We start from the raw sequence: 112723 nt of genomic DNA on the forward strand, positions 1-112723 counted from the left end.
GCGATAGCAGGCCACACTTCGTTCCCGAACCAACAGACAAGCCTCCCGAAGGAGGCTTGGTGTCCTGTTCAACCGTCTTTTCAAGCCGAAGGCCTCTTGCGAGCCCCGCGTTTGTCAGAACAGGTTGTCTTGGTCCGAGAACAGACTCATCACCGACTCACCCTTGGCAATGCGCTGGATCGTCTCTGCGATCAGCGGGGCCACGGAAAGTTGGCGAATCTTGGCGCATCCCCGGGCGTTGTCGCTCAGCGGGATGGTGTTGGTCACCACCACTTCATCGAGGGCCGAGCCCTTGGCGATGCGTTCGATGGCAGGACCCGAAAAAATAGGGTGCGTGCAGTAGGCGTACACCTTCTTGGCGCCACGCTCCTTGAGCACTTCAGCGGCCTTTACCAGCGTGCCGGCGGTGTCGATCATGTCGTCCATGATCACGCAGTTGCGGCCTTCGATTTCGCCGATCACGTGCATGACTTCGGACACGTTGGCTTTGGGGCGGCGCTTGTCGATGATGGCCAGGTCGCAGTTGAGCTGCTTGGCCAGTGCACGGGCGCGCACCACGCCACCCACGTCGGGCGAGACCACAATCAGGTCTTCATAGTTCTTCTGGCGCAGGTCGCCCAGCAGCACGGGCGAAGCGTAGATGTTGTCCACCGGGATGTCGAAAAAGCCCTGGATCTGGTCGGCATGCAAGTCCATGGTCAGCACGCGTGCCACGCCCACGGCTTGCAGCATGTTGGCCACCACCTTGGCGGTGATAGGCACGCGCGTCGAACGCGGGCGGCGGTCCTGGCGGGCATAGCCGAAGTAGGGGATCACGGCGCTGATGCGCTCAGCCGATGCACGCTTGAGCGCATCAACCATGATCAGCAGTTCCATGAGGTTTTCGTTGGTGGGGGCGCAGGTGGACTGCACCACGAAAACATCGCGTGCACGCACGTTTTGCTTGATTTCAACGGTGACTTCACCGTCGGAGAATCGACCCACGTCAGCCGCACCGAGGGTGGTGCCGAGGTGTTGGGCAATTTCAGCTGCCATGCCTGGATTGGCATTGCCGGTGAAAACCATGAAGTCGGGGTGGTTGGCTTGCATGAGCGTCCCAGCAGTCTGAAATAAAAGCCCGTACGCGGAAAGCGTTTGGCAGGGGAAGAAGGATTCGAACCTTCGCATGCCGGAATCAAAATCCGGTGCCTTAACCAGCTTGGCGACTCCCCTACACAGGTCAACTACCGAAGGCAGCTAACCTTAATTCTTGCCTGATGCCCAACCTGCCAGAGGATGGACCATCAGATTTTCACACTCCTTAACTTGCCAGCCCCGTGGGGCTCCACTCAAGTCAACTGCATGTGACATATGCGCAAACACTGCACTTCCTGAGCCTGTCATCCTGCCTTGCAATCCTCGGGCATCGAGCCATTCAATGGCTTCGGTAACCTCGGGGCAAAGTGCCTGGGCAACTGGCTGCAAGTCGTTTCGACCGAAGTCAAAGTGTGCTGCAGCAAAGCCTAAGATTGTAGCACTATCTGAATCGCGTTTCAAACTTGGTGACGAAAAAATTGCTTTTGTCTCCAAGCCTGCAGCAGGCTTCACGATGGCAAAGCGCGCTTGCGGTAGTTGCTGTGCTTTCTCAAGCGGCGTGATTGTCTCACCAATTCCTGCGACCCAGGCGTTGTGGCCGCGTAAAAAAAATGGAATGTCTGCACCGAGCTTCAGACCAATAGCTTCCAGTGCCGATTGCGACAGGTTCAGACCCCACAACCTGTTAAGGGCAAGCAAGGTGCTGGCTGCATCGGAAGAGCCACCACCCATGCCCGCCTGGGAGGGGATGTCTTTCAAGATGCCAATGTGTGCACCCTGGGTGCAGCCGGTGGCTTGCTGCAGTGCGAGCGCGGCCTTGATCGTCAGGTCTAGCTCTGGCAGTACCGTGCCCAGGTCTTCGCGTGTGATAGCGCCACCGGCGCGGCGCTCGAAATGGAGGGTGTCGCACCAGTCGATCAACATGAAGACCGACTGCAGCAGGTGGTACCCGTCCGCGCGTTGGCCTGTGATGTGAAGGAACAGGTTGAGCTTTGCCGGAGCCGGCACGTCATACAGGGATTGCATGGCAACGAATTGGGCGCGTGAGGAGGGCGGCTAGCGGGTCAGTGCGATGCGCAAAGTGGCCTGGGGGGCGGGGTCGTCGCGGTGTGCCACCAGTCGCCCCTGTTCCAGGGCCGAAAGATCGGCCCTCCAACCTGGCACAGTGGTTTGTACACCCTTGAGCCAGGCGAACAGGGCGGCCACGGGGATGCGCGTGCCCGTCACATCCTGCAGCAGTGCGTCGAGCGAATCAGAGGTCCGCGATTCTTGCGCGCTGGTCAGCTGTGCATGGCCATCTTTCCATTCCAGCTGTGCGATGCGGCTGCCGAGCGGGCTGATCAGTGCAAGCCCCCCGATCTGTGCATTGCCCCGCAGTTCAAATATTGCAGAGAACGACTGCGATGCCTGTCCTTCCACCTGCAGGGCGATACGCCCATTCCAGGCATCTTCTTCGCCTGCAGGTACCTGTGGCGGCTGCGCGCAGCCGACCAGCCACAGTGCGCAGGCCACCCACAACAGCAGCCCGGCGACACGTGGGCCGACCATGAGGCGCGCAACGCGTTGAAAAGGAGTTCCTGAACCACCGTACATCAAAGGCTCACCCCAAGGCGCTTCAGCGTTTCTTTCAGCGTTTCATTCTCAGGGCTTGTCCGCGCGCCTTCTTTCCAGACCTTGAGAGCAGCCTCCTTGTCACCCAGGCTCCAAAGCACCTCACCGAGATGCGCTGCGATTTCTACATCCGGGCGAGCTTTGTAGGCAGTTTCCAGGTGCCGCTTGGCCTCTGCCTTGTTGCCCATGCGAAATTCCACCCAGCCTAAGCTGTCGGTAATGAAGGGATCGGAGGGGGCGAACTCCATAGCTTTCAGAATCAGCTGTTTGGCTTCGTCCAAGCGCACGCCCCGGTCTGCCAATGAATAACCGAGGGCGTTGTAAGCATGGTGGTATTGAGGCTTCTGGGAAATCACCTGCCTCAGCAGTTTCTCCATAGTCTCCGGGTGACCCGCTTTTTCGGCCAGCATGGCTTGGTCATACACCAGTTCGGCGTCATCAGGTGCGAGCGCCACAAGCTCGCTCTGGACTTGGTAGGCTTCCTGGTAAAGCCGCAGGTCACGCAGTAGCTGCACCTCGGCCAGCAGCTTCATGCGTTTGTCGTCAGCAGAGGTTCCTGGCAGGTTTCGCAGCAGTTCCCGCGCCTGGGCCACTTTGCCCTGTCGTGCCAGCAGGGACGCGCGGCGGCTTTGCGCACTGAAGGCTTCGTCCACGTTGTCGATGCGGTTGAGCCACGCCTCTGCAGCGGCAAAATCGCCCTTCTTCTCTGCGAGCTGTGCGGACAGTAAATAGGCTTGCGTAAGCCCTTTCTGACGCACTTCAGGATCGGTCGCGGCGGAGGTGAGCTCCATGAAGCGCTGCAGCGCACTCTCTGCAGCGGAGAGCCTGTTGTCTTGCAACTGCAGGGTGGCCAGCACCAGCCAGGCCTCTACCAAGTCCGGTTTCTCTTTGGTGACGTATTCCAGTTGGCGGGCAGCATCGGGATAGCGCTGCAAGCCCAAAAGAACCCGCGCATAGCCCATTCGCAACTCTGGCACGGGTTGTTTGGTAAGTGCTTGTGTCACCAGTGGTTCGGCCTCGGGGGTGTTCTCTTCCATCAGCTCCAGCGCCAGCCTAGCGGCCCCCTCGTTAGCGTCGTCAAGAGCCTGCGCGCGCCGAGCGGCATCCAGTGCCCCCGATTTATCGCCCGCCGCGAGGCGAAGGCGACCCAGGGATACCCAGGCCACAGGGCCGGTGGCAGGGTGGGAAAGCTCGTCCACGAGGGCGGCTTCCACCACCTTCGCTGCCAGCGCCTTGTCGCTGGCACGCCCATACATCTGGGGCAGTGCAGACAGGGTCGAAGCCTTTGCGCGGGGGGATGATTGGGCGAGTTCCTGGCGCAGCAGATCGGGTGTTTCGCCAATACGGTTCAGTGCAACAAGAATTTGCAGCACATAGCGATTCGCCTCGCGCGACTGTGGCAGGGCCTCTTTCCATGCCTTGGCCGCTGCCAGTGCATATTCACCCGATCGTGACTGCAAGGCGATATCTGCGGCCCTTTGGTAGAGCTGGCCATCTGCGCTGCGGCGTGCTGCCTCCAGCATGAAGGCATAACCAGCACCGGGGTCGCCTGTCCGGGCGCTGATTTCGCCCAGGAAAATCTCGTAGAACAATTCAGCATCCAGTGCCGGGTTGGATACCACTGGAGATTCATCTGTGGCGGGGCGGCTGTCACTGCCGGTCTGTTGTGCCCATGCTGAGTGGGCGGATACCGCGATCACGGTCGTCAATGCGGCAATCCGAAAGCTGTGAAATAGCACCATCGGGTCATAATAATCCATGCCTGTTAACCCATTGCCGGGGTCTTTGTATGCCTGAGTTGCCCGAAGTGGAAGTGACCCGCCGCAGTTTGGTTCAGGCCATCACTGGCGCCCGCATTGAGGCGGTCACGCTCGGCAAACCCTTGCGCTGGCCTCTGGGGTGCGCGCCACAGACTTTGGTGGGGCAGCAGGTGATGGGCCTGCGCCGGCGCGGAAAATATTTGCTGGCCGATACCAGTCGAGGAGTTCTGCTTGTGCATCTTGGGATGTCGGGCAGCCTGCGCTTCAGCCAGGGGTTACCGGCGGCCGGAGTCCACGATCACTTTGACATGCTGACCAGCCAGGGGACGCTGCGGCTGCACGATCCGCGCCGATTCGGTGCCGTGGTGTACGTTCATGGGGAACAAGACCCTGTTGCGACCAAGCTTCTGGGCGGGCTGGGAATGGAGCCGCTGTCTGACGGATTCTCTCTTGCTGTTTTCCAGGCTGGTCTGAAAAAGAGCCAGATGCCCATCAAACAGTTGCTCCTGGCTGGCCGGCTGGTGGTGGGGGTTGGCAATATCTATGCGTCAGAAGTGCTTTTTCTGGCTGGAATCCGTCCCACGACGAGTGCGTCGCGTATCGGGCCTGCGCGGGTGCTCAAATTGCACGCTGCCATTCGGTCTGTATTGGCGCGGGCCGTGGATATGGGGGGCAGCACGCTGCGCGATTTTTCCAATGCAGATGGAATGGCAGGCCACTTTCAGACCCAGACCAACGTTTATGGACGCGATGGAGCGCCATGCCATGTTTGTGGCACTTCGATAAAGGTGCTGCGCCAGGGGCAGCGGAGCAGCTATTTTTGCCCGATGTGCCAGCGGCCTTGAATCAGGTCAAGTACCAATTCGCCGTGGCATGACGGCCCGCGAGCGGTCGATGCTATATTTTGTGTATGCCTGCCCTGCAGGCCATTCTTAGATCTCTGGGAGCAAAGTGGGACCTTCATTCAACGAACAGTTCGACCAGCATGGTGCCTGGCGGCGTGAGTTCGCCCAGCAACTCAAGCGGCTGGCCGAGTGGATGTCCTCGCACGAACTCATGGACGCAGCCGTCCAGGAGCGGCTGCAACGCCTGGAGGAGCAGGTTCGCAGCGACAAGGTCATGGTGGCGTTTGTTGCCGAATTTTCGCGCGGCAAATCTGAGTTGATCAACGCGATCTTCTTTGCAGACTATGGCCGCCGCATCATGCCTGCGAGTGCAGGGCGCACCACCATGTGTCCCACCGAACTTGGGTACGACGCCAGCGTGGCGCCCAGCCTTCGTCTGCTGCCCATTGAAACCCGACTGCAGATGCAGAGCCTGGCGGAGTGGAGGGTTAAAACGGACCGGTGGCAGGAGATCCCCCTGGATGTCGGAAACGCGGACCAGATTGCCAAGGCGCTCGAAAAGGTGGCCGAAGTACGAAAGGTCAGCCTGGACAACGCGCGGGCATTGGGCTTTTGGCACGATGATCTGACCGATGAAAACCCTGTGCCTGATGCCCAGGGCTTGGTGGAGGTGCCCATGTGGCGCCACGCCCTCATCAATATTCCTCATCCTTTGCTGAAACAGGGGCTGGTGATTTTGGACACACCAGGGCTGAATGCCGTGGGCGCTGAGCCTGAACTTACCGTCAACCTGATTCCGCAGGCGCATGCGGTAGTCTTCATTCTGAGCGCTGATACCGGAGTTACCCGCTCTGATTTGTCCATCTGGCGCGAGCACCTAGCCATTTCGGCGGACAGCATGGATGCCCGGCTGGTGGTGCTCAACAAGATAGACACCTTGTGGGACACGCTCAATTCTGCAGAGCAGGTGCAGGCGCAGATGGAGCGCCAGTGCAGTACGTCTGCAGAAATGCTGGGTGTTCCGCTGGACAGGGTTGTGCCCGTGTCTGCGCAAAAAGGGCTGGTCGCCAAGATCACTGCTGATGATCTGCTGCTGGAGACCAGCGGCCTGCCTGTTCTGGAAGAGGCGCTGGCCAAAGGAATCATGGGGCGGCGGCAGTCTATTTTGCGGGCGGCTGTGGCCAACGGCGTGGCCAGTTTGCGCACTGAGACTTCTCGGGTCATCAATATCCGACGCCGAGATCTTGACGACCAGATGGCCGAATTGCGAAGCCTGCGCGGCAAGAATGCTTCTGTGATCGAATCGATGCGGCACCGCATCGAACAGGAACAGCGGGAGTTTGACCTGAGCACTTCCAAAATCCAGGCGGTGCGTGCGGTCCACCTGAAGCTGCTTCGAGATGTATTTCAGCAGTTGGGCGCCAAGGCGCTCAAAGTCGAGCTTTCTGAATTGGCGCAGACCCTGCAGCAAAAAGGGCTCAAGCTGGGTGTGAAGAAAATCTATCTTCAGACTTTTGACAAGTTGCGCGGTACGCTGGACAAAGCACAAGCGTCAGGCACTGAGATTCAGGCCATGTTGGGTGGCACCTTCAGGCAACTCAATGCCGAGTTTGGCTTTTCTCTGCAGGTCCCTTCGCCTCCGCAACTGGAGCACTTTACGCACGATCTGAATCAGATCGAACAGAGCCATCTCCAATACCTCGGCATGGGTAACGCGCTCAAGCTGGCCCAGCCCGAGTTTGCGGAACGTCTGGTCCGGGCCCTGGCCATGCGTTTGCGTACCGTGTATGAATCGGCCGCGAACGATCTTGAACTGTGGAGCAAATCTGCTACGGCCCAACTGGATGCGCAGCTGCGTGAGCGTCGCCGTAGTTTTGCGCGTCGCATCGAGGCTGTGGATCGCATTCAGCAGGCTGCCAGCGGTTTGGTGGAGCGCATTGCGGAAATTGAAGCGAGTGAGGATGAGTTGGTCCAACTGGAGCAAAGGCTGCAGGAGCTGACCTCCCAGCTTGTTGCTCTGCCCGGTCTTGACTCCGTGACCTCGGGTAGCCATCTGGTATCTGCATGAGCGACGGTGGGCGGGAGGATGTGGCTGGGCTCGTGGTCGCATGGCAGGCGTCTCATGGCCGCAATCACCTGCCTTGGCAACAGACGCGCGATCCGTACCGGGTCTGGCTGTCCGAGATCATGCTGCAGCAAACGCAGGTTACGACGGTGCTTGACTACTACGGGCGCTTTCTGGAGCGTTTTCCCGACGTAGTGGCCTTGTCGCAGGCAGAGCAGGACGAAGTGATGGGTCTCTGGAGCGGGCTGGGCTACTACACCCGGGCCCGCAACCTGCATCGCTGCGCCCAGCAGGTTGTGGCAGAGCATGGAGGCGCCTTTCCTCGCACCGCCGAGATGCTGGCTACCTTGCCGGGGATTGGTCGCTCCACCGCTGGAGCGATTGCCGCATTCTGTTTCTCTGAACGCGTGCCTATTCTTGATGCCAACGTGCGCAGGGTTTTGACGCGTTTGCTCGGCTTTGAAAAGGACCTCGCGTCGTCGGGAAACGAGCGTCTGCTCTGGAAGGAGGCGGAGTCACTGCTGCCGCAGAAAAATCTGCTTACGGCCATGCCCCGCTATACCCAGGGACTCATGGATCTGGGAGCGTCGATTTGTACGCCACGATTGCCACGCTGCGACCGGTGTCCTTTGGCGGGCCGCTGTGTGGCATTCAAAGACGGAGATCCACAACGCTACCCTGTCAAGACGCGCAAGCTGGCACGCCGGTCTGAATCCTGGCAGCTTCTGGTTCTTCGAAATTCTGCTGGGCAGGTGTGGTTGCAACGTCGCCCCTCTCCTGGGATATGGGCTGGCATGCATTGTGTGCCGGTCTTCGCCGACGGCGCCTCTTTGAACGGATATGTCAAATTCCTGGGTGATGCTTCTCGCATTGCCTGCAACGAGCTCCAGCCTTTTCTCCATGTGCTGACACACAGGGATTTGCATCTTCACCCCGTGTTGGTCACGGGGGAGGTTCCGGATCAGCCCACTGAAGAAGGGGCGTGGTTTGGAGTCAATGAGTGGTCCTCTATCGGCCTGCCTGCCCCCATCCGCAAGCTGCTTGATTCGACCCAAGCTCAGTTGTGGTGAGCGTACCCGGGCTTTGTTGCGTAGATATCAGCGTCCGTCCAGCTCTCGGTGTCTCTTCAGGGTTGCCCAGCGGCTGCTCAAAACATCGGCTAGTCGTTCCACCAAGTAGACCGAGCGGTGCTGGCCGCCAGTGCAGCCCACCGCGACCGTGACATAACTGCGGTGGTTCCGGTCAAGCATTTCCAGCCAGTGCGCGAGAAATTGCTCGATATGCGCCTGCATCAGCGACACATCGGGTTGCTGGCGCAGGAAATGGGCGACAGGTTCGTCCAGCCCCGTCAGATCCCGCAGCGCAGGTTCATAGTGTGGGTTCGGCAACATTCGCACATCAAAGACGTAGTCAGCGTCCATCGGTATGCCACGCTTGAATGCAAAAGACTGGAATACCAGGGTCATCTGTCCCCGGGTGGTGACAAGCAAACTCTTCACGTAGCTTTGGAGCTGTGAAGCCCGTATGGTGCTTGTGTCGATCACATGCGACTGTTCTCGCAGTTCCGCCAGCAGCTCGCGCTCCAACTCGATAATCTGCACGAGCGCTTTTCGACCCTGTTGGAGATCGTCGTGCGACAGCGGGTGGCGTCTGCGTGTTTCTGAGAAACGCCTGACAAGCGTATCGATGGTGGCGTCGAGGAAAACCGATTGCACCGAAACGCCCTCGCTCCTTAGCCGACTCAGCTCCTGTGGAACCTGATGCAATGAGGTGGCACTTCGAACGTCCATCGCGATAGCAACGCGGTTGCCGTGGTGACGGTGTTCCAGCGCCACAAAAGCTGGCAGCAGTTCTGGGGGCAGGTTGTCTACGCAGTAATACCCTGCGTCCTCCAGCGCATGCAGCGCCACGGACTTTCCTGATCCCGACATACCCGTGATCAAAACGATTTCAAGTGCCATCAGCCATGTCCTTCTCGTGCAACGGCCGCGAGATCCAGCATCTCGCTCGCGTGGGCGAGCGTAGTCTGGGTGGATCGTTCGCCGCCCAGCATGCGGGCAATTTCTGCCACACGGTTCTCGCCCTGTACCGTCGATACGGCGCTGGTGGTGCCATTCGGGCTCTTGCGTTTGGCCACCTTGAGGTGGTGGTGTGCGCAAGCCGCCACCTGCGGCAGGTGGGTGACCGCGAGCACCTGACGGTCGCTGCCAAGCTGCTGCATCAGCCGCCCCACTGTTTCAGCCACCGCCCCACCTACGCCAGAGTCCACTTCATCAAAGATGAGCGTGGGAGCCATACCCAATTCACTGGTTGTTACAGCGATGGCCAGCGAAATGCGGGAGAGTTCGCCGCCCGATGCGACTTTGCCGATGGGTTTGGGTGTCATCCCAGGATGGCCCGCGACGAGGAATACCACGTCATCGATACCGTGGTGCGAGGGCTCTGAGGCCTTGGTCATGGCAACCTCGAATTTTCCTCCCTCCATGCCCAGGCCCTGCATGGCTTGGGTAATGGCGTGAGACAGTTTCGGGGCGGCTTTGGCGCGACCCAGAGACAGCGCGCGTGCCGACGCGTGGTAGGCCTTGGCACTGACGGCCTCGGCGGCCTCCAGTCGTTCCAGATCTGTCGCTGCGTCCAGCCGGCGCATCTCCTCCTTCCAGCTCTGGTGTAGAGCCGGCAGCTCTGCTGGCGTGCGCTTGTAACGGCGTGCCAAGGTCATCCAGAGCGAAATGCGGGTGTCGAGTTCGGCCAGGCGCCGTGGATCTATTTCCACGTGCCTCAGATACAGCTGCAGCGAGTGGAGGACGTCGCTGGCTTGTGCGAGGCTGGAAGAAAGGATGTCTGCGAGCGGTGCGAACTCGGGCTCAATATGCTCGTGGCTTTGGAGAAGATCGTGCGCGCGTGTAAGCCCAGTCAGTGCACCAGCATCTTCGTCTTGGAGGGCTTGGATGGCGCCCTCGGCCCCTTCCAGCAGCGCCTGCGCATGTGAGAGGCGTTTGTGTTGTGCGTCGAGTTCTTCCCATTCGCCATCAATGGGTGCGAGCTTGTCCACCTCGTTGATCTGCCATTGCAGGCGCTCACTTTCCTGCTGCAAATTGGCCTGGGCCAGGCGTGCTTGCTCCAGGGCTTTTTGATCCTTTCGCCATTGGGTCCAGAGCGCTGCGGTTTCTGCTGTGTGCACCCCTGCAAATGCGTCCAGCAGGCCGCGTACCGAGTCTGGTCTTGTAAGGCTTTGCCAAGCATGCTGCCCGTGGATGTCTAGCAGGCTGTCTCCCAAAGTCCGCAGTTGGGCAGCAGTGGCTGGGGTGCCATTGATCCAAGCTCTGCTTTTGCCCTGAGAGTCCACGGTCCGACGCAAAAGCAACAGCTCATCAATGTCAAAACCCGCTTCCTCCAGCCATGGCTGGAGATGGGGTGGGCAATCGAACTCCGCGCAAAGATCCGCTTTGTCAGCGCCTTCGCGAACCACACCTGCATCGGAGCGTGCGCCCAGGACGAGTTGCAGTGCATCAATCAGGATGGATTTCCCAGCGCCTGTTTCTCCCGTCAGCACGGTGAAGCCAGAACTTAGTTCAAGTTCAAGCGCTTGAACGATCACAAAATCGCGCAGGGTAATCCGCCGGAGCGCCATGGTCAGGAGCCCCCTTCGTTCCAGCGCAATTTTTTGCGCAGGGTGGCAAAGTAGTTCCAGCCTTGAGGATGGAGAAACCGCACGCAGTGCTCTGACCTTTTCACCAGAATGCGGTCACCATGCAGCAGTGAGGCCAGTGACTGCATGTCAAAGTTGGCACTGACATCCCGACCACTCACAACCTCAACCGCCACCTCGGTGGCATCCGACAGAACAATCGGTCGGTTGGAGAGTGTATGGGGGGCGATAGGCACCAGCACCCATCCGGGAATGGAGGGGTGAAGCATGGGACCACCGGCTGACAGCGAATACGCCGTTGACCCTGTGGGTGAGGCGATGATGAGTCCGTCTGCGCGTTGGTTCGCCACAAATCGGCCGCCGACCTCGACCCGCAATTCCACCATGCCTGAAGTCGCGCCTCGGTTCACAACGACATCGTTCATCGCGAGGGCTTCGAAGACGACGCGCTCGTCGCGCACGACCGTGGCGTGCATCAGCGGTCGCAAGTCTTCCTCGTATTCGCCCTGAAGCATGGGGGGCAGAGTGGCCTGATAGGTATCGAAAGGAATGTCGGTGATAAAGCCAAGCCGTCCCTGGTTGATGCCGATCAGGGGCGTCCCAAACCGGGCGAGCCGCCGACCTATGCCCAGCATGGTGCCGTCACCCCCGACCACCAGGCCCAGATCGCATCGACTGCCTATCTCGTCTACATTCAGGACTGGATAGTGTGTGAGCCCGGTGTTGCTTGCGGTCTCAGCTTCCAGCATCACTTCGCAACCCTGGCGTTCAAGAAAATGGGCGATGTCTTCCAGGGCCTGGCGGGAGCTTTCACCGATGGAGCCCGCCGAAGAAGCTTGGTACTTGCCTATCAGTGCGACATGGCGGAAATTGGACGTCATCGCGAAATTACATCATTAAAATCATTCCATGCTCGATGACCGTGCCAAGTTGTTGCTCAAAGCGCTGGTCGAGCGCTACATCGCCGATGGGCAGCCCGTCGGATCCCGCACGTTGTCGCGCGCGTCTGGGCTGGATTTATCTCCAGCCACTATCCGTAACGTCATGGCGGATCTGGAGGAGTTAGGGCTGATCGCGAGTCCCCACACCTCAGCCGGTCGCATTCCTACTGCACGAGGTTATCGGCTGTTTGTGGACACCATGCTGACAGTGCAGCGGGACCCTCTGACCCCTCCCCAGCTTGCGCCCGAACAGCCGCAAAAGGTGATCGCCAACGCTGCCCAGTTGCTATCCAATCTTTCTCAGTTCGTCGGTGTCGTTATGGCACCACGCAGAACATCGGTGTTCCGCCATATTGAGTTCTTGAGGCTGTCCGAGCGGAGATTTTTGGTCATCATCGTTTCGCCCGAGGGCGACGTTCAAAATCGCGTGATCTTCACGGACGTGGACTACTCCCAGTCGCAACTCATTGAGGCTTCCAACTTTCTGAACGCGCATTACGCGGGGCTTGCGATGGAGCAAGTGCGTGAGCGCCTGAAATCTGAGGTGGATGTGCTGCGCGGCGAGATCGCTTCGCTCATGCAGGCTGCGGTGAATGTGGGGTCTGAGGCTTTGTCCCAAGCGCAAGACGAGGTCGTGATTTCTGGTGAGCGCAACCTGCTGGCGGTCAGTGATTTCTCCAGCGACATGGGCAACTTGCGACGTGCCTTCGATCTGTTCGAACAGAAAACCCAGATTCTGCGGTTGCTGGATATCTCCAGCCAGGCCGAGGGAGTGCGCATCTACATTGGCGGTGAAAGCCATGTCGTGCCTTTTGAGGAGCTGTCCATCGTCAGTGCTCCGTATGAGGTGGATGGCAAAGTGGTCGGGACGCTGGGCGTGATCGGCCCCACGCGCATGCCATACGACCGGATGATTCAGATCGTGGACATCACATCAAAGCTGGTGTCCAACGCACTCAGCCATCGCAAGTAAAGCCCCTACAATACGGCGCTTGCCCCGTTGTATAGCGCTGGAGCATGGCTTGGGGCGTTAGCTCAGTTGGTTAGAGCAGAGGACTCATAATCCTTTGGTCGTTGGTTCAAGTCCAACACGCCCTACCACCCATCCATTCGAATGGGCGATCATCACGATCACGGCCAGTTTTCTTGTCGCAATGTGCGCCTTTCTTCTTTTGGAGTCTCTGGAGTGCATTACAATTGCGGCTTGCGTTGAGTTGAGCTTTTGCTGATCAGGCCCATGCGGCAGGTTACAGTAAAAAAGTTGATTTCAAGGATTGCCAAGAAATCATGCTATAATTCGAAGCTTAGCGGCTGTAGCTCAGCTGGATAGAGTACTTGGCTACGAACCAAGGGGTCGTGGGTTCGATTCCTGCCAGCCGCACCAATTGGTAAGCCTCCCGTCTGAAAAGACGGGAGGCTTTTTCCATTTGGGCGTCCTGATACATCGCGCTGCTACAGCGGGTGCAGACATGGATGGTTTTTATCGACGTGGTGATGTGTGGTGGGCACGTCTGGCGGTCCCGGCGCGTCTGCGTCAGGCGGCAGGGCGGCGCGAGTTCGTGCAGTCATGCCGCACCACCGACAAGCAAGCCGGGCGCGTAGTCGCGGCTGCACTGCTGGCCCAATGGCGGCGGCAGCTTTTCGAGCTGGAAGGCGGACGAGTGGACATTGAGAAGTTGGTCGGCGGTGGCCCGGCCCTGGTGGCGGGCGGGCATCTGTCGCTTCAGCGCGCGGTGGAGCTGTTGGGCTTTAACCTGGGTGATCTGTTGCGGGCCGCGAGCGCCGGGCGCATCGGTCTGCACTGCCGGATTCCGCCAGGGGCCGCAGAAGGCTTCCTCATGCCGTCGCAGTCGCTTGAGTCTGTCGATGCTGAGTTGGGTCACGCTGGCGGCGTGGTGATCCCGAGCCCCAATGGAGCCCCCAACGACAGCATCCGCGCGCAGATGGTGGGGCAGGTGCTGCCCCTGGTGGATTCGGCCATCGTGGCCGGTCAGGTGCTGGCTGGTGAGTTGGGCGCGGTGGAGCTGGTGTGCATGGAGGCGCCAGGACGGCCCGGGTGGCTCTACGTGCCCGATGTGGCGCCCGTTGTACCGGTGGGTAGCCTGGAGGTGCTGGCTGTTGAGCTGGAGGCGCTGCGGGCCGCTGCAGTAGCAGTGATCCCAGCTGAGCGCCTGACGGTAAAGGCCGTGACGGCCTCAGAGTCCCTGACATTGCCCAGTGGTGGGAAGTGGGCGGACAAACGCTTTTCTGAGGCGTTGGATGCGTATTGCGCGAGCCCCGATGGCCTGCCCAAGACGCTAGTCTCGGCCACAGAGCAGCGCCAGCGCAAGGCCGGAATGATGCTGTTCCCCGAGTTCATGGGTGATCTTCACCTGGGCGAGATTGACGGCGACATGCTGCGCGCGTACCGCGATGGGCCATTGAAGACTTTGCCCGGCAAGGCAAACCATCTGCCGAAGGCCGTGAAGCGCGCCACCATGAAGGCGACTGTCGAGGCTTTGCGCGTGGCACATCCTGAATGGCCGCTGATGAGTGCAGACATGCAGCATGAGCGTATGCAGTGGTTACGCCGCTTCTTTGCGTGGCTGGTTGCCCGTGGGTACATGGACGCGGACCCGTCTGCGGGCCTGGTCGGCGAGACCGGGGTATCGAAGGCCGATGCGAAGGCCGCGCGCCGGGATGCAGCCGCTGCGCGCAAAGAAGCAGGTGATGAAGACGGGCGTGGGCCGTTCTCTGGTGAAGAGCTACGGACAATCTTTTCGCAGCCTCTGTTTGTGACCGGTAACGGTGCCCACCTGGTGGGCGCTGAGCGTTGCGGGCCGCATGAGTTTTGGTTGCCGCTACTGGGCCTGTTCGGGGGGCTGCGCCTGAAGGAGGCCAGCCAGCTCTACCTTTCGGACGTGCGGCAGGTTGATGGCGCGTGGTGCTTGGACGTGAACGAGGCCACGGCGGACAAGAGCTTGAAGAATGAGCAGTCCGCGCGGCTGGTGCCGCTGCATCCGGCGCTGGTCGCGGCTGGTTTCCTGGACTACTGCGACCGGCTGCGGCGTGAAGGATTCCGGCGCGTGTTCCCCGAGCTTTCATGCGTGGCCTCTGATGCCCGCTACAGCAAGGACAGCGGGCGGCGAATGTCGATGATGTTGGAGAAGCTGGGCATGCCGCGTGATGGTGGCCGGGTGTTTCATTCATTCAGGCACAACATGAACAACGCGCTGGCACGGGTGCCTGCTGAGGTTCTGGGCTTTGCAGATGCCACGTTGGCGCGCGTGGCCCGGTACGCGATCATGGGTCACGACCTGCCGCCGGGTGAGCGAGATGTGAACACCGCGAGCTACCTACGCGGGAGAACGAGCGAGATGGCTGCCCTGGTGGCCGCTGTGCAGTATGAGGGGCTACCGACTGTTGCGCGCTTCGATGCTGGTTGGGGCGTCGAGGCGATCCAGGACGCGCTGGGGCGCAAACATGGCGACCGCAAGGGCAAGGAAGACATGGGCGAGGTCTTGCACTTGCGATAAGAGGGGGCCATCGAAGCCACTGGATAGACCCCGTACTTTGCCCTGGTTTTGCTATTTCAAGCTGTTTTGGCGCGAGCGCGTTTTTGAAGCCCCAGGATACCCATGATGGTTCATTGAACCTTATAGGTAGAGGCCCAAGCGGGGGAAAAACTACATGACACCCTTCAAATAAGAATGTTTCTCATCTATGGGTATAAAGGTCTACGGTGCCCCCTGGTGTGTTGCTCCGGTGTCGAGGTGGTTACTCTCTGTGGGCAATGGTCCATGCGGCGTAGCCGCGATGCGCTGATGGCCCGGGCCGTTGGTGTCTTCTTGTCTTTCTTCTTCTGTCGGGTTGGTGAAGCCAGTTGTCCCCCTACCCCACAGCGTGCTGTAGGGTGGGGGCTGGCTTGACCACCCGGCCTGTTCACCGCCAGGGCGGTTGTCGGTATAGGTGTCCACTCTGCGCACGGTCACAGCTTGTTTTGAGACAGGTACCAGCGCAGTCAGCCATGCGCCTGTCTCTCACCCCACGCACCCTGTAACGACTACGACTCATCGCCGCGCCCTGTCGGTGCTGCCGCTGTGTGGGGTTCCCTCTAGCGGCTTTATCTTCCCCGTGCCGAGCGTATGGATGCCGACAAGCACGGGTGCGTACCTGGGGGTTAGAACACCCGGTTCAAGACCTCCCGGGCGTAGTGGTGCGCGCTTTCGTGGGCATCTGCCAGCTCCACGATGACGACGTTACCGTCTGCGCCATCTTGGATAGCGAGGAAGTCCACCCCGTTGGAGTCCGTCAAGACGAATGTCCGACTGCCTCCGTTGTCGTAGGTGAACAGGCATTCGCAGGTCTCGTAGATGGCGGCGAACTCGCTGGTGTCGATGGCGCGGGCGCTCAGGCCGCAGGCGTGCTTGTTGGTGTGTGTCATGGGTTCCTCTCGCTGATGATGATGGTCAGGCCGCACGCTTGAGCAGTGCTGCGGGTTCGGTCGGGTGAATGGCTGGGCGCGCCTTGCGCCATTGCCAGGGCTGCAGTTCGCCGTGGTCCTCCACGACGTAGAACGCTGGTTTGCTGGCGGCCTTGATACCGGGGTCGGCCGCGCGCACGGCGTCGATAAAGTCCTTCAAGTCGCAGGGCCGATAGAGGGCAACCTGTCCATACTGGGCATATGGGCGCAGTCGGAGGCCGTGGAGGCTTGGCACCGGGATGCCCTCTCGGGGAGTGCGGCGAATGTCTGCCAAGAATGCCCCCCAGGCAACGGGGGTGCCCAGGTGCAGCGTGAGCAGCGTTACGGTTTCCTGCGTGTTGAGCAGCTTGATGGTCTTGCGTGTCATGTGGGTTTTCCCTTCTTGTTGTTGATTTGGTCGCGTTCTGGCGCGGTCTATTCCTCGTGTACCTGGGAGGCATACCGGTCGGCAAGTGCAACAAGCTGCGCGCCGAGCGTGTGAGCATCCTTGAGTCCCACCCGGACGCGGCCTGAGGCAGCAGGAGTTACCCACTCCAAAACGATGCCCTGAGTGGTTGCCACTGCCTTGACGCTAGCGAGCTGGGGCGCTTTGCCTGCCACCGCAGCACGGGCCATCAAACGGCCCTTGATGAAGCGGTCAACGTCCAACGACATGTAGCAAGGGCGTTTTCCTGCCTCTTGATGGTGTTGCAGTGGCGCATCCCGGTCGTCGCGGCGCCAGTTGGTTAGGCGCTGCTGCCACGCGGCGGGGGTTTCGCCGAGCGCATCGGCGATCTTTTCCACAGTCTCCCGCACTGAGAGTGGCCAATTTTCTTGGTCTTCTTGCCTCATTGGTTCCTTTGGGCCTTGCGGCCCCGAGTTGTTTTGATTGCCGAATTTTATATTGTCTAAATTGTCATGTCAAAACTTGTCGAACTGAATAAAATACGAGCTGACTACAAATTAAACGTCCGTCTTATCATTTCGTCAGGAACGCCCATGCCACCCGAAACCCATCATGCCGCCGTCGCCTACTACCGTGTGTCCACAACCGGGCAGGAGCAATCGGGGCTTGGTCTTGGGGCACAGCGTGAAGCGGTCGCCCGCTACCTGAACGGCGCTGGTTGGGAGTTGGTGGGTGAGTTCACTGAGACGGAAACCGGCAAGGGGTCGAACGCCCTTGCCAAGCGCCCACAGCTTCGGGCGGCCCTTGAGCTGTGCAAACGGCGAGGCGCAACGCTCGTCATCGCCAAGTTAGACCGTTTGGCGCGCAACGTGAATTTCATTTCCGGCCTGCTTGAAGCTGGGTGCGATTTCGTGGCTGCCGATATGCCCCAGGCGAACAAGGTGATGATCCAGATGCACGCTGTGATGGCCGAGTGGGAACGGGACCAGATCAGCCAGCGGACAAAGGATGCCCTGGCGGCATCGAAGGCGAATGGCAAAAAGCTGGGGACGGCTGGACCTGCGAACCTGCGCCGGAATATTGAAGAACGCCAGGGTGCGGCGAACGCTTTTGCCGCAAAGCTGGCGGGCGTGGTGGAAGGGTTACAGGTGCGTGGACTGAGTCAGCGCCGGATGGTGGATGAGTTGAACACCGTGGGCATCAAGGCCCCGCGTGGCGGGGAATGGTCGTTGAGGCAGGTGCAGCACCTACTTGCGCGATTGAATGCGGGCGCGCAAGTAGGTGATGCTGGGCGCGGTAGCTGGTGAAATGTGTCCCTACTTGATATTGCGCTTGCCGCTGGTGATGTCCTGCAAGAGCTTTACGAATTCCGGGGCTTCAGTTCGTGCGACCAGCTGACACTCCTTCGCGGCGGTTTCTTTGGATTCGGCCAAAACCCTCCCTGAGAGACCTTCGGCATTGACCGTGGCCTGAATGGCTACCTTGCTGGCTTGGAGTTCCGGGTAGTCTGCGTTCACCAAGTTACTGCGGCGCACGAATTTGAGTAGTTCTTTTTCTACGTCCGCCGAAGCAAGGTGGTAGTTGCGCGAAGTGTCGAAGGCGGCGCAGGCACGCAGTTTGCCTATCAGGTCCCAGCCGATTGCAAACGAGTATTCGAGGTCGGCCTTTCTGATGGCAGCCCAGGACGCAGCGGCGCAGCTTAGAACGACGGTGGCTAGAGTTGTCTTGATGGCGATGTGCATTTCTGTGCTTGTCGTGTTTGAGGTGTGGGCGGTACTGCTCTGGAATTGGGTATAGCGGGGTACATGGTGAACGTTCTAGTTCATCATCGCAGCCGAGTCAGAAGCGAGCGCCTGTTCCAGTGACCCGGTAGCCCTTCCGGGTGAGACAGGCGGCCATCGCCCGCTCGTTGGCGGGGCCCAATCCGAGGCGGTCCCCTTCTTTGCCAAGCATGTCGTTGCCCAGCATTCCCCCTGCGATGCCGCCGGTGACACTACCGCCCACCGCACCACTTGCGACGCCACCCACTGCGCCGAAGACTAGGCCCGTGGTCATGGAGTCTTTCCAGTCCTTGTCCAGCGCGGCCGTGGCCTCGGGCTGACAGGCGACCACATCCCTATCAAAGACAGGGCGGTCAAAGCCTTTGGCGTTGGTGTCCACTTTGGGCACCCAGTTGCCGTGCGGGTGCCAACCGGCGCAGGCGGTCAGGGTGATTGTCAGGGCAACGAACGCGCGGAATATGGCGCGTGGCAGAGTCGATTCCACGGTTTTCCTTTGTCATGAATTGTTACAGGCGGGGAGCGTATCAGTCCTTCGCCTCAGTTTTTGGTATCTGATGCATCGTTGTTCGCGGCCCACCGCACGCCGATGTGCTACAAAAGCACATTTGGCTTACAGTGGTGTAGAAGGGTGCTGGACTTTGGCTTGCGGTCCTGCCAGCCGCACCAATGTTTAAAGCCTGCAATCGCAAGATTGCAGGCTTTTTCATTTGTCAAAGCGTTTCTCGCTGACGGGGGAGATCTTCCATGAGCAAGGCCTTTACCAAAGAAACCGATGCTTCCGATGAGGATGAATTGGTGTTGCCTGCGTTGCCTGCGGGCGGCAAGAACTACATCACTCCGGCAGGATACGCGCGCCTGCGTGATGAGTTGCTGGACCTGATTGACAACGAGCGGCCCAAAGTGGTCGAAGCCGTGCACTGGGCTGCCAGCAACGGAGATCGGTCTGAAAATGGCGACCATCTCTACGGCAAGAAACGTTTGCGAGAGATTGATCGGCGCATCCGCTTTCTCACCAAGCGGCTCGAGATTGCCGAAGTGGTGGATCCCAGCCTGCATGCGGGCAGCAATCAGGTGTTTTTCGGCTCCACAGTCACGTACATCGATGACGAAGGTATAGAGCGCACGATCACCATCATGGGCATCGATGAGGCAGACAGCCGGGAATCGCAGGTGAGCTGGATCTCGCCAGTGGCACGTGCGCTCTTGAAGGCCCATGTGGGTGACGAGGTGCTGCTGCCTACGCCAGGAGGCGTGCGAAGCCTTGAAGTGGTGGCAGTGCAGTATCCGCAGCGCGCCGCACATGCGGACTGAGCAGGGGCTACAACACCGCTTTACGCTAAGCCATGCTTGGGTTGATGGCGCTGCTCAGCGCTGTGAAGTGCTTACGTGGCCTGCGGGGTGATGCGTGCAGCGCGAATGACGGCCTGGGTGCGCCGCAAGTTGCGCAGTGCGGTTTCGAGGTGGGTCTGATCTCGCACCGCCACAATGAAGCGCAAGTCCGTGGTGTCGAGGGCCGCCTCGTCATCCATGTCCACATGGGTGATGTCAGCTTCTGAATTGGCCAGTTCAGCGGCCACGCGGGCGAGCACACCTTTGCCGTTGGTGACAGTCACCACGACCCCGGTTTCGAACATGCGCGTGGGCTCGTCCGACCAGTCCACCGCAATGAAGCGCTCGCTGTCCTTGTGCTGCAGCCGCTTGGCCACCGTGCAGTGGGCGTTGTGAACCACCAAGCCCTCGCCACGGCCCAGATAGCCCACGATGCTGTCGCCAGGTACTGGGCGGCAACAGGATGCGTACTGCACCGAGGCATTTTCGCTGCCATCCAGAGTTACCGCTCCTTGCGAAAGCGTCTCGTGGGATGTGTAGCGCTCCCGTGTCATGAGCAGCGCATCAGGACGATGGCCGTGTTCGGACATCAGCACCATGAGTCGCTTGGCCACGATGCTGGCGATGCGCTTGCCCAGGCCCAGGTCCGTCATCAGTTCGCTGCGGGTGCGGTTTCCTGTAAAGCGCAGCAGTTTGTCCCACATCGGTTGGGTCTCTGCGTCCTGGGGAGGGAGCTGCTCCAGGCCTTCCGCCCGGATGGCCTGGGTCAGCAGCTTCTCGCCCAGTCCTTCCGATTCGGTCTGTGCCAAAGTTTTCAGGTAGTGCCGGATCTTGGAGCGTGCGCGGCCCGTGCGCACAAAACCCAGCCAGGCCGGGTTGGGCGTGGAAACCGGGGCTGTGATGATCTCCACTACATCGCCATTCTTGAGTTCGGTCCGCAGGGGCACTTGCTCGTTGTTGATTTTGGCCGCCGTGGTGCGGTCGCCAACGTTGCTGTGGATGGCGTAGGCAAAGTCCACCACGGTAGCTCCGCGAGGCAGGGCCATGATCTGGCTCTTGGGGGTGAAAACGTAGACAGCGTCCGGGAACAGGTCCACCTTGACATGGTCCCAGAACTCGGCGGCATCGCGGGTCTCGTTCTGGATGTCCAGCAGGGATTGCAGCCACTTGGTCCCTAGTCGCTCGGCCGATGTGCCATCGCCGTCCTGCGCCTTGTACAACCAGTGCGCGGCCACACCAGCCTCGGCGATGACATGCATCTCGTCCGTACGCATCTGGAATTCGATGTTCACGCCGGAAGGGCCCACCAAGGTGGTGTGCAGGGATTGGTAGCCATTGAGCTTGGCGATGGCGATGTGGTCCTTGAACTTGCCAGGAACCGGCTTGTACATCTGGTGGAGCACGCCCAGGGCGGTGTAGCAGTCTGTCACCGTGGGTACGATCACCCTGAATCCGTAAATATCGGTGACCTGGGCAAAACTCAGGTGCTTGAGGTCCATCTTCTGGTAGATGGCGTACAGCGTTTTCTCGCGGCCGGCCAGGCGGACCTTCATACCGATCTTGGAGAAGGCGGTGTCCACCTCGGCCTGAACCTTTTGCACCAGATCGCGCCTGCGGTTGCGTGATTTGTTGACTGCCTTGGATAGCGTGGCGTAGCGCCATGGGTGCAGGTGCCGAAAGGCCAGATCCTGCAATTCCCGGTAGGTCTGGTTGAGGCCCAGGCGGTGGGCAATGGGTGCATAGATCTCCAGCGTCTCCGAGGAGATGCGGCCCCATTTGCTGCGCGGCATGTCCGACAGCGTGCGCATGTTGTGCGTACGGTCCGCCAGCTTGATGAGGATGACGCGCACGTCGCGCGCCATGGCCAGCAGCATCTTGCGGAAAGACTCGGCCTGGTTCTCTTCGCGGGTGTTGAACTGCAGCTTGTCGAGCTTGGTCAGCCCATCTACCAGTTCAGCCACGGGGGCGCCAAAGCGGTCTATCAGGTCTGCTTTGGTGACGCCACAGTCTTCCATGGCATCGTGCAGCAGGGCGGCCATCAGCGCCTGGGCGTCCAATTTCCAGGTGGCGCACTGTGCAGCCACGGCAATGGGGTGCGTGATGTAGGGCTCACCGCTGTTGCGCAACTGACCCAGGTGGGCCTCGTCAGCGAAACGATAGGCTTGGCGCACCTGTTCGATGCTGGTCGCGTCCAGGTAGTCGAGGCTGTCTGTCAGCGCAGCAAAGCTGGCCGCAGCCGCATTGGCGGCCGCTGCGGCTGCCGACAAAGTTCCCGCCGTTGGTACTTCGCCGGGGCGGGCTTGCGTTGCAGAAGGTGAATTGAGCACCGCGTTCATGCCTTAAATGTAGCGCGGGAGCGCATCAGGAGACTTTGGGGCAAAAAAAAGCACCGCTGTCGCGGTGCTCTTTGCGGGCTGCGCCCAGAAAAAAGCTCAACCAGGAACCTTCTTGAGCATTTCCAGGCCAACCTTGCCTTCGGCGATTTCGCGCAAGGCGGTCACGGCAGGCTTGTTGCGGCTTTCGATGCGGGGGGCGTGGCCCTGGCTCAGCATGCGGGCACGGTACGTGGCGGCCAACACGAGCTGGAAGCGGTTGGGGATCTTTTCCAGACAGTCTTCTACGGTGATGCGTGCCATCGTTTTACTCCGGGGATTCAGGTGATATTGAGCGACTGGAAGGTGTCAGCACGGGCGCGGCGCTGGGCGGCGTACTTGAGTCGCTGGGCGTGAACTACGGCTTTCAGGTCGAAAAGCGCGCGCTCAAACAACTCATTGATTATAACGAAGTCAAATTTGCTCACCTGGGCCATCTCGGTAGCCGCGTTCTTGAGACGGACTTCGATGACATCGGGGGAGTCTTCGCCCCGTCGTTCCAGGCGCGAACGCAGTTCTTCCCAGCTGGGGGGCAGGATGAACACGAGGATGGCATTCGCGAAGGCTTCCTTGATCTGCAGCGCGCCCTGAAAGTCGATTTCCAGGATCACGTCCGAGCCTTGTGCAATGCGCTCCTCGATCGCCTTTTTGGAGGTGCCGTAGCGGTTGCCATGTACATGCGCCCATTCCACGAAGGCGTTGCCTTCCACCATGGCATCAAACTCGGATTGCGACGCAAAGTAGTAGTCGCGGCCATGTTTTTCTTGCCCGCGCGGAGCGCGGGTGGTGTGGGAGATCGACAGGTGGACGTGGGAGTCCAGTTCCAGCAAGGCCTTGACCAGGCTGGATTTGCCTGCGCCGCTGGGGGCTGCAACTACGATGAGATTTCCGGGATAGTCCATAGTTGATGTGCGCGAAGCGCTATCAAAAAATGAGTGTTATTCGATGTTCTGTACTTGCTCGCGCATCTGCTCGATCAGCACTTTCATGTCCACGCTGATGCGGGTCAGGTCAAGAGCGGCAGATTTGGAGCCCAGCGTATTGGCCTCGCGGTGGAGCTCCTGGATCAGGAAGTCCAAGCGCTTGCCCACCTCGCCGCCCTTCTTGAGCAGGCGTTCGATCTCGTCCAGGTGGGAGTCCAGCCGGGTGATTTCCTCCGCCACATCAATGCGGATGGCAAACGCCGTGGCTTCGGTCAGCGCGCGGTCGCGGGCGGCCTCGGGCAGGGTGGCACCGTCGGTCAGCGCCATGGCTTCCTTCCAGCGCTCCATGAAGCGCAGCCGTTGCTGCTCGACCAGCAGCGGCACCATGGGGACGGCCTGTTCGGCCAGGGCGCGCAATTGCTTGACCCGGTCCAGCAGCATGGTGGCCAGGCGCTTGCCCTCCCGTTCGCGGGCGGCCATCAGGGCGGTCAGGGCTTCTTCGGCCAAAGCAGGAACGGCATCGCTCCAGTCCTCAGAGCCCGATGGGGCGTTGGCGCACAGGCGCAGGGCGTCGGCTACCGTGAGGGGCGCCGCGGTCGGCAGCCATGCCTTGACGGAATCTTGCAAAGAATTGAGCCGCTGCAGCAGCCGCGCGGGCGGATCCTGCAGGGTGTTGCTGTCCTCGTTCTCCAGGGCGGCGCGGACTTCAACCTTGCCGCGCTTGAGGCGGGCGGTCAGCAGGCTGCGCAGCGCGGGCTCCATGGCACGCAGTTCATCGGGGAGGCGGAACGAAAGGTCCAGGAAGCGGCTGTTGACCGAGCGGATTTCCAGCCCCAGTCTGCGTGATTGGGGCGCGCGGGTGTCGTTTTCAGCGCCAGTGGCAGATGCGCCATGCTGTGCGCTGGCGTATCCGGTCATGCTGTAAACTGGCATTGGACTTTTTGATGGTTGCTTGCGATCCGGCGATTATCCGGGTTCCGCTCCACCCCCGAGTCATCTTCGCAAAATATGTCAAAAATCAAGCCGGCTCCTTTGCCGCCCGATACCGCAATTGGCGGCTACCGCGTGGTGCGCCGGTTGTCTTCTGGCGGCTTTGGTGTGGTCTATCTGGCCCTGGATGCCGAAGGGCAGCAGGTCGCCATCAAGGAATACCTTCCTTCGTCGCTGGCCACGCGTGCACCGGGCGAGCTGCTGCCCAAGGTGCAGTCCGAAAAACTCTCGCTCTACCGCCTGGGGCTCAAGAGCTTCTTTGAAGAAGGCCGGGCGCTGGCACAGATCTCGCACGCTTCTGTGGTGAGCGTGCTCAACTTCTTCCGCGAAAACGAAACCGTCTACATGGTGATGAACTACCTGGAGGGTGCGACCCTGCAGGACTTCATCATCACCGCGCGCGACCTGAAAACACAGAAGGTCTTCCGCGAATCCACCATCCGCTCGCTGTTCGACGAGGTGCTGCGCGGGCTGCGCATCGTGCACCAGCACAAGATGCTGCATCTTGATATCAAGCCGGCCAACATCTTCATCACCGACGACAACAAGGCCGTGATGATCGACTTTGGCGCTGCGCGTGAAGTGCTGTCCAAAGAGGGCAATTTCATCCGCCCGATGTACACGCCCGGCTTTGCCGCTCCCGAGATGTACCGGCGCGATTCGTCCATGGGCCCCTGGACCGATATTTACGCGATTGGTGCCTGCATCTACGCCTGCATGCAAGGCTTTCCGCCCAACGAGGCGCCCCAGCGCATCGAAAAGGACCGCCTCTCGCTGGCCTTGACCAAGCTGCGTGGCGTGTACTCTGACAACCTCATCGAGGTGGTGGAGTGGTGCATGGCGCTCGATCCGCTGTCGCGCCCGCAGTCGGTGTTTGCTCTGCAAAAGGAACTCAGCCGCGAGGGCGAGCGCCGCTACACCAAACTGACGGTGGCCGAGAAGATGCGCCTGCAGCTCGACACCCTTGTGTCCGACACCAAGAAGAATGTGCAAAAGGTGGGTGAAGCCACCGGTATCGGAGCCAAACCCAAATGAACCCGAAGCCCTCTTTGCGTGAGTCGCTATGAAATTCTCGGTTTTCCAGATCAGCCGCCGTGGTGGCCGCGAGAAGAACGAAGACCGCATGGGCTATTGCTACACGCGCGAATCGGGCCTGTTTGTGTTGGCCGACGGCATGGGTGGCCACCCGGAAGGCGAAGTGGCTGCACAGATTGCACTGCAGACCATCTCGGCGTTGTTCCAGCGCCAGGCCAAGCCGCAGCTCAAGGATGTGCAGGAGTTTCTTTCGGGAGCGCTGCTGGCGGCGCACCACCAGATCCTGCGCTACGCCACCGACAAGGGCATGCTCGACACGCCGCGCACCACGCTGGTGGCTGCGGTTTTGCAGGGCGGCACGGCCACCTGGGTGCATTGTGGCGATTCGCGGCTGTACATGGTGCGCGACGGTGATTTGCTCACACGCACCCGCGACCACTCCTACATGGAGCTGCGCAACTCCCCACCGCCGGGCCTGGAGCGCATCAACCGCAACGTGCTGTTCACCTGCCTGGGCTCGCCCACCAAGCCTATTTATGACATCACCGGCCCGGTTTACCTGGAGCAGGGCGACCGCATTTTGCTGTGTTCGGATGGGCTTTGGGGCACCCTCAGCGACGAGGAGATTGCCACCCAACTCGGCCGCAACACCGTGTCGCACGCTGTGCCCGAGCTGGTGGAAGACGCACTGCGCAAGGCGGGGGACAGCAGCGACAATGTGACCGTGATCGCTCTGGAGTGGGAGACGCCCGACGCCTTCGAATCCACCCAGGGCGTCTCGACCGACAGCATCAGCGACGACGTGTTTGCGTCCACTATCCAGGCAGGGCCACTCGATGGCCTGGTGGATGACCTGGACGATGCCGCCATCGAGCGGTCCATCGCCGAAATCAACGAAGCCATTCGCCGCTCGGCCGCACGGAAAGCATGACACCCCCCTGAGTCGCTGCGCGCCTTCCACCTTCTCTCGAATCGCTGTGCGATTCGGGAAAAGGGACACTGCCAGTGCACGCAAGGGAGACGCAGCTACGCAGCCTGGGCGGCCCTTGCGCGGCGGTCGGTGGCCTTGGCCGCGCGTTTCGGGCGAGCCTTTGGTCATGCATGAGGCACGCCCGTTTTTCTACTGAAAATTCTATGACCACCTTCACCCGCACCGGCGACCGAGCCGCCCACCAGCTGCGCCCTGTGCGCATCACCCGCCACTACACCATGCATGCCGAGGGCTCGGTGCTGATCGAGTTCGGCAACACCAAAGTGCTCTGCACCGCTTCGGTGGAAGAGCGCGTGCCGCCCCACAAGCGCGGCAGCGGCGGGGGTTGGGTCACGGCCGAATACGGCATGTTGCCCCGCGCCACCCACACCCGCAGTGACCGCGAGGCCGCGCGGGGCAAACAAACCGGCCGCACGCAGGAGATCCAGCGCCTCATCGGCCGCAGCCTGCGGGCCGTGTTTGACCTCAAGCTGCTGGGCGAGCGCACCATCCAGCTCGATTGCGACGTGATCCAGGCCGATGGCGGTACCCGTACCGCGGCCATCACCGGCGCCTGGGTGGCCGCGCAGGATGCGGTCAACCAGCTGCTGGCCAGCGGCAAGATCACGCAGTCGCCGCTGCTCCAGCCGGTGGCGGCCATCTCGGTCGGCATCGTGCAGAGCACGCCGCTGCTGGATCTTGAATATGTGGAGGACGTGGACTGCGACACGGACATGAACGTGGTGATGACGGGCGCAGGCCACTTTGTGGAAGTGCAGGGCACGGCCGAAGGCGTGGCGTTTACCCGGGCGGAGATGGACCAGCTGCTCGCGCTGGCCGAAAAAGGCATCGCAGAGCTGGTGCAGTTGCAGCAGCGGGCGCTGCTGCAAACCCCCTAACCCGCTGATACTCACTAATTGATAGCTGCTTGCGCTTGCTGGATAAGCGCTAGATGCCAATTTGAATCATGAAAATCGTTCTTGCATCCAACAACCGTGGCAAGCTGGCCGAGCTGCAGTCCATGTTCGCGCCACTCGGGGTCGAGCTGGTTCGCCAGGCCGACTTGGGCGTGGGTGAGGCCGAAGAGCCATTTCGCACCTTTGTGGAGAATGCCTTGGCCAAAGCCCGCTTTGCCTCGGCCCACACCGGCCTGCCCGCCTTGGCGGATGACGCCGGTATGTGTGTGGATGCCTTTGGCGGCCTGCCGGGCGTCGATACCGCCTACTACTGCACCCAGTTTGGCTACGAGAAGAGCGACGACAACAATGTGCGCGCCCTGCTGGAGCAGTTGCACGGCGTCGCCAACCGCCGCGCCGCCATGGTCAGCACTCTGGTTGCCGTGCGCAGCCCGCAAGACCCTGAGCCGCTGATTGCCGTGGGCCGGGTGGTGGGCGAGATCACCACCGAACCCCGGGGCAGCAACGGATTTGGTTTTGACCCTGTGATGTTTATCCCCGAATTCGGCAAGACCTTTGCCGAGCTGCCTGTGGAAGTGAAGAACGCCCACAGCCACCGGGGCCGCTCGGCCGCGCAGATGCTGGCGCTGATGCGCGAACGCTGGCTGTAGAAGGGACGACAAGAACGTGGCCCACATCCCGATCACGCCGCAGGCTGAGGCCGAACCCGCCGTGGTGCGCGACATCCAGCACTACATGCGCCCCGGCCTGCTGCAGCTGCCCAGCCTGCCACCGTTGTCGCTGTATGTGCACCTGCCGTGGTGCCTCAAGAAATGCCCGTACTGCGACTTCAACTCGCATGAGTACCGCGAAGGTGGCAGCGATGCGGCGGGCAATGCAGGGGTGCCCGAGCAGCGCTACATCGACGCGCTGATGGCCGACCTGGAGGCCGCGCTGCCGCTCATCTGGGGCCGCACGGTGCACAGCATCTTTATCGGTGGGGGCACGCCCAGCCTGTTTTCACCAGCCGCCATTGACCGGCTGATTGGCGACATCCGCGCCCGCCTGCTCCTTGCGCCCGACTGCGAGATCACCTTGGAGGCCAACCCCGGCACGTTCGAGAAAGACCGCTTCCGCGCCTTCCGGGCGGCGGGCGTCACACGGCTGTCGGTGGGGGTGCAAAGCTTCAACGACCAGCACCTCAAGGCCCTGGGCCGCGTGCATGACCGCAGCCAGGCCTTGGCGGCGGTGGAGGAGGCCGCCGCGTCGTTTGACACCTACAACCTCGACATCATGTACGCGCTGCCAGGCCAGACGCCGCAAGAGCTGGAGCAGGACATGTTGACGGCATTGGCCTTCAAACCGCCGCACATCTCCATCTACCACCTCACCATCGAGCCCAACACCTACTTCGCCAAGTTTCCGCCGGCCATCCCCGAGGACGACCAGGCCTACGCCATGCTCGACCGCATCACCGAGATGACGGGCCAGGTGGGCATGGCGCGCTACGAAATATCGGCCTACGCGCAGCCCGGCCACCAGTGTTTCCACAACACCAACTACTGGCAGTTTGGCGATTACCTGGGCATTGGCGCGGGCGCACACAGCAAACTCAGTTTTGCGCACCGCGTGGTGCGCCAGGTGCGCTTTCGCGACCCAGGCCGCTACATGGACAACGCCCTGGCCGGCAGGGCTGTGGCGCAGGATGAAGACGTGCGCCGGGCCGAACTTCCGTTTGAATACATGCTCAACGCCCTGCGCCTGCGCGGTGGTTTTGCGCTGCAGGATTTCATGGATCGCACGGGTTTGCCGCTGACCACCATCGCCAAGGGGTTGAGGGCGGCGGAGAGCAAAGGTTTGATCGAGCGCGACCTGACCAATGTGCGCCCGACAGAGCGGGGCTTTGATTTTCTGAGCGACCTGCAGGAGCTGTTCCTGGCGGACTGACCGGCGCTACCGCCGATGCCGTGGCGCCGCAGTGCCTGTCTGCGTTTGGCGCTGCGTGCAGCGCAGCGTCCTCCGTGAGGTTAGCCGCAGCGCACCGCCACAATGCGGCCGTTGGCATCCACCTCCAGATTGAGCCGCTGGGCATTGAATTCCTTGGTGATGACCTGGCCGGGTCGCAAGACGCGGGCCATTTGTGCGCCCGACCGCACCCGGGCCAACTCCACCACCGATGCCGTGCTGTTCTGCCCCACCGCCGACTGGGCCGGCTGGGCGTTGCACAGGCCGCCTGGCGCGGGCTCTGCCGGCGCAGGGCTGCCAGAGGGGGCAGGGGGCTGGCCTTGGCTGGCGCAACCCGTCATCAGCGCCGCAACCACCAGGCTGCCAGAGATGCCAAAAGGGATTTTCGTCATGGGTGAGGCTCCAGAAAACAAGACCCTCACCATACCGGAAGCCCTGTGAGCGCGGGTGTCCACGCGTAACACGGGGGGAGGGCGGTTGTCCCTCCAGCTGGTTGGATGACTTGATGAGGGTCAAGAAAATGTTGACTGAATGCGACAGGCAGTGCGCCTCCCTTGCACGAAGGGTGCCCGGCGATGGTTTGCCGTAAGGCCCTGTCCGCACAATGGACTGTTGGTGGTCTGCGCCCCGCACTGGGTAGGCAGAACACCGGGGCCAGTGTGGAGCGCACGGGCTTCTGGCAACCGAGTTTGTGCATCCCCGAACCACCATGTCCGACGATCCCATCTTCAGCCTCATCCACTCTCTCGGCGACACCCTGGATGGTCTGGACGTCGCCTTGTGCGCGTTTGACGAAAACGATTGCACGCTCGCATGGAACCGTACGTTCTTCAAGTTCTTCCCGGAGCATGAGGGGCATGTCTACGTGGGTGAGCCCTACCACGCGAATCTGCGGCGCTTTTACACCGAGCGGCTGGATGCGCAGGAGTTGCCCAATATCGACCGCTACATTGCGGCAGGCGTGGAGCGGCACCGTGCACAGACGCGCCCCTACAGCTTTGAACACCGGGGCCTGCGGGTCCACGTATCGTCGTTGCCGATCGCCGGGGTGGGGCGCGTGCGGGTCTGGCGTGCAGAGGCGGTGCAAAGTCCACAAGAACAGGAAAAGCTGGAGAAGGTGGGCGATGTCAACATCCACGAGCCCGGATATCCGCGCAGCCCCATGGTGGAAAGCACAGAGCTTTTTGACCGCATTCCCGATGGCTTGATGATCTGTGGGGAGGACCAGCGCATTCAATGGGTAAACGAGCCGTTCATGCAGATGTACAGCCTTGTTGATCGCGCCGCTGCAACGGGCCTGAGCTTTGAGGACATTTACCGGGGGGCCTGGGCTGGCGGATGGGCCGGGTGACATGGCGCCCTTTTATGAGGGGCTCACCATCCTGCACGAACACATGCGGTTTGCAGGCGCACCGTTTGAGGTGCCCTTGCCCCGCAACCGCTGGAGCCGCGTGATCGCCAAGCAGGGTTTGGACGGGACCGTGTTCTATGCACATGTGGATATCACCGAGTTCAAGCGCCAGCAACGTCGGCTTGCCCAGGCCGAGCGCAGTGCCCGCGACAGCGAGGCGCAACTGCGTGAGAAGTCCATCCTGCTGGAGGCCACGTTGGAAAACATGGACCAGGGCGTGGCCAAGATCAGCGCCACGGGCATTGTGGAGCTGTGCAATCGCCGCGCGCTAGAGCTGCTGGATTTGCCCGTCGAACTGATGGCCTCCAAGCCCTCGCTGGTGAATGTACTGGCCTACCTGCGCGCACGGGGCGAGTTTGACGGGGCCTCGCAAGAGATCCAAGACATGCTGCTGAACAGTGACGGCGGGGTCGATCAGCAGCAGGTCTATGACCGCCCCCGGCCCGACGGGCGCATCCTGGAGGTCCAGACCGTGCCCATCAAAGATGGAGGTGCGCTGCGCACCTTCACCGACGTGACGCAGCGCAAACAGGCCGAGCGTCGCATACGGCATGTTGCCGAACACGATGGACTCACGGGGTTGCTGAACCGCTCGGCCTTCCTGCAAACCCTTCAGGCGGCGGTGCCCGATGCGCGGCGCCAGGACCAGGGCTTTGCCGTGTTGTATGTGGACCTGGACGGCTTCAAGCCCATCAACGACCGCTTCGGACATGCCGTGGGCGACCAATTGCTGGCGTGGGTGGCCCGGCAGCTCGCCCAGGCGGCGCGCGAAAACGACGTGGTGGCGCGGCTGGGGGGCGACGAATTTGCTCTGCTGCAGCGTGGCGTCTCTGACCCCGACAGCGCTCTCCGGCTGGGCGAGCGCCTGGTGCAGGCCATTGCCCAGCCGACGGAAATTGAATCGCATTTCATCCAGATCGGAGCCTCTGTAGGCATCGTGATGTCGTCTGCCGACGCCACGAACGCCGAAGAGCTGCTGCGCAAGGCCGATTCCGCGATGTACCTGGCGAAAGCCTCTGGGCGCGGTTGTGTGCGGATTTATGGTGCGTGACCGCCCAGCGTGTACGCGCCGGGTCAGCGGGCTTGGAAGACGTCCTTCAGAAAGTCGAAGATGTCCTACACACCTCGGTCACGGGGCGGCCTATTATTTGTCCGTCGATACCCCGTCGACATCCCTCCCGCTTGCACAAGCAAGTGTTCAGCCCGCACCCAGCGGGCTTTTTTTTGCCCGTTTCCCGTCCTGCCAGTGCCTGCACCGCTAACCGCAAGACATGGGACTTGTCATGAATGAGCAGGTGAATACTGGGTTCTTTGACCCCATCCTCTGCACGTTGCGCTAGGGGGCTGCATCATTCACAGCCAGGTGGGGTGTCATCGTGGGGCCACCGCTTTTGATTACAAAACCAGAATGATTCTGTACAAGCCCGGGGCGCAATTCATCTACAAGGGCCGACGTGTCAGCGTGGACTACGTCATCATCCGAAGAACGGGCCTGTGGGTCCGATTGGCTGGCAGTGATGAGGTGTGCCGACCAGAAGATCTGACACCCATTTCGCCCCATGCTTCTGGCTTGCCCGAAGGCCGCCACTGACGGCGGGTAGGGTGGTGGGGCACAAAGCACAACGGGCCGTGAAGGCCCGTTGTGTTGGATGTTTTGGCGGGACTGTGAGATTTGAATTCCCTATTGAAACCCGCATGAATAAAGGGTTTCGATATTTTTGATGGTCAGTATCCCGTCAAAAATACCGCCAAAAATTTTTGCTGGCCCCTTCGTCTGCAACCTATCCGAGACGCCGCCTCACAATACAACCCCCCTAGGGAGAGTCCCGCAACAGTCCGGCAACGCGGCTCGAATTACCCGCACTGGGACTATCGAGGAAGGACCCAAGCACCGCCCCCACCCGGGCCATGCTTACTTACCTCTTGCCAGCGGCCGGGACTAGAAATTTTCTGGGGTGCGAATTACCCGCGCTTGGGCCACCCCGGAAGGACCCAAGACCGGAGGGGTGGATGTGTCCACTGTCCACCGTCAACCGTTTGTCAACCTTTTCAAAACCGCATGCACTACCTCGCCTGCGGGGCTCGAATTACCCTCCCCAGCCGCACCGCAGAAGGACCCGCAAACACACCACCCTTCGGGGGGTTACCCGTTTTTTGCCGGGGACACCGGGGACAAACTGAAAATCGACCGTAAGTCATTGTCGCCATTGAGAAAAGTTGTCCCCGGCAGGACCGGGGACAAACGGAATTCTGCCGGGGACACCGGGGACAAATGAATCCACAGACGTGCGCAATCGTCCAGCCATCGACGCATTGCCTTCACTTAACCCCTTATAGAGCACCGCAGAACAGTCCGGCAACGCGGCTCGAATTACCCGCGCTTAGGCCACCCAGGAAGGACCCGACGCACAGGGTAGCGAGAGGCACGGGGACGGGCGAGCCCCGCACCAGATCAACGGCCAGGGCCGCGCCCTTTCCTTTGGCACCAGATGCCGTAAGCCGGGCATGTACAGCGCGAAGGCAGCTCCCGCCCCCGCCCCTCACGGGCGGCACGGCAGGGCTGCAGCCACAGGGCGAGCACGCAAAGCCCCGGCCGGGCTAGCACTCACAGATCCAGCTCAAAGATGGCAGGCGGTATCTGATAGCACCGCACCTTGCCAATGCCTGGCAGTCTGGTGCTGATGGTGTATCGGTCGGACTCCCTGACCGTCAGGCAACCGTGCGCAGCCAGCACGCGGCACACCGCCACATGGTCGAAGCCCTGGCAGATTTCGGCTTTGAACGTTTCAGCCAACACGAAGTATTCAAAGCTGACGCCCTCGCCCAGCGTGGCGGGCATGCGCTCGCCATACTCCCGCTGGTGCTCGGGGTCGCTCTTGATGGGCTCACCATCGGCGTTCAGCATGCGGCGCACGCCGGCACGCTGCAGCGTCTTGGGTGCGTGGTCATCAGCAGCCCGGTGCCACATGGCAAAGCGCCCATCGCCGTGCGTCTCCAGAAACCGGCGCACAGCCCGCAGCATGGCCACCACTTCACCATTCCCAGCCCCGCCACGCGCAGCCAGCCAGGCGTCAAAGCAAGCGCGTGCACCGCGTTCGCTTTCGCCCGCAGGCCAACCGGTAAGCCCGGCCTCGGTGGCCAGCTCACCAGCCACCCCCACCAATGCAAAGCGGGCGCCTACCCGCTCCACCTGGCCCGATGCACCCTGTGGTATCCATTCACGGGCCAGGGCCTGCACGGCGGTGCGCAGGCGCTTGGGCAGGCCGTCTGCATGGGTGCATGCCCATTCGACAAACGCACGGCCCGGTGCGCCATGGCACACCTGCGCCTCTCGGGCCAAATGGCTGGAGAACGCAGCCCCGCCCGCAAAGTCGTGCAGGTTCTCGAAAGCCCCCAGCCCCTTGCCTGCATCTGCCGGTATGTCTGCCATGCGCACCTCTTGCCCGGTGCGTGTGCGCTTCATGCCTTCTGCCATGTGGTCCGCGAGCCCCAGTTCTCCAGCAGACAGGAACAGCAAGCGCCAGGACAGGCGGGCGCGTGGTGCGCCGTTGCGGGTGGCGCGTGCCTTGCTCTGTTCATTGGCCAGCATGTAGGCGCACTCGCCCGCAACCTTACCCTCAACCTGCGCCAGTTCATCCAGGATCAGCAGCGAATCGCAGTGCTGCGCGGCGATGGCCTCAAGGGCGTTGTCGGTGGTGCGCCAACGCTGCATGTAGCTGGGCCCACCGTACACGCTAGCAGCCAGGCGCAGAGCCGTGGTCTTGCCGCTGCTGCTGTCGCCCCGGATGTGAAAGCCCCCGCTCTCCATGCCCGCAGGGCGCAGCAGCGGCCCGGCAAAGGCGCAGGCCACCGCAAACACCAGCCGGGAATTGCCCACGCACAGGGCCCCGATGCGATCACGCCACGCGGCTGCATCATGCTTCACCCGAAAGGTGTTCTCCATCTGGCTTTCGCTCTGGAACACGATGCGCTCGGCATCGTCGCCGATGGTTTCATGGGGTAGCACAAAGGCGCGGCCGTGCCAGCCGATGCGGTCGGTGCAGCTCGCAAACTCGCCCGGCTGGCGGGTCTGTATGTACTGGGTCAGCAGGTTGCGGGCTGCAGGCGATGGGGCAATGCGAAGCCCCATGTTCAGCAGCGCGGCGCGGTATTCGCCCCCGTCGCCAGACAGCATGCGGGCGGGCATGGCCCATTGCTTGGGCTTGCCCAGTGGGTCGGCAAAGGCCAGCAGGTAACCCCAGCCTGCGCCGTCCTGGTCGCGGGTCAGGGCCTGCACATCGAGGCGGCTGCACACCCATTGCGGGGCCTTGGGTTGCCCTTCCTTGTCCACGCCCGCATGCCACACACCCGAATCGTTGACGGTGAAGGGGTCGAACGGGCGGCCGTCGCTGGGGGGCTCATTGCCCCCGCCGTGCTCACCATCGGCCCCGTGGGGCTCGCGTGGTGTGCGGGTGCTAGCCTTGCCTGCTGTGGTGCCTTGCGCGGCTTGCTGGGCGCGTTCGGCCTGCTCTGCCTGGTGCGCTGCAATGGCAGTCTCCACGCACGCACCCACGGCCTGCAGGCCCTGCGCCTGGTGCATGTCGTTGAAGTCGCTGCCACCATCGGGCAGCCCCTCGGGGAACACTGCCAGGCCACGCACCGCACGGGCTGCGGCTTCGGCCTTCACGCGGCCGGTGTTCGTGCCGGTACGGGCTTCGGTGGCGCGGTCATCATCGCCACACAGCACCAGCAGCGCGGCGCGGTGTTGCTGGCGCAGGGCCTTGGCAACGTGGGCAAGGTTGCCCGCATCAAAGGCCACAGCCACCGGGCGGCCGGTGGCCTGGTGCACGCTGGCGGCCGTGGCGTAGCCCTCGGCTATCAGCAGCACCGGAGCCCCCGCAGGATCACCGCACCAGTGCCACAGCCCCGACTTGCGCCCGCCCTTCAAAAACAGCTTGTCGGTGCCATCGGCCGGGCGCTCGGGTGCAATGCGCTGCAGGTTCCACAGGGCCCCCGCAGGATCACGCAAGGGCACCAGCACGCAGCCATCAGGGGCAAAGCGCACACCGTGGGCCTGCACGCCCTTGCGGGCCATGTAGGGGCTGGCGCCGGTGTCGCTGGCTGCATCCCACTGCGCCGTGGCCTCAAGCGCTGCAGCCGCGTGGGCGGCCTGCTGCCGAGCCTGCTCTGCCTGCTGGCGTTCTACCCTCTCGCGTTCACGCTGCGCCAGCACCTCGGGGCTCGGGGCGGCCGGGGCTTCGCTGGCCTTGGGCAGCACAAAGCCGTGTTCTTTGGCCAGGTGCAGCAGGGTGCCGATGCCCACCCCGCCGCCTGCCTTGATGCTGCGCCAGGTGCTGCGCGTGGCGCGTGGGTCGTGCCCGTCTGCGGTCGCGCTCCATGCCTCGAACAGGTCTTGGCCCGTGGCGTCGGGAAACTCGCTTTTGATGGCCATGCCCACCCGCGCCCATTCGTCACGAGCCAGGCTGGCGGGGATGTGCGCCAGGGCTGCGCGGATCAGATCGGGGGTGATGTGCGTCATTGGGCGCGAAACCCCCGACGGTTGAGGGTTTCGATGGCAGGGATGAGCATTCGAGCCATGCGCTCAGCCTCGCCTCGATTGGATAGGTCTACACCGGGATTCAAGGTGATGTTGATGACGGGACCGCTGGAAACCCCACTCGAAACCCCATTCGAGACGCCACGACCGCCGCTGCCTTGGCGTTCGCGCGGAGGATATTGTTCTGCAGGTGGCGTCTTTCCCCCGGCCGCATCCTCGCCTTTTTCAGCAGCCTGGAGCCTTCTGCGAATAGCCTCCATCACCGCTTCATTGATGGCGTCATCGAGCTTTTGCAGATTGATGAAGGGCGTGCCCCGCGAGCCCGTGTCCTTGAGGCTGTTGGTGTCGAAAGCATCGGCAAACGCGAGCGCCTCCTCATCCGTCATGCCCGCCTTCTTTGCACGGTCAAAGACGCCCTTCTTGGTGGGCATGCCGTCTTCTTCACGCACCTTGCCATCGGCATCCAGGCTGCGGTGCTGGTTGTCCATGTTCCATTTCTTGAGGTACAGCTCAATCTCGCGCTCCTTGAGCTGGTTGGCTTTTTCCTGAGCGGCAATCTCCCGTTCTTTCTGGGCGTTCAAGCGTTCCAACTCGGTGGTCTGGTCGCGGGTTGCACGAGCTGCGCGACCGTGTGCATCGGCGGCGCTGTCGGTGGCATCCCGCAGGCGCAGGGTGCTTTTCCCGGCACGGTCCACCTCGATTTCAAAGCCTCGCATTGCCGCAGCGCCTGCTACCCAGGCCGGGGCAACACCGTTGTTTGCGGCAATAGCAGCTTCTGCAGCCTTCTTGAACCCCTCACTCAGTTCGCGGGCACTGGCCAATCCGCTGGAGGTCAAGGTGTCGTAGGCCTCCTTGGCAGTGGCGGCGGTCTTGCGCAGCGATTCGTCCGAGGTGATGCCCAATTGCGCCATGGCCTCGCGCACGCTGTTGATGCCCGGTGTAGCTTTGTCGAGCGCATCAGCCAGCGCCTCGGCTTTCTCCTTGGCTTGGTCCAGCAGGCCGTCTGCAATCTTGTCGCCCAAGACACTGCGTACCTCTTCGACCTTTGCACGAATCGTCTCCAGCGCCTTTTCACTGTCGGCGGTGTTGATGGCGTTGACAAAGCTGGCCGTCAGCACCCGGCCGGCATCCAGGCCCTGCGCCTTGAGCCGTTCCACACCAACAATCAGGGCATCCAGGTCATTGATGGCGCTGCGCGAAGCCGCACCGATCTTCCCCTGCAGTTCGTCAAAATCCAGCCCCGTGCGCTTCACGGCCTCATGCAGGATGGCGTCCATGACTTGGGCCACGCGTTCACCCTCACGCGCAGCCCCGGCAAACGCGGCCCGCGCCATCACCTCGAACTGCGCAAGATCCTTGCCGCTGAGCGCCTGTGCCCATGCCGCCTGAAACTCCGATGCCGACACCTTCCCATCAGCCGCCAGCTTGTCCAGTGTCGCGGCAAAGTCCTTCACCCCCTGCAGTTTCGACAGGTCGAACCCCTCGGTTATTTTCTTGATCGCCTCGGCCGCAGCGGTGCCGTTCTTGGTCAATTGGTCGAACTCAGCGACAGCCGAACGGGATGCTTTGGACAGCTCAAATTGTTTGTCGATGGCGGCCTGCGTCGCCGCAGCAAGGCGGGCGCGATCTGCTGCCGCTTCCTTCGCTATGTCGGATGCCAGCTTTTCAGCGCGTGCCAGTTCCTCGGTCCGGTCCTTGTAGCCCGCCAGCTTGGCCGCAGCCTCGCCAAGCCATGTGCCAATGTCCTTGATGTTGACCAGCAACCCGATCAGAGTGAAGGTCCGCAGGGACGCGAAAATGGTGGCCATTCGCCCCACGCCAGCGGCCGCAACATTGGCGGCCGCGCCCGTCGCAGCCAATTGCGCGTTGTGGGCCGCCATCGCTACCGCCGCCTGCTGGGCTGCAGCGCCGATGCCCAGGAAGTGCTGCGCCAACCGCAGTGCTGCAAAGGCTGCAGCGGCCTGCCCGGCGTCAATCAGCAGGTCGGCAATCGTCTTGAGGTTGCCCGCCAAGGCGTTGATGGCACTGGCAGCAGCCGTGCTGGCACCCGTGGCTTTGTCGGTATCGGCCACATACAACTGCCACTGCGTGCTCAGGTTCTGCAATGCCCGTCCGACAGTGGGCGGCAGCTTGCTGAACTCTGCGGCCACCGCATCGCTCTGCCCTTTGAGGGCCCCAATCACGGTTTCGCTGGTCAGCAATCCAGCCTCGGCCATCTTGCGCAGTTCACCCGTGGTCACACTCAGGCCGTCCGCAAGGGCACGCGCAAGGCGCGGGCTTTGCTCCATGATCGAATTGAATTCATCGCCCCGCAGCACGCCGCCCTGCAGGCCCTGCACCAGTTGGGTAATGGCAGCGCTTGAAGCCTGCGCACTGGCGCCGCTCAGTTGGATTGCCTGGTTGATGGTCTCAGTCAGTGCCAGGGCATTGGTCGTGGCATCGGCGCTGGACTGGCCCGCATCCTTGCCTGCCTGAGCCAGCCGCGAGAACAGCGTGGACGTTTCCTCCAGCGCACTGTTGGTGCGCAATGCCACGTCCTGCACACCCGCCCATGCGTCGCTAAACGCCTTGCCCTCGCCCGTCACCAGCTTCAACCGGGCCTGCAGGTTGTTCACTTGGTCGGCTGTCTGCGCCAAATCGGTCGCCATGGACTTCAAGCCCTGCAGGCCCGCCAACCCAGCCACGAACCCTTGCAGGCGCCCCAGCTGCTGGCTGATGGACTCCACGCCATCCCCGATCTGGCGATGGGTGCGCACCATGCTCGTGCCGGCCGCTTCGGCACCGGTTGCAGCGCGTTGGTACGCGGGGGCGATGCCATCTACCGCAGTACGCACAAGGGCCACTTCTTCCCGAATACGCTGCTGGGCGGCCACCGCATTTTTTCCGGCAATGCCAAACCGCTGCAACGCTGCCTGCGCTGCGGCGAGTTCATCAGTCTGTCGGCTCAACTCAACGCGTGCACCTTCAGCAGCGGTTTCCAGCCGCTGCAGTGCTGCGGCCTCTTGGGCGGTTGCCGGGCCTGCCTGTGCGATCTGCCGGGCGTAGTTTGCGGCCTCGCTGGCCGCAGCGTTCATTGCCTTGGTGCTGGCTGCCACTCCTTGCTGCAGCCGCAGAAACGTCGATATGGCCGCGTCCTGTTCGCCCAGCTGGCGCAACTGTGCAGCGGCAGCACGCGCCGCCTGCTGAAGGTCGCCTTCAGCAACCTTTGCCACGTTCTCCAGGTCTTGGGCAAGGTCTGTTATGGACTTTTCGCCCTCGGTACTGGCTTTGATGACGATGCCGATTTCATGTCTTCCGCTCATGGGAACCTCTCAATTCATAAAATGCGCAGATGGCCCGCTTGATCGCGTTCACCTTCTGCATTGCCTTTTTGGTGGGGGCTGGCGTTTCCGTGCGTGCAGGGATGGCACTGGCCGCGCTGGCCGCTGTTGGGTTGGCTGGATACGTGCTGTGGTGCGGCGTGCGGCTGTTCATCGGGCGGTAGTGGCAAACGCCGCACGGGCAGGCACAAGCAGACTCCAGCTCACTCGGTGTTGAACAGGTCCGGTTGCGCACGCGGCCGGTGCAGCAGCGTGTAGGTGCGCACCTTGCGAACATGGGTGCCCCCTGCACACGGGATCTGCCGCCAGTCACGCGCAATGCCGTAGCCCATGCCGGGCAGATCGAGGCGCTGCATGTCGCTCAGCACCTTGGTAACGCTCCCCACATCGCAAGCGGCATCAATTTCTTTCGCAGTCGCGCCGGGATGCGTTTCCAGGTAGTCAGCCGCACGCACCGCTTGCTCTGGCCGCGTGTCTTCTTTGGGTTTTGCTGGGGCTGCCATGCTGCCCCTCACGTCAACCGCGGCGCCAGGTCGGCGGGCGTCAGTGGCTCAAAGCCCACACGCAGCACGCCGGGCTGGCCAGGTTCAGATTCGGCCCGCAACTCGCCTGTCTTTGCATCGTGCACACGCACCACACACAGGGCATCCACCGTGACACGCTGGCGCCTTGACTGTGGCGGGCACAGAAACATCGACTTTGCGGGGCCGCTCTCTGCCGTGCGCTGCAGGAAAGCCGCCGTCTGGGGTCGCTTCGCCTGCAGCTCGGCAATGTGCGTCTCTGCAATGACGGCTCCGGTGCCGGGCTGCACCTCCAGCACCCAGCAGGGCCACAGCACCAGCACGGTAACGGGCTTGCGGCCGGACCTGCGCCAGAGGCTGGAACACATCACGCCATCGGCGGGCATCTTGAGCGCGAGGGCGTCGGCAGCGGCTTGCAGGCAATGCTGTGCGCTGTCGTGCGCTGCGGCCAGGGCTTTGTCCATGGGCGATGGCCCAATGTCAGGCCCTGTCATTGGCGTCACCAATCTTGGCGCGGTCGGCGCACCACGCAAGCACTTCGGACTCACGCCAGGCCACGGCACGGGCTCCGAGCCTCACTGAGCCTGGAAAGGTGCGCTCTTGCATGGCTCTGTAGATGCTTGCTCGCTTCAAGCCCGTGAGGCTCTCCACGATGGGTAGCCGGACGAGCCTGCTTGGGGCTGGGGAAAGTGCGGGCACCGGTTCAGAAGCTGCCTGTAAAGGTGCAGCGCCTAGGCTGTTGCCGGGGGGCCTGTGTTGGGCGTTTGGATGCATTGAGCGCCTATGGTGGTTACTGGGACGCTCATGTTCTTTCTCGCAGGCTATCCGCGCAAAGGAATCACCTTGGCACTTTGATCGGTGGATTTTTCCACCTCCGTACAGTCTTGGTTTTTTCCAGTGATGTCGATTAATCGCGCTCGTTTCATACCTTCCGGGGATTCGGCAGACTGACGAACCGAATCCCGCCAAGACGCCCTCTCTTCCTCAAACTGAGCACGATTTTCATCAAAGAACCGCACGGCTCCCTCAGCAGTGGCGGGCACGCCCGCAGCAACAAAAACGGCATCGCATAGACGCTCAAACGGTCCGCCCCTTCCAATAGGCAGACCCTCTTCCCCAACGGATTCCCACACCCAATCTATATAGAAGTAGTAACGATGAAGTAGCCGCTTTCTCCCCCCTTTGCGACCATCGTTCGGGTTTTGGCGCTGGACTGCCGCCGCTGCGCTACTCATATGGCTCAGCACCAACCCCACGTAGTCAACAACGCCACTTAACGGCACGCGCTCAGGCCATGCAAGGAAGTCACCCAACTGCTGCTCCGCCATGAGTTGGTGCATCGCCAACTTGTCAAACCGGCCAGCCTGATCAATCGCATCGCGCAATTCGCGTGACTTTTTCTCTATCTTTTTCAAGCTGGCACGCAGCGCTTTATCGGTAGGGATCTGTGGCTTTTGATAGGTTTCGAAGTGCCGCAATAGGCGAGCGGCCTGTTCGACACCAGCGGTCGCAGCCTCCGAGAGTCGCATCTCGCGGCAAACTTTTAGCAATCCATCTCGCTTGTGCGCTTCGAGGTGTTCGAGGATGTCAAAAAGGTTTTCATGTTCCACAGCGCCCCTTCCAGGTTCGGCCCTCAATAGGAGCCAACGCCAGGCCGGTGAAGGTGTCCGGCTTTTCGCCCTCGGTGATCAGCCTCGGGCTAGGCGTGGCGAAAAATCACACGGCTACATGAGCCCTCGCTCTGCCATGCTCAACGCCCGCGTGCCGCCCACAATGACATGATCCAGCACGCACACACCCACAAGCGCCAGCGCCTGTTTCAGGGTCTGGGTAAGGGCTTCATCTGCCCTGCTGGGTTGTACGCTGCCGCTTGGGTGGTTATGTGCAAGTACCACCGCAGCGGCACCGTGCTGCAACGCCGCAAAGGCAATTTCACGCGGGTAGACGGTGGCTTGCGCCAGGGTCCCGGCGAAGTGCCGTTCAAACGCAATGCCCCGGTTTTGACTGTCCAGGTACAGCACCGCGAAGTGTTCGCAGGGCTCACCCGCAAGGTGCAGCATCAGGTAGTGCTTCACTGCATCAGGGCTGTCAAACACGTCCCCTGGCTCGCGCAGGTATGAACCCAGGATGCACAGCGCCCGGTCAATCACGGCCCTTTCACGGGCACGCAGCCCACGGCGCAGACTGTTGGATCCGTGGGCCAAACCGTAAGCCCGGATAGGCTCGCCAGCCTTGGGGCTCTGCAGGGGTGCGGGGCGCCTTGGGGCTCTGGTGATAGCAGTTGTCGACATGGCTCATTCCCCCACCATCAAAAGCTCTTCCAGACGCCAATGCATGCTTGCCAGCACGGCCGCAGCAGTGTCGGGGAATTCAGTCCACTGCCTGCGCATATCAATGACCCCGCTCAGGGCCTTACCTATGTGCGGGATGCCATCGGCGGCCACGTCTACCGCCTGCAGCACGCGCCGTGCCTCCACAGCAAACGCCACCAGCCCAATCACGTCCCGTATAGCCGCCAACTCGCTTTGCACAGCGTAGGGTAGTAATCCGATGTTTTCTGCCATGGCTCAGCCCCTCCCCTGCAGCGCATCGGCACCGGCCAGCAGCTCAGCCGCCACGGCCCGCGCCTGGTCAATGGAGAACTCAAGATGCACACTCATAAAGTCGCGTGACATATACAAATCGACAAGGCGCGTTGACCGTGTGGCGGCGATGCTCAGATGCCCACCGTCAGGCAGTTTTGCAGACGACTCGCGCACCCGGAGCGATCCGGCTTCATGCTGGCGCGTGATGAAGGCGATGCCACTCATGCTGCACCCCCTTGCGTGCGGGGGCTTGTGCACACGTCTGCACTGCCCAGGCTGCGCAGTGCGGCCAGGGCTTGCACTGCCTTGCGGGCAGCGCCTGGCACATTCGCATCAGGCTGGCGCAGGTAATGCAGCGCCATGGCCAGGGCGTTGTGCGCATCGGCATGCAACTGGATGGGGTCGGTGGGGGCTCCAAGGCGGGCGCCTTGCGAGCTGGTGGGCGCAGCGCTGCGGCTGGCCAAGGGGATGACGGGTGTCATGGCTTCTTGCTCCTTTGCGAGACTTGAAACCACCGCATGCGTTCTTACGCGCATGAGGTGGACGGGATGTTAAGAACACGCGCAAAGACGTGCGCCAGGCGTTACCGCTGTGGCCATCCCGCCCGAAACCAAGCGTACGACCAAACGCCGCACGCGCTGAATACAGACGTGACAAAACCTCACTATCGGGGAGGTCGCGCCGCTTTGCGAAAAGGTGTTCTTACGCACCGGCCCCGGTCAGGGGTTGGGGGCATTATGCACGGGGGAGGCAGGCATGGCTACCTACGAAACGCGACAAATCAAAGGCTGGCGCTCTCGCATGGAAGATGAGGCGGCTGAGCTACGCAAACGGATATGGCAAGCACCTGCACAAGTGATCTACCGCGAAGGAAGAGCCACCCCGAGCAACGGGAATTCGACAGGGTACAAGAGCTGGTTTTGTCGCGAGTTTGGGGCTGAGCGATCACTCGCAGGGGCGGAGCTGAAACGCTTGCGAGCAGATCAAGCGAGGATCGCACGAAGAGAAATGACCGATGACCAGCGCGAGGCCAAAAACGCCATCAGGCGCAATCGGCGGGCTGCCCAGCCTGAGGAACTGCGTGCGCTGCAACGCGAAATGCGCCGGGCCCTCTATGCAGCACAGCCCGAGGAATGGCGTGAGCAAAAGCTGGCGCTGCGTCGGGCAAGGTATGCGGCACAACCAGAGGAATGGCATGCGCAACAGCGGGCACCGCGTCGCGCAAGGTATGCGGCGCAACCAGAGGAATGGCGTGCACGGCAGCGGGAGGTGCGGCGTGCACGATATGCCGCACAGCCTGATGGATGGCACGCCCGCAGGGCGGAACAGCGCAGGGCACGCCATGCCTCGCAGGATGAAGAATGGCACTCGAAGCGGCGCGAGCGGCGCCGGGCGAAGGAGGCGGCGCACCCCGAAGAATGGCATGCGCGGCAACGGGCTCTGAAAAAGGCATGGTATGTCGCCCTGTCCGACGAAGGACGTGCGCAGCAGCGGGCGCGGGTCGCTGAGTGGCGTGCGTCACAGTCCCACGAATGGCGCGAGCAGAGACGCGAGCAGAACAGGGCTTGGTATGCCGAACAGTCCGAAGCGTGGCACGAACAACGGCGGAAGGAAAACCGAGAGCGAAACCGGAAGCATCGCGAAGTCCACAAAGATGAGATCAATGCCAGGAAGCGATCGGCCTATGCACGAGCGCCAGAGGCAGCAAGGGCAAAGAAAAACGCACTCATGGCGATCAAGCGAGAGCGCGATAGATCTGCCGGTCTCACAGCCACGACCCTGACCGCGCCCTGAAAAGTGGCCGATCTGGGCAGACGGGCGGCGACGTGTGGCGCCAGGGGAAGGCCCTCCCGCGCTCATTTCCAACGATGTACCTACGCATGCAACACAGCCAGGCGCCGGGCATCAGGCACCGCGGCACTGCGGCGGCAGTGCCGCCCCGTCAGCAGGTGGGCAGAGCGGGCACCCTTTGAAGGGCCGGGGCGGGGTTCAATGGGTATGGATGTATGAATGAATTTCACTATTCAATAAATATCTCCTTTGTCCCCGCTTTGTCCCCGGCCCGTCCCCGGTTTGTCCCCGGTGGGTATTTCCTGCAAACCCCCATGGCTACTGGATTCAGGCCATTTGTCCCCGTGTCCCCGGCACTTTTGGCGTTCATGGTGCCGAAGGAAATGCAAGGTAGCCCCATGCGCCCATGAAAAAAGGGCCTCGCGGCCCTTGTGTGTGGTGCTGGCGTGGGGCTCAGGCGGCCCGCTGGGGCATCGGTATCACGTCCGCTCCCTGGCGCAGCTTGTCCAGGTAGTCCGCCCATTGCTGCAGCACCGTCACGCGCTCATCAACGAAGGTGGTCCGGTCATAGGCGCCGCCGTGGGTCTTGCCGCCCACGTGGGCCAGCTGGGCTTCGATCACGTCGATATCGACTTTGAACACCTCGCGCAAGAGAGTGCGGCCCGTGGCGCGGTAGCCGTGCCAAGTGTGAATGTCCTTGTAGCCCATGGCGTGCAGGGCGGCGTTTACTGCGGCTTCGCTCATGGGCTTGCTGTGGTCGCGCAGGCCGGGGAACACGTACTCACCGTGGCCGGTCAAGGGCTGTAGCTTGAGGATGGCGGCCACCGCTTGCCGGGGCAGTGGCACCTTGTGCGCTGCCCCGTCTCGTTTGGCCGCTACGCTGCGCTTCATGTCTGCGCTGGGGATAGTCCACCAGCCCGCCGCCAGGTCAAGATCAGCCCAGCGCATGGTGCGCAGGTTGCCGGGGCGCTGGAACAGCATGGGGGCGATGGCCAGGGCCCCGCGCACCACGGGGCCGCCGCCGTAGCCGTCGCTGGCCCGCAGCAGTTCGCCCAGTTGGGCCGGGTTGGTGATGGCCGGGAAGTGCCCCTTTTTGCGTGGCTTCAGCGCCTTTTTGATGTCCTGGGCAATGTCCCGCGTGGCGTGCCCCTTGGCTATGGCGAACTGCCAGACGCCGGATGCAGTGGTCAGCAGCCGGTGCGCACTCTCCACGGCATCGCGGTCTTGCACGCGCTCGCACGCCCGGAGCAGCTCGGGCGGTTCCACCTCACCGATAGGGCGGTGCCCCAGGTAGGGGTAAAGGTCTTTCTCCAGGCTTCGGGCTTCACGGTCGTAGTGGGTGGTGGACCATCCATCCCGCCTGTTCTCCAGGTAGGCCCGCGCCATCGCTTCCACGGTGTTGACCATTGCCGCCTTCTTGCTGGCCTCGGATTCGCGCTTGTGGTCGCTGGGGTCGATGCCTTGGGCCAGCAGTCCACGGGCCAGCTCGCGCCGCTCGCGGGCCTGTGCAAGGCTGATGGCCGGGTACACGCCAAAGGCCAGGGTGTTGCGCTTGCCGTTCGGGCGGCGGTAGTCCATGCGCCAGTACTTCCCGGCCTGGGTGATGTGCAGGTACAGCCCCCCGCCATCCGGCAGCGTGTGCCCTTTGGGCTTGCTGGCGTCCGGCTTGGCGTTCCTTACGGCGGTATCTGTCAGGGGTACAGCAAGGCGCGGCATGGCGGTATCTCCGGTTTTGACGGTATCTAAAACCAGCAGCTTACCCGCATCCCGTCAGAAATACCGCCAAAAACGCTGGATGTCAGTGGACGTCCAGAGCCCTTAATGGACGAAAAAAAGCCCGCCTTCATAGGAGAGAGGCGGGCTTGATGGAGGTCCTGGGATGTCCTCGGACATCGATTTGGCGGAGACTGTGAGATTCGAACTCACGGACGGTTGCCCGTCGGCAGTTTTCAAGACTGCTGGTTTAAACCACTCACCCAAGTCTCCGGGAGGGAAGGCGCGAATTCTAGCCGACTGCGGGTGCTGATTTTTTCAGCATGCCCCGGGTCTCGATGAACTTCACCACATCGGCCACGCCTGCCAGGGTTTTGAGATTGGTCATCACAAACGGCTTGAGGCCCTGGGCGTTGGTGCGCATGCGGGTGGTGTCGGCGTGCATCACGTCCAGGTTGGCGCCCACGTGGGGGGCCAGGTCGGTCTTGTTGATGATGAACAGATCGCTCTTGGTGATGCCGGGGCCGCCCTTGCGGGGGATTTTTTCGCCAGCGGCCACGTCAATCACGTAGAGGGTGAGGTCCGAGAGCTCGGGGCTGAAGGTGGCGGCCAGGTTGTCGCCGCCGCTTTCTACAAACACGATGTCGGCGTTGGGGAACTCGCCCAGCATGCGGTCGATGGCTTCGAGGTTGATGGAGCAATCTTCGCGGATGGCGGTGTGGGGGCAGCCGCCGGTTTCCACACCCAGGATGCGTTCGGCGGGCAGGGCACCGCTCACTGTCAGCAGGCGCTGGTCTTCCTTGGTGTAGATGTCGTTGGTGATGGCGATGAGGTCGTAGTCATCGCGCATGGTCTTGCACAGCATTTCCAGCAGCGTGGTCTTGCCGGAGCCCACGGGGCCGCCGATGCCGACGCGCAGCGGGGGCAGGTTTTTGGTGCGGTGCGGGATGTGGTGCAGTGTGTTGGTCATGGTGTTGTTTGCTATCAAATAAATAGCTGCTAGTGCAGTATTCGCAAGCGCTAGGAACGGAAAAGTCTTGAATATTGCACTTCGTGCTGGGCGCTCAGGATGGCCAGCATCGGCGAAAAGGCCTGGCGCTCGCTATCCATCAGGCCTATGGCGTGGTCGGCGGCGGCAGGTATGGCATCGGCCAGTTTTGCGAGGATGCGCTGGCCCGCGCTTTGGCCCAGCTGCATGGATTTGAGGGCGGCCTGCACCATGTTTTCGGCCCAGCCGAAGGCGTAGGCCAGCAGAACATCGCGCACGGGCGCCTGGGTGGTGGAGGCGGCCAGTGCAAATGCCACGGGGTACGTGGGGGGCAGGGCGGCCAGGTGGCGGATGGCGGGCAGAGTCTCTTCGTCACCCTGGTGCTGGTTGCGCAGCCAGTCGGCCATCGAGCGGCCCATCTGCTCGGTCTGTAGCCGCAGTTCGCTGGTTTCGCGGGTGTGTAGCACCCAGTCGTTGAGTTCGCGCACGTGCGCCCAGTCGGCGCGGCGCCAGGCGCCTGCTGCTTTGGCGATGAGGGCCATGTCGCCGCGCGCCTGCGTGATGTGCAACTGGTCCAGCAGCCAGTCGCCCACGGCGGTTTCGCTGGCGAGGCCCGCGTTTTCAATGGCGCTTTCCAGCCCTTCGGAATACGAGAACCCGCCCACGGGCAGCGCGGGGGAGGCGAGCCACATCAGCTGCAGGAAGCTGGCGGCGGGCAGGGGCGCGGGGCGGTCCAGGCGCATGGAGCGGGGAGTCAGTGGTCGTGGTTGCAGTGGGGGCCGTGCACATGCCCCTGGGCCACCACGGGGATGGACACGGTGCGCCCGGGGCCTGGGGCTGCGGTGTTTGCTGCTGCGTGGCTGTGATCATGGCTGTGATCGTGATCGTGATCGGGATCGTGCCCATGGTCATGTCCGTGATCATGCCCACCATGGTGGTGGTGCCCGCCACCGTGTCCCGCCGCATAGGCCCCGCCTTCGGGTTCAAAGGGCAAGTTCTGCTCGGTCACGATCAGGTGCATCGCGCGCAGCATGTCGGCCAGCACGTGGTCGGGTTCGATCTTGAGGTGGTCGGGCTGCAGCTCGATGGGCACGTGCCGGTTGCCCAGGTGGTAGGCGGCGCGGGTCAGGTCGAACGGGGTGCCGTGTTGTGTGCAGTGCGTGATGACCAGCACGGGCTGCGGTGCGGCGATGACGCGGACCATTGAGCCGTCTTCGGCCACCAGCACATCACCGCCACGCACCAGCGTGCCGCGCGGCAGGAAGATGCCCAGCTCGCGCCCGGCGGAGTCGGTGGCGGCAAAGCGGCTTTTCTGGCGCACGTCCCAGTCCAGCTCGATGGTGGTGGCTCGCTTGACCAGTACGGGCGCAAGGCCCTTGCCTTGGGGGATGAGTTTGGAGGCTTGGATCATAGAGATTCTTGGTTGCAGCGGGCAAACGCGCATTGTGTGCCAGGGGCTCAACCCTGGGGAGCGCGTTTGTTTACAGCGTACGGGTCATGAAGAAGCTGTAAGGGTCGAGGCAGTAGTCGGCAAAAGGGCCGCATTCGACGAAGCCGTTCTGCAGGTAGAGCTGCCGCGCGGGTTCGAAGAAGGGTTGCGTACCGGTCTCCAGGCTCACGCGGGCAAAGTCGCGTGCACGGGCCTCTTGCAGCAAATGGTTCAGCAGCTGGCGCGCAATGCCCCGGCCGCGATGGCGGGTGCTGGTGCGCATGGATTTGAGTTCAGCGTGGCCGGCATCGAGCCGCTTGAGCGCGCCCGTGCCCACCAGCATGTCGCCATCCGCTCCGGTCAGCCAGGCAGACCAGAACGCGATGTTCGGCTGGAGCAGCTGGTCCATGTCCAGCGCGTGCACGCTTTCAGGCGGTGAAACGGCGCGCATGTCCACCAGGTGCTCTTGCATGAAGGCTTCAATGCGCGGGTCGCTCAGATCGTCCAGGCGGATCATCAGGTCTTGCAATACGGCGCTCATGGGACGTGGGCCTCAGAACAAAAAGTAGCGCTGCGCCATGGGCAGCACGGTGGCGGGCTCGCAAGTGAGCAGCTGCCCATCTGCGCGTACCGAATAAGTCTGCGCGTCGATTTCCATCTTGGGCGTGTAGCTGTTGTGCACCATGTGCTGCTTGCGCACGCTGCGGATGTTGCACACCGCGCTCAGCGTTTTGCGCAGGCCGAAGCGCTCACCGATGCCCGCCGCCAAACCTGCCTGCGAGACAAAGGTGAGGGAGGTCTTGGCAATCGCTCCGCCAAACGCGCCAAACATCGGCCGGTAGTGCACGGGCTGGGGCGTGGGGATGGAGGCGTTCGGGTCACCCATCGCCGCCATGGCGATCAGGCCACCCTTCAAGATGAGCGCGGGCTTCACGCCGAAGAATGCGGGCTTCCAGATGACGATGTCGGCCCATTTGCCCACTTCGAGCGAACCCACTTCATGGCTGATGCCGTGCGCAATGGCGGGGTTGATGGTGTATTTGGCCACGTAGCGCTTGATGCGCGTGTTGTCGTTGCGGGCGGTGTCACCTTGCAGGCTGCCGCGCTGCACCTTCATCTTGTGCGCGGTTTGCCAAGTGCGCAGGATGACTTCGCCCACGCGGCCCATGGCCTGGCTGTCGCTGGACATCATGCTGATGGCGCCCAGGTCGTGCAGGATGTCTTCCGCGGCAATCGTCTCCTTGCGGATGCGGCTTTCGGCAAAGGCCAGGTCTTCGGCAATGCTGGCATCGAGGTGGTGGCACACCATGAGCATGTCCACATGCTCGTCGAGCGTGTTGTGCGTGTACGGCATGGTGGGGTTGGTGGAGCTGGGCAGGAAGTTGTCCTCGCCCACCACGCGCAGGATGTCGGGGGCATGGCCGCCGCCCGCGCCTTCGGTGTGGAAGGCGCAGATGCCGCGCCCACCTACGGCGGCAATGGTGTTCTCCACAAAGCCCGATTCGTTGAGCGTGTCGCTGTGGATGGCCACCTGCGTGTCGGTTTCTTCGGCCACGTCCAGGCAGTTGCTGATGGCCGACGGCGTGGTGCCCCAGTCTTCGTGCAGCTTGAGGCCGATGGCGCCTGCGTTGATCTGCTCATGCAGGGCATCGGGCAGGCTGGCGTTGCCTTTGCCGAGAAAGCCCAGGTTCATCGGGAAAGCGTCGGCCGCCTGCAGCATGCGCTCCATGTTGAAGGGGCCTGAGGTGCAGGTGGTGGCTAGCGTGCCCGTGGCGGGGCCGGTGCCGCCGCCCAGCATGGTGGTCACGCCGCTGGCCAGGGCCTCTTCGATCTGCTGCGGGCAGATGAAGTGGATGTGGCTGTCGATGCCGCCTGCGGTGACGATGTTGCCCTCGCAGCTGATGACCTCGGTGCCGGGGCCGATGATGATGTCCACGCCGGGCTGGGTGTCGGGGTTGCCGGCCTTGCCGATGGATGCGATGCGGCCTGCGCGCAAGCCGATGTCGGCCTTGAAGATGCCGGTGTGGTCCACCACGAGGGCATTGGTCAGCACCGTGTCCACCGCGCCCTGGGCGTTGCTGCGCTGGCTTTGTGCCATGCCGTCGCGAATGGTCTTGCCGCCGCCAAACTTCACCTCTTCGCCGTAGCTGCCTGCGCGCAGCGTGTGATCGGCTTCGACTTCGAGAATGAGTTCGGTGTCGGCCAGGCGCACGCGGTCGCCCACGGTGGGGCCAAACATTTCGGCGTAGGCGCGTCGTCCAATGGTTGCCATGGTGGGGTGCTCCGCTTTCCGGTGGGCGATAAATACTATTGTTTTAATAGCTGCTAGCTCTTATCCATCAAGCGCTAGAGGCCAGTTTGGCTTAAATTTTTGTGGCTCAGTGCTACAGCGCGCCGTGCGTGAGGCCTTGAAAGCCGTACACCTTGCGCTCGCCCGCGTAGTCCACCAGCTCCACCGTGCGCTCCTGGCCGGGCTCAAAGCGCACGGCGGTGCCCGACGCAATGTTCAGCCGCATGCCGCGCGCAGCCGTGCGGTCAAAACCCAGCGCGTTGTTGGTTTCGGCAAAGTGGTAGTGCGAACCGACCTGGATGGGTCGGTCGCCGGTGTTGCGCACCACCAGCGTGAGGGTGCGGCGGCCGGTGTTGAGCGGGTGTTCACCGGGTTCGGTGAAGAGTTCGCCTGGGATCATTGCGTGCTCCTGGTGGGTCAACGGGTCAGGCCATTTGCGCGAGCAGCGCACCACCGAACACTGCCACGCCCGCACCTGCGGCGCGCGCCAGCCACACATGGCGGTGGCGCAGTGCCCAGCCCGCCGCGAGGCCCGTGCCATGCAGCAGCACGGTGGCGGTCAGCATGCCTGCCAATGTTTGCCAGGCGCTGTCGCTGCCTGTCAGCTCGTAGCCGTGGGCCACGCCGTGGAAGACAGCGAACACGCCCACACCTAGCGCCGCCACCAGTCCGGGCACGCGCTGGCGCGACACGACCAGCAGGCCTGTGACCAGCAGCGACGCAGCAATCATCGGCTCCACAGCAGGCAGCGCCACGCCCTGCAGGCCCAGCACGGCGCCCACCAGCAGCATGGCCGCAAAGCCCACGGGGCCCCATAGCAGTTCGCGCCCGGCGCTGCGCGCGGCCAGGGCGCTCCACAGGCCCACGGCCACCATGGCGGCCAGGTGGTCCAGGCCGAACAGGGGGTGGGCAAGGCCGCTGAAGAAACTGTTGTGGATGTGGGATTCAGCGCCTGTATGGGCGTTGGCGCACGTGCTGATTGCGCTGGCAGCTATGAAAAGGAGAGCGGCTGTGTGGCGGTGTGAGAGTGCGATGCGCATGGGGGCTCCACAGAGAGAACGAGGGACAGAGAGAAAGGGGGTCAGACGATCGGTTGATGGACGGTGACCAGCTTGGTGCCGTCGGGGAAGGTGGCCTCGACCTGGATGTCAGGAATCATCTCGGCGATGCCGTCCATCACGTCCGCGCGGGTGAGCACGGTGCGGCCCTCGCTCATCAATTGCGCCACGGTCTTGCCGTCGCGCGCGCCTTCCATCACGGCGGCGCTGATCAGGGCCATGGCCTCGGGGTAGTTGAGCTTCAGGCCCCGGGCCTTGCGGCGCTCGGCCAGCAGGGCGGCGGTGAAGATCAGCAACTTGTCTTTCTCACGAGGGGTCAGTTCCATGTCGTTCTGCTCAATGTAAGGAGGGGTGGGCTCGTGTGGCGGGTTGTCCAGGCCGGACACACGGGGCAATCGTCATCGATGGCCGTGCGGTCCGAAGGGCAGCGGATTCATCATAGGCAGCAAGCCCCGTGCCCGCCATACGCCAGAGGGCGCAGGGGTGGTGCCCACCCGCGGCGGCCGTGGCATGGAAACTGCACTTGCAGGGCTTGTCGCAACCCCTGTCCATGCCTCCCTCCACCGCCTCTCTTGTCCCGCCCGACGTGGCCTCGGCGCCCGCATTGGGGCCGGATGCCGACGCGCAAGCGCCGCAGCAGGTCGTCAAGGTGCGCCGCGACTACAACAGCTGGGTCGCCACCGAGACCATGGAGGACTACGCACTGCGCTACACCCCCCAGCGCTTTCGCAAATGGTCTGAATGGCGGGTGGCCAACACCGCGTTTGGCGCGGCCTCCTTCCTGATCCTGGAGGCCGTGGGCGCCACGCTGCTGGTGCAGTACGGCTTCATCAACGCGTTCTGGGCCATCGTGGCCACGGGGCTCATCATCTTCCTGGCGGGGCTGCCCATCAGCGTGTATGCGGCGCGCTACGGGGTGGACATGGACCTGCTCACGCGCGGCGCGGGCTTTGGCTACATCGGCTCCACGCTCACCTCGCTGATCTACGCGAGCTTCACCTTCATCTTCTTCGCGCTAGAGGCGGCCGTGATGGCCTATGCGCTGGAGCTGGCACTCGACATCCCGCCCACCTGGGGCTACCTGATCTGCGCCATTGTGGTGATTCCGCTGGTCACCCACGGCGTGTCGGCCATCAGCCGCCTGCAGATGTGGACGCAGCCGCTGTGGCTGGTGATGCTGGTGGTGCCGTTTGTGTATGTGATCGTGCGCGATCCTGGTGCGTTTTCTGGCATCGTGCACTACGGTGGTGAATCAATGCGGGGCGTCACATTCCAGCTGCCCTTGTTTGGTGCGGCGCTCACGGTCGGTATTGCGCTCATTACCCAGATGGGGGAGCAGGCCGACTACCTGCGCTTCATGCCCGCATCCACCCCTGCCACACGTGGGCGCTGGTGGCTGGGCGTGCTGGTGGGCGGGCCGGGCTGGGTGGTGCTGGGCGTGCTCAAGATGCTGGGCGGCGCGCTGCTAGCCTACCTGGCGCTCACGCACATGGTGCCTGCCGAGCGTGCGGTGGACCCCAACCAGATGTACCTGGCCGCGTATGAATACGTGTTCCCCCACTACGGCTGGGCGGTGGCGGCCACGGCGTTGTTTGTGGTGGTCTCGCAGCTCAAGATCAATGTGACCAACGCCTACGCAGGCTCGCTGGCGTGGTCGAACTTCTTTTCGCGCCTTACCCACAGCCACCCGGGGCGCGTGGTGTGGGTGGTGTTCAACACCCTCATCGCCTTCATGCTGATGGAGATGAACGTGTTCCGCGCCATGGGCGAGGTGCTGGGGCTGTACTCCAACATCGCCATCGCCTGGATCATGTCGGTGGTGGCCGACCTCGTCATCAACAAGCCGCTGGGTCTGTCGCCCAAGGGCATCGAGTTCAAGCGCGCGCACCTGTACGACATCAACCCGGTGGGCGTGGGCTCGATGGCGCTCGCGTCCATCCTGTCCATCAGCGCGCACCTGGGCCTGTTCGGACCGCTGCCGCAGGCGTTCTCGGCGGTGATTGCGATGGCGGTGGCCTTTGTCACCGCACCGCTCATTGCCTGGGCCACTGGAGGGCGCTACTACATTGCGCGCCAGCCCGATCCCACTGCGGTGACCGATGTGGTGGCGGTGCCCATGCACGGTCCGGTCAGCGGCAAACAAGGTGCTGACCTGGGCAGCTATGTGCGCTACACCGTGCAGCGCTGCGTGATCTGCGAGCGCGAGTACGAAGCCCCGGACATGGCCCAGTGCCCTGCTTACCGGGGGGCTATCTGCTCGCTGTGCTGCACGCTCGATGCGCGCTGCGGCGACCTGTGCAAACCCCACGCGAGCATGGCGGTGCAGTGGTCGGCCGCGCTGCGCTGGGTGCTGCCGCGCGCCATGTGGCGCTACCTGGACACGGGCCTGGGTCACTTCCTGCTGCTGATGCTGGTGATAGCGCCGCTGCTGGCCTCGGTGATGGGGCTGCTGTACCACCAGGAGCTCAACACCATCGCCCAGGCGGCCACTGACACCGAGGTGATGGCGGCACCCGAAGTGGCGCTGCGCTCGGGCCTGCTCAAGGCCTATCTTGCACTGCTGGTCATTTCGGGCATCGTGGCCTGGTGGCTGGTGCTGGCGCACAAAAGCCGCCAGGTGGCTCAGGAGGAATCCAACCGCCAGACCGGCCTTCTGGTGCGCGAGATCGAGCTACACCGCCAGACCGACGAGGCCCTGCAGACCGCGCGCAGCGTGGCCGAGCAGGCGCGCCAGGTGGCCGAAGAAGCCAAGCGCGCTGCCGACCAGGCCAACCAGGCCAAGAGCCGCTACATCAGCGCCATCAGCCACGAGATCCGCACGCCGCTCAACTCCATCCTGGGCTACGCGCAGCTGATGGGCGAGGACGCGGGCGTGCCCCCGCACCGCAAGCAGGCGGTACATGTGATCCGCCGGGGGGGCGAGCACCTGCTCTCGCTCATCGAGGGCACGCTCGATATTGCGCGCATCGAATCCGGCAAGCTCACGCTGGACGTGACGCCCATGCGTTTTGCCGATGGCCTGCACGAGATGGCCAGCCTGTTTGAACTGCAGGCCGCGGCCAAGGGCCTGGCTTTCCAGTTTGATGTGCTGGGCGTGATTCCGGAAGTGGTGCGTGCCGACGAAAAGCGCCTGCGCCAGATCCTCATCAACCTGCTGGGCAACGCCGTCAAGTTCACCGCGCACGGCACCGTCACGCTGCGCGTGCGCTATGCACGCGAAATGGCGCGCATCGAGGTGCAGGACACCGGACCAGGCCTCACAGCCGAGGAGATCGAGCGCATCTTCGAGCCCTTTGCGCGCGGCGGCTCGGGCGGTGGCAACACCGCGGCCGCGCCGGGCGCAGGCCTGGGCCTGACCATTGCCAAGATGCTCACCGCGCTCATGGGCGGCGAGCTGACGGTGAGCAGCACCCCAGGCGTGGGCTCTGTGTTCCACGTCAAGCTGTTTCTGCCCGAGGTGCATGGGGATACGCTGGGCAAGGCGGCGGCGCCTGTGGCTGTGCAAGCCCAGCGCGCGCGCAGAGGGTATGCCGGCGAGCGCCGCCGCATCCTGGTCGTGGACAACGAAGAGCCCGACCGCGAGCTGCTGGTGCAACTGCTCGAACCCCTGGGCTTTGAGCTGCGCCAGGCGGCCAGCGGCCACGATGCGCTGGATCTGCTGGCCACCGGCTACCGGCCGCACGCCATCTTCATGGACCTGGCCATGCCGGGCATCGACGGGTGGGAGACCTTGCGGCGCGTGCGGCAGATGCGGTTGCCGAACGTGCATTGCGCCATTGTTTCCGCCAATGCGTTTGACAAGGCGCTGGACAACGACGTGGACATCCGCCCCGAAGACTTCATCGTCAAGCCCGTGCGCCACAGCGAGCTGCTCGACTGGCTGGAGCGCCGTTTGGGGTTGCAGTGGCAATACGGCGAAGCCAATACGACCCCCGCCTTGCCTGCGGCAGCGGATGCGCCCCTCACATACCCCGACACCACCGCCCTTGCCGCCTTGGCCCAGGCAGTGTCTTTGGGCTACTACCGTGGCATCCTCAACACGCTGGACGACATTGAACGCAGCCAGCCCGCGCACAGCGCTTTTGTGGGCACCATGCGGCAGCTGGCCAAGCAGTTCCAGTTCGATGCCATGGGCCAGATCCTGGAGCAGGCACCCTCGTGATGACCACCGCCAACCCATCTTCCTTGCACGCGTCTGCAGCGCCCGGTGCAGCGCTGGACCGCACCGACAGCGACGTGGTGCTGATCGTGGACGACGTGCCCGACAACCTGGCCGTGCTGCACGACGCGCTGGATGAATCGGGCTACACCGTGCTGGTCGCCACGCATGGCGAGGCGGCCTTGCAGCGTGCCGCGCAGGCCCTGCCCGACATTGTTCTGCTCGACGCCATGATGCCCGGCATGGACGGTTTTGAAGTCGCCCGGCGCCTGAAGGCATCGCCCGCCACGGCGCACATCCCCATCATCTTCATGACGGGCCTGACCGAGACCGAGCACCTCGTGGCCGCGCTGGAGGCGGGTGGCGTGGACTACGTCACCAAGCCCATCAAGCCCCGCGAGGTGATGGCGCGCATGGGCGTGCACCTGGGCGCAGCCCGCAAGGCCCGGCAGGACGCCCGCCAGGCCCGCGAGGCGCGCAACGCGCTCGATGCGTTTGGCTACGCCAGCATCACCGTGCGTGCGTCGGACGGCCGCATCGTCTGGCAAACCCCGCTGGCGCGCGAGCTGCTGCAAAGTTACTTTGGCGAAGTGAGCCCCGATGGCACGCCCACCGCATTCGGCCAATGGGCACCCGAGCCCGTGCAGGCCTGGCTGCGCCGCCACGTGCTGGCCGACAACGCGGCCGAGCTGCTGGCTGCATCGCTGGCCGAGCCTCCCCGCCTGGCCGTGGAGCAGGGCGCGCGCCGCCTCACCTTCCGGCTGCACCAGCAGGCGGGGGACAGCGCCGGCGGCGGCGACTGGCTCATCGTGATGCGCGAGGTGTCCGACGCAAAAATCATCGAATCCATGAGCCTGTCCTTCAAGCTCACCGCGCGCGAGGCCGAGGTGCTGTACTGGGTGGTCAAGGGCAAGATCAACCGCGACATCGGCGACATCCTGGGCGCGAGCCCCGCCACGGTGAAGAAACACCTGGAGCGCGTGTTCGCCAAGCTGGGGGTGGAGACGCGCACTGCGGCGGCGGCCATGGCGATGAACCGCATCCGGCAGCTGCATCCGCAATTTGAGGGGTAGTTTTGGGTGTTTTTGGCCGCTAGCGCTTTTTGGTAAAGCGCCGGCAGCTATAAATTTTGAAGAGCCAGTGTGACCGCCTAGGCTGCGCGTCAGCGGCCCACAGCCTTCTCCAGCTCTTGCTTGTTCATCTTTGAGCGCCCCTTGATCCCCTGCCGTTTGGCGTCTTCGTAGAGCTGATCCCGGGTGCGCCCCTGCGGGCCACGGCGCGAGTTCCTGCCTCCGCGCACGGGCGCAGGCGTGGCACGCAGGGTCTGAGGGGCGGCGGTTTTACTTTCGCCGTGCTGTGCGCGTTCCTTGTTGACCGTGCGGGCCGCGATTTCCTCGGCCGTGTCTTCGTCCTTGCCGCGTTCCAGCAGGCTGTCCTTGATGTGTTCGTACTGGCGCTCGCGTTTGGCGCTCCAGGTTCCGCGTGGCATGGTGGGCTCCTTCGAGTGGCAGGGTGATGAGCGTTTCAGCTTATGCCCAGACCCGGCGGCCCCGGTCAGTGTTGCGCGGGGGCGGGTGTAGGACGCATGCCCCGCATGTCTTCTGAAGGGAGTGGTACGCCCTAGTCCACTGAAACCGAGAAATCGGCTGTGCGCCGAGGTGGCAGCGGGTGCAGCGCAAGGCGCGGGCTGCGGCCAAGGCTGGCCGCCTTGGCAAAGTCCGCAACGCAACGCAACGCAACGCAACGCAGCGATGCGCCTGCTGCCACCCCGGCTCGAAGGGTGAGGGCCTGGCAGGGCCGCCCTTGTCGTTGCCGTGCTCGCCGGGTGTGCAACCCGCCTGCGCCCGCCGCCTAGAGGGAGGCCCTGCCAGACCCTCACGAACAGCCGATTTCTCGGTTTCAGTGGGCTAGTTGGGTCAAAAAACGGCTGTAGCGCTTATTTGACAAGCGCTTATAGCTATTATTTTTGAATGAACTACATCCCCAGCGACTTCAGCAGTGCGTCCGTGTCGTCCTGCCCCGCAGGCGGTGGCGCGGGCACGGGAGGGGCTTCTTGCGACTGGGCCATCAGCGCGTCGGCATCCGGCACTTCCTGCGCCTCGAAGTCGTAGAGCTTGATGAACTCGGTGCGGTCGATGGCCAGTTCCAGGTAGAAGATGTTGTTGTTGCTGGTATAGAAGGTCACGCGCCGGGCTTCGGGCTTGTCCAGGTTGGCGTCCACGCTCAGCATCACCTGCTTGTTCAGCACCAGCATCTTGGGCTGGTTCTGGGTGATGTGAGTCTGCAGCTCGCGGCGCACCTTGCCGGTGAAGTCGCCCACCACCTGGTTCATCAGCTCGCCCATCACATTGCTCACTTCGTCCGACGTGTAGGAGCTGACCAGATCGTCCTTGGACATGCCCATGTTCAGCAGGTAGTTGGCATACAGCTCCATCGCGGCCTGGGCCGAGAAGTTGATGATGACCAGCCCCGAGAAGCCGCCATCGAACAGCACAAAACAGCCGATGTCGGGCTTGAGGCACGTCTTGCTGATGCGTTGCACCATGCCGGAGTAGTGGATCTGGCTGTGGGTGGCCACGTTCAAGACCCGGGTGACGGAGTTGCACAGGCTGATCAGCAGATCTTCGGTGCCGTAGACGGGGGATTTATCGGGGAGGCTCATGGTGTGGATAGGCATCTGCCAGGAAAAACAACAACAAAACTGCAACGCAGACAGAGCATAGGCGATGGCGCACCGCGAGGCCAGAGTGCTTTCCGCCCTGGTGCGCTCAGCTGCGGGTGTTGGCCGTGCGGTTCTTGGGCGCAGAACTTGCGTGCCCTTGATCCGGGTCATACCACGTTGGCGCCCTGGGCCCGCATGGGATGCAGCGGATTGACAACCAACCGGGCAGGCGTATCGTGCCTCCCATACCAAAAGAGAGGGGCGCCAGATGGGTGTTGTCTATAACTATGGGTTGGCCGATTTCCAATCGATTGCGGCGGGCGCAGCGGTTTTGGCCAGTGGGGGGGGCGGCAGCTACCACGACGCTTGTTCGATCCTTCAGGAGCTGGCTGGTCAGGGCTGGAGCGGCACGGTCACGGTGCAGGACTATGACGGCGCCACCAACGCCTGTGTGCTCGCCATCATGGGCTCGCCCGATGCGGCCGACAGCCTCACGCTGTCTGCGGTGCAAAACTCGGTCAGCAACACCGTGGCCGTGATGGAGGCCAGTACCGGTGCCCTGCTGGGCGCCTTGATCCCTGTGGAGATCGGGCCCATCAATTCGCTCGTGCCGCTCATTGGCGCGGCCATGTCGCAGGGCGCGGTCTGGGTGGTCAACGGCGATGGCGCTGGCCGTGCCGTGCCCGAACTTCCCCAGACCACCTTCACCGGCGGTGCGCAGCTTGCGCCGTGCCCCGCTGTGCTGGCCAGCGATGCCTCTACGCTGGTGGATCTGGAATCCGCTGTGCTGGGCGCTTCTACCGCTGCGCGCGTGGAGACCCTGGCGGGTGGCGTGGTGGCCGGGTTTGGCGGGTATTCGGGCATTGCCATGTGGCCCTCCAACGCGGGCAACGGTTTTGCGTTGTCGGGCAGCTACATTCCGGGCACGCTGGAGCAGGCGCGGGGGCTGGGGCAGTTTCTGCTGCAGGCCGCCACGCCGCCTGCCACTGCTGCCGTGGCGGACGTGATCACCATGATCACCGGCCGCCCAGCCAGCGCGGTGGTGACCAATTTTTTCATCACCTCGGTCACGCAGTCCACCTCCAGCGCGTCGCTGGATTCGGGCATCATCCGCCTGGACAACACACAGGACCCGAGCCTGAGCACCGAGACGCACTATCTGTACAACCTGAACGAGAACCTCATCATGTACTCGTCTGCGAGCGTGGCGCCCGATGTCATCGCCCCCGACTCCATCTGCTACTACTCGGAAAGCACGGGCCGCGGCTTCTCCAACGCCAGCGACGACCTGGCCCTGTACTTCGATCCCACCACGGGCAAAAGCACGGGCCAGATGGTGAGCGTGATCGCCGTACAGACGGCCCCCCAGCTTTACAACACCCCGGGTGTCGTGGCTTCGTTTGCCGGTTTGCTGCGCAACATGGGTTACGCCGGGGCGATGCCGTCGGCCTGAAGAATCAAGGGTTTTTGCCGCCATGGGTGATGAAGCAGACCTGAACAAGGAGCGGCTGGAGCTGGTGCTGGAGGCCGCCGGGCTGGACCTGTGGGAGAACGATCTGGTCAGCGGCCAGGTCACCCACAAGGCCACCAAGACCTTTGAGGAGCTGGGTTTTACCCAGGACGAAATCGTGACGGGCGTGCAGGACATCTTTGGCCTGTTCCACCCTGGCGACCTGGAAAGCGTCAAGCAGGCGGTGGCCGACCACGTGGCAGGCATCACACCGCAGTACCGTGCCGAGTTCCGGCTGCGCTCCAAGGCGGGCGAGTGGATCTGGTTTGCCAACTACGGCCGCATCATGGACCGAAGCAGCGCCACGCCCGGCAAGCGGTTGATTGGCGTCACCTTCAACATCCATGACCGCAAGCAGAAGGAAGACGAGATTGCGCAGATCAACCAGCAGCTGCTGGAGCAGAACAAGCTGCTGCAAGAGCTCAATACCGCGCTGGAGTTGCTGGCCGCCAATGACTCGCTGACGGGCCTGGCCAACCGGCGCACGCTGATGGAACTGGGCGCGAACGAATGCAAACGCACCGAGCGTTTTGACCACCCGCTGTCCCTGCTGGTGGTGGACATTGACCTGTTCAAGACGGTCAACGACGCCTGGGGGCACCTTGCGGGAGACCGCGTGATCTGCGCCGTGGCCCAGGCCTGCGCGGCGCGCAAGCGCAGTGGTGTGGACATCGTGGCGCGGTTCGGGGGCGAGGAGTTTGTGATCGTATTGCCCGAAACCGATGGCGTCAGCGCCTTGCGTGTGGCCGAATCACTGCGCCACGATGTGGCCGCGTTGAGCGTGCCCGTGAATGAGCAGGGTGCGAGCGCTTCGGTCACCGTGAGCATCGGTGTGGCCACGATGCACAAGGGCTCGGGCATCGGCTTTGAAGAGCTGGTCAACCGTGCCGACAAGGCCCTGTACCGCGCCAAGGGCACGGGGCGCAACGCCGTGTACTGCGCCGATGTGCAGCAGGGTGGGGCCCCTGCGGTCCATGTACTCATCGAGCCGGACGAAGACGCAGACGGCGTTATCACCGCCTGAGCACCGTCCGCTCCTCACTCCTCGCTCGTCCACTCCACCTGCACGCCCAGGCTGCGCAGGTTCTCCACGAAGTGCGGGTGGGCGCGGCGGATGGGTGTGGCGTTGCGGATCTCCGAGCGCCCGAGGGTGCTCGCCGCCACCATGAAGAGCGCAATCGCCACGCGGATGATGTAAGGGCTCTCCACCACCGCAGGCGTCAGTGGGTTGCCGCCAAAGGTCACCAGCCGGTGCGGGTCGGACTGGAACACATGCGCGCCAAACTTCGACAGCTCGCCCGCCCAGCCTAAAGCGCCGTCGTACACCTTGTTCCAGAACAGCGCATTGCCCTCGGCCCGCACACCCAGGGCGATGAAGATGGGCAGCAGGTCCACCGGAAAGTACGGCCAGGGCGCCGCCTCCACCTTGGTCAGCACATTGCTGGTGAACGGCGTCTGCACCTTGAGCGGGCCCGCGCAGTGCGCGCGCGACCAGCCGTCCTCGTGCGTGATGGTGACGCCAAACTTGGCAAAGGTGCGGTCGATGAGCGGAAAGTTCTCCGGCGCGCTGTTCTTCACCACCACGTCACCCCCCGTGATCGCACCCAAGGCGAGGAAGGTGGTGATCTCGTGAAAATCTTCGTCGAAACGGAACTCCCCGCCACGCAGCTGCGTGCCGCCATGCACCGTGATGCGCGACGTGCCCATGCCCTCAATGCGCACGCCGATCATGGTCATGAAGCGGCAGAACTCCTGCACATGCGGCTCCGACGCGGCATTGGTCAGCACCGACGTGCCTTCGGCCGTGGCGGCGCACAGCACGAAATTCTCGGTGGTGGTGACCGATGCGTAGTCCAGCCAGTGGTGGTTGGCCTGCAGCCTGCCGTCGCAGCGGATCAGCAGCGAGCCTTCGGCCCGTTCCACGCGCCCGCCAAAGCGGTGGAACACCTCCACATGCGGATCGATCTCGCGCACGCCCAGCGTGCAGCCCTTGACGTTGTCCTCCAGCCGCGCCACGCCAAAGCGCGCCAGCAGCGGGGGCACCAGCATGATGGACGAGCGCATTTCCTCGGGCAGGCGGTGGTGGGCCGCGTCGAACGTGGTGGCGTGGTGGTGCAGGTTCAGCGTGCCAGTGGCGTGGTCCATCTGCACATCGCTGCCCAGCGTGCGGAAGATGTCGAGGATCTTGCGCACATCGGTGATGTCGGGCACGCCGAGCAGCCTGAGTGGCTCGTTGGTGAGCAGCGTGGCGCAGAGCACGGGCAGCACCGCGTTCTTGTTGGCAGAAGGAATGATGCGGCCCCGCAGCGGGGTGCCGCCGTGGACGACGAGGTTGGACATGGGGAGGGAGGAGAAGAGGCCTGGGCGGGCCAGGGGTTGCGCGAGGTCGATACTCTAACTGGGTTGTGTGTATGGGGGCGGTGTGCCTGGTTTGTGGGCGGAGGCCGGGGAGCGCGCCCGGCAGCGCGGTAACTTTCTTTCGCGTCGCCGAAAGAAAGTCACCAAAGAAAGAGCGACCCCCAGTCTGCGACCCCTTCGCGTTGCGAAGGGGCAACCTGCGGCGGGGCGGTTGCGGGGTGCGCCGTGGAACTCGCTTTGCGCTGGCGCGCGCCGCTCGGACAACCACGGCGAGTCAGTTAACGAAGCATGGGCGCTTCGACGCCCATGCTCACCCCGCAACCGCCCCGCCGCAGGCGCAGCCAGCAGGGGGTTGGGCACCCGAACATCCAACAGCCGAACAGCCACACGGGCCATTGCTTCGCTCGGCCTCGCGGTCGCGGCGCGAAGCGCCCGCGCGTTGTGGGCCGAGCGCAGCGCAGCGAAGCAATGGCCCGAGTGGATGTCCGCTCCCCGGGTTCCCTTCAGGATGCGCCGAGGAGCGCAGCGGCCAGCGGATCAGGGCTCGCGATTGTTTGAGCGCAGTGAAACGAAGCGAGTTCGAGCGAGACCCCGCTGGACGCGAGTACCGCAGGTTTCCCCACACGCCCGCAAGGGCGTGTGGGGACGCAGCGTGCAGGGTCGCCTTCTCTTTGGTGACTTTCTCTTGGCGAGGCAAGAGAAAGTTACTGCGCCGCCGGGCGCACACCCCGGCCTCCGCCCTCCAACCAGGCATGCGGCAAATCCAGTGCACAAGCCCAGGCTTCGTCAAGCTCAGCCCGAACGGACAGCTGAACCGATCAGACCCCGACAAGCTCAGCCCGAATAGCCGATAGCATGAGGTATGCTGCAAAAATAATAGCTATAAGCGCTTTATGGACAAGCGCCAGCGGCAGAAACAACCAAAAATCAACCCGGCCCCTCAGCCGCCCGATGAATCGCTGCACGAATCCTCGGATACGTCCCACACCGGCACGCATTGCCACCCATCGCCGCGTCAATGTCCGCATCGTTGGGCTTGGGGTTTTTCTTGAGCAGCGCGCAGGCCGACATGAGCTGCCCGCTCTGGCAGTAGCCACATTGCGCCACGTCCAGCACCGTCCACGCGCTGCGCAGGGCGGTGGCCTCGGGGCCTTGTAGCCCCTCAATGGTCGTGATGTCGGCATCGCCCACGGCCGAGAGGGGCGTGATGCAGGCGCGCACGGGCTCGCCATTCAGATGCACGGTGCAGGCGCCGCACAGCGCCATGCCGCAGCCAAACTTGGTGCCGTTCATGTGAAGCTCGCCGCGCAGCACCCACAGCAGGGGCGTGTCGGGTTCGGCGGTGACGGCGATGGCTTTGCCGTTGATGCGCAAGGTGGTGGACATGGTGGTTCCTTGAATCGATTCAGGCCAGCTTCAGTGGCAGGGCGCGCAGGCGCTGGCCGGTGAGTGCGAAGAGGGCGTTGGCCACCGCAGGCGCAATGGGCGGCACGCCGGGCTCGCCCACGCCCTCGGGCGGTTCGGCGCTGTCGATGATGTGGGTCTCCACCCGCGGGCAGTCGGCCATGCGCAGCAGCGGCACGTCGTGAAAATTACTCTGCTGCACCTGCCCGTCCTTCAGGGTGATCTCGCCATACAGCGCCGCCGTGAGCCCAAACACCACGCCGCTTTCCATCTGCTGCGCAATCAGGTTGGGGTTGATGGCCGCGCCGCAGTCGACAACGCACACCACGCGGTGCACGCGAATGGCCTTGTCCGCCCCCACCGACACCTCGGCCACCTGCGCCACGATGGAGCCGAACGACTGGTGCAATGCCACGCCGCGCGCACGCTTCTCGCCCGCTGCACCCGGAGCCAGTGGTTTTCCCCAGTCCGCGAGCTCGGCCGCCTTTTGCAGCACCTTCAGATGGCGCGGGTGCTTTTGCAGCAGTGCGGCGCGAAACGCCACCGGGTCCTGCTTGGCCGCCGCTGCGGCCTCGTCCACAAAACTTTCCTTGAAAAACGCCTGGTGCGAGTGCCCGACCGAGCGCCAGAAGCCCACCGGCAGCGGCAGGTCGACGATCTCGTGCGCAATGCGCGCATGGGGCCATTCGTAGGGCTGGTCGAACGCGCCTTCGGACGTGGTCTTGTCCGGCCCTGCGCCTGCGAGGCCAAAGGTGCGCACCAGCACCTGCGGCACGATGGCCTGGCCCACCGACACGTTGTGCCACGCCACCAGCTGGCCCTGCGCGTCAAACCCCGCCTTGAAGCGGGCCATGCAGGCCGGGCGGTAGAAGTCGTGCTGCGTGTCCTGCTCGCGGCTCCACAGCGTTTGCACCGGCGCACCCCCGGCGGCCTTGGCTATGGCGGCGGCCTGTGCCACGTAGTCGGCCTCCAGCCTGCGGCCAAAGCCGCCACCCAGCAGCAGCTGGTGCAAGGTCACTTTTTCGTCGTCGATGCCTAGCGCCTTGGCCGCCGCGCGGCGCGCCAGGCCCGGCACCTGGGTGGATGTCCACACGGTGGCAGCGCCATCTTTGAACTGCACCGTGCAGTTGATCGGCTCCAGCGCGGCGTGGGCCAGGTAGGGCGCGCGGTAGTCGGCGGTGATGGTGCTGGCCGCGCTCTGCATGGCAACGTCCACATCGCCCGCGCTGTGGTAGCCAAAGCCTTTGGCCTGGTCCAGCGCCTGGGCCAGTCGCGCCATCACGGTTTCGCTCGACAAGGTGGCGGCGGGGCCGTGGTCCCATTCCACGGTGACTGCGGCGGCGGCCTTTTTGGCGTGCCACGGCGTGTCGGCAATCACGGCCACACCGCCCGTGCCGCCGTGGTAGGGCGCCACTTCGAGCACGTGTTTCACGCCGGGCAGCTTCTGGGCGGCGGCTGCATCAAAGCGGGCCACCTTGCCGCCGCGTGTGGGGCACATCACGAGACAGGCGTGCAGCAGGCCGGGCGGGTTGGCGTCGATGCCGAACACGGCCGTTCCATCGAGTTTGGACGGCGCCTCGATGCGCGTCAGCGGCTTGCCGATCAGCTTGAACTGTGCGGGCTCCTTGAGCGTGACCTTGCCCGGCATAGGCTGCTGAGCGGCCAGGGCGGCCAGTTCGCCAAAGGTGGCGCGCTGGCCTGCAGAGTGTTCTACCCAGCCTGCGTTGGTCGTGCACTCGGTCGCCTGCACGCCCCACTGCGAAGCGGCAGCGCGGATCAGCATCGCACGCGCATGGGCGCCAGCTTCGCGCATGGGCAGCCACAGGTCCTTGATGCTGCTCGATCCGCCCGTCATCATCACGCCCACCTCGCGCATCGTCTTGGCAGTCAGCCAGCCGGCCACGGCCTTCATCGAGCCATCGTTGTCGGGGTGAAAGGGCAGGCCGTCCACCACCGTGGCGAGGTTGTTGTAGATATCGTCGATGGGCGTCATCTCCAGCCGCACCTGCGCCCAGTCGGCGTCCAGCTCTTCGGCCAGGATGGCGGCCAGGCCCGTGTGTGCGCCCTGGCCCATTTCGGACTTGGCCATCATCACCGTCACGGTGTTGTCGGCCCCCACTTTGACCCAGCCGTTCAACGCGGCCTGTCCGCGGGTCTGCGGCAGCGGGTCGGACGGGTGCAGGCGCTGGCGCGGCGGCATCACGCCCCAGCCAATGACCAGCGCGCCCGCTGTTGCGGCGCCGCCGAGGAGCACTGTGCGTCGTTTCACCATGGGTTCATTCCTTATTGGGGCCTTAGCCGCCCATCGTAAATCCGAGGGGCGTTTCTCCACCACCGGGATTGCCGCAGATTTTGAGTGTTTTCGGCCTCTAGCGCTTATCCATAAAGCGCCAAAAGCTATTAAATGCATAGCGTTTCGCCTACCCGACACAACGTGATTGACCCGGCCATTTACCTATGCAGCCGTGCCGCCGTGTACGCCACCCGGCGTATTTCCCAAGCAGGCCCCGCTCTCCAGAATCCATTCCATCGCTAGATCACCCAGGGCCCCGCAAGGGACCGCTGAGCGAAGCGGTTTGATTGATTGAAACCACCACCGGAGAAGCACACATGCAACGTCGTTATTCCCTCAAGGCCCTTGCGGCCGTCGCTACGCTCGCTGGCCTGTCTGCGCTGCCAGCCCACGCCCAGGACACGATCAAGGTCGGCATCCTGCACAGCCTGTCGGGCACCATGGCCATCTCCGAGACCGTGTTGAAAGACACCGTGCTCATGGCCATCGACGAGATCAACGCCAAGGGCGGCGTGCTGGGCAAGAAGCTCGAACCCGTGGTGGTGGACCCGGCCTCCAACTGGCCCCTGTTTGCCGAAAAAACCAAGCAGCTGCTCGGCCAGGACAAGGTCTCGGTCATCTTCGGCTGCTGGACCTCGGTGTCGCGCAAGTCGGTGCTGCCAGTGGTTGAAGAAATGAACGGCCTGCTGTTCTACCCGGTGCAGTACGAAGGTGAAGAGCTGTCCAAGAACGTGTTCTACACCGGTGCCGCGCCCAACCAGCAAGCCATCCCTGCGGTGGACTACCTGATGAGCAAGGACGGCGGCAGTGCCAAGCGCTGGGTGCTGCTGGGCACCGACTATGTGTACCCCCGCACCACCAACAAGATCCTGCGCGCCTACCTCAAGTCCAAGGGCGTGAAGGACAGCGACATCGACGAGAAGTACACCCCGTTCGGCCACTCCGACTACCAGACCATCGTGGCGGACATCAAGAAGTTCAGCCAGGGCGGCAAGACGGCTGTGGTCTCCACCATCAACGGCGACTCGAACGTGCCCTTCTACAAGGAACTGGGCAACGCGGGCCTGAAGGCCAAGGACGTGCCTGTGGTCGCCTTCTCGGTGGGCGAGGAAGAACTGCGCGGCGTGGACACCAAGCCGCTGGTGGGCCACTTGGCCGCATGGAACTACTTCCAGTCCATCAAGAGCCCGGCCAACACCGAGTTCATCAAGAAGTGGAGCGACTACGCCAAGGCCAAGGGCATTGCCGGCCACAAAGACAAGCCGCTCACCAACGACCCGATGGAAGCTACCTACATCGGCATCAACATGTGGGCCCAGGCCGTGACCAAGGCCAAGAGCACCGACACCGACAAGGTGATTGCCGCCATGGCGGGCCAGACCTTCAAGGCACCGAGCGGCATCGTGTCGAAGATGGATGAAAAGAACCACCACCTGCACAAGAGCGTGTTCATCGGAGAGATCAAGGCCGACGGCCAGTTCAACGTGGTGTGGAAGACCCCCGGCCCGGTAAAGGCCAAGCCATGGTCTCCATATATCGAAGGCAACGACAAGAAGAAGGACGAGCCGGACGGCAAGTCGAAACTCTGAGCACCCCCCTGAGGCGCTTGCGCGCCTTCACCCCCTCTCTCACGCTTGCGCGTGGGAGGGGGGACGCCGCCAGCGCGGCGGGGCGGCCCTTGCGCGGCGGCCCTCGCTCTTAGATCGCGCCTGCTCTGCGGCCCACTGCTTTTTCACACAGCCCTCGTCATGCTTGCTTCCATTTTTTCTCGCCTGATCGCCTGCCTGCTGCTGTGTGCAGCCGTGCAGGCGCACGCACTCACGGCCGAGGCGGCGCGGGCCATGGCCAGTGGCGATACCGACGAGCGCATCGCCGCGCTGCAGCAGGCCATTGCCACCCCCGACGACGCCACGCTGGCCTTCATCCGCGCGATGGGCGAAGACGCCGTCAAGATCGCAGGCGACAAGGCCATCGTCATGAAGGACGAAAAGGGCTACGACCCGGTGAGTGGCGCCGAGGTGCCTGTGCCCGACGATGCCGAAGACATCGTCAACAACAACCGCATGCGGGGCGAGTTCGACGCAGCGCTGGCTTCGCTGCAACTGCTGTCGCCCGATGTGGCCCAGCGCCGCACCGCCATCGACGCGCTGCGCGAAGAGACCGACGAGGCGCGTCTGCCCCTCATCGAGAAGGCCCTTGCCGCCGAGAAGGACGTTGCCCTGCAAGCCCGGCTCGAAGCCATCCGCGCGCGCATCCTGCTGGCGAGCAGCGATGCGTCGCAGCGCCTGAAGGCCGCGCAGTATCTGGCCACCAGCGGCAACCCCGGCACGCGCACCGTGCTGCTGGAGCAGCTGCGCAACGAACAAGATCCCCAGGTGAAGGCCGCCATCCAGGCCGCGCTGACTGCGGTGGAAGGCCGCCTGCAGTGGGGCGAAAAACTGGCCGCGCTGTTCACTGGCATCAGCCTGGGCTCCATCCTGCTGCTGGTGGCGCTGGGCCTGGCCATCACCTACGGGCTGATGGGTGTCATCAACATGGCCCACGGCGAGCTGATGATGATCGGCGCCTATGCCACCTATGTGATGCAGGGTGTGTTCCAGCGGTACTTTCCGGGTGCGTTCGACTGGTACCTGGTCGCGGCCGTGCCGGTGGCATTCATGGCGTCGGCCCTGATGGGCGCGGTGCTGGAGCGAAGCGTGATCCGCTTCTTGTATGGCCGCCCGCTGGAGACGTTGCTGGCCACCTGGGGCATCAGCCTGATGCTGCAGCAGCTGGTGCGCACCGTGTTCGGTGCGCAAAACGTGGGCGTGGAAAACCCCGCGTGGATGAGCGGCGGCGTGCAGCTCATGGAAAACCTGCAGCTGCCCTGGAACCGCGTGATCATCGTCGCCTTCGCGCTGGCGGTGCTGGCCGGTGTGGCCTTCCTCATCAGCAAAACGCGCCTTGGCCTGTTTGTGCGCGGCGTGACGCAGAACCGGCCCATTGCCTCGTGCATGGGCGTGAACACGGCGCGGGTGGATACCTATGCCTTTGCGCTGGGCTCGGGCATCGCGGGCCTGGCGGGCTGCGCGCTGAGCCAGGTGGGCAACGTGGGGCCCGACCTGGGGCAGAGCTACATCGTGGACTCGTTCATGGTGGTAGTGCTGGGCGGCGTGGGCCAGCTGGCCGGCACCGTGTATGCCGCGCTGGGCCTTGGTGTGCTCAACAAGTTCCTCGAAGGCTGGACGGGCGCCGTGCTGTCCAAGATCGCCGTGCTGGTCTTCATCATCATCTTCATCCAGAAGCGGCCGCAGGGCATCTTTGCGGTCAAGGGGCGTACGGCCGATTGAGGCCGATAGAGACAGACTGATATGACTACGCCATCTCCTATCCAACTTCCTGCTCCGGCACCGCTGCTTACCCGCAGCGGCTGGTCAGCCTTTATCGTGGCGCTCATCGTGGTGTGCGCCGTGGCGCCCGTACTCAATCTGTGGGTGCCCGCAGGCAGCGCTTTCCACCTCAGCGACTACGCCGTGGCGCTTCTAGGCAAGATCATGTGCTACGCCATCTGCGCACTCGCCATGGACTTGATCTGGGGCTACACCGGCATCCTGAGCCTGGGCCACGGCCTGTTCTTCGCTTTGGGTGGCTATGTGATGGGCATGTACCTCATGCGCCAGATCGGCCGCGACGGCAACTACAAAAGCGATCTGCCCGACTTCATGGTGTTCCTTGACTGGAAGGAGCTGCCCTGGCATTGGGCGTTGTCCGACAGCTTTGTGGCCACCTTAATCCTCATCGTGGCGGTGCCCGGCGTGATCGCGTTTGTGTTCGGCTACTTCGCGTTCCGCTCGCGCATCAAGGGTGTGTACTTTTCCATCATCACCCAGGCCATGACCTATGCGGCCATGCTGCTGTTCTTTCGCAACGAGACGGGCTTTGGCGGGAACAACGGCTTTACCGACTTCAAGCGCATTCTGGGCATGCCCCTGGCCACGCAGAACATGCGCATGACGCTGTTCGTGCTCACGGGCGTGACGTTGCTGGTGTTCTTCTTGCTGGCCCGCTGGCTGGTGCGCAGCAAGTTCGGCCGCGTGCTGCAGGCGGTGCGCGATGCCGAAACGCGCGTCATGTTCTCGGGTTACTCGCCGCTGCCCTACAAGCTCACCATCTGGACCATCAGCGCCATGATGTGCGGCGTGGCGGGCGCGCTGTATGTGCCCCAGGTCGGCATCATCAACCCCGGCGAGATGAGCGCCGCCAACTCCATCGAGATCGCGGTGTGGGCTGCAGTGGGTGGCCGCGCCACGCTGATCGGGCCCATCGTGGGGGCGTTCATCGTCAATGGTGCCAAGAGCTGGCTCACCGTGACGGCGCCAGAGTTCTGGCTGTACTTTCTGGGCGCGCTGTTCATCGCCGTCACGCTGTTCCTGCCCGATGGTGTGGTGGGCCTGGTCAAGAAATTGAAGAAGAACAACAACAAGAAGACCGAAGGAGCCGCGCCATGACGCCTGATCTGATGGACGAAGGCGCGCGGCGCATTCAGGCCAAGCTGGCACCTGCTGCCCTGGGCCAGACCGAATCCGGTGGCCGCACTGCAGGCTTCTCGCGCATCGCCACGCCCGGTGAAGTGGATGTGACCCACGGCCGCATTCTGTACCTGGAAGATGTGAACGTGAGCTTTGACGGCTTCAAGGCCATCAACAACCTGAGCCTCGATATCGCACCCGGCGAGCTGCGCTGCATCATCGGCCCCAACGGTGCGGGCAAGACGACGATGATGGACATCATCACCGGCAAGACGCGGCCGGACAGCGGCACGGTGTATTTCGGCTCGACCATCGACCTGCTGCGCCACAACGAGCCGGAGATTGCGAGCCTGGGGATCGGCCGCAAGTTTCAGAAGCCGACGGTGTTTGAGCAGCTCAGCGTGTTCGAGAACCTGGAACTGGCCTTGAAGACGCACAAGGGCGTGACGTCGAGCATGTTCTTCCGTCTCGATTCAGCGCAGTCGGACCGGCTGGCCGAGATCCTGCACACGATTCATCTGGCGGACAGCGTGGCGCGTATGGCGGGGAATCTGAGCCATGGGCAAAAGCAGTGGCTCGAGATTGGCATGCTGCTGATGCAGGACCCCAAGTTGTTGTTGCTGGATGAGCCGGTGGCGGGGATGACGGATGAAGAGACGGCGCGCACGGCAGAGCTGTTCTTGACGTTGAAGGGCAAGCATTCGCTGATGGTGGTGGAGCACGACATGTCTTTCATTCGCACCATTTCTGAGATCGTGACGGTGTTGTGCGATGGGTCTGTGCTGGCGCAGGGGACGCTGGACCAGGTGCAGGCGGATGAGCGGGTGATTGAGGTTTATTTGGGGCGGTGATGGTGCTTTGCCGCTCTGGTTCCTTTGGTCTTGAGAACGTCCGCTATCCGTTCGGGCTGAGCCTGTCGAAGCCTGGGCGTGCTGGTTTGAAAAGCGCGCTTGTGTTGAGGGCGGAAGCCGGGTTATCGCCCCGGCGGGCGACTCACTTTTCTTTGCTTCGCCAAAGAAAAGTAAGCAAAAGAAAGGCGACCCCCAGTCTGCGACCCCTTCGCTGTGCGAAGGGGCAAACCTGCGTCGGGGCGGTTGCGGGGTGCGCCGCAGAACTCACTGCGCGCCTGCGGCGCTCCGCTCGAACAACTGCGGCGAGTCAGAGCACGAAGCATGGGCGCTCCGACGCCCATGCCACCCCGCAACCGCCCCGCCGCAGGCGCAGCCAGCAGGGGGTTGGGCACCCGAACATCCAACAGCCGAACAGCCACACGGGCCTTTGCTTCGCTCGGCCTCACCTCGCGGGCGCAAGCGCCACGCGCTGCGCAAACTGGGCCGAGCGAAGCAATGGCCCTTATGGCTGTCCGATCCCAAGGGTTCCCTTCTGTGCGTGCCGAGAAGCGCAGGGCAGGGGGGGCGTGCGTGTGCCGAAGGACACACGCACTTCGTGCACTGACTCACCGCAGTTGTTCGAGCGGAGCGCCGCAGGCGCACAGCGAGTTCTGCGGTGGCACCCTCTGCTCGAGCATCGCAGGTTGCCCGTAGCGCAGCGAAGGGACGCGCACAGTAGGGTCGCCTTTTCTTTGGTGACTTTCTTTTGGCGACGCAAAAGAAAGTTACTGCGCAGCCGGGCGCATACCCCGGCTCCCGCCCTCAAACCAGGCACACCGCACAGATCAGCGCTCAAGCCCCGGCTTCGACAAGCTCAGCCCGAACGGTCAGTGGAAACTATCAAAAACATAGCTGCTGGCGCTTACTGAATAAGCGATAGAGGCCAAAAACACTCAAAAATCCATCATGCTCACCGTCCAAAACATCAACCAGTACTACGGCGGCTCCCACATCCTGCGCGACGTGAGCCTCACCGCCCAGGCCGGCAAAGTCACCGTCCTGCTAGGCCGCAACGGCGTCGGCAAAACCACGCTGCTCAAAAGCCTCATGGGCCTCGTGCCCATCAAAAGCGGGGGCATCACATTCGATGGCAAACCCATCGACAAAACCACTCCCTACGACCGGGCGAGAGCAGGCATCGGCTTCGTCCCCCAAGGCCGCGAGATCTTCGGCCGCCTCACGGTCGAAGAAAACCTGCGCATGGGCCTGGCCTACAAAAGCGGCTCCACGCCCGTGCCCCCGCACCTGTACGAGCTGTTTCCCGTGCTCAAGCAGATGCTCAAGCGCCGGGGTGGTGACCTATCCGGCGGGCAACAGCAGCAGCTGGCCATCGCCCGTGCCCTGGCCCCCGGCCCGCGTTTGCTGATCCTCGACGAGCCCACCGAAGGCATCCAGCCCAGCATCATCAAAGACATCGGTCGCGTCATTCGCATGCTGGCCGACAAGGGTGAAATGGCCATCCTGCTGTGCGAGCAGTACTACGACTTCGCGCAGGAGCTGGCCGACGAATACCTGGTGATGGAGCGCGGCGAAGTGATTGCGCGCGGCCCGGGCAGCGAGATGGAAGCCAAGGGAATTCGCAATCTGGTCGCCATCTGAATGAAGGCGACAGACGCTCAGGCCTGCACCAGGCGGTTTTGTGAACCACGCCAGCGCGACACACTCTCCATGATCAGCACCGTGCACAGCACCCAGGTGCCCGCCAGCAGCCAGCCCGCCAGCACATCGCTGGCGTAGTGCACCTGCAGCACCACGCGGCTCCAGCCAGTGGTGAAGGTGAGCGCGCCCGCTGCCAGCACCGCAGGCAGGTGCCAGGGCCTTGGCAGCAGGCGGGTGGCCAGGTAGGCCAGCATGGCGAAGGCCGCCATCGACGCGCTGCTGTGCCCGCTCGGAAAGCTGAAACCGTGGGCCTGTGCAATGCCATGTTCGTGTTCCGGCCGCACGCGTTCGAAAAGTTTTTTCAGGATCTTGGTCAGTGCACCATTGCCGGCCAGGGCCACCAGCCAGCCGGTGGCCAGTAGGCGGTGCTGGCACGCCCACAGCAGCGCCGCCACCACCACGGTGCACGCGGCCAGCACCCACGAATCGCCCAGATGCGTTAGCACCGCAAACCACTGCAGCACGGCCGTGTCGGCGTGCGTGCGCAGTCCTTGCGCAATGGCATCGTCCAGCGTTCCCCAACGGCCGCCCTCGCTCCAGCTTTCGGCCAGTTCGGCCATCGTGGCGCCCGCCAGGACCAGTGCGAATGCGCTGGCTCCCATGGCAGCCAGCACCACCCCATACGCCTGCGCGGGCAAAAACCTGCGCAGCGGCGGGCTGTGGTGCTGCGCGGTGCGCAAGCCGACCAGGGCCAACGCGCCCACCAGGGCCGAGGCCAACATGCCTGCCACCCACCATTCCATCGGGTAGCGCGCCAGCAGCGCCCCCAGCGCGGCAAGGTCCATCGGGGTCGTGAGTGTCGCTATCGTCATCGGGTGCTGGTGGCTTTCTGCGTTTTGTTTTGGAAATCAATATGAGGGAGCCGGGCGTTGGAACCGAGTTCCCTACACCCCGCCACAGCGAAGGTGTATGCCCCCTTGCCATGCGGCGTCTGTCGGCAAACTCTGACAGGGCAAGGGCGCAGCTGCTGGCTGCGGCAGGGGCGCGGCGGGGCGATCATTCAGGTCACCGTATTACACAATTCAGGATGGCTGCAGGGGGCTCCCGGGCACAATCCGTGCCCGACGCTCCAGGCGTTGCCTCCTGACGCAGCCGTCGAACCATGACCCCTTCCGAGCATCCCCATCCTGTCCGTCCCCACGGGCCCATCCACCTGGTGGTGCCCAAGCGCCCCGGGGCCGACCTGGACCTGCTGCGCGCCAAGCTGGAAGGCGTGCCCGCCTTGCAGGAGCACGACGTGGTCTGGCATGTGCCCGACCAGCGCGGCGACATCGTGCAGCTGGCGCGCGATGCTGCGCAGGCTGCGCTGGCCGATGGCGGGCTGGTGGTGGCGGCAGGGGGTGACGGCACCATCAACGCCGTGGCCTCGGCGGCGCTGCTGGCGGGGGTGCCACTGGGGGTGGTGCCCATGGGCACGTTCAACTACTTCAGTCGCGAACACGGCCTGGCGCCGGACCCCGAAGCCGCCGTGCAAGACATGCTGCAGGCGCTGCGCAACGGCGACCTGCGCCCGGTGCAGGTCGGTTTTGTCAACCGGCGCATGTTTGTCGTCAACGCCAGTGTGGGCCTGTACCCCAAGATGCTGGCCGACCGCGAAATGGCCTCGCGCCGCTTTGGTCGAAAGCGCTGGGTGGCCGTGGCGGCTGCGGTGTGGAGCATGTTCCGCCCCTCGGCGGGCCGCCGGTGGCGCGTAGTGATGAAGACCGACCGTGGTGCCCAGGCGCAGCAAGAGGAGCACCTGGTCACCACGCTGTTTGTGGGCAACAACCCTTTGCAGCTCGACCGCATGGGCCTGCCGCAGGCGCAAACAGTGGCCGACGGCGGCAAGCTGGCCGTGGTCATGCTCAAGCCCCAAGGCCGCTGGGCCATAGCGCGCACGGTGTGGAACGCGGCCACCGGGCAGTTGCACAAAGACAATGCCGTGGTCAGCATGGCCTGTACCGAGCTGACCGTCACCCCCGCCAGTTGGCGTCCACCGCAAGTCAAGCTGGCGTTTGATGGCGAGCGCGAATGGATGGTGCCGCCCCTGCATTTCCGCCTGAGCGAGCGCCCGCTGTGGCTGGTGGCGCCCACCACCTTGATGCGCGATGATGAGCAGGAAGGCGAGACCCAGGGTGCGCCAGTTGCAGCGCCAGAGCCCGCGTCGGTGCCCGGTCTCATGCCTGCATGACACTGGTTTGAGAGACTGAAAGTCCTTTATCCATGCCCGCCTTGCACGCAAAAACGCCGCGACTCGAGCCCGACTAAAAAACTCTCAGCCTCTAACGCCAGCACGTCCCAGGGCAAAAGACACCTCTTCAGAAAGCACCGATGACCGTTTTGATGCACCTCTCGGATCTGCACTTCGGCGCACACGATCCTGCGGTGTGTGCGGCGGCCCAACGGCTGGCGCAGCGGCTGGGCGTGGCGATGGTGGTGGTGTCCGGCGACCTTACGCAGCGCGCCACCGCGGTGCAGTTTGAGCAGGCCGCGCGATTTGTCAAAGGCCTGCATGCCCGCTCTACCCTGGTGCTGGCGGGCAACCACGACCTGCCGCTGTTTGCCTGGTGGATGCGCTGGGGCCGAGCCTACGAGCGCTATGCCCACCAGTTCGGCATCGACCAGGAGCCCGTGCGGCAGATGGGCGCCTTTTATGTGGTGGGCGTGAACACCACCCGGGCCTGGCGGCACGAGCGGGGCAGCCTGTCGTCGGCGCAGATCGATCATGTGGCCATGCTGCTGGCGCGCGCCCCGCCGGATGCCTGGCGCATCGTGGCCAGCCACCACCCCCTGGTGTCCCGCGACGCCGCCGACCGCGCGCACCGGCCCCACCGGGCGGACGAAGCGTTGCAACGCTGGCGCGCGGCGGGCGCCCATATGCTGCTGTCAGGCCACGTGCATGAACCCAGCGTGTTGCAGCCCCTGCCGGGCCTGTGGGCCTGCCGCGCGGGCACGGCGGTGTCGCATCGCCTGCGCCACGGCAGCCCCAACAGCCTGGTGGTGCTGACGGTAGAAGCCTCAGGCGCAGCCGTGGGGGGCTGGGCCCGCTATGCAGCGCGCTGGGACTACGACGAAGCGGCGGGGGAGTTTGTGTGTGTGCAGCGGCAGGCGGTGGGGGCGGAGTGAATCGTGGACCCGCGGGGACCGGGAGCGGCGCTTGATAAAAAAGGGGCGCCCAAAGGCGCCCCAACCTTGGGACTCTCCGTAAACCTTTCTGAAAAACGGATCAAAACCGGTGGCGCACCCCCACCGCAAAGCCGGTGCCCTGTGCGCTGACTACAGACGGCGGCGGAGGCAGCGTGCGGGTCAGGGTGCTGTCGCGCATCACCATGGCATACAGGTCGGTGCGCTTGGACAGGAAATAGTCATACCCCAAGGTGAACACCTTGCGCTCCACATTGCCGCCCGCCACCGTGGCAGGCACGGGGCCCACGGTGTCGCTGGTGTGGCGCACCGCGTAGCCCGCCAGCACACGGCCTGTACCCACGGGCACAGCGGCGCTCACATCCCACACCCGATACGACAGGTTGAGCGGCGCAGCGGCCGTGCCCCGGTTGTCGATGCGGCCCAGGTGGGCGAACAGCTTGACCACCTCGAAGTCGTACGACGCCGCCAGCTGCCAGGCGCGTGTGTCGTTGGGCGAGGTGCCGTCGGCGAAGGTGCCGGGGTTCTTCTTCACGCTCTGCCACGCCAGCGATGCGGCCCACGGGCCTTGGGCATAGGCCAGCCGGGCCGCGCTGTTGCCGCCGCCCTGGCCTTCAGAGATGGCATGTGCCACCGAGGCATTGAAGCCCGCAATGTTGGGGCTGTCATACACCACCGAGTTGGCCCATGCCGTGCCACCCGTGAGTGGGCTGCCGATGAAGGTGACCAGGTTCAGCGGCCCCAGCACGGTGGAATCGCCAAACGCGTTGGAGGTAATGGAGTTCAGGAACAGCAGCGATGTGACATTGCCCAGCCGCACGCGGCCCAAGTCGCGGTGCGACACGCCCACCCAGGCGGCGCGCGAGAACACGGGGTCGGCCGCCACATTCACCGGTGCGGGCAGCGCATCGTTGCGGCCGGTGGCGCCGGAGTCGTTGCGCACAAAAGACGACAGCTCAAACTGTGCCGACAGTCCGCCGCCCAGGTCTTCGGTGCCGCGCACGCCCCAGTGGCTGGTGGACATGCCGCCACCGTCCAGTTTGGTCACGGCGCGGTCCTGCGCGTTGATGCCGGCGGCGGGGCCCGCAAAGCGGCCCACGGCGGCATCGACCAGGCCATACAGCTGCAGTCCGGGGCCTGCGGCGGGTTGGGCTTGTGCGGCGAGTGTGGTGGCAGACAGGGCTGCAGCGGTGCCCAGGGCGCGTGTCCAGCGCCGACGGGCCCGAGGGTGGAAGAGGTGGGGCGTGGGGGAGGTGCGGGGTTTCATGGTGTCTTTCGATGGGTGAGGGGCAAGCGGAGGGCGAACCGGTCCACGGCGCAGCCAGGGCTGTTCCGAAAACGCAGTTCAACGGGGGAGGGCGTCAGCGCGTTGTGTGCGCCGGTTCGCGGCGGCTAAAGCGCGCCGGTCTGCCGCGCCGACGCCTGGGGTGGGGCGGCAGCGCAGGGCCCCAGCCACCTGGGATGGCGGTGGGCTGGGGCCAGAAAAATGGGCGTGGGTGTGCCAGGCATGCGGCGCTCGCGCGGCAGTGCGGGTGATCGGGGTGGGCGTGTCAGCGGTTCGGCGTCAGTGCACCGCGCCTTCACAGGCGCCACGCATGCCTTGCGCGATGAAACGCACCAGCAGTGGCCCCGCTGCAGCCTCGTCGCCCGGCTGGTTCTGGCCGTACGACAGGCGCTCGATGCGCTGGTCGTTCACATGGTGCAGCAGCGCGCCCAGCGCGAACTGGTAGCACCATGCGGCCTGGCTGCGCGTGGCTTGGGGCAGGGCGGCGGCAATGGCATCAATGAACGCATGGGCCAGGGGGTCGAACAGCTCGCGGATGATGGGCTCGTCTTCTTCCAGGTGGTCGTTCATGCCACGCGACAGCAGGCGCAGAAAGTGGTGGCCCGCAGGCTGGCGGGCCACCTCCAGCACGGGCAGCACGAAGGCCTTGACGATTTCGTCCAGCAACTGACCGGGTGGGGCCGCCTGCTGGGCTTGGGCCAGTGACTGCAGCCGGACATCGATGTAGCCCGCATGCGCGCGAAAGATGGCGTGGTACAGCGACAGCTTGGGGCCGTAGTAGTAGCCCACCAGCGCCAGCGGCACACCGGCCTCGTCGGCAATGTCGCGGATCGACACGCCATGAAAGCCACGCGTGGCAAACAGCCGTTCGGCCGCCTGCAGGATGTTGGCCTGGCGATTGGGCGCCAGCGCTTCTTCGCTGGTGGCGCTGCGGGCCGCAGCACGCTTGCGCGCCGGGGCTTTCGCGGCAGGGGTGGCGGGCACGGTGGCCGCAGTCTGGGGGGTGGATCGGGATTTGGACATAGGCTGGTTTATACGGTTGTATAAATTTATTGAACACTCGTACAAACCCCGGTCGATTTGAATTTGTACGTTCGTATAATTTTTTCATGCCACCCGCTGCAGGCCCTGTCAGATCTGGCTTGCGGGGTGTCGCTGCAACTTCCATCCATTCCAACAGGAGACAGACACCATGTTCACCCGCCGCCGTTTCACCCAGCTTTCTGCCGCCCTGCTGCCCACCCTGGGCGGTGCTCCTGCCGCCTGGGCGCAGGCCAGCAAAGACGCCATGCCCGACGTGGTGCGCATCATCTCGGGCTTTCCGGCCGGGGGCACGGCCGATGCGCTGGCGCGCCGTGTGGGCGACCGCATGCGCGGCCACTACGCAGCATCCTTGGTGGTGGACAACAAGCCTGGCGCAGGCGGGCAGATCGGCATCCTCAACCTGCGCGACAGCCCGGCCGATGGCACCAGCCTGCTCATCACGCCGTCGTCCATGCTGTCCATCTACCCCTACACCTACCCCAAGCTGCGCTACACGCTGGACGACGTGGCGCCCGTGTCACTGGGCGCCATGTTCGACCACGGCCTGGCCGTGGGCCCCGGTGTGCCCGACAGCGTGCGCACGCTGGCCGACCTGCTGGACTGGATGCGCGCCAACCCCGGCAGCGCCAACTACGGCAGCCCCGGTGCGGGCTCCATGCCGCACATGGTGGGCGTGCTTCTGGGGCAGTTCAGCAAGATTGACATGCGCCACATCGCCTACCGGGGCACGGTGCCCGGCATGCAAGACCTGCTGGGCGGGCAGATCCCTGCGTTCTGGGGGCCGATTGGCGACTACCTGCAGCATGGCAAGGGCGGCAAGCTGCGCGTGCTGGCCATTGCGGGCAGCAAGCGCTCGCCGTTCCTGCCGCAGGTGCCCACGCTGACGGAGTTGGGCTACCCCCTCAAGGTCAGCGAGTGGTACGGCTTCTTTCTGCCTGGCAAGGCGACGCCCGAGACCATCAAGCGCGCATCCGATGCCCTGCAGGCCGCATTGAGCCAGCCCGAGGTGGTGGAGTACGGCAAGCAGTACGGCCTGGAGGTCAAGCCCTCCACCGCCGCCCAGTTGGCGCAGATGCTCAAGGCCGATGCCGACCAGTGGCGCGGCCTCATCAAGCAGACCGGCTTCACGGCCGAATCCTGATCGCCTTGTTTCGACCTTTCCACCCGACCCCGCCATGACCACCACGCTCGCCACACCTGCGCGCCGCATCGTCGATATCTCGATGCACCTTGAAAACGATGTTGTCTCTGACCCGCCGGGCCTGGGCCCGCGCATCAACTACATCGACCACCAGATGAGCTTTGCGGACCTGGCGCAGTTCTTTCCAGGCCTCCAGAAGGAAGACCTGCCCGACGGCGAATCCTGGGCGGTGGAGGACGTGCAGCTCAACACCCACAACGGCACCCACCTGGACGCGCCCTACCACTTTGCGTCCACCATGGACGGCGGGCAGCGCGCGCTGTCCATCGACGAGGTGGACCTGAACTGGTGCTTCCAGCCCGGCGTGAAACTGGACTTTCGGCACCTGCCCGACGGCTACGTGGTGCAGGCCGCCGATGTAGAGGCCGAACTCGCACGCATCGGCCACACGCTGCAGCCACTGGAGATCGTGGTCGTCAACACCCGCGCTGGCAGCGCCTACGGCACGGCGGGCTACACGCGCGCGGGTTGCGGCATGGGCTACGAGGCCACCATGTACCTGCTGGAGCGCGGCGTGCGCCTGACGGGCACCGACGCCTGGAGCTGGGATGCTCCCTTTGCCTACACCGCGCAGCGCTATGCCGAAAGCGGCGACGCATCGCTGATCTGGGAGGGCCACAAGGCTGGGCGCGACATTGGCTACTGCCACCTCGAAAAACTGCACAACCTGGAGGCGCTGCCCGCCAGCGGCTTCTATATCTCGTGCTTTCCGGTCAAGGTGCGCGGCGCCTCTGCGGGCTGGACGCGGGCCGTGGCTATTTTTGACCCGGTGCTGCCGCTGCAGCCTGCGGCCGGAGTGGCGTCATGAAACTTGCGACACTGCGAAACGGCCAGCGCGACGGCCGCCTGGTAGTAGTGTCGGCCGATGCGCGCCGCTGCATCGACGCCAGCCCCGTGGCCCCCACGCTGCTCGATGCCTTGGAGCGCTGGAGCGTGGTGGAGCCCGCGCTGCAAGACCTGGCCCGCACCGTGAACGCGCCCGCCGCCCCGGGCGCCATGCCCTTTGATGCGCGCCAGTGTTTGGCACCGCTGCCACGCACCTGGCAGTGGCTGGACGGCTCGGCCTTTCTGAACCACGGCCACCTCATGGAGCGCGCCTTCAAGGTGCCGCCCGTGGCCGACTTCGAGACCATTCCGCTCATGTACCAGGGCGCATCCGACGACTTTCTGGGCCCGCACGACGATGTGCCCCTGCCGTCCGAAGCCGACCAGATCGACTTTGAGGGCGAGTTTGGCGTGGTGCTCAGCGAAACCCCCCTGGGCGTCACCGCTGAAGAGGCGCTGCAGCATGTGCGCCTCATCGTGCTCATCAACGACTGGAGCCTGCGTGCCTTCGGCCCGCGCGAGGCCAAAAGCGGCTTCGGCTTTGTGCAGGCCAAGCCCTCCACCGCATTCGCGCCCATCGCGGTCACGCCCGACGAACTGGGCGCGGCGTGGAACGGCGGCCGCGTGCACCTGCGGCTGCAGACGCAGCGCAACGGCGAATGGTTTGGCCACCCGCACGGCGGCGCCATGCACTTTGACTTCGGCCAGTTGATCGCCCATGCAGCGTGCACGCGCAGGCTGTCGGCAGGCACCCTGATCGGCTCGGGCACCGTGTCGAATGCGGATGTGGCCGTGGGCTCGTCCTGCATCGCCGAGCGCCGCATGGTCGAGGCGCTGGCCGACGGCGCGCCGCACACGCCGTTTCTGCGCTTTGGCGAGCGGGTGCGCATGGTGGCGCTGGACGGGCAGGGCCATCCCGGGCCGTTTGGCGTGATCGACCAGGTGGTGGTGTCGGGCGGCGCTGCGGGCCCCGGGCGGGTGAATACTTTAAATGCTATTAGTTCGATAGCTATATAGGATTGATGGTCGTGCGATAGAGGCCAAAAAAACCTTGAATTTTTCGCTCCAATCCATCGCGCCGTGGGGCCGTCGCCTCACCCTCCATCACCCGCAGCGCTGGGTCTTTCTCCCTCTCCCCTCGCGGGAGAGGGCTGAGGAGAGGGGGCGCTCTGGGGCTCGGTGCCCCCTCTCCCCTGGCCCCCTCCCAGCAGGGGCGATGGGGCATACCAAGTCAGCTTCCGCCGCGCGGCCCGGGGTGTTTTCACCGGTTGACCAGCCGGTGGGCGGCGCCTATTCTGGCTGGCAGGGGCCGGTGATGCCCCCTATACCAACGAACTCCCCCACCTCCCCCGCGCCATGCACAAAGAATTCCACCACGATGCGGTGCGCCGCCTGCAGACGCTGATCGAGCGCGAGACCGGCGCGCCGCTGCGCGAAGAAGCCCTCGCCGAGATGGCTGCCATCCTGCGCCAGGGCGACGGCCCGGAAGGTGCCGCCACCGATGACCGGTCTGTGGCCCCACGTGAGGTCACCATCCTGCTGGCCGACCTGCGCGGGTTCACCGCACTGTCGGGCTCGCAACCGGCGTCGGTGGTGATTGCGGCGCTCAACCGCTGCCTGGCGCGGTTGTCCGAAGTGGTGTTCAAGTACCAGGGCAGCATCGACAAGTTCATGGGCGACTCGATCATGGTGCTGTTCGGTGCGCCCGTGGCGCGCGAGGACGATGTGGATCGCGCGCTGTTGTGTGCCGTGGAGATGCAGATGGCCATGCGCGAGCTGAACCTCGCCCATCTGCGCGAGCGGCTGCCCGAGGTTTTTCTGGGTATTGGCGTGAACACGGGCACGGTGATGGCCGGGCGCTTTGGCTCGGATGTGTATTCCGAATACACCGTGATCGGCGAGGCCGTCAATCTGGCCTCGCGCATCGAGGCGCTGAGCCTGCGCGGCCAGGTGCTCATCAGCGACACGACGTACCAGCGCTGCTGGGGGCTGGTGTCGGCGTCGGCGCCTATGCAGGTCTACGTCAAGGGCCGCACGCAGCCCGTGAGCCTGCGCGAGCTGATCGCCATCCCTTCGCAAAAGCTCAAGGTGCCGCGCCAGGAGTTTCGCCGCAGCCACCGCGTGGATGCGCGCCTGCCCTGCCTGTGCCAGCGCATGCAGGACAAGATCGTGGTGCCCCACATCGTGCACGGCGCCATCCGCGACATCGGCTACCACGGCCTTCTGGTGGAGCTGATCGAGCCGCTGGAGCCGCACAGCGAGATCAAGCTGGAGTTTGAGCTGCCTTTGGTGGACTACCGCGTGGCCGACGTGTACGCCCGCGTCATCACCCTCAAGCAGGAGGGCGACGAATGGGTGGCTGGGCTGGAGTTCACTTCCATCAGCGCCGAATGCCACGCCAAGGTGCAGATGTTTGTGCAGCTGCTGGTGGCGCACTGATCGACGCGGGTGTGCCCCGGGGGCACATTCAACAGCCCAGCATCTGCGCTAGATCGTTCAGGTCTGTGGCGTGCAGATCGTTGCCATGCTGTGGCGTACTGTCCTTGGGCTGGGCGGCGCCCAGTTCCAGGGGGCGCTCGATGTAGGCGGTGCGCAGGCCACATGCGCGGGCAGCGGCCAAGTCGTCGTGGTGCGTAGCTACCAGCGCTACCTGTTCGGGCTGCAGGTCGAAAACGCGCGCTACGCCCAGGTAGGTCTCCGGGCTGGGTTTGTAGGCCTTGAACACCTCAGCGCTCAGCACGCAGTCCCACGGTAGCCTGGCGCGCTTGGCCATGTTGGTGAGCAGGCCGATGTTGCCGTTGGACAGCGTGGTGATGGTGAAGCGTGTCTTGAGCCGCGTGAGGCCTTCCACGCTGTCGGGCCAGGCATCGAGCCGGTGCCACACATGGTTGAGGTGGCGGCGTTCGGCGTCAGACAGTTGCGCCAGGCCAAAGCGCCGCAGGATTTCGCCGAGGATGCTTCGGTGGAGGTCGTCGACCAGTGTCCAGCCCTGCTCACCCCGCATCACGCGGGCCATGGCCGGCCGGTAGCCCGCGCGCCACGCCAGCGCAAACGCGTCTCCATCTACCGCAGGGTACAGCGACTGCATCTCGCGCACGATGCTGCCGTGCCAGTCCACCACGGTGCCAAAGATGTCGAACGCCAGCACCTTCACGGTGCTGGCGATGTGGTCTGCTGTGCTTGGGGTGGTCGTCATTCGCAGTCCTTGAAAAAGGAGGAAGGGCGTGGTCAGGGCGTCAGCGTAGCAGCCATAGCTGAAATGGCTTTGAACCTGGGTTACATATTTCCCCGCTTCAGCAAGGCGGTGCTTTGCATGCTATGGTTACAAAAATCGGGTTTACCCCCGTAACTGCGTTTCTTTCTCTCCTTCTCCCTGTCTCGTCTACCTCCTGCGCCCTGCCGTCGCTTGCCGGTGCAGCGTCTCCCCTGTTGTTGCCATGACCGCGCCCCTTTCCCCCACGTCCATCTCCGCCACCCCCACCGACGACCGCACCCTGGTGCGTGCCGTGCTGGCCCTCGGGGTCGGCGGCTTTTCCATCGGCACGGGTGAATTCGTCATCATGGGCCTGCTGCCTGAGGTGGCGCGCGACATTGGTGTGAGCATCCCGCAGGCCGGGCATGTCATCAGCGCCTATGCGCTGGGCGTGGTGGTGGGCGCACCGGTGCTGGCAGTGCTATGTGCCCACTGGGGGCGGCGCGCGCTGCTGATGGCGCTGATGGTGGTGTATGCGCTGGGCAATTTCGCGTCGGCGCTGGCTCCGGGCTATGGGTCGCTGAGCGCCATGCGCCTGTTCACCGGTCTGCCACACGGCACCTACTTTGGTGTGGCCGCGCTGGTGGCCGCCGCACTGGCGCCACCGGGGCGCCGCGCACGCGCAGTGGGCTGGGTCATGCTGGGCCTCACCACCGCCACGCTGGTGGGTGTGCCCATTGCCGCCGCGTTGGGCGAGGCGTTTGGCTGGCGCGCTGCGTTTGTGTTTGTGGGGTTGATCGCGGTGGCCGCCGTGGTCATGGTGCGCCTTTGGGTGCCCGCCATGCCCGCATCGCACGGCGCCAGCCCGCTGCGCGAGCTGGGCGCGCTGGCGCGCAAGCAGGTGTGGTTCACGCTGGGCATTGGCGCCATCGGTTTTGGTGGCATGTTTGCAGTGTTCAGCTACATCAAGCCCACCTTGATCGAGGTGGCCGGCATGCCGCCCGCGCTCATGCCCTTTGTGCTGTCGCTGTTTGGCCTGGGTATGGTGGTGGGCAACATCGTGGGCTCGCGCATGGCCGACAAGGCGCTGATGCCTGCTGTGGGCAAGGTGCTGGTGTGGTCCATCCTCGTGCTGGCGCTGTTTGTGCCCGCCGCACACCATCCTGCCAGCGCCGCGCTGGCCACGTTCTTCCTGGGAACCTTGGTGGCCATCGGCCCCGCGCTGCAGATCCGCCTTATGGACGTGGCGGGCGACGCGCAGACCCTGGCCGCGGCGCTCAACCACTCGGCCTTCAACGCCGCCAACGCGCTCGGCGCCTGGCTGGGCGGCGTGGGCATTGCGGCAGGCTTGGGCTGGACGTCTACCGGGTGGGTGGGTGTGTTGCTGGGCCTCGGCGGCGTCGGCATGTTTGCGTGGGCGCTGGTTAGCGATCGAAACACCAAGCGCGTCGCCGCCTGAAGACCACGGGCCACTGACCTGTGTCGTGTAGCGGCGGTGCGACACTGCCGCAATCCACGGGGAAATGACCGCGTTGTGCCTTAAAGTGGCAGCGGGCCGGCCTTTCTGCCAGCCACGTCGCTCGGACGGTTCCGGGCGCTTACGTGAAAGTCACCACAGCATGTCTGCTTCTCAAGGCAAGCGCCGCTTTGCGCGCATTGATCGCCTCCCTCCCTACGTCTTCAACATCACGGCCGAGCTCAAGCTGGCCGCCCGCCGCCGTGGCGAAGACATCATCGACATGAGCATGGGCAACCCCGACGGGGCCACACCACCGCACATCGTCGCCAAACTCACCGAAGTGGCCCAGCGGCCCGACACCCACGGCTACAGCGCCAGCAAAGGCATCCCGCGCCTGCGTCGCGCCATCAGCCATTGGTACAAAGACCGCTATGCGGTGGACATCAACCCCGACACCGAAGCCATCGTCACTATCGGCTCCAAGGAAGGCCTGGCCCACCTCATGCTGGCCACGCTGGACCGGGGCGACACCGTGCTGGTGCCAGACCCGAGCTACCCCATCCACATCTACGGCGCGGTGATTGCCGGTGCCGACATCCGCAGCGTGCCCGTGGCGCCCGACGTGGACTTTTTTGCCGAGCTGGAAAAGGCCATCCGTGGCAGCTACCCCAAGCCCAAGATGATGATCTTCGGCTTTCCCAGCAACCCCACCGCGCAGTGCGTGGAGCTAAGTTTCTTCGAGCGCGTGATCGCCCTGGCCAAGAAGCACGACATCCTGGTGGTGCACGATCTGGCCTATGCCGACATCGTTTACGACGGCTACCGCGCCCCCAGCATCATGGAAGTGCCCGGCGCCAAGGACGTGGCGGTGGAGTTTTTCACCCTGAGCAAAAGCTACAACATGGCCGGCTGGCGCGTGGGCTTCATGGTGGGCAACCCCGACCTGGTGGCCGCGCTCGCCCGCATCAAGAGCTACCACGACTATGGCACCTTTACGCCCCTGCAGGTGGCCGCCATCGCTGCGCTCGAGGGCGACCAGCAGTGCGTGAAAGACATCGCCGCCCAGTACCAGCGCCGCCGTGACGTGCTCTACAAGGGCCTCTCCGAATCCGGCTGGGCCGTAGACTGCCCCAAGGCCAGCATGTACATCTGGGCCCGCATCCCCGAGCCCTACCGCGCGCTGGGTTCGCTGGAGTTCGCGCGGCAGTTGCTGGACAAGGCCAAGGTGTGTGTGTCGCCTGGCATTGGGTTTGGCGACCAGGGGGATGAGTACGTGCGGTTTGCGCTGATCGAGAACGAGGCGCGGATTCGGCAGGCGGTAAGGGGGATTCGCGCGATGTTCAAGGCGGATGGACTGGTGAAAGCTGCAGCCACAATGGTGGTTGAAGACAGCGGTCGGCCCTTGGCCGAGCGATAGATATCAGCGCTACCAATTCAGACAGGGGCGGTACTACGGCTGACGATCGTAGCTGCCAAGGTCGCTATCAAGGGACCATATCTGGACGCGGTTCATGGGGTGCATGGCGCAATTGCGCTCCCACTCTTTAATTATGGCGGTCTCAAATCTGAAGTGCAACACCCTCACCGAGGGTAATGTACGCAAATGGGAACGAGATACGAACACTTGCAGCCAGAAGACAGAGTGACGTTGGCATCGCTGCGCCAGCAGGGCTGGAGCATCAGGGCCATAGCCCGCCTTCAAGGTCGCAGCCCCAGCACCATCAGCCGTGAGTTGCGGCGCAACGCCTGCCATGGCAGTTACGCCAGCGCGCCTGCGCAGCGTCTGTGCCAGCAGCGGCGCATTCAGGCCAGGCCATGCCCCAAGCTGCACAGTTCCGGGGCTTTGTGGACTCTTGTCACCACCATGCTGTGCTGGCTGTGGTCGCCCCAGCAGATTGCACGCACACTTCAGCGCATGTATCCCCAAGAGCCGAGCATGCATGCCTCGCACGAGAGCATCTACACCGCCATCTATGCATACCCACGCGGTGAGTTGCGCCGCCAGCTCATCGCACTGCTGCGCCAGGGCAAGAGTACACGCCGCCCGCGTTCAGCAGGCTCTGATCGGCGTGGTCAGATTCCAGACATGGTCTCTATCCATGTTCGCCCACCCGAGGTCAATGATCGCGTGATGCCGGGGCATTGGGAGGGAGATTTGATCAAGGGCGCTGGCAACAAGTCGGCGGTGGGTGTGCTGGTAGAGCGCTCAACGCGCCTGGTGCTGCTGTGCAAGATGCCTGACGCATCCGCAGAGAGTGCGCTGGCCGCGTTCACCAACAAGCTGCGCCAGATTGCACAGCCGATGCGCCAGACACTCACCTACGACCAGGGCAAGGAGATGGCCCGGCACAAGGAACTCGCACAAGCCCTTGGCATGCGGGTGTACTTTTGTGATCCGCACAGCCCTTGGCAAAAAGGCAGTTGTGAGAATACGAATGGGCTGCTGCGCCAGTTCATGCCCAAGGGTACAGACCTGAGCGTGCATGACCAGGATGCGCTGGACTCCATGGCCGATCTGATGAACAACCGTCCTCGTCAGACGCTCGGCTGGGATTCTCCCTATCAGGCTTTTCAGCGATTCATGACGGCTATCGCCGAGAAGAGCTCCGCTACCATTCATTGAATATCAACCAGCGGTGTTGCACTTCAGATTTGAGACAGCCCATCAAATCTCGCAAGCTCAGTCTAGAACGAGGCGGCATAGACCGCTTCGCACCTCTTCTGGACCGATGTCCACTCTGTCAAGCGTTTCCAGCGCGCGTTGATTGATGTGTGTCGTCTGATTGAGCATACTGCGTTCACTGGCCAGCGAGATGCTCTGGCGAGGTTGTCCATCAACCACCAGCCGGGCCTTGCGGCCAGCGAAACTATCCGAAATCGTAGCGCCCTGACAAGCCAAAACCGTTGTTCCGTTACTGAAGCGAAAGACTTCACGAATCAATAATTCCTGTCTCATAGTCATAGTCCCTTGTCGCGCAGTATTTTAAGGACGCGGACATCCTCATCACTCAGACCGAGCATCTGTCGATGCCGCATCATGAAATCCTTCACATGGGTCTCAGCACTACCTAAACCGCTATTGCCTAAGCGGTCCACGATCCCAAGGTGTGCCTGCGTGCCGTGCAAGAACTCCTCCAGCAAAGCCGCCTTACTAGGATTCTCCCGCAGGAGGATGCTCGAGTTATTCACCCCCCACACGGAAGCTTCAGCTCCGAAATAGTCCAGCATCCGCAGTTCTTCCGAACCTGGTCTTGCGATGATCAAAGAGCGCTTTGCCCCGACCGCAGCCAGAAGCTCTTTGGATGCCGGCTCAACGCCCATCAATTCACTAGGACTTCTCAGCGAACCAAAACCGATTGAGCCGACGGCTTTTTCAACATTGTCAAAGCTGCTAGCCAAACTATTTTCAACCTGCAACGAGTCAACGACCTTGTCAGTCTTCCCAAGCCAGGTCAGCCCAGCTCGGATTCCACCGATCGCCAAGCCCTCGGGCGGCAGGCCTTGAAGCGCCATTCCGATTGGTGAGTTGTTGAAGCGATCCAAGTGGTCCAGAAGTTGACCAGCTATGCCCTCTGTTTGTGATGGGTCGGGAGGTACCGTGTATCGCGCTGGACCTGTAGGTATTTGCTCCGCCAGAGGCTTGGCAGCCCAACGTGCACTGTCCACTCCCGAAGCAAATTGCTGTGCTATGTCTTGCTGAAGCTGGGCATCGTTCCGATCCAGATGCTGGCGTTGCTCAGCCAAGTCCCTCGCAATACGCCCCGCACTCTCCTGCGCAATGGCCCGCCCACCCAGCTGCGCCGCGCCTGTATCTGACAGATCAAACTGCAGCACCTGCCCCGGCTGCACGATGGGCACGCCCTGCGCGTTGAGCTGTATCTGACCGCTAGCCAGCAACTGACCGTAGGCCACTATCTGCTGCTGCTTGTCCAGTCCGGCCGTTGCCAATGCCGCCAGCGGACCTTGGCCCTTGCCCACCACTGCTTCGGTGATGGCTTGCGCGTCGGGGGCCATGCTGCCGTTCAGGGCGATCCCGCCGTCGATTTCGTCGCTCCAGTTCGATAGCGCGTCGCCCGAGATTTGCAGGCCCTGTCCTCCGGGCCCTGGCCGCAGGCCCAGCCCCTGTGCATCCACCTCACTGGCCCCCAGGTTTCTCACCCAGTCGCTGGAGGGCCTGTCTCCTGGTTGTCCCTCGTTCCCTGCCTGGCTTGGGTTCTGGCTTTGGCTTTGCCCCTTTCCTTGTGCGCCCCGGAGCTCTTCGCCCAGCACTTCGCCCAGGAAGTCACTCGCAAACCCCGCCGCCGGGTCATTGCTGCCCGCAACCTTCACTGCGCTGCTGGCCGCCCGGCCGATCAGGCGCAGCATGCTGGCTTCTTGCACGCTCAGGCCTTCGTTCTTGCTGAGCTCGGCGATCTGCACCTCCAGGCTCTTGCCCACTTCTCCCGCCACGCTGGCCAGCAGGCTGTTGGTCAGGCCGTCTTTGAACTTGCCCCCCGTGGCTTCTTGCAGCAGGCCTTGCAGGCCCGCCTTGCCCAGGTGCCCCAGGCTGCGCGTGGCCAGATCGCCGCCTTGCAGCATGCCGTTGATGCCTGTGGCGTTCATCACCCCAAAGCTCACTCCGGCGGTCAGTGCCGAGCGCAGCAGGTCGCCCAGGTCGATCTTGCCCCCGGTGGTCAGCTGCATGGTGGCGCTGCTGATGGCGCCCAGCGCCATGCTTTGGCCCAGGCTGGTGCTGGCGCTGGCGGCGGTGATGCCAAAGGCCCCTGCGGTGGCGAAGGTCATGACGCCCGCAAACACCATGGGCAGCGCCTTGTCCAGGAAGCTGGTGCTTTGCTTGATGTTGTTGGCCAGGTCCGTGCTCCAGCCGTTGACGGGGTCAAACCACAGGTATTCGTTGTCGATCAGATCCCGGTTCTGTTCGGGGGTGAGCTGGGTGGTCTGCCATGTGCTGGCTGCCCAGGGCCCGGGGTTGCCGTTTTCTGTGACGGTGGGGCCGCCGAGTACCAGCTGGCTCTCGCCCAGGCCGTAGTAGGCAGGGGTGATCTGGGGGCCCGCATCGGTTTCTCCGGTGCGCACTTCGTCATGGAACTGCAGGGGCTCTTTGCCGTGCAGTTGGGCGAAGGCTTTTTGTGCGGGGCTGTCGCCGCTGGCGTAGGCCTTGGCGAATTCGGCTGGGTCGCTCAGGCGCCAGAGATTCTGGTGTGGCACGCCAGCGGCGAGCGCCTGGGCTTCAATGGCCTGGAGGTCGCTGGCCTGATTGGCGCTGGGCGGGTGGGTGACGTTGTGCAGTGTCTGCTCGGTGATGTGCTCGGCATCGCCCCCGCTGGAGTGCCGTGCGATCAGTTCGCTGCCTGCCACTTCGGGGCCAGGGTTTTGCTGGGCGTGGTCCAGGGCCTGCAGGAATTGGTCGCGTACGGCGTTGTGCGCCTCTTGCAGCTGGGTCAGCCGCGCGCCCAGGTCGGGGCCAAAGCGTGCGAGGATGCCTTGACCGACGTCGGTGTTGGTGTTCAGGGGGCGCAGGGGCGGGCCGAACTGGGCCACCATCTCCTGGTTGGCGGGCTCGGCCAGCAGCAGTTCCAGGGCGGCGATCTCGGTGGGGCTGGCGTTGGGGGCTGCTGCCTGGGCGCCCGCAGTGCCAATGGCTGGGTTCTCGGGGGGGATCTGCAGAGGTTTGGTGTGAGCAAGGTCGATACCGAGGCCTGCTGCGTTCTCCGGGGTGACGGTCAGGGGCTTGGTGTGTGCAAAGTCGATGCCCAGACCTGCTGCGTTCTCAGGGGTGACCAGCAGAGGTTTGGTCTGTGCCTGCACCATCAGGGCCAGTGTGGTGCTGGGGGTTTGGTCGGTGGGGGCGAAGAGGGAGGTGCTGGCTAGGGTGGGGTCAGCGTGGGGGTTCTGGAGGGACTGAGGATCGGGCTGGGCGTAGCCGCCTGGGCCGCTGTCGGTGAAGGCGCCAGCGTTGTCCTGGGGTTGGTCTGTGTAGCTGTTGAATGCGCTGCCAGGGGCGGGAGCGTAGGTGGAGGCTGAGGGGGCGACTTGCATGGCGCGCGACTGTGCCTACAGGCATCAGCGCGCGAAACTGGGAAGGCTCCTAGCTAGGAGTGTTCCTAGCTAGGAATGACACCTACATGGGGCAGCCCAGTGGGAGCCGTGGGGGATGAAATGAATATGGCTGCAGGCGACGTGGGGATTGCGCAAACAGCTACTGAATCAGGAGCGCCCTGCGCGCGGGGAATGCAGGAGGTGGGCTGCGCGGGTTACAGACTTTTACGGCGGGCAGGTAGGACGCAAGGGCGCGAACTGCGGGTGCCGGGTCAGCGCCGAAGGAATTCCGCCTGACTGCACACTGCTGGCTCAGGCCTTCACTTCGAGCAGCGAACCCATCAATTCGTCTTGTGCCTTGATAGCCTGCAGGTTGGCAGACTGATTGAAATCCAACAGCTTGGGCGAACATGGGGGCACTTCAGCTGTTGTGGGAAACCGCCAACCGGTCTGCTGTACCGTGGCGCTTATTCGCTCCAATCGGAGTGCTTCTCGCACAGCTTGTTGGTTTCCTTGCCCTTGCGGGTTTCGGCGAACTTCACGAGGTTGCCCTTGAAATCTTCGGGCGTTTCGTTCCACATGCAGGTGCACCAGGCCTGGGCCTTGGTTTGGCCCTTGATGGGGCTGGGCTCGTTGCCACCCTCGTAGACGGTGGCAGAGTAGCTCAGGCACTGCCGGTATTGCGCGTCGCCTGCAGGTGGGCGGTTGTAGTCGGTGGCGGCCCAGGCCGAAGTGCCAGCGGCCAACAGGAGGGCGGCGCCAGTGATGGTGCGGATCAGTTGCATGGGGAAAATCTCTGCGAGGGATGGAGCCCCAGCACGCCCGGGATGGACGTGCGGTGGGTGAAGCCCAGTGTAGTTGTTTGAAACAAAAAGTATCAAACAAAAAATGACGGCTCAGCCACCTGTCGTAGGCAAGACACGGGCGCGCCTGCGGCGGCCCTGTCCGGCAAGCTGCGACGCCGGGCCCGCTGCGAATGCGAACTTGGCGCCCAGCCGCCGCAATCCAATGACCACCCCCGTTGCGCTCAGCAACGTACCGCCCAGGCTCAGCACAATGAGAACGATGTCCCACAGCGGGCGCCGCTCCAGCAGCGGCAGCCAGTCCCAGCTGTGCAGCATGGAGAACAGCCAGCGGCTGGTACGGCGATAACTGTCGGTGCGGCCGAGTACGACGCCGGTGTGGGGGTCGATGTGGACCCAGGTGGCATGGGGGTCGTCAAACACCAGGCGCAGCGCGGGCAGGGGCTTGTCGCCCCCACCCGTCATGGTGTGGGTGGCGCGGTCGTAGTAATGCAGGTCGTAGGCGGTCAGCGTTTCGGTGCGCACCACGGCGTGGGGCAGCAGGCGCGCTGCGGCCTCGGCCACCGCGCCTGGGGGCCACTGGTGGGGTGCGGCGGTGGACGCATCGAGCAGCGCGGGGGCGCCGGTCGGGCTGTACGCAAGTACCAGCGGGTGGCCCGCGCTTTGCACCCAGCGCAGCTCGCGCGTGTTCGGCGAAACGCCTGACAGCAAAGCCTGCACGGCGGCGGCTTGCGGGGGCAACACCAGCGGGCCGCCGTTCATGGCCTGCTGGCGCAGTGGCGCGGCGCCGCTGTCAAAAATCTTCCAGGGGTTCATGGACATGAGGCCGCTGAAGATCCAGGTGAATGTGATCAGCGCAAACACCAGCCCGAACACATGGTGCCAGCGCATCATGAAGCCCCGGTAGGGCGTGCGCGAACCGGTCTTGTACCGGCCCTGGAAGCGCCAGCGCAGCACACCCACCACCGTGCCCGTCAGCGTGAGCACGATGCCCGCAATGGAAAGCCAGTTGACGATGTCTGTCCAGTAGCCATTGAAGATATTGCCCCGGAAGGGGTAGAGCCAGTGGATCCAGGCGCCCGCGTAGTTCCAGGCGCGCTCCTGCAGCGGCGCATCGCGCACCACCTCGCCCGTGCTGCCCGACACATAGACCACGGTGCTCGCGCTGTCGCCCAGGTGCAGGCGGTGCAGGGGGCGGTGCACGTCGAGCGCACGCGAGTGGGTGAAGGCGTCTTCGTCGATCGTGCCCAGGTGTGCGATCCCTGCGCCGGGCTCCTGCGCGAAGGCGCGAGCCGAAGCGAGGGCGTGCTCGGCGTCTACGCGCTGCAACCGTTCGCCCGTGAGGGCGTCGATGACCGCAGGCGCTGGCGCCCTGCGCGGGCGTGGTACGGCGTCTCCGGCAGGGGCGGCGGGAATCACCAGGTACACCGCCCGCCCGCCGCTGGCCACGGCGAGCCTCAGGTCCTGCAGCGGCCCTGCCAGGCCTGCGCGCGCCAAGGCGTCAGCGGGCTCCAGCATAGGCTCCGTGCCCAGCGTTGCGCTGCGCAGCGGCGGCAGGTGGGCCAGCCGCTCGGCCTGCGTGAGCTTGGGGTAGCCCACGTACATCATCACCACGCCCGAGAGGAACCACATGGCGAAGAAGGCGCACAGCAGCACGCCCAGCCAGCGGTGGACGAGGTACAGCCAGCGTTTGGCGTGTGGCATGTCTGGTTCCTTGCCTGCGTCAGAACGCGGTGTGCAGCGTCACGTCCAGCGTGCGCGGTGCGCCCAGGTAGACCTGGTCGCGCGTCTCTGCCGCGTAGATGCGGTCGGTGGCGTTGCGCACGCGGGTGGTGAGCGTGGTGGTCTTGTTGACCTTCCAGGCCAAGCCCAGGTCCAGCAGCGTATACGACGGCCAGAACTTGGTGTTGGCTGCGTTGCCGTACACCTTGCCCACATGGCGCACGCCCACGCTGGCCGTGACGGTGGGCGTGATCGCGTACGAGGCCCACAGGTTGGCCACCTGCTGCGGAACCAGTTGGGGCACATTGCCAGCGCGTGAGACACCGCCCTGCACAAAGTTCTCGTACCGCGCGCGGGTCAGCGCCAGGTTGCCCTGCAACTGCCATTGCGGCGTAGGCCGAATGCCAGCGGAAAGTTCGATGCCCTTGGACGACTGCTCGCCCACCAGCACTGTGAAGTTGGGGTTGGATGGGTCTTGCGATGCGATGTTCTTGCGGCGGATGTCAAACGCCGCCACCGTGGCGCTGCCCTTGCCGTCCCAGAAGTCGAACTTGCTGCCCACCTCGACCTGGCGGCCCGTGGTCAGTTCGCTGTTGTTGCGCACATCGGCAAACGAGGCCGAGGCCAGCGAGCCCGATGGCGGGTCGGCCGCGTTGGAGGCCTGTGCATACAAGTTGGCGCCGGGTGCAATGTCCCACACCACGCCCAGGCGGCCAGTGGTGGGGCTGTAGCTGCGGCTGAAGGTGGCGGGCGCGGTGGCTGTGACGGCGCGGCGATTCACCAGGTCGAGCTCGATGCGCTCGTGCCGCAGTGCGGTGATCAGATTCACGCCAGGCACCACGGCCGTGCGGTTTTCCAGGTACAGCGCCGTGTTGGTGATCTTGTTGTCCTTGTCAGGGTTCAGGACGGGTGACATGCCGGGAATGTCGAAGAAGTTCTCGGTGGAAAAGTTGTAGGGATTGACTGTGCTCACGGTGACCGAGGGGCCGAACGGGAAGCGCGTCTGCTTGTTCACGCTCACATCGAGGCCAAAAGCCCAGTCGCTCTTACGGCCTGCGAGCTGGCCCTGGTAGGTGCCCTCCAGCCGGTCGCCCACCAGCGTCTGGTCATGGCGCTGCAGGTAGGGTGCCGTGCGCGTGACGGCCGTGTTGCTCGCGTTGAAGGTGTAGATCTCGACATTGCGGTAGTCGCGCAGGGCGTCGTACACGTAGAACGTGTTCTTGAGCTGCAGCGCATCCGACACACGCCATTGCGCCACCGAGCGCAGCCACTGCACGCGGTGCTCGTACATGCCGTCGGCGCTGTTGTAGTTCTTGAAGCGCGTGGCAGGGTCGATGGTCAGCGCGCCCACGGCGGGGTTGAGCACCGGCGTGCCCCAGTAGGGGCGGTCCACATGGTCCTTCTGGTATTCGTAGGCCAGCATGTGGCTGAAGCCGCCGCCCAGGTCCGACAGCAGCGAGGTCGCGAGCTGGGTGGACTGGGTCTTGGTGCCCTCGGTCCAGCTGCCCGCGTTGCGGTGGTTGAGGTCGATGCGCGCGTAGTGCGCTGGGCCTGCGCCGCCATTGCCGCCCGCGATGCGGCGGTTCAGGCCGACGGACGCTTCCTTCATGTCGTAGGAGCCCAGACGCAACTGGCCTTCGGCGAAGTCGCTGCGCTCGGCCGTCTTGGTGATGTAGTTGATGGAGCCGCCCACGCCGCCCGATCCGTACAGAAAACTCGACGCACCGCCGATGGCCTCGACCCGGTCGTAGATCCAGCTATCGACCGCGCGTGTGGCGCTGCCGTACTGCGGGTTGATGCCGTTGTACAGCTGCGCGACCGAGTTGCTGGTGAAGCCCCGGTAGTGCGCGGACATGGAGCCCGGCGCGTTGTGCGCCACCACGCCCGGCACGGCGCGCAGGATTTCCTGCGTGTCCTGTGCGCCGCGTGCGTCGATGGTGGCGCGATCCACCACGGTGACGGAGGCCGGGTTCTCGCGCGCCGTCAGGCCCAGGCGGCTACCGGTGTCCACGGGTGTGTCCAGGTTCAGCTTGCCGTTGGGGGATGCGGCGGTGTCCACCACGTCCACGGCCTTGAGCGTGGGCGTGGTGGTCTGGGCAGGGACAGAGAGGGAGGCCAGTGCGCAGGTGGCGAGCACGCCCCAGCACGAAGGAGAAAGAGGCAGGCGCCGAGAGCCCGCAGCATGGCGGGAGGAGGAGTACGAACGGGACATGAAAACGCTCTTGTCTTGAGGCGACAGCGCAACCAGGCCCGCGTGGAGTGCACGCAGGGCTGCGCGGTCTGGAAACCAGCGGGAACAAGGCAGCGCCCGACCACCAGGTACGGGGTACTGCCAACAGGCTTCAGATCAAGAGCGCGATGGGGGCCCGCGTGCGGGCAGTGGCGCCGCAGTGGCCGCTGCGATGCGGGCGGCCTCGACTGGCTGCAGCGCATGGGCCAGGGGGTGGGGTGGCAGCACGGCGGCTACCGGGGTGGGGGGCGGCGCGCTGGGAGTGGCGCACAAGGGGCAGTCCATGCCCATGGCGCCCATCTCCACCGTGCCATCGTCGGTCTGCACCAGCAGCTTGATGGCGCCGGTGCCCGAGCAGATCACTTCGAAGGATTGCGGGTTCACCAGCGGCGATGCAATCGCCACCCCCATCGACGCCACGAACCATGCCAGCACCCACAGGCGCAGCGCGGCAAAGGTTGTTCGTGGGAGGGCGGTCATGGGGCGCGATGATACTGCGGCCACACAGCGGTGCGGGGCGTTTTGCTATAAATGTTATAGCGTTACTCGCTTTCTGCATCGGCGCCAGGGCCGGATTTTGTGGCAATTTGACGCAGGGCAAGCACCGTGGCTGCTGGCGCCGCCGCGTCGGCGGCGGCGCCAGGTTCAGGCCTGGGTGTAGGCCGTCTTGACCGTGGTGTAGAACTCGGCCGAGTACCGGCCTTGCTCGCGCGGGCCGTAGCTGCTGCTCTTGCGGCCGCCGAATGGCACGTGGTAGTCCACGCCGGCCGTGGGCAGGTTCACCATCACCATGCCGGCCTGCGCGTGGCGCTTGAAGTGCGTGGCGTGCTTGAGGCTGGTGGTGGCGATGCCGCTGGCCAGGCCGAAGGGCGTGTCATTGGCCAGTGCCAGCGCTTCTTCATAGTTCTTCGCGCGCAACACGCTCACCACGGGGCCGAAGATTTCTTCGCGGTTGATGCGCATGCCGGGCGTGGTTTCGGTGAACAGCGCGGGGCGCAGGTAGTAGCCGGGCGCGCCGTCGGCGTTCTTCTCCAGGGCTTCGCCGCCGTAGGCGAGCTTGGCGCCCTCCTGCTGGCCGATGCCGATGTATTCCAGGTCTTGCACGAGCTGGCGGTCGTCCACCACGGGGCCGATGTCGGTGCCAGCCTTGCGGGCGTCGTCCACCTTCAAGGTCTTCATTTTCTCGACCATGGCGGCCACGAAGCGGTCGTGGATGCCTTCGGTCACGATCAAGCGACTGCTGGCGGTGCAGCGCTGGCCGGTCGAGAAGAACCCGCTGTTGATGGCGGCGCCCACAGCAACTTTCAGGTCGGCGTCGTCCAGCACCACAAACGGGTTCTTGCCGCCCATCTCCAGCTGCACCTTGGCACCGCGCGGCACGCAGGCGGCGGCCACACGCTGGCCCGTGCCGACGGAGCCGGTAAAGCTCACGCCCGCAATGCGCTCGTCTTCCAGCAGCACGGCGCCCACATCCGAGCCCCGGCCCATCACCAGGTTGAACACACCGGCAGGCAGCCCTGCGCGGTGCAGGATGTCGGCCAGCGCCCAGGCGGAGCCGGGCACCACCTCGGCGGGCTTGAACACTACGCAGTTGCCGTAGGCCAATGCGGGCGCGATCTTCCAGGCCGGGATGGCGATGGGGAAGTTCCACGGCGTGATGATGCCGATGGTGCCCAGGGGTTCGCGCGTGATCTCGATGCCCACGCCAGGGCGCACGGACGGGATCATCTCGCCGCCGGGGCGCAGCGCCTCGCCGGCAAAGAACTTGAAGATGGCCGCGGCGCGGCCGACTTCGCCAATGGCTTCGGGCAGGGTCTTGCCTTCTTCGCGGGCCAGCAGGTCGCCCAGCTCGGCCTTGCGGGCGATGATCTCGTTGCCCACCGCGTCCAGGATGTCAAAGCGCTGTTGGGGCGTGGACAGGCTCCATGCCGGGAAGGCCGCGTGCGCTGCGGCGACGGCCTCGAGTGCCTGCTCGCGGCTCGCCACGGCGTAGTCGCCTATCACATCGCGCGTGTCGGACGGGTTGGTGTTCTGGTAGGTGCGAACGCCGTCAGTCCAGGCGCCGCCAATCAGGTTTGCATGCATGGTGGTGGTGTGGTGGTGAAGAAGAGGGTGTTGAGAAAATAAGGGGCGGTTGCATGCCGAGTGCGCAGGTTGCGCAGCGCAAGCTAGCTCTGCACACAGGAAGGATGTCTTTCAATGTGCGCTGAGGGCTTTACGGCGGACAACTCCTGGTGGTTTGAAAGGCGCCGCAGCCCCGAACGCGCGAAGCATTGCAATATTTTGTTGTATGTCATCGTACAACACAAGAAGTCCTCTCGGTTGTCGGGTAACTACTGATGGGACAACCGGGAACCTCACCTTGGCCATGATTCCCCAGGGTTTATGAAAGAGTGACTCGGCTGGGGTGATTCAGCTCGCTTCGGCCTGCGCGCGCCGCCGACGTTCGCGGCTGTTGGCCAGGTGGGTGCGCATGGCGGCCCGTGCACCGTCGGGGTCCTGGCCCACGATGGCGTCGTAGATGCTTTCGTGTTCGCCGTTGACACGGCGCAGGTACTGGCGCCGCTCGTCATTGGCCGAATCCATGGCGGCCAGGCGGGCGCGCGGGATGATCATGCTGCCCAGCGTGCCCATCAGTTCGGCGAAGTGGCTGTTCTGCGTGGCACGTGCGATTTCCAGGTGGAACTGGAAGTCCGCCGCCACCGCGTCGCGGCCCGCATCCACGGCGGCTGCCACGGCGTCCAGCGCCTCGCGCATGGCTTTCAGGTTGGCCTCGGTGCGGCGTTGCGCGGCCAGCGCGGCGGCTTCAGTTTCTACCCCAATGCGCAGCTCCAGTACGGCAATCACGTCACGCAGGGTGCTGAACTGGTCGGGGGTGATCTTGAAGCCGGGCGCCTGCCCCAGCCCCAGCACAAAGGTGCCGATGCCGTGCCGCGTTTCCACCAGGCCAGAGGCTTGCAGCTTGGAAATCGCCTCGCGCACCACGGTGCGGCTCACGCTGAACTCGGCCATGATGGCGGCCTCGGTGGGCAGCTTGTCGCCCAAGGCCAAGCGGCCGTCGCGGATGCGGTCTCCCAGGGATTCGACCAGCTCCAGGGCCAGTGTGCGGGGCTTGCGGCGAAGCGGGGTATCGGTGGTCATTTCTTGGTGTTATCCCTATGGGGCGCCGGGGGCAGAAGCGGTACATTGCTTTTCGTTGTACGACAACTGATGACGTTCAACGGAATCTGTTGCCACTGTACCAAGAACCTCTGCCTTTGTAACCGCCATGCCTTGCCATCCGACGCCTATTCGTTTCCAACGCCTGTTATTGACCGGAGCTGCCGGAGGCCTGGGCCAGGAATTGCGGGCGCGCCTGAAAGCCTACTGCACCACCTTGCGGTTGTCTGATATCGCGAACCTGGGCGACGAAGGCGCAGGGGAGGAGCTGCGCCCCGCACGCCTCGAAGACGCCGGCGCCGTGCTCAGCTTGTTGGCGGGCGTTGATGCCGTGGTGCACCTCGGGGGCGTCTCCACCGAGCAGCCCTGGGAGCCCATCCTGCAGGCCAATATCGTGGGTGTCTACAACCTGTATGAAGCGGCGCGCAAGCAAGGCGTCAAGCGGGTGGTGTTTGCCAGCTCCAACCACGTCACCGGTTTTTATCGCCAAGACGAAGTGGTGGGCCCCAACGACCCGGCCCGGCCTGACGGCCTGTACGGCGTGTCCAAAGCCTTTGGCGAAGATTTGTCGCGCTTCTACTTTGACCGCTATGGCATTGAAACCGTGTGCCTGCGCATTGGCTCATCGTTCCCCGAGCCGCGCAACCGCCGCATGCTGGCCACCTGGATGAGCTACGACGACCTGGAGCGCCTGGTTGTTGCCAGCCTCACGGCGCCAGTGGTAGGCCACACCATCATCTACGGCATGGGCGACAACACCACCACATGGTGGGACAACACCCTGGCGCGCCACATCGGCTACCGCCCGCAGGACAGCTCCGAGCCCTTCCGCGCCAAGGTGGAGGCGGCCGACCCGCACCCCGACTTGAGCGACCCCGCCGTCATCTACCAGGGCGGTCCGTTCGTGCGCACCGGTCCTTTCGAATGACCCTTGGCGCCGGGATTCCCGTCCATTCCGCATCACTCAAAAACCATTCCACCGGAGACAAACCATGACCTTTCGCCGATCCCTGCTGACTGCCTGCGCCGCCGCTGTGGCCGCGATGGCAATGCTTCCCGTTGCCGCCCAGGCCCAGTCCATGGTGCTGAAGGCGGCCGACGTGCATCCCGCTGGCTACCCCAATGTGGTGGCGGTCGAGAACATGGGCAAGAAGCTTGACGCCGCCACCAATGGCCGCCTGAAGATCCAGACCTTCCCCGGTGGCGTGCTGGGCGGCGAGAAGGAAATGATCGAGCAGACGCAGTTCGGCGCCATCAACATCCTGCGCACCTCGCTCGGCCCGGTGGGCACGGTGGTGCCTGAGGTGAATGTGTTCAACATGCCCTTCGTGTTCCGCAGCCAGGACCACATGCGTGCGGTGATCGACGGCGCCATTGGCGATGAACTGCTGGCCAAGATCAGCGCGTCGCCCGCCAAGCTGGTGGCCATTGGCTGGATGGACGGCGGGTCGCGCAGCCTCTACACCAAAAAACCCGTGCGCAGCCCCGCTGACCTCAAGGGCCAGAAGGTGCGCATGATGGGCAACCCGCTGTTCGTGGACACCATGAATGCCATGGGCGGCAACGGCATCTCGATGGGTTATGGCGAAGTGTTCACCGCCCTGCAGACCGGCGTGGTGGATGGCGCTGAAAACAATGCGCCCAGCTTCTTCACCAGCAACCACTACAGCACGGGTGCCAAGTTCTACACGCAGACCAACCACCTGATCATTCCCGAACTGCTGGTGGTCTCCAAGGTCACGTGGGACAAGCTCTCCAAGGACGACCAGGCCCTGCTCAAGAAGTTTGGCCGCGAAGCGCAGCTGGAGCAGCGCGCCCTGTGGGACAAGAGCGTGGAGGACTACACCGCCAAGCTCAAGGCTGCGGGCGTGGAGTTCATCAACGTGGACACCAAGGCCTTCTATGACGCCACTGCCCCCGTGCGTGCCAAGTACGGCGCCAACTATGCAGACCTGATGAAACGCATTGAGGCGGTGAAGTAAGCACTGGGTTTGCGTCTTGCGTGGGCGAACTCCTGGTGGGTTGCCTGCGCCTTTTTTCTTTGTCTTTCAGACCTGCTTGTATGGACCACCCCTTTTTGCGCTGGATGGACCGGCTCTACCTGGCCACCATCTGGGCGGCCGGCACGGCCATCTTCTTCATGTCGCTGATCATCCCGTGGGGCGTGTTCAGCCGCTATGTGATGGGCACTGGCTCGCAGTGGCCCGAGCCCATCGCCATCCTGCTCATGATGGTGTTCACCTTCATCGGCGCTGCGGCGGCCTACCGTGCGGGCGGGCACATCGCCGTCAACATGCTCACCGAAAAATTGCCCGCACTGTTGCAGCGGCTGCTGGCGGTGCTGGTGGATCTGCTCATGCTGGTCATCTGCGGCTTTGTGGCCTGGTATGGCACCAACCTGTGCATTGAAACCTGGGGCCAGGGCATTGCGGAGCTGCCTTGGTTGCCCGTGGGCGCCACCTATGCGTCGCTGCCCATCGGCGCGGCCGTCACGCTGCTGTTTGTGCTGGAGAAGATGGTCTTCGGACCGCAGAACCACCGGCGCATCGTGCGCTTTGAAGAACTGACGGAAGGCGCCTGATCATGGATACCTTGGTACTGCTGGGCACGTTCTTCGTCCTCATGATGATCGGTGTGCCGATCGCCTATTCGTTGGGCCTCTCGGCTCTGGTCGGTGCGTTGTGGATTGACCTTCCGCTCGATGCCGTGATGATCCAGGTGGCCTCGGGCGTCAACAAATTTTCGCTCCTGGCCATTCCGTTCTTCGTGCTCGCTGGCGCCATCATGGCCGAGGGTGGTATGGCGCGGCGCCTGGTGGCGTTTGCGGGCGTGCTGGTGGGCTTTATCCGGGGCGGGCTGTCGCTGGTCAACATCCTGGCGTCCACCTTCTTCGGCGCCATCTCGGGCTCGTCGGTGGCTGATACGGCATCCATCGGCTCGGTGCTGATCCCCGAGATGGAAAAGAAGGGTTACCCGCGCCCCTTTGCCACGGCAGTCACCGTGAGCGGTTCGGTGCAGGCCATCCTGATTCCGCCCAGCCACAACGCGGTGCTGTATTCGCTGGCGGCAGGCGGCACGGTGTCGATTGCCGCGCTGTTCATGGCCGGCGTGCTGCCGGGGCTGCTTATGGGCCTCACGCTCGCGGCGTTGTGCCTGTTCACCGCGCACCGGGAAGGCTACCCCAAGGGCGAGGTCATCCCGCTCAAGCAGGCGCTCAAGATCTGTGTGGAGGCGCTGTGGGGCCTGATGACCATGGTCATCATCCTGGGCGGCATCCTGTCGGGCGTGTTCACGGCCAACGAGTCGGCGTCGATTGCGGTGGTCTGGGCGTTCTTCGTGACCATGTTCATCTACCGCGACTACAAGTGGCGCGACCTGCCCAAGCTGGTGCACCGCACGGTCAAGACAGTCACGGTGGTGATGATCCTCATCGGCTTTGCGGCAGCCTTTGGCTACCTGATGACGATGATGATGATCCCTATGAAGGTCACGGCCTTCCTCACCAGTCTGTCGGACAACAAGTACGTCATCCTGGCCCTGATCAACATCATGCTGTTGCTGCTGGGCTGCCTGATGGACATGTCTCCACTGATCCTGATCCTCACCCCCATCCTTCTGCCGGTGGTCAAGATGATGGGCGTGGACCCGGTGCACTTCGGCATGATCATGATGGTCAACCTTGGCATTGGCCTCATCACGCCGCCCGTGGGCACGGTGCTGTTCACCGGCGCTGCCGTGGCCAAGCTGCCGCTCGGTGTGGTTACCAAGGCCATGATGCCGTTCTTTGTGGCGCTATTTGTGGTGCTGCTGATGGTGACCTACGTGCCAGCCATCTCGCTGTGGCTGCCCCGAGCGATGGGACTGTGAAGAAATGAAGCACCCCCTGAGTCGCCTTCGGCGCCTTCCCCCTCAAGGGGGACGACGCCCTCACTGCGGGGCGGCCCTTGCTCGGCGCCTCTGGCCTGGTCCCTGCTCGTTCCATCGGCCGAGGGTAGTGGGCAGCTCCGTGGTGCACTGAAATGGTTACACACACGATGGCTACCGATACCCTGGTATTTGTCTCCTGCGCTGACAGCGGTGAGTTGCATGTGCTCCGTCTGGCGTCGGATTCGGGGCAGCTGCGCACCGAGCAGGTCCTGGCGCTGGGCGGGCAGCTCATGCCCATGGCGCTCAGCCCGGACGGCACCCGCCTGTATGTGGCGCGCCGCAGCGACCCGCTGGCCGTGGTCACCCTGGCGGTGGATGCGCGCGCTGGCCGCGCCGAGATGCTGGCCGAGGCCCCCTTGCCCGCCAGCATGGCCCACCTGGCCACCGATAACACGGGGCGCTGGCTGCTGAGTGCTTCCTACGGTGCGGACCTGGTCGCGGTGCAGGCCATCGCTGCCGACGGGGTTGTCGCTGCGGGGCGTGGTGCCACCACGTACGCCACCGGTCGCCACGCCCACAGTGCGCTGGCCAGCCCCGGCAACCGCTTCGTGCTGGCCGCCTCACTGGGGGGCGGGCAATTGCACCGTTACCGATTCGACGCCGCCACGGGCGCGCTGCAACCCACCGACCCTGCGGTGTTCGCCCTGCCAGCAGGCACAGGTCCCCGGCACTTGCGCTTCAACGCGCGGGGCGACCGCATCTATCTGCTGGGTGAGCTGGATGCCTGCGTGCATGTGCTGGCCTGGGACGAAGCCAGCGGAGGCCTGGAGCTGCTGCAAAGCCTGCCCACATTGCCACCGGGCTTTGCAGGCCCGGCCTGGGGCGCAGACCTGCACCTGAGCGCTGATGGCCGCTGGCTGTACACCAGCGAGCGCAACAGCCACACCCTGGCCGGGTTTGCCGTCGATGCGGTTACCGGCCTGCTGGCCCCCATCGACCACTGGTCTACGCAACTGCAGCCCCGGGGCTTTGCCATCACTCCGGACGGGCGCCACCTGATTGCCGCAGGCCAGATCAGCCACCGTGTGGGTGTGCACTTGATCGCGCCTGGCAGCGGTGCCCTGACCCAGGTGGCCGAGCACGATGTGGGGCTCAACCCGAACTGGATTACCGTGCTGCCCATGCAGCCTGATGCCTGATACCTAATGAGATTGCATAAATTGACGAGACCGCGCCACCGATGAATCGACCCGCCCTCACCATCCGTATGCACCCGGATGACAACGTCGCCATCGTCGCCAACGACGGAGGCCTTCCTGCCGGCACGGTGCTGCCGCCCGGCGTGCCAGGCGCAGGCATCACATTGCGCGACAAGGTGCCGCAGGGCCACAAGGTGGCGCTGCAGGACATGGCCGAGGGCGATGTGGTGCGCCGCTACAACGTGCCCATCGGCTATGCGCTCAAGGCCATCCCGGCGGGAAGCTGGGTGCACGAGCGCCTGCTGCAGATGCCCTCGGCCCGTGCGCTTGAGGGCTTGCCCATGGCCACGGTGAAGCCGCCGGTGCTGGAGCCTTTGACCGGCTACACCTTCGAGGGCTACCGCAACGCCGACGGCTCGGTGGGCACGCGCAACATCCTGGCCATCACCACCACCGTGCAGTGCGTGGCGGGCGTGGTGGCCCTGGCGGTGCGCCGCATCAAGGACGAACTGCTGCCGTTGTATCCGCATGTTGACGACGTGATCGGCCTGGAGCACACCTACGGCTGCGGCGTGGCCATTGATGCGCCCGACGCCATCATCCCCATCCGCACCCTGCGCAACATCAGCCTCAACCCCAACTTTGGGGGCGAGGTCATGGTGGTGAGTCTCGGTTGCGAAAAGCTGCAGCCCGACCGCCTGCTGCCCCCGGGCAGCTTCCCCATCACCGACGAGCGCGACGCGGCGCTGGGCCCCGAGACCGTGTGCCTGCAGGCCGACGAGCATGTGGGCTTCATGTCCATGCTCGACCACATCGTGCAAAGCGCGCGCCCGCACCTCGAACGCCTCAACGCCCGCCGCCGCGAGACCATCCCGGCCAGCGAGCTGGTGCTGGGCGTGCAGTGCGGCGGCAGCGATGCGTTCTCGGGCGTCACCGCCAACCCGGCCGTGGGCTTTTGCGCCGATCTGCTGGTGCGTGCTGGTGCCACGGTGATGTTCAGCGAGAACACCGAGGTGCGCGATGCCGTGGAGCAGCTCACCAGCCGCGCCGCCACGCCCGAAGTGGCCAACGCTATCGTGCGCGAGCTGGGATGGTACGACCGCTACCTGGACCGCGGCCGCGTGGACCGCGCGGCCAACACCACGCCGGGCAACAAGGCGGGCGGCCTGTCCAACATCGCCGAGAAGGCCATGGGCTCCATCATCAAGAGCGGCACCGCGCCCATCGCGCACGTTCTGGCTCCGGGCGAAAAACTGCGCCGCGACCAGCGCGGCCTGGTGTACGCCGCCACGCCCGCCAGCGACTTCATCTGCGGCACGCTGCAGCTGGCTGCGGGCATGAACCTGCATGTCTTCACCACCGGCCGGGGCACGCCCTATGGCCTGGCCGAATGCCCGGTGGTCAAGGTGGCCACGCGCAGCGACCTGGCGCGCCGCTGGCACGACCTGATGGACATCAACGCCGGCAAGATCGCCGACGGCGAGGCCACCATCGAAGACCTGGGCTGGGAGATGTTCCACCTGCTGCTTGACGTGGCCAGCGGCCGCAAGAAGACCTGGGCCGAGCAGTGGAAGCTGCACAACGCGCTGGTGCTGTTCAACCCCGCACCGGTGACTTGAAGTGACACCCCCTGAGTCGCTTCGCGCCTTCCCCCTCTCTCTACGCGCTGCGCGCTACGGGAGGGGGACGCAGCCAGCGCACACAAGCAAAGCGCCGCATCCGCGGCGGGCGGCCCTTGCGCGGCTGCCCTCGCCTCGGCTGCGCCCTTCGCATGCGTTGGTGGCGGCGCGTAGCGCAACGGATCACTGAAACGGTGGCCTTGCAGGCTGCGTCCTGGGGCTGCAAGCCTCCCCCTCACAGCCCGTCTTTGCACGGGCTGTTTCACTAGAGAGACCAAGAACTCACATGGGACATCCCCGATTTTCCGACCCCAGGGTTGTCATCGCGCTGGCGCTGCTGTGTTGCCTGCTCTGGGGCAGCTCCTACCCCGCTATCAAGACCGGCTACGCCTGGTTCGGCATCGCCCGCAATGACATTCCCACGCAGCTGGTGTTTGCAGGCTGGCGCTTTCTGGGCGCGGGGCTGATCCTGCTGGCCTGGGCCGTGGCCACGCGCAAGGCCATCTGGGGGCTGGGCTTTGCGGCCGGGCGCCAGCTGGTGGTGCTGGGCCTGGCGCAGACCACGCTGCAATACGTGTTCTTCTACGTGGGCCTCGCGCACACCACGGGGGTCAAGGGCTCCATCATGAATGCCACCGGCACGTTCTTCAGCGTGTTGCTTGCGCACTGGGTCTATCACAACGACCGCCTGAGCCACGCCAAGCTGTGGGGCTGCGTGGTGGGGTTTGCGGGGGTGATGGTGGTCAACCTGGGGCGCGGCACGCTGGACATGGACTTCACGCTGCTGGGCGAAGGTTTTGTGGTGATCGCCGCCTTCGTGCTGGCCGCTGCGAGCATCTACGGCAAGCAGGTGTCGCAGCGCATGGACTCGGTGGTGATGACGGGCTGGCAACTGGGGCTTGGCGGCGTGGCGTTGCTGGCCATTGGCTGGGGCCTGGGCGGTTCGCTCACGGGCTTTACCTGGGGTTCCAGCGTGTTGTTGGTGTACCTGGCGTTGCTGTCATCGGCTGCTTTTTCGCTGTGGAGCATCTTGCTCAAGCACAACCGCGTGAGCCAAATTACGGTGTTCAACTTCACGGTGCCGGTGTTTGGCGCAGCGCTGTCGGCGATCTTCCTGGGCGAGGCGCTGCTGGAGTGGAAGAACCTGCTGGCCCTGGTGCTGGTGTGCGGGGGCATCTGGCTGGTCACGCGCGATGCTCCCGCCGCATCCGCCACCAAATAGACTCGCAGCCATGGCCTATTCCCTTTCACGCAAAGCGTTTCAGCAAGAGCTTCACGGCCAGCCGACTGACCTCTTCACCCTGCGCGGTGCTGGTGGCTTGCAGGTGGCCGTGAGCAACTACGGCGCACGGCTGGTGCAGGTGGCGGTGCCCGACGGGCAGTGCGGCCTCGTTGATGTGGCGCTGGGCTACGACAGCCTGCAGGGCTACCTGGACGGGCAACTCTCCATGGGCGCCCTCATAGGCCGCTGGGCTGGGCGGTTGCGCAGTGGTTTGTTGACTCTGCCCGATGGCGCACAGCGGCAACTGCCCACCAACAGCGGCCCCCACCACCACCATGGCGGGCCCAAGGGCAGCCGCTTTCAGGTGTTTGCGGTGGATGACGTGCAGGCCGATGCGCTCACCCTGAGCCACACCTTTCGCACTGAGGACGACGGCGTGCCCGGCACGCTCCGCCTGCAGCTACACCTGCACCTCACCGCCGACAACGCGCTGCACATGGCGTGGACGGGCGAGGCGCTGGACGCCCCCACGCTGCTCAACATCACCGGGCATGCGTTCTTCAACCTGGCGGGCGCTGGCAGCACCCACGGCCACACCCTGCAAGTGCCCGCCAGCCGCTATGTACCGCTGGCGGCTGATGTGTGTCCTAGCGGGTTGGTGCAGCCTGTAGATGCCACGCCTTTCGACCTTCGCGAAGCCCGCAGCGTGGGTGCCGCCGTGGCGGAGCCCAGCGAACAGCTGTCGCTGGCGGGTGGGCTGGACCACTACCTGGTGCTGGATGACCATGTGTGGGACGAAGAGGGCGCGGTGCGGACGCCACCGGTGTCACCCGTCACGCCCTCGCAAGGCCTGCGTCTTGCGGCGCTGCTGAGCGAGCCCCTCACTGGTCGCACCATGGAGGTATGGAGTACCGCGCCCGGGGTGCAGGTTTACGCAGGCCACGGCCTCAAAGCTGATCCGGTGCGCGACCTGGGGCGGGGCGCAGAGCAGGGCGTCTGGCTATGGCAGCCGGGCGACGGCATCTGCCTGGAGCCCATGGAGTATCCCGATGCGCCCAACCAGCCCGGGTTTCCGGTGCGTTGGCTGGCGCCGGGCGACGTGGTGCAGGGGGCCATCGTGTACCGCTTCACCGGGTGAGGCTGGGCGGGACTTGGTGAGGGTTGCGATGACACTGTTCATGTGATTTTTAAGTGATTTTTGCCTCTAGCGCTTATCCAGTAAGCGCTAGTAGCTATTCAATTAATAGCTGTTGATTCGGTCTCAATCCACTGGAAACCGTTGACTGCGCGTAGTCGAAGCGCCGCGCGAAACCTTCATGCGGCGGCAGGTGCGCCATGGGCCTCGCTCTGCAGATGCGCCTGCACCACGGCGGCCAGCCAGTCCATCACCACCCGCACGCGCTGGGGCAGGTGGCGCCGGTGGGGGTAGATCAGCGTCACCGGCATGGGCGGGGCAGGGTGGTGCGGTAGCACCTCCACCAGCAGTCCCCGGTCGATCAGCTCGCGCACGCCCAGCAAAGGCGCCTGGATCAGGCCCAGCCCTGCTGCACAGGCGCCCAGGTAGGCCTCGGCGCTGTTGACGGTGACACGCCCAGCCATGGGGTGAAACTGCGGGCTGCCGTCGTCGCCCATCGTTTCAAATCCGGCGGACTTGGTGCCCAGCGTGCTCACGTAGTGCACCAGGTCATGCTGCGCCAGGTCGGCCAGTGATTGGGGTGTGCCCTTGCGCGCCAGGTAGCCCGGGCTGGCGCAGCTGGCCACGCGCACCAGGCCCAGAGGGCGGGCCACCAGCCCGGGTTCTGCCACCGGGCCCACGCGGATCACGCAGTCAAAACCCTCGCGCACCAGGTCAACGCGGCGGTCGGTGCTGCTCAGCTCCACCTCCAGCAGCGGGTGGCGGGCCAGCAGATCGGGCAGCGCAGGCAGCACCAGCTGGCGGGCAATGCCGGTGGACATGTCAATGCGCACGCGCCCGCGCAGCGCAGTGCCGTCGGGCTGCTGGAACATGGCCTGCAGTTCGTCCACATCGTCCAGCAAGTCCTTGCAGCGCTCGTAAAAGGCCTGCCCGTCTTGCGTCAGCTGCACGCGCCGCGTGGTGCGGTGCAGCAGGCGCGTGCCCAGGTGGGCCTCCAGCTGCTGCACGGCCAGAGAGGCGCTGGCCTTGGGCAGGCCCAGCACCTGCGCAGCCTGGGTAAAGCTGCTCAGCTCGGCCACACGGGCAAAGATCTGCATGCGGTCTAAAGGGTTCATTGTTCTTAATGGATGGACAATGAATCATATTTTGCATGGTTTATCTTTGATTGGCACTCCAATAAAGTTCATCTCCAGCCCAGGTCACGCGGTGTGACCGGGCTTCAGACACTGCAAAGGACCCTGCCATGACAAGCGCTTCATCCCTTTCTCCAGCCCCCACCCCCGTCGTTTTGATCACCGGCGGCAGCCGCGGCCTGGGCCGCAGCGCAGCGCTGGCCGCTGCACACAGCGGCATCGACGTGGTGCTGACCTACCGCCAGCAGGCCGCCGAAGCCCTGGCAGTGGTGGCCGACATCGAAAAGCTGGGCCGCCGTGCTGTGGCTTTGCCACTGGATGTGGGCGATGTGGCCAGCTTCGAAGCCTTCGCTGCGCAGCTGCAGCAAACCCTGCGCAGCCACTGGCAGCGCGAGCGGTTTGACTTTCTGGTCAACAACGCGGGCATGGGCGTGCATGCGCCCATCACAGAAACCACTGAAGCGCAGTTCGATGCGCTGGTCAACGTGCACCTGAAGGGCGTGTTTTTCCTCACGCAGCGCCTGCTGCCGCTGATGAACGATGGCGGCCGCATCCTGAACCTGTCGTCGGGCCTGGCCCGCTTCGCCTTGCCGGGCTACGCCGCCTACGCGGCCATGAAGGGCGCCATCGAGGTGCTGAGCCGCTACCTGGCCAAAGAACTGGGCCCGCGTGGCATCACCGTGAACGTGGTGGCCCCGGGCGCCATCGAGACTGACTTTGGCGGCGGCGCGGTGCGCGACAACGCGCAGCTCAATGCGTTTGTGGCCGCGCAGACGGCTCTGGGCCGAGTGGGCGTGTCGGACGATATCGGCCCGCTGGTCGCTTCGCTGCTGCAACCGGCCACACGCTGGGTGAATGCGCAGCGCATCGAGGCGTCGGGCGGCATGTTCCTGTGAACAAGAGAACACCCCCCTGAGTCGCTTCGCGCCTTCCCCCCGCTCTCGCATCGCTGCGCGATGCGGGCAGGGGGACGCCACCCGTGCGGCGGGGCGGCCCTTGCACGGTGGCACTGGTCTGGGGCAGTGCCGATGTCGACGGCTCTCGGGACGAAACAGGAATGCTGTCCAGATACCCATGGGCACATCACGCCGCCTAAGTTTCGTCTAAGTGTCCGTGCCCACACTGCCTTCCATCGCAACCCTGATTGAAAAGGCAGACACCATGAACAACACGCTTGCATCCACTCCCCGCCGCCTGATCCTGGCCCTGGTGGCCGCGGGCGCTGTGGGCGCCACCGGCGCCGGCCTCATCAGCGGGCACCAGGCCCGCGCGGTCACACCCTCCACGCCCATCGTGGCGCAGACGGCCATGGCCCCGGGCGGTGCGCTGCCCAGCTTTGCGCAGATCACCGCGCAGAACGGCCCGGCCGTGGTCAACATCAGCGTCACGGGCAGCACCAAGACGGCGATGGCCAACGAGGACGACGATGACGAGCAGCCCGCTGCCCGCCAGGGCCGTGGCCCGCAGATCGACCCGAACGATCCGTTTTACGAATTCTTTCGCCAGTTCGGCTTCCCCGGCGCGGGCCCGCAAGGCCAGCCCAACGTACCCACCCATGGCCAGGGCTCGGGCTTTATCGTCAGCCCTGATGGCCTGGTGCTGACCAATGCCCACGTGGTCAAGGGCGCGAGCGAAGTGGTCGTCAAGCTCACTGACCGGCGCGAGTTCCGCGCCAAGGTGCTCGGCGCCGACCCCAAGACCGACGTGGCCGTGCTCAAGATCGATGCCAAGGATCTGCCCACCGTGCGCCTGGGCAGCACGCGCGACCTGCAGGTGGGCGAATGGGTGCTGGCCATCGGCTCGCCCTTTGGCTTTGAAAACAGCGTGACGGCGGGCGTGGTCAGCGCCAAGGGCCGCTCGCTGCCCGACGACAGCCTGGTGCCTTTCATCCAGACCGACGTGGCGGTGAACCCCGGCAACTCTGGCGGGCCGCTGTTCAACGCGCGCGGCGAGGTGGTGGGCATCAACTCGCAGATCTACAGCCGCTCGGGTGGCTACCAGGGCGTGTCGTTCTCCATCCCCATCGAGCTGGCCGCCAAGATCAAGGACCAGATTGTGGCCACCGGCAAGGTGCGCCACGCCCAGCTGGGCGTGGCCGTGCAGGAGGTGAACCAGGCGTTTGCTGAATCCTTCCAGCTGGACAAGCCCGAGGGCGCGTTGGTCGCCAGCGTCAGCAAGGGCAGCCCGGCCGAGAAGGCAGGCCTGCAGGCGGGCGACGTGATTCGCCAGGTGAACGGCCAGCTCATCGTGGCCTCGGGCGACCTGCCCGCCTGGGTGGGCCAGGCGCAGCCAGGGCAGCAGGCCAAGCTGTCGGTGTGGCGCCAGGGCAAGCCCTTGGAGCTGACCGCCACGCTGGGCGACGCCAGCGACAAAGCGACCAAGCAGGCGCGCAACGACGATGCCGTGGGCAAGGGCCAGCTGGGCCTGTCGCTGCGCCCGCTGGACCCCGAGGAGCGCCGCGAGGTAGGCGTGAGCGAGGGCCTGGTGATCGAACAGGCGCGCGGCCCCGCTGCGGCGGCCGGTGTGCAGCCGGGGGATGTGCTGCTGGCCATCAACGGCGCGCCCGCCAAGAACATCGAGCAGGTGCGCGCTGCGATGGCCAAGGCCACCGCAGGCAAGTCGGTGGCGCTGCTGATCGAGCGCGATGGCAACAAGATCTTTGTGCCGGTGCGTTTGGGCTAAGCGGTCCCAAAGGCTCTCCTGGCGTCGTTGTTCCGTCTTGCCGTACTTTCGGTACTGTCTGCGACGAAACGCGTAGGAGGCTGTCGGACTTGGAAATCGTCGGCTGCAAATTGACCTCAGCGGTCCATTTTTCACCGTCTTTTTGCCCCATAGCTCGGCTATGGGGCTGCAAATCCGGAAAAAACTGTCCTCGCTGGGGCCAATTTTCGCTTCGACGCTCCAAGTCCGACAGCCTCCTCATATGGTCGCCATTGTCAATACTGTCAGTGCCTCATTTGGTGTGCTCTCAGGATCAATCGGGTGATGCGACACGAGCGTTAGCAGCGACGATGAATCAGACTCATATCCGCGGATTGGTTACCAGCACTTCATCGATTCGTCGTGGGCCTGCCTCGCTCTAGCGTCGGGGATCTGCCTTGCGGTGCCCTGGTAGGAGTCTCGAGGGTTGCCCTATCGTGGCCCGTATCGCATCGCCAGATCGATCCTGCTGCTTGCTTGTCCTGCCTCTTTTCTTTCAGATGGTTTGGCCTTGCTCGCGCTGCGCCTGCATGCCGATGGCCCAGATGAAGCCTGCCAACTCTCTTGCGACGGCGATGCAGGCTTTGTTGGCCTGCAAGCCACGTGCACTCAACGCCGCGAAGCGCT

99 protein-coding genes, 4 tRNA genes and 2 pseudogenes (1 of these 105 cut by a window edge) are annotated in these 112723 nt (G+C 64.0%); 47 read left to right on the top strand and 58 right to left on the bottom strand.

Features of this window, described 5'->3' with window-relative positions; genetic code table 11:
- Positions 1–114 precede the first annotated feature (114 nt).
- The 5 genes from C8C94_RS23985 to C8C94_RS24005 all read right to left on the bottom strand — a co-directional run bounded on the left by C8C94_RS23985 (position 115) and on the right by C8C94_RS24005 (position 4445).
- A complete protein-coding gene (locus C8C94_RS23985) occupies positions 115–1089 on the bottom strand; it encodes a ribose-phosphate pyrophosphokinase (protein ID WP_055399067.1) in 975 nt (324 codons plus the stop codon).
- 46 nt (positions 1090–1135) lie between these two features.
- Positions 1136–1212, bottom strand: a tRNA-Gln gene (locus C8C94_RS23990).
- Between the two features lie 30 nt (positions 1213–1242).
- Positions 1243–2100 (bottom strand): 4-(cytidine 5'-diphospho)-2-C-methyl-D-erythritol kinase, encoded by an 858-nt coding sequence (gene ispE / locus C8C94_RS23995; RefSeq protein ID WP_121422493.1) that lies wholly within the window; start codon positions 2098–2100, stop codon positions 1243–1245.
- Positions 2101–2130: 30 nt separating this feature from the next.
- Positions 2131–2622 carry a lipoprotein insertase outer membrane protein LolB gene (locus C8C94_RS24000; RefSeq protein ID WP_121422494.1) on the bottom strand — a complete coding sequence of 164 codons (492 nt, stop codon included), beginning with the start codon at positions 2620–2622 and terminating at the stop codon, positions 2131–2133.
- A gap of 44 nt (positions 2623–2666) precedes the next feature.
- The gene (locus C8C94_RS24005) at positions 2667–4445 is read right to left on the bottom strand and encodes a tetratricopeptide repeat protein (RefSeq protein ID WP_121422495.1); all 1779 of its coding nucleotides are present in this window, start codon (positions 4443–4445) and stop codon (positions 2667–2669) included.
- 29 nt (positions 4446–4474) lie between these two features.
- On the opposite strand from C8C94_RS24005, the gene mutM reads away from it, so the two are divergent.
- The 3 genes from mutM (at position 4475) to mutY (ending at position 8425) form a co-directional block, all read left to right on the top strand.
- The gene (mutM, locus tag C8C94_RS24010) at positions 4475–5290 is read left to right on the top strand and encodes a bifunctional DNA-formamidopyrimidine glycosylase/DNA-(apurinic or apyrimidinic site) lyase (RefSeq protein WP_121422496.1); all 816 of its coding nucleotides are present in this window, start codon (positions 4475–4477) and stop codon (positions 5288–5290) included.
- Between the two features lie 106 nt (positions 5291–5396).
- Entirely contained in the window at positions 5397–7358 is a 1962-nt protein-coding gene (locus C8C94_RS24015; protein WP_055399056.1) for a dynamin family protein, read from the top strand.
- Positions 7355–8425 (top strand): A/G-specific adenine glycosylase, encoded by a 1071-nt coding sequence (gene mutY, locus C8C94_RS24020; RefSeq protein ID WP_121422497.1) that lies wholly within the window; start codon positions 7355–7357, stop codon positions 8423–8425. The genes C8C94_RS24015 and mutY overlap by 4 nt, the downstream gene beginning before the upstream one ends.
- A gap of 27 nt (positions 8426–8452) precedes the next feature.
- Here mutY and rapZ read toward each other — a convergent pair whose 3' ends face one another.
- The 3 genes from rapZ to C8C94_RS24035 are packed head-to-tail and all read right to left on the bottom strand — an operon-like array spanning position 8453 to position 11885.
- The gene (rapZ, locus tag C8C94_RS24025) at positions 8453–9316 is read right to left on the bottom strand and encodes an RNase adapter RapZ (protein ID WP_121422498.1); all 864 of its coding nucleotides are present in this window, start codon (positions 9314–9316) and stop codon (positions 8453–8455) included.
- A complete protein-coding gene (gene recN / locus C8C94_RS24030) occupies positions 9316–10986 on the bottom strand; it encodes a DNA repair protein RecN (protein ID WP_121422499.1) in 1671 nt (556 codons plus the stop codon). The genes rapZ and recN overlap by 1 nt, the downstream gene beginning before the upstream one ends.
- A gap of 2 nt (positions 10987–10988) precedes the next feature.
- On the bottom strand, positions 10989–11885 hold the full coding sequence (locus C8C94_RS24035) for an NAD kinase (RefSeq protein WP_055399049.1): 897 nt from the start codon (positions 11883–11885) through the stop codon (positions 10989–10991).
- A 28-nt stretch (positions 11886–11913) separates the two neighbouring features.
- Here C8C94_RS24035 and hrcA point away from each other — a divergent pair, with 28 nt between their 5' ends.
- From hrcA to C8C94_RS24055, 4 genes are all read left to right on the top strand, one after another.
- Entirely contained in the window at positions 11914–12918 is a 1005-nt protein-coding gene (gene hrcA, locus C8C94_RS24040) for a heat-inducible transcriptional repressor HrcA (protein WP_055399047.1), read from the top strand.
- Positions 12919–12969: 51 nt separating this feature from the next.
- Positions 12970–13046 (top strand) — tRNA-Ile (locus C8C94_RS24045).
- 206 nt (positions 13047–13252) lie between these two features.
- Positions 13253–13329, top strand: a tRNA-Arg gene (locus C8C94_RS24050).
- 85 nt (positions 13330–13414) lie between these two features.
- Positions 13415–15460 carry a DUF6538 domain-containing protein gene (locus C8C94_RS24055; RefSeq protein WP_158603844.1) on the top strand — a complete coding sequence of 682 codons (2046 nt, stop codon included), beginning with the start codon at positions 13415–13417 and terminating at the stop codon, positions 15458–15460.
- A 644-nt stretch (positions 15461–16104) separates the two neighbouring features.
- Here C8C94_RS24055 and C8C94_RS24060 read toward each other — a convergent pair.
- The 3 genes from C8C94_RS24060 to C8C94_RS24070 are packed head-to-tail and all read right to left on the bottom strand — an operon-like array spanning position 16105 to position 17190.
- The gene (locus C8C94_RS24060) at positions 16105–16368 is read right to left on the bottom strand and encodes a hypothetical protein (protein ID WP_121422501.1); all 264 of its coding nucleotides are present in this window, start codon (positions 16366–16368) and stop codon (positions 16105–16107) included.
- A gap of 25 nt (positions 16369–16393) precedes the next feature.
- Positions 16394–16774 (bottom strand): hypothetical protein, encoded by a 381-nt coding sequence (locus C8C94_RS24065; protein WP_121422502.1) that lies wholly within the window; start codon positions 16772–16774, stop codon positions 16394–16396.
- 47 nt (positions 16775–16821) lie between these two features.
- Positions 16822–17190 (bottom strand): hypothetical protein, encoded by a 369-nt coding sequence (locus C8C94_RS24070; protein ID WP_147433302.1) that lies wholly within the window; start codon positions 17188–17190, stop codon positions 16822–16824.
- A 195-nt stretch (positions 17191–17385) separates the two neighbouring features.
- On the opposite strand from C8C94_RS24070, the gene C8C94_RS24075 reads away from it, so the two are divergent.
- Positions 17386–18099 (top strand): recombinase family protein, encoded by a 714-nt coding sequence (locus C8C94_RS24075; RefSeq protein ID WP_121422504.1) that lies wholly within the window; start codon positions 17386–17388, stop codon positions 18097–18099.
- Between the two features lie 9 nt (positions 18100–18108).
- On the opposite strand, the gene C8C94_RS24080 is transcribed toward C8C94_RS24075, so the two are convergent.
- Complete coding sequence (locus tag C8C94_RS24080; protein WP_121422505.1) at positions 18109–18534, bottom strand: hypothetical protein; 426 nt, start codon at positions 18532–18534, stop codon at positions 18109–18111.
- Positions 18535–18631: 97 nt separating this feature from the next.
- Complete coding sequence (locus C8C94_RS24085; RefSeq protein WP_121422506.1) at positions 18632–19057, bottom strand: hypothetical protein; 426 nt, start codon at positions 19055–19057, stop codon at positions 18632–18634.
- Positions 19058–19317: 260 nt separating this feature from the next.
- On the opposite strand from C8C94_RS24085, the gene greB reads away from it, so the two are divergent.
- On the top strand, positions 19318–19884 hold the full coding sequence (gene greB / locus C8C94_RS24090; protein ID WP_121422507.1) for a transcription elongation factor GreB: 567 nt from the start codon (positions 19318–19320) through the stop codon (positions 19882–19884).
- A gap of 71 nt (positions 19885–19955) precedes the next feature.
- Here greB and C8C94_RS24095 read toward each other — a convergent pair whose 3' ends face one another.
- The 4 genes from C8C94_RS24095 to C8C94_RS24110 all read right to left on the bottom strand — a co-directional run bounded on the left by C8C94_RS24095 (position 19956) and on the right by C8C94_RS24110 (position 24130).
- A complete protein-coding gene (locus tag C8C94_RS24095) occupies positions 19956–22238 on the bottom strand; it encodes a bifunctional (p)ppGpp synthetase/guanosine-3',5'-bis(diphosphate) 3'-pyrophosphohydrolase (protein WP_055399042.1) in 2283 nt (760 codons plus the stop codon).
- 96 nt (positions 22239–22334) lie between these two features.
- Complete coding sequence (rpoZ, locus tag C8C94_RS24100; protein WP_005794722.1) at positions 22335–22538, bottom strand: DNA-directed RNA polymerase subunit omega; 204 nt, start codon at positions 22536–22538, stop codon at positions 22335–22337.
- 17 nt (positions 22539–22555) lie between these two features.
- Positions 22556–23176: a guanylate kinase gene (gene gmk / locus C8C94_RS24105; protein ID WP_055399040.1), complete on the bottom strand. Its 621-nt coding sequence runs from the start codon at positions 23174–23176 to the stop codon at positions 22556–22558.
- Positions 23177–23212: 36 nt separating this feature from the next.
- Positions 23213–24130 (bottom strand): YicC/YloC family endoribonuclease, encoded by a 918-nt coding sequence (locus tag C8C94_RS24110; RefSeq protein WP_121422508.1) that lies wholly within the window; start codon positions 24128–24130, stop codon positions 23213–23215.
- Between the two features lie 75 nt (positions 24131–24205).
- On the opposite strand from C8C94_RS24110, the gene C8C94_RS24115 reads away from it, so the two are divergent.
- From C8C94_RS24115 to hemW, 5 genes are all read left to right on the top strand, one after another.
- Complete coding sequence (locus C8C94_RS24115) at positions 24206–25222, top strand: serine/threonine-protein kinase (protein WP_008905072.1); 1017 nt, start codon at positions 24206–24208, stop codon at positions 25220–25222.
- 28 nt (positions 25223–25250) lie between these two features.
- A complete protein-coding gene (locus C8C94_RS24120) occupies positions 25251–26153 on the top strand; it encodes a PP2C family serine/threonine-protein phosphatase (RefSeq protein WP_055399036.1) in 903 nt (300 codons plus the stop codon).
- A 203-nt stretch (positions 26154–26356) separates the two neighbouring features.
- On the top strand, positions 26357–27091 hold the full coding sequence (gene rph, locus C8C94_RS24125) for a ribonuclease PH (RefSeq protein ID WP_121422509.1): 735 nt from the start codon (positions 26357–26359) through the stop codon (positions 27089–27091).
- Positions 27092–27159: 68 nt separating this feature from the next.
- The gene (gene rdgB / locus C8C94_RS24130; RefSeq protein WP_055399032.1) at positions 27160–27759 is read left to right on the top strand and encodes an RdgB/HAM1 family non-canonical purine NTP pyrophosphatase; all 600 of its coding nucleotides are present in this window, start codon (positions 27160–27162) and stop codon (positions 27757–27759) included.
- Between the two features lie 16 nt (positions 27760–27775).
- On the top strand, positions 27776–29035 hold the full coding sequence (gene hemW / locus C8C94_RS24135; protein WP_121422510.1) for a radical SAM family heme chaperone HemW: 1260 nt from the start codon (positions 27776–27778) through the stop codon (positions 29033–29035).
- 80 nt (positions 29036–29115) lie between these two features.
- Here the strand turns inward: hemW and C8C94_RS24140 are convergent, their stop codons facing one another.
- Positions 29116–29445, bottom strand: coding sequence for an I78 family peptidase inhibitor (locus tag C8C94_RS24140; RefSeq protein WP_121422511.1), 330 nt, complete (start codon positions 29443–29445; stop codon positions 29116–29118).
- Between the two features lie 317 nt (positions 29446–29762).
- Between C8C94_RS24140 and C8C94_RS25945 the strand changes: the two genes are divergently transcribed.
- The 3 genes from C8C94_RS25945 to C8C94_RS24150 all read left to right on the top strand — a co-directional run bounded on the left by C8C94_RS25945 (position 29763) and on the right by C8C94_RS24150 (position 32055).
- Entirely contained in the window at positions 29763–30404 is a 642-nt protein-coding gene (locus C8C94_RS25945) for a PAS domain-containing protein (RefSeq protein ID WP_233573554.1), read from the top strand.
- 1 nt (position 30405) lies between these two features.
- The gene (locus C8C94_RS25950) at positions 30406–31515 is read left to right on the top strand and encodes a diguanylate cyclase domain-containing protein (RefSeq protein WP_233573555.1); all 1110 of its coding nucleotides are present in this window, start codon (positions 30406–30408) and stop codon (positions 31513–31515) included.
- Between the two features lie 357 nt (positions 31516–31872).
- On the top strand, positions 31873–32055 hold the full coding sequence (locus C8C94_RS24150) for a hypothetical protein (RefSeq protein ID WP_082437488.1): 183 nt from the start codon (positions 31873–31875) through the stop codon (positions 32053–32055).
- Between the two features lie 1014 nt (positions 32056–33069).
- Here the strand turns inward: C8C94_RS24150 and C8C94_RS24155 are convergent.
- Together C8C94_RS24155 and C8C94_RS24160 are read right to left on the bottom strand one after the other, a co-directional pair.
- On the bottom strand, positions 33070–35982 hold the full coding sequence (locus C8C94_RS24155) for a DUF927 domain-containing protein (protein ID WP_121422512.1): 2913 nt from the start codon (positions 35980–35982) through the stop codon (positions 33070–33072).
- Positions 35979–39302 (bottom strand): tape measure protein, encoded by a 3324-nt coding sequence (locus C8C94_RS24160; protein WP_121422513.1) that lies wholly within the window; start codon positions 39300–39302, stop codon positions 35979–35981. Before C8C94_RS24160 ends, C8C94_RS24155 begins: the two co-directional genes overlap by 4 nt.
- Before the next feature lie 29 nt (positions 39303–39331).
- Here C8C94_RS24160 and C8C94_RS25670 point away from each other — a divergent pair, with 29 nt between their 5' ends.
- Positions 39332–39484 carry a hypothetical protein gene (locus C8C94_RS25670; RefSeq protein WP_158603845.1) on the top strand — a complete coding sequence of 51 codons (153 nt, stop codon included), beginning with the start codon at positions 39332–39334 and terminating at the stop codon, positions 39482–39484.
- 39 nt (positions 39485–39523) lie between these two features.
- On the opposite strand, the gene C8C94_RS24165 is transcribed toward C8C94_RS25670, so the two are convergent.
- The 8 genes and pseudogenes from C8C94_RS24165 to C8C94_RS24200 form a co-directional block, all read right to left on the bottom strand.
- On the bottom strand, positions 39524–39823 hold the full coding sequence (locus C8C94_RS24165; RefSeq protein WP_121422514.1) for a hypothetical protein: 300 nt from the start codon (positions 39821–39823) through the stop codon (positions 39524–39526).
- A gap of 8 nt (positions 39824–39831) precedes the next feature.
- Entirely contained in the window at positions 39832–40305 is a 474-nt protein-coding gene (locus C8C94_RS24170; RefSeq protein WP_121422515.1) for a hypothetical protein, read from the bottom strand.
- A gap of 16 nt (positions 40306–40321) precedes the next feature.
- Positions 40322–40615: an AlpA family transcriptional regulator gene (locus C8C94_RS24175; RefSeq protein ID WP_121422516.1), complete on the bottom strand. Its 294-nt coding sequence runs from the start codon at positions 40613–40615 to the stop codon at positions 40322–40324.
- Positions 40616–40662: 47 nt separating this feature from the next.
- Entirely contained in the window at positions 40663–41451 is a 789-nt protein-coding gene (locus C8C94_RS24180) for a hypothetical protein (protein WP_121422517.1), read from the bottom strand.
- Between the two features lie 114 nt (positions 41452–41565).
- Positions 41566–42048: pseudogene (locus C8C94_RS24185) on the bottom strand (JAB domain-containing protein); the annotation flags it as partial.
- A gap of 87 nt (positions 42049–42135) precedes the next feature.
- Positions 42136–42405: a hypothetical protein gene (locus C8C94_RS24190; protein WP_121422519.1), complete on the bottom strand. Its 270-nt coding sequence runs from the start codon at positions 42403–42405 to the stop codon at positions 42136–42138.
- A 3-nt stretch (positions 42406–42408) separates the two neighbouring features.
- On the bottom strand, positions 42409–42651 hold the full coding sequence (locus C8C94_RS24195; protein ID WP_121422520.1) for a hypothetical protein: 243 nt from the start codon (positions 42649–42651) through the stop codon (positions 42409–42411).
- The gene (locus C8C94_RS24200; protein WP_121422521.1) at positions 42648–42908 is read right to left on the bottom strand and encodes a hypothetical protein; all 261 of its coding nucleotides are present in this window, start codon (positions 42906–42908) and stop codon (positions 42648–42650) included. Before C8C94_RS24200 ends, C8C94_RS24195 begins: the two co-directional genes overlap by 4 nt.
- A 526-nt stretch (positions 42909–43434) precedes the next feature.
- Between C8C94_RS24200 and C8C94_RS25535 the strand changes: the two genes are divergently transcribed.
- Entirely contained in the window at positions 43435–44220 is a 786-nt protein-coding gene (locus C8C94_RS25535) for a hypothetical protein (protein WP_147433303.1), read from the top strand.
- Between the two features lie 450 nt (positions 44221–44670).
- Here the strand turns inward: C8C94_RS25535 and C8C94_RS24210 are convergent, their stop codons facing one another.
- The 10 genes from C8C94_RS24210 to C8C94_RS24255 form a co-directional block, all read right to left on the bottom strand.
- The gene (locus C8C94_RS24210) at positions 44671–45933 is read right to left on the bottom strand and encodes an integrase arm-type DNA-binding domain-containing protein (protein WP_121422523.1); all 1263 of its coding nucleotides are present in this window, start codon (positions 45931–45933) and stop codon (positions 44671–44673) included.
- A 182-nt stretch (positions 45934–46115) separates the two neighbouring features.
- Positions 46116–46203, bottom strand: a tRNA-Ser gene (locus C8C94_RS24215).
- A gap of 19 nt (positions 46204–46222) precedes the next feature.
- Complete coding sequence (ureG, locus tag C8C94_RS24220) at positions 46223–46900, bottom strand: urease accessory protein UreG (RefSeq protein ID WP_121422524.1); 678 nt, start codon at positions 46898–46900, stop codon at positions 46223–46225.
- Positions 46901–46950: 50 nt separating this feature from the next.
- Entirely contained in the window at positions 46951–47661 is a 711-nt protein-coding gene (locus C8C94_RS24225) for an urease accessory protein UreF (RefSeq protein ID WP_121422525.1), read from the bottom strand.
- A gap of 11 nt (positions 47662–47672) precedes the next feature.
- Positions 47673–48329 carry an urease accessory protein UreE gene (gene ureE / locus C8C94_RS24230; RefSeq protein WP_121422526.1) on the bottom strand — a complete coding sequence of 219 codons (657 nt, stop codon included), beginning with the start codon at positions 48327–48329 and terminating at the stop codon, positions 47673–47675.
- Positions 48330–48399: 70 nt separating this feature from the next.
- Positions 48400–48888, bottom strand: coding sequence for a GNAT family N-acetyltransferase (locus C8C94_RS24235; protein ID WP_121422527.1), 489 nt, complete (start codon positions 48886–48888; stop codon positions 48400–48402).
- 12 nt (positions 48889–48900) lie between these two features.
- The gene (gene ureC / locus C8C94_RS24240) at positions 48901–50619 is read right to left on the bottom strand and encodes an urease subunit alpha (RefSeq protein WP_121422528.1); all 1719 of its coding nucleotides are present in this window, start codon (positions 50617–50619) and stop codon (positions 48901–48903) included.
- 112 nt (positions 50620–50731) lie between these two features.
- Positions 50732–51037: an urease subunit beta gene (locus tag C8C94_RS24245; protein WP_121422529.1), complete on the bottom strand. Its 306-nt coding sequence runs from the start codon at positions 51035–51037 to the stop codon at positions 50732–50734.
- Between the two features lie 25 nt (positions 51038–51062).
- Positions 51063–51677: a HupE/UreJ family protein gene (locus C8C94_RS24250; protein ID WP_121422530.1), complete on the bottom strand. Its 615-nt coding sequence runs from the start codon at positions 51675–51677 to the stop codon at positions 51063–51065.
- A 41-nt stretch (positions 51678–51718) separates the two neighbouring features.
- Positions 51719–52021 (bottom strand): urease subunit gamma, encoded by a 303-nt coding sequence (locus tag C8C94_RS24255; RefSeq protein ID WP_055399013.1) that lies wholly within the window; start codon positions 52019–52021, stop codon positions 51719–51721.
- 224 nt (positions 52022–52245) lie between these two features.
- Between C8C94_RS24255 and C8C94_RS24260 the strand changes: the two genes are divergently transcribed.
- Both C8C94_RS24260 and C8C94_RS24265 read left to right on the top strand, forming a co-directional pair.
- Positions 52246–55857, top strand: a complete 3612-nt coding sequence (locus C8C94_RS24260; RefSeq protein ID WP_121422531.1) for an ATP-binding protein — start codon at positions 52246–52248, stop codon at positions 55855–55857.
- Positions 55857–56927: a response regulator gene (locus tag C8C94_RS24265; protein ID WP_055399009.1), complete on the top strand. Its 1071-nt coding sequence runs from the start codon at positions 55857–55859 to the stop codon at positions 56925–56927. The genes C8C94_RS24260 and C8C94_RS24265 overlap by 1 nt, the downstream gene beginning before the upstream one ends.
- An 89-nt stretch (positions 56928–57016) precedes the next feature.
- Here the strand turns inward: C8C94_RS24265 and C8C94_RS24270 are convergent, their stop codons facing one another.
- Together C8C94_RS24270 and C8C94_RS24275 are read right to left on the bottom strand one after the other, a co-directional pair.
- On the bottom strand, positions 57017–57343 hold the full coding sequence (locus tag C8C94_RS24270) for a plasmid stabilization protein (protein WP_121422532.1): 327 nt from the start codon (positions 57341–57343) through the stop codon (positions 57017–57019).
- Between the two features lie 486 nt (positions 57344–57829).
- On the bottom strand, positions 57830–58516 hold the full coding sequence (locus C8C94_RS24275; RefSeq protein WP_121422533.1) for a DUF3334 family protein: 687 nt from the start codon (positions 58514–58516) through the stop codon (positions 57830–57832).
- 268 nt (positions 58517–58784) lie between these two features.
- On the opposite strand from C8C94_RS24275, the gene C8C94_RS24280 reads away from it, so the two are divergent.
- Positions 58785–59969 (top strand): DUF917 family protein, encoded by a 1185-nt coding sequence (locus C8C94_RS24280; protein ID WP_121422534.1) that lies wholly within the window; start codon positions 58785–58787, stop codon positions 59967–59969.
- 22 nt (positions 59970–59991) lie between these two features.
- Positions 59992–61050, top strand: a complete 1059-nt coding sequence (locus tag C8C94_RS24285) for a sensor domain-containing diguanylate cyclase (protein ID WP_121422535.1) — start codon at positions 59992–59994, stop codon at positions 61048–61050.
- A 14-nt stretch (positions 61051–61064) separates the two neighbouring features.
- Here C8C94_RS24285 and C8C94_RS24290 read toward each other — a convergent pair whose 3' ends face one another.
- From C8C94_RS24290 to C8C94_RS24300, 3 genes are all read right to left on the bottom strand, one after another.
- The gene (locus tag C8C94_RS24290) at positions 61065–62366 is read right to left on the bottom strand and encodes a UDP-N-acetylglucosamine 1-carboxyvinyltransferase (protein ID WP_121422536.1); all 1302 of its coding nucleotides are present in this window, start codon (positions 62364–62366) and stop codon (positions 61065–61067) included.
- 945 nt (positions 62367–63311) lie between these two features.
- A complete protein-coding gene (locus C8C94_RS24295; protein WP_121422537.1) occupies positions 63312–63770 on the bottom strand; it encodes a (2Fe-2S)-binding protein in 459 nt (152 codons plus the stop codon).
- Positions 63771–63789: 19 nt separating this feature from the next.
- The gene (locus C8C94_RS24300) at positions 63790–66060 is read right to left on the bottom strand and encodes a xanthine dehydrogenase family protein molybdopterin-binding subunit (RefSeq protein ID WP_121422538.1); all 2271 of its coding nucleotides are present in this window, start codon (positions 66058–66060) and stop codon (positions 63790–63792) included.
- 338 nt (positions 66061–66398) lie between these two features.
- Here C8C94_RS24300 and urtA point away from each other — a divergent pair, with 338 nt between their 5' ends.
- The 5 genes from urtA to urtE all read left to right on the top strand — a co-directional run bounded on the left by urtA (position 66399) and on the right by urtE (position 73078).
- Positions 66399–67670: an urea ABC transporter substrate-binding protein gene (urtA, locus tag C8C94_RS24305; protein ID WP_121423059.1), complete on the top strand. Its 1272-nt coding sequence runs from the start codon at positions 66399–66401 to the stop codon at positions 67668–67670.
- Positions 67671–67829: 159 nt separating this feature from the next.
- Positions 67830–69410, top strand: coding sequence for an urea ABC transporter permease subunit UrtB (gene urtB / locus C8C94_RS24310; RefSeq protein ID WP_121422539.1), 1581 nt, complete (start codon positions 67830–67832; stop codon positions 69408–69410).
- A 21-nt stretch (positions 69411–69431) separates the two neighbouring features.
- Positions 69432–70568: an urea ABC transporter permease subunit UrtC gene (gene urtC, locus C8C94_RS24315; protein WP_121422540.1), complete on the top strand. Its 1137-nt coding sequence runs from the start codon at positions 69432–69434 to the stop codon at positions 70566–70568.
- Positions 70565–71440 carry an urea ABC transporter ATP-binding protein UrtD gene (gene urtD, locus C8C94_RS24320; RefSeq protein ID WP_121422541.1) on the top strand — a complete coding sequence of 292 codons (876 nt, stop codon included), beginning with the start codon at positions 70565–70567 and terminating at the stop codon, positions 71438–71440. Before urtC ends, urtD begins: the two co-directional genes overlap by 4 nt.
- Before the next feature lie 945 nt (positions 71441–72385).
- On the top strand, positions 72386–73078 hold the full coding sequence (gene urtE / locus C8C94_RS24330; RefSeq protein ID WP_121422543.1) for an urea ABC transporter ATP-binding subunit UrtE: 693 nt from the start codon (positions 72386–72388) through the stop codon (positions 73076–73078).
- 17 nt (positions 73079–73095) lie between these two features.
- On the opposite strand, the gene C8C94_RS24335 is transcribed toward urtE, so the two are convergent.
- Positions 73096–73950 (bottom strand): phosphatase PAP2 family protein, encoded by an 855-nt coding sequence (locus tag C8C94_RS24335; protein ID WP_370449760.1) that lies wholly within the window; start codon positions 73948–73950, stop codon positions 73096–73098.
- A gap of 290 nt (positions 73951–74240) precedes the next feature.
- On the opposite strand from C8C94_RS24335, the pseudogene C8C94_RS26085 reads away from it, so the two are divergent.
- Positions 74241–74651, top strand: a pseudogene (locus C8C94_RS26085) (diacylglycerol kinase family protein); the annotation flags it as partial.
- On the opposite strand, the gene C8C94_RS26090 reads toward C8C94_RS26085, so the two are convergent.
- Positions 74561–75298: a DUF2694 family protein gene (locus tag C8C94_RS26090; RefSeq protein ID WP_370449773.1), complete on the bottom strand. Its 738-nt coding sequence runs from the start codon at positions 75296–75298 to the stop codon at positions 74561–74563. The pseudogene C8C94_RS26085 and the gene C8C94_RS26090 overlap by 91 nt on opposite strands.
- A gap of 150 nt (positions 75299–75448) precedes the next feature.
- On the opposite strand from C8C94_RS26090, the gene C8C94_RS24345 reads away from it, so the two are divergent.
- Positions 75449–76243: a metallophosphoesterase gene (locus tag C8C94_RS24345; protein WP_121422545.1), complete on the top strand. Its 795-nt coding sequence runs from the start codon at positions 75449–75451 to the stop codon at positions 76241–76243.
- 100 nt (positions 76244–76343) lie between these two features.
- Here the strand turns inward: C8C94_RS24345 and C8C94_RS24350 are convergent, their stop codons facing one another.
- Both C8C94_RS24350 and C8C94_RS24355 read right to left on the bottom strand, forming a co-directional pair.
- Positions 76344–77528, bottom strand: coding sequence for a porin (locus C8C94_RS24350; protein ID WP_121422546.1), 1185 nt, complete (start codon positions 77526–77528; stop codon positions 76344–76346).
- A 297-nt stretch (positions 77529–77825) separates the two neighbouring features.
- Positions 77826–78569 (bottom strand): TetR/AcrR family transcriptional regulator, encoded by a 744-nt coding sequence (locus tag C8C94_RS24355; RefSeq protein ID WP_121422547.1) that lies wholly within the window; start codon positions 78567–78569, stop codon positions 77826–77828.
- A 169-nt stretch (positions 78570–78738) separates the two neighbouring features.
- On the opposite strand from C8C94_RS24355, the gene C8C94_RS24360 reads away from it, so the two are divergent.
- The 4 genes from C8C94_RS24360 (at position 78739) to C8C94_RS24375 (ending at position 83055) form a co-directional block, all read left to right on the top strand.
- Complete coding sequence (locus C8C94_RS24360) at positions 78739–79731, top strand: tripartite tricarboxylate transporter substrate-binding protein (RefSeq protein WP_121422548.1); 993 nt, start codon at positions 78739–78741, stop codon at positions 79729–79731.
- Positions 79732–79765: 34 nt separating this feature from the next.
- Positions 79766–80599, top strand: a complete 834-nt coding sequence (locus C8C94_RS24365; RefSeq protein WP_233573557.1) for a cyclase family protein — start codon at positions 79766–79768, stop codon at positions 80597–80599.
- Positions 80596–81633 (top strand): fumarylacetoacetate hydrolase family protein, encoded by a 1038-nt coding sequence (locus tag C8C94_RS24370; RefSeq protein ID WP_121422549.1) that lies wholly within the window; start codon positions 80596–80598, stop codon positions 81631–81633. Before C8C94_RS24365 ends, C8C94_RS24370 begins: the two co-directional genes overlap by 4 nt.
- Positions 81634–81972: 339 nt before the next feature.
- Complete coding sequence (locus C8C94_RS24375) at positions 81973–83055, top strand: adenylate/guanylate cyclase domain-containing protein (RefSeq protein WP_121422550.1); 1083 nt, start codon at positions 81973–81975, stop codon at positions 83053–83055.
- A 28-nt stretch (positions 83056–83083) separates the two neighbouring features.
- Here C8C94_RS24375 and C8C94_RS24380 read toward each other — a convergent pair whose 3' ends face one another.
- Positions 83084–83812 (bottom strand): haloacid dehalogenase type II, encoded by a 729-nt coding sequence (locus C8C94_RS24380; RefSeq protein ID WP_121422551.1) that lies wholly within the window; start codon positions 83810–83812, stop codon positions 83084–83086.
- Between the two features lie 241 nt (positions 83813–84053).
- Here C8C94_RS24380 and C8C94_RS24385 point away from each other — a divergent pair, with 241 nt between their 5' ends.
- From C8C94_RS24385 to C8C94_RS24395, 3 genes are all read left to right on the top strand, one after another.
- Positions 84054–85268 carry an MFS transporter gene (locus C8C94_RS24385; RefSeq protein ID WP_121422552.1) on the top strand — a complete coding sequence of 405 codons (1215 nt, stop codon included), beginning with the start codon at positions 84054–84056 and terminating at the stop codon, positions 85266–85268.
- Between the two features lie 160 nt (positions 85269–85428).
- Positions 85429–86685 (top strand): alanine transaminase, encoded by a 1257-nt coding sequence (gene alaC / locus C8C94_RS24390; protein WP_121422553.1) that lies wholly within the window; start codon positions 85429–85431, stop codon positions 86683–86685.
- 186 nt (positions 86686–86871) lie between these two features.
- Positions 86872–87891 carry an IS30 family transposase gene (locus C8C94_RS24395; RefSeq protein ID WP_121422554.1) on the top strand — a complete coding sequence of 340 codons (1020 nt, stop codon included), beginning with the start codon at positions 86872–86874 and terminating at the stop codon, positions 87889–87891.
- Between the two features lie 57 nt (positions 87892–87948).
- On the opposite strand, the gene C8C94_RS25540 is transcribed toward C8C94_RS24395, so the two are convergent.
- The 8 genes from C8C94_RS25540 to C8C94_RS24430 form a co-directional block, all read right to left on the bottom strand.
- On the bottom strand, positions 87949–88224 hold the full coding sequence (locus C8C94_RS25540) for a hypothetical protein (RefSeq protein WP_147433305.1): 276 nt from the start codon (positions 88222–88224) through the stop codon (positions 87949–87951).
- Between the two features lie 2 nt (positions 88225–88226).
- Entirely contained in the window at positions 88227–91307 is a 3081-nt protein-coding gene (locus tag C8C94_RS25775; protein WP_199731342.1) for a hypothetical protein, read from the bottom strand.
- Between the two features lie 467 nt (positions 91308–91774).
- Positions 91775–92092 carry a hypothetical protein gene (locus C8C94_RS24405; RefSeq protein ID WP_055402051.1) on the bottom strand — a complete coding sequence of 106 codons (318 nt, stop codon included), beginning with the start codon at positions 92090–92092 and terminating at the stop codon, positions 91775–91777.
- A gap of 111 nt (positions 92093–92203) precedes the next feature.
- A complete protein-coding gene (locus C8C94_RS24410) occupies positions 92204–93814 on the bottom strand; it encodes a PepSY-associated TM helix domain-containing protein (protein ID WP_121422555.1) in 1611 nt (536 codons plus the stop codon).
- A gap of 19 nt (positions 93815–93833) precedes the next feature.
- Positions 93834–96044 carry a TonB-dependent siderophore receptor gene (locus C8C94_RS24415; protein ID WP_233573558.1) on the bottom strand — a complete coding sequence of 737 codons (2211 nt, stop codon included), beginning with the start codon at positions 96042–96044 and terminating at the stop codon, positions 93834–93836.
- 135 nt (positions 96045–96179) lie between these two features.
- Complete coding sequence (locus C8C94_RS24420; RefSeq protein WP_121422557.1) at positions 96180–96542, bottom strand: DUF2946 family protein; 363 nt, start codon at positions 96540–96542, stop codon at positions 96180–96182.
- A gap of 165 nt (positions 96543–96707) precedes the next feature.
- Positions 96708–98147 (bottom strand): aldehyde dehydrogenase family protein, encoded by a 1440-nt coding sequence (locus tag C8C94_RS24425; protein WP_121422558.1) that lies wholly within the window; start codon positions 98145–98147, stop codon positions 96708–96710.
- Between the two features lie 327 nt (positions 98148–98474).
- Positions 98475–99203 carry a FadR/GntR family transcriptional regulator gene (locus tag C8C94_RS24430; protein WP_121422559.1) on the bottom strand — a complete coding sequence of 243 codons (729 nt, stop codon included), beginning with the start codon at positions 99201–99203 and terminating at the stop codon, positions 98475–98477.
- A gap of 127 nt (positions 99204–99330) precedes the next feature.
- On the opposite strand from C8C94_RS24430, the gene C8C94_RS24435 reads away from it, so the two are divergent.
- The 8 genes from C8C94_RS24435 (at position 99331) to C8C94_RS24470 (ending at position 108266) form a co-directional block, all read left to right on the top strand.
- Positions 99331–100149 (top strand): NAD(P)-dependent oxidoreductase, encoded by an 819-nt coding sequence (locus C8C94_RS24435; RefSeq protein ID WP_121422560.1) that lies wholly within the window; start codon positions 99331–99333, stop codon positions 100147–100149.
- A 64-nt stretch (positions 100150–100213) separates the two neighbouring features.
- Positions 100214–101203 (top strand): TRAP transporter substrate-binding protein, encoded by a 990-nt coding sequence (locus tag C8C94_RS24440; RefSeq protein ID WP_121422561.1) that lies wholly within the window; start codon positions 100214–100216, stop codon positions 101201–101203.
- An 80-nt stretch (positions 101204–101283) separates the two neighbouring features.
- A complete protein-coding gene (locus C8C94_RS24445; protein WP_121422562.1) occupies positions 101284–101802 on the top strand; it encodes a TRAP transporter small permease in 519 nt (172 codons plus the stop codon).
- A 2-nt stretch (positions 101803–101804) separates the two neighbouring features.
- Positions 101805–103088 (top strand): TRAP transporter large permease, encoded by a 1284-nt coding sequence (locus C8C94_RS24450; protein WP_121422563.1) that lies wholly within the window; start codon positions 101805–101807, stop codon positions 103086–103088.
- Between the two features lie 167 nt (positions 103089–103255).
- Entirely contained in the window at positions 103256–104287 is a 1032-nt protein-coding gene (locus tag C8C94_RS24455; RefSeq protein WP_121422564.1) for a lactonase family protein, read from the top strand.
- Positions 104288–104328: 41 nt separating this feature from the next.
- A complete protein-coding gene (gene garD / locus C8C94_RS24460) occupies positions 104329–105906 on the top strand; it encodes a galactarate dehydratase (protein ID WP_121422565.1) in 1578 nt (525 codons plus the stop codon).
- Positions 105907–106192: 286 nt separating this feature from the next.
- Complete coding sequence (locus C8C94_RS24465; protein ID WP_121422566.1) at positions 106193–107128, top strand: DMT family transporter; 936 nt, start codon at positions 106193–106195, stop codon at positions 107126–107128.
- Between the two features lie 10 nt (positions 107129–107138).
- Positions 107139–108266, top strand: coding sequence for an aldose epimerase family protein (locus tag C8C94_RS24470; RefSeq protein WP_121422567.1), 1128 nt, complete (start codon positions 107139–107141; stop codon positions 108264–108266).
- A gap of 176 nt (positions 108267–108442) precedes the next feature.
- On the opposite strand, the gene C8C94_RS24475 is transcribed toward C8C94_RS24470, so the two are convergent.
- The gene (locus tag C8C94_RS24475) at positions 108443–109378 is read right to left on the bottom strand and encodes a LysR family transcriptional regulator (protein WP_121422568.1); all 936 of its coding nucleotides are present in this window, start codon (positions 109376–109378) and stop codon (positions 108443–108445) included.
- 128 nt (positions 109379–109506) lie between these two features.
- Between C8C94_RS24475 and C8C94_RS24480 the strand changes: the two genes are divergently transcribed.
- Together C8C94_RS24480 and C8C94_RS24485 are read left to right on the top strand one after the other, a co-directional pair.
- Positions 109507–110292, top strand: coding sequence for an SDR family NAD(P)-dependent oxidoreductase (locus tag C8C94_RS24480; protein WP_121422569.1), 786 nt, complete (start codon positions 109507–109509; stop codon positions 110290–110292).
- A gap of 265 nt (positions 110293–110557) precedes the next feature.
- Positions 110558–112078: a DegQ family serine endoprotease gene (locus C8C94_RS24485; RefSeq protein WP_121423062.1), complete on the top strand. Its 1521-nt coding sequence runs from the start codon at positions 110558–110560 to the stop codon at positions 112076–112078.
- A 514-nt stretch (positions 112079–112592) separates the two neighbouring features.
- Here C8C94_RS24485 and C8C94_RS24490 read toward each other — a convergent pair.
- Positions 112593–112723, bottom strand: partial view of an IS110 family transposase gene (locus C8C94_RS24490; protein WP_121419543.1) — the 3' portion only. Its footprint extends 988 nt past the window's final position; the window shows 131 of its 1119 coding nt (coding positions 989–1119); the start codon falls outside the window, past its right edge; the stop codon is at positions 112593–112595.

Source organism: Acidovorax sp. 94, from assembly GCF_003634645.1.
Classification (GTDB): domain Bacteria; phylum Pseudomonadota; class Gammaproteobacteria; order Burkholderiales; family Burkholderiaceae_C; genus Acidovorax; species Acidovorax facilis.

What these genes read in the sequence shown, in the direction of transcription:
- C8C94_RS24435 (WP_121422560.1), top strand. Translation starts at nt 99,331, where the DNA reads ATGCCTTGCCATCCGACGCCTATTCGTTTCCAACGCCTGTTATTGACC.
- C8C94_RS24060 (WP_121422501.1), bottom strand. Translation starts at nt 16,368, where the DNA reads ATGACACACACCAACAAGCACGCCTGCGGCCTGAGCGCCCGCGCCATC.
- C8C94_RS24080 (WP_121422505.1), bottom strand. Translation starts at nt 18,534, where the DNA reads ATGCACATCGCCATCAAGACAACTCTAGCCACCGTCGTTCTAAGCTGC.
- C8C94_RS23985 (WP_055399067.1), bottom strand. Translation starts at nt 1,089, where the DNA reads ATGCAAGCCAACCACCCCGACTTCATGGTTTTCACCGGCAATGCCAAT.
- C8C94_RS24480 (WP_121422569.1), top strand. Translation starts at nt 109,507, where the DNA reads ATGACAAGCGCTTCATCCCTTTCTCCAGCCCCCACCCCCGTCGTTTTG.
- C8C94_RS24345 (WP_121422545.1), top strand. Translation starts at nt 75,449, where the DNA reads ATGACCGTTTTGATGCACCTCTCGGATCTGCACTTCGGCGCACACGAT.
- rph (WP_121422509.1), top strand. Translation starts at nt 26,357, where the DNA reads ATGACCACCTTCACCCGCACCGGCGACCGAGCCGCCCACCAGCTGCGC.
- C8C94_RS24335 (WP_370449760.1), bottom strand. Translation starts at nt 73,950, where the DNA reads ATGACGATAGCGACACTCACGACCCCGATGGACCTTGCCGCGCTGGGG.
- C8C94_RS24290 (WP_121422536.1), bottom strand. Translation starts at nt 62,366, where the DNA reads ATGTCCAACCTCGTCGTCCACGGCGGCACCCCGCTGCGGGGCCGCATC.
- C8C94_RS24175 (WP_121422516.1), bottom strand. Translation starts at nt 40,615, where the DNA reads ATGCATCCAAACGCCCAACACAGGCCCCCCGGCAACAGCCTAGGCGCT.
- alaC (WP_121422553.1), top strand. Translation starts at nt 85,429, where the DNA reads ATGTCTGCTTCTCAAGGCAAGCGCCGCTTTGCGCGCATTGATCGCCTC.
- C8C94_RS24360 (WP_121422548.1), top strand. Translation starts at nt 78,739, where the DNA reads ATGTTCACCCGCCGCCGTTTCACCCAGCTTTCTGCCGCCCTGCTGCCC.
- C8C94_RS24170 (WP_121422515.1), bottom strand. Translation starts at nt 40,305, where the DNA reads ATGGACAAAGCCCTGGCCGCAGCGCACGACAGCGCACAGCATTGCCTG.
- C8C94_RS24200 (WP_121422521.1), bottom strand. Translation starts at nt 42,908, where the DNA reads ATGACACCCGTCATCCCCTTGGCCAGCCGCAGCGCTGCGCCCACCAGC.
- C8C94_RS25950 (WP_233573555.1), top strand. Translation starts at nt 30,406, where the DNA reads ATGGCGCCCTTTTATGAGGGGCTCACCATCCTGCACGAACACATGCGG.
- C8C94_RS24195 (WP_121422520.1), bottom strand. Translation starts at nt 42,651, where the DNA reads ATGAGTGGCATCGCCTTCATCACGCGCCAGCATGAAGCCGGATCGCTC.
- C8C94_RS24295 (WP_121422537.1), bottom strand. Translation starts at nt 63,770, where the DNA reads ATGTCCACCACCTTGCGCATCAACGGCAAAGCCATCGCCGTCACCGCC.
- C8C94_RS24110 (WP_121422508.1), bottom strand. Translation starts at nt 24,130, where the DNA reads ATGCCAGTTTACAGCATGACCGGATACGCCAGCGCACAGCATGGCGCA.
- C8C94_RS24455 (WP_121422564.1), top strand. Translation starts at nt 103,256, where the DNA reads ATGGCTACCGATACCCTGGTATTTGTCTCCTGCGCTGACAGCGGTGAG.
- C8C94_RS24410 (WP_121422555.1), bottom strand. Translation starts at nt 93,814, where the DNA reads ATGCCACACGCCAAACGCTGGCTGTACCTCGTCCACCGCTGGCTGGGC.
- C8C94_RS24095 (WP_055399042.1), bottom strand. Translation starts at nt 22,238, where the DNA reads ATGAACGCGGTGCTCAATTCACCTTCTGCAACGCAAGCCCGCCCCGGC.
- ureG (WP_121422524.1), bottom strand. Translation starts at nt 46,900, where the DNA reads ATGACCAACACACTGCACCACATCCCGCACCGCACCAAAAACCTGCCC.
- C8C94_RS24300 (WP_121422538.1), bottom strand. Translation starts at nt 66,060, where the DNA reads ATGGTGAAACGACGCACAGTGCTCCTCGGCGGCGCCGCAACAGCGGGC.
- C8C94_RS24165 (WP_121422514.1), bottom strand. Translation starts at nt 39,823, where the DNA reads ATGGCAGCCCCAGCAAAACCCAAAGAAGACACGCGGCCAGAGCAAGCG.
- C8C94_RS24140 (WP_121422511.1), bottom strand. Translation starts at nt 29,445, where the DNA reads ATGACGAAAATCCCTTTTGGCATCTCTGGCAGCCTGGTGGTTGCGGCG.
- C8C94_RS24465 (WP_121422566.1), top strand. Translation starts at nt 106,193, where the DNA reads ATGGGACATCCCCGATTTTCCGACCCCAGGGTTGTCATCGCGCTGGCG.
- C8C94_RS24415 (WP_233573558.1), bottom strand. Translation starts at nt 96,044, where the DNA reads ATGTCCCGTTCGTACTCCTCCTCCCGCCATGCTGCGGGCTCTCGGCGC.
- C8C94_RS24375 (WP_121422550.1), top strand. Translation starts at nt 81,973, where the DNA reads ATGCACAAAGAATTCCACCACGATGCGGTGCGCCGCCTGCAGACGCTG.
- C8C94_RS24245 (WP_121422529.1), bottom strand. Translation starts at nt 51,037, where the DNA reads ATGATCCCAGGCGAACTCTTCACCGAACCCGGTGAACACCCGCTCAAC.
- rdgB (WP_055399032.1), top strand. Translation starts at nt 27,160, where the DNA reads ATGAAAATCGTTCTTGCATCCAACAACCGTGGCAAGCTGGCCGAGCTG.
- C8C94_RS24005 (WP_121422495.1), bottom strand. Translation starts at nt 4,445, where the DNA reads ATGGATTATTATGACCCGATGGTGCTATTTCACAGCTTTCGGATTGCC.
- C8C94_RS24430 (WP_121422559.1), bottom strand. Translation starts at nt 99,203, where the DNA reads ATGACCACCGATACCCCGCTTCGCCGCAAGCCCCGCACACTGGCCCTG.
- C8C94_RS24475 (WP_121422568.1), bottom strand. Translation starts at nt 109,378, where the DNA reads ATGAACCCTTTAGACCGCATGCAGATCTTTGCCCGTGTGGCCGAGCTG.
- C8C94_RS26090 (WP_370449773.1), bottom strand. Translation starts at nt 75,298, where the DNA reads ATGAGACCGGGCACCGACGCGGGCTCTGGCGCTGCAACTGGCGCACCC.
- C8C94_RS24155 (WP_121422512.1), bottom strand. Translation starts at nt 35,982, where the DNA reads ATGACGCACATCACCCCCGATCTGATCCGCGCAGCCCTGGCGCACATC.
- C8C94_RS24210 (WP_121422523.1), bottom strand. Translation starts at nt 45,933, where the DNA reads ATGCCGCGCCTTGCTGTACCCCTGACAGATACCGCCGTAAGGAACGCC.
- C8C94_RS24445 (WP_121422562.1), top strand. Translation starts at nt 101,284, where the DNA reads ATGGACCACCCCTTTTTGCGCTGGATGGACCGGCTCTACCTGGCCACC.
- rapZ (WP_121422498.1), bottom strand. Translation starts at nt 9,316, where the DNA reads ATGGCACTTGAAATCGTTTTGATCACGGGTATGTCGGGATCAGGAAAG.
- recN (WP_121422499.1), bottom strand. Translation starts at nt 10,986, where the DNA reads ATGGCGCTCCGGCGGATTACCCTGCGCGATTTTGTGATCGTTCAAGCG.
- C8C94_RS25535 (WP_147433303.1), top strand. Translation starts at nt 43,435, where the DNA reads ATGACCGATGACCAGCGCGAGGCCAAAAACGCCATCAGGCGCAATCGG.
- C8C94_RS24150 (WP_082437488.1), top strand. Translation starts at nt 31,873, where the DNA reads ATGATTCTGTACAAGCCCGGGGCGCAATTCATCTACAAGGGCCGACGT.
- C8C94_RS24120 (WP_055399036.1), top strand. Translation starts at nt 25,251, where the DNA reads ATGAAATTCTCGGTTTTCCAGATCAGCCGCCGTGGTGGCCGCGAGAAG.
- C8C94_RS24065 (WP_121422502.1), bottom strand. Translation starts at nt 16,774, where the DNA reads ATGACACGCAAGACCATCAAGCTGCTCAACACGCAGGAAACCGTAACG.
- C8C94_RS24395 (WP_121422554.1), top strand. Translation starts at nt 86,872, where the DNA reads ATGGGAACGAGATACGAACACTTGCAGCCAGAAGACAGAGTGACGTTG.
- C8C94_RS24000 (WP_121422494.1), bottom strand. Translation starts at nt 2,622, where the DNA reads ATGGTCGGCCCACGTGTCGCCGGGCTGCTGTTGTGGGTGGCCTGCGCA.
- C8C94_RS24225 (WP_121422525.1), bottom strand. Translation starts at nt 47,661, where the DNA reads ATGCGCCTGGACCGCCCCGCGCCCCTGCCCGCCGCCAGCTTCCTGCAG.
- urtB (WP_121422539.1), top strand. Translation starts at nt 67,830, where the DNA reads ATGCTTGCTTCCATTTTTTCTCGCCTGATCGCCTGCCTGCTGCTGTGT.
- C8C94_RS24190 (WP_121422519.1), bottom strand. Translation starts at nt 42,405, where the DNA reads ATGGCAGAAAACATCGGATTACTACCCTACGCTGTGCAAAGCGAGTTG.
- C8C94_RS24365 (WP_233573557.1), top strand. Translation starts at nt 79,766, where the DNA reads ATGACCACCACGCTCGCCACACCTGCGCGCCGCATCGTCGATATCTCG.
- C8C94_RS24440 (WP_121422561.1), top strand. Translation starts at nt 100,214, where the DNA reads ATGACCTTTCGCCGATCCCTGCTGACTGCCTGCGCCGCCGCTGTGGCC.
- C8C94_RS24355 (WP_121422547.1), bottom strand. Translation starts at nt 78,569, where the DNA reads ATGTCCAAATCCCGATCCACCCCCCAGACTGCGGCCACCGTGCCCGCC.
- C8C94_RS24260 (WP_121422531.1), top strand. Translation starts at nt 52,246, where the DNA reads ATGCCTCCCTCCACCGCCTCTCTTGTCCCGCCCGACGTGGCCTCGGCG.
- C8C94_RS24285 (WP_121422535.1), top strand. Translation starts at nt 59,992, where the DNA reads ATGGGTGATGAAGCAGACCTGAACAAGGAGCGGCTGGAGCTGGTGCTG.
- urtC (WP_121422540.1), top strand. Translation starts at nt 69,432, where the DNA reads ATGACTACGCCATCTCCTATCCAACTTCCTGCTCCGGCACCGCTGCTT.
- C8C94_RS24265 (WP_055399009.1), top strand. Translation starts at nt 55,857, where the DNA reads ATGACCACCGCCAACCCATCTTCCTTGCACGCGTCTGCAGCGCCCGGT.
- urtE (WP_121422543.1), top strand. Translation starts at nt 72,386, where the DNA reads ATGCTCACCGTCCAAAACATCAACCAGTACTACGGCGGCTCCCACATC.
- urtA (WP_121423059.1), top strand. Translation starts at nt 66,399, where the DNA reads ATGCAACGTCGTTATTCCCTCAAGGCCCTTGCGGCCGTCGCTACGCTC.
- ureE (WP_121422526.1), bottom strand. Translation starts at nt 48,329, where the DNA reads ATGATCCAAGCCTCCAAACTCATCCCCCAAGGCAAGGGCCTTGCGCCC.
- C8C94_RS24055 (WP_158603844.1), top strand. Translation starts at nt 13,415, where the DNA reads ATGGATGGTTTTTATCGACGTGGTGATGTGTGGTGGGCACGTCTGGCG.
- C8C94_RS24075 (WP_121422504.1), top strand. Translation starts at nt 17,386, where the DNA reads ATGCCACCCGAAACCCATCATGCCGCCGTCGCCTACTACCGTGTGTCC.
- C8C94_RS24255 (WP_055399013.1), bottom strand. Translation starts at nt 52,021, where the DNA reads ATGGAACTGACCCCTCGTGAGAAAGACAAGTTGCTGATCTTCACCGCC.
- C8C94_RS25945 (WP_233573554.1), top strand. Translation starts at nt 29,763, where the DNA reads ATGTCCGACGATCCCATCTTCAGCCTCATCCACTCTCTCGGCGACACC.
- rpoZ (WP_005794722.1), bottom strand. Translation starts at nt 22,538, where the DNA reads ATGGCACGCATCACCGTAGAAGACTGTCTGGAAAAGATCCCCAACCGC.
- C8C94_RS24470 (WP_121422567.1), top strand. Translation starts at nt 107,139, where the DNA reads ATGGCCTATTCCCTTTCACGCAAAGCGTTTCAGCAAGAGCTTCACGGC.
- C8C94_RS24420 (WP_121422557.1), bottom strand. Translation starts at nt 96,542, where the DNA reads ATGACCGCCCTCCCACGAACAACCTTTGCCGCGCTGCGCCTGTGGGTG.
- C8C94_RS24250 (WP_121422530.1), bottom strand. Translation starts at nt 51,677, where the DNA reads ATGCGCATCGCACTCTCACACCGCCACACAGCCGCTCTCCTTTTCATA.
- gmk (WP_055399040.1), bottom strand. Translation starts at nt 23,176, where the DNA reads ATGGACTATCCCGGAAATCTCATCGTAGTTGCAGCCCCCAGCGGCGCA.
- C8C94_RS24380 (WP_121422551.1), bottom strand. Translation starts at nt 83,812, where the DNA reads ATGACGACCACCCCAAGCACAGCAGACCACATCGCCAGCACCGTGAAG.
- C8C94_RS24275 (WP_121422533.1), bottom strand. Translation starts at nt 58,516, where the DNA reads ATGAGCCTCCCCGATAAATCCCCCGTCTACGGCACCGAAGATCTGCTG.
- greB (WP_121422507.1), top strand. Translation starts at nt 19,318, where the DNA reads ATGAGCAAGGCCTTTACCAAAGAAACCGATGCTTCCGATGAGGATGAA.
- C8C94_RS25670 (WP_158603845.1), top strand. Translation starts at nt 39,332, where the DNA reads ATGGCCCGCTTGATCGCGTTCACCTTCTGCATTGCCTTTTTGGTGGGG.
- C8C94_RS24350 (WP_121422546.1), bottom strand. Translation starts at nt 77,528, where the DNA reads ATGAAACCCCGCACCTCCCCCACGCCCCACCTCTTCCACCCTCGGGCC.
- C8C94_RS24450 (WP_121422563.1), top strand. Translation starts at nt 101,805, where the DNA reads ATGGATACCTTGGTACTGCTGGGCACGTTCTTCGTCCTCATGATGATC.
- ispE (WP_121422493.1), bottom strand. Translation starts at nt 2,100, where the DNA reads ATGCAATCCCTGTATGACGTGCCGGCTCCGGCAAAGCTCAACCTGTTC.
- C8C94_RS24035 (WP_055399049.1), bottom strand. Translation starts at nt 11,885, where the DNA reads ATGACGTCCAATTTCCGCCATGTCGCACTGATAGGCAAGTACCAAGCT.
- C8C94_RS24425 (WP_121422558.1), bottom strand. Translation starts at nt 98,147, where the DNA reads ATGCATGCAAACCTGATTGGCGGCGCCTGGACTGACGGCGTTCGCACC.
- C8C94_RS24115 (WP_008905072.1), top strand. Translation starts at nt 24,206, where the DNA reads ATGTCAAAAATCAAGCCGGCTCCTTTGCCGCCCGATACCGCAATTGGC.
- ureC (WP_121422528.1), bottom strand. Translation starts at nt 50,619, where the DNA reads ATGGCAACCATTGGACGACGCGCCTACGCCGAAATGTTTGGCCCCACC.
- C8C94_RS25775 (WP_199731342.1), bottom strand. Translation starts at nt 91,307, where the DNA reads ATGCAAGTCGCCCCCTCAGCCTCCACCTACGCTCCCGCCCCTGGCAGC.
- C8C94_RS24485 (WP_121423062.1), top strand. Translation starts at nt 110,558, where the DNA reads ATGAACAACACGCTTGCATCCACTCCCCGCCGCCTGATCCTGGCCCTG.
- garD (WP_121422565.1), top strand. Translation starts at nt 104,329, where the DNA reads ATGAATCGACCCGCCCTCACCATCCGTATGCACCCGGATGACAACGTC.
- C8C94_RS24270 (WP_121422532.1), bottom strand. Translation starts at nt 57,343, where the DNA reads ATGCCACGCGGAACCTGGAGCGCCAAACGCGAGCGCCAGTACGAACAC.
- urtD (WP_121422541.1), top strand. Translation starts at nt 70,565, where the DNA reads ATGACGCCTGATCTGATGGACGAAGGCGCGCGGCGCATTCAGGCCAAG.
- mutM (WP_121422496.1), top strand. Translation starts at nt 4,475, where the DNA reads ATGCCTGAGTTGCCCGAAGTGGAAGTGACCCGCCGCAGTTTGGTTCAG.
- C8C94_RS24160 (WP_121422513.1), bottom strand. Translation starts at nt 39,302, where the DNA reads ATGAGCGGAAGACATGAAATCGGCATCGTCATCAAAGCCAGTACCGAG.
- C8C94_RS25540 (WP_147433305.1), bottom strand. Translation starts at nt 88,224, where the DNA reads ATGAGACAGGAATTATTGATTCGTGAAGTCTTTCGCTTCAGTAACGGA.
- C8C94_RS24235 (WP_121422527.1), bottom strand. Translation starts at nt 48,888, where the DNA reads ATGAGCGCCGTATTGCAAGACCTGATGATCCGCCTGGACGATCTGAGC.
- hrcA (WP_055399047.1), top strand. Translation starts at nt 11,914, where the DNA reads ATGCTCGATGACCGTGCCAAGTTGTTGCTCAAAGCGCTGGTCGAGCGC.
- mutY (WP_121422497.1), top strand. Translation starts at nt 7,355, where the DNA reads ATGAGCGACGGTGGGCGGGAGGATGTGGCTGGGCTCGTGGTCGCATGG.
- C8C94_RS24370 (WP_121422549.1), top strand. Translation starts at nt 80,596, where the DNA reads ATGAAACTTGCGACACTGCGAAACGGCCAGCGCGACGGCCGCCTGGTA.
- C8C94_RS24280 (WP_121422534.1), top strand. Translation starts at nt 58,785, where the DNA reads ATGGGTGTTGTCTATAACTATGGGTTGGCCGATTTCCAATCGATTGCG.
- C8C94_RS24405 (WP_055402051.1), bottom strand. Translation starts at nt 92,092, where the DNA reads ATGCAACTGATCCGCACCATCACTGGCGCCGCCCTCCTGTTGGCCGCT.
- C8C94_RS24385 (WP_121422552.1), top strand. Translation starts at nt 84,054, where the DNA reads ATGACCGCGCCCCTTTCCCCCACGTCCATCTCCGCCACCCCCACCGAC.